General features: G+C 54.2%; 106 protein-coding genes, 3 tRNA genes and 2 rRNA genes (1 of these 111 running past the window's edge). 53 read left to right on the top strand and 58 right to left on the bottom strand.

Translation table 11 applies throughout. The features are described 5' to 3' along the window. The 6 genes from truB to AX755_RS22155 all read right to left on the bottom strand — a co-directional run. Positions 1-71, bottom strand: the beginning of a protein-coding gene (gene truB / locus AX755_RS22180) for a tRNA pseudouridine(55) synthase TruB (RefSeq protein ID WP_045902611.1). 880 nt of this gene lie to the left of the window's left edge; the window shows 71 of its 951 coding nt (coding positions 1-71); the start codon lies at positions 69-71; its stop codon lies off the left edge, out of view. Continuing rightward, on the bottom strand, positions 71-475 hold the full coding sequence (rbfA, locus tag AX755_RS22175) for a 30S ribosome-binding factor RbfA (RefSeq protein ID WP_003024988.1): 405 nt from the start codon (positions 473-475) through the stop codon (positions 71-73). Before rbfA ends, truB begins: the two co-directional genes overlap by 1 nt. Positions 476-577: 102 nt before the next feature. Next, on the bottom strand, positions 578-3268 hold the full coding sequence (gene infB, locus AX755_RS22170; RefSeq protein WP_013098916.1) for a translation initiation factor IF-2: 2691 nt from the start codon (positions 3266-3268) through the stop codon (positions 578-580). 24 nt (positions 3269-3292) lie between these two features. Then, on the bottom strand, positions 3293-4795 hold the full coding sequence (gene nusA, locus AX755_RS22165) for a transcription termination factor NusA (protein ID WP_013098917.1): 1503 nt from the start codon (positions 4793-4795) through the stop codon (positions 3293-3295). A 28-nt stretch (positions 4796-4823) separates the two neighbouring features. Continuing rightward, positions 4824-5276 carry a ribosome maturation factor RimP gene (gene rimP, locus AX755_RS22160; RefSeq protein ID WP_014833432.1) on the bottom strand — a complete coding sequence of 151 codons (453 nt, stop codon included), beginning with the start codon at positions 5274-5276 and terminating at the stop codon, positions 4824-4826. 207 nt (positions 5277-5483) lie between these two features. Continuing rightward, positions 5484-5560: transfer RNA gene (locus tag AX755_RS22155), tRNA-Met, on the bottom strand. Between the two features lie 286 nt (positions 5561-5846). On the opposite strand from AX755_RS22155, the gene argG reads away from it, so the two are divergent. Beyond that, positions 5847-7193 carry an argininosuccinate synthase gene (gene argG / locus AX755_RS22150; RefSeq protein WP_029883387.1) on the top strand — a complete coding sequence of 449 codons (1347 nt, stop codon included), beginning with the start codon at positions 5847-5849 and terminating at the stop codon, positions 7191-7193. Positions 7194-7375: 182 nt separating this feature from the next. Here argG and AX755_RS22145 read toward each other — a convergent pair. The 6 genes from AX755_RS22145 to rlmE form a co-directional block, all read right to left on the bottom strand. After that, positions 7376-7462 (bottom strand) — tRNA-Leu (locus AX755_RS22145). A 9-nt stretch (positions 7463-7471) separates the two neighbouring features. After that, complete coding sequence (gene secG / locus AX755_RS22140; protein WP_003861803.1) at positions 7472-7804, bottom strand: preprotein translocase subunit SecG; 333 nt, start codon at positions 7802-7804, stop codon at positions 7472-7474. Positions 7805-8027: 223 nt separating this feature from the next. Next, positions 8028-9365 carry a phosphoglucosamine mutase gene (gene glmM / locus AX755_RS22135; protein WP_013098919.1) on the bottom strand — a complete coding sequence of 446 codons (1338 nt, stop codon included), beginning with the start codon at positions 9363-9365 and terminating at the stop codon, positions 8028-8030. Continuing rightward, positions 9358-10206: a dihydropteroate synthase gene (gene folP / locus AX755_RS22130; protein WP_020687345.1), complete on the bottom strand. Its 849-nt coding sequence runs from the start codon at positions 10204-10206 to the stop codon at positions 9358-9360. Before folP ends, glmM begins: the two co-directional genes overlap by 8 nt. Before the next feature lie 98 nt (positions 10207-10304). Beyond that, positions 10305-12239 (bottom strand): ATP-dependent zinc metalloprotease FtsH, encoded by a 1935-nt coding sequence (gene ftsH / locus AX755_RS22125; RefSeq protein WP_013098921.1) that lies wholly within the window; start codon positions 12237-12239, stop codon positions 10305-10307. 102 nt (positions 12240-12341) lie between these two features. Continuing rightward, complete coding sequence (rlmE, locus tag AX755_RS22120) at positions 12342-12968, bottom strand: 23S rRNA (uridine(2552)-2'-O)-methyltransferase RlmE (RefSeq protein WP_003861812.1); 627 nt, start codon at positions 12966-12968, stop codon at positions 12342-12344. 127 nt (positions 12969-13095) lie between these two features. Here rlmE and yhbY point away from each other — a divergent pair, with 127 nt between their 5' ends. Beyond that, positions 13096-13389: a ribosome assembly RNA-binding protein YhbY gene (yhbY, locus tag AX755_RS22115; RefSeq protein ID WP_014833438.1), complete on the top strand. Its 294-nt coding sequence runs from the start codon at positions 13096-13098 to the stop codon at positions 13387-13389. 151 nt (positions 13390-13540) lie between these two features. On the opposite strand, the gene greA is transcribed toward yhbY, so the two are convergent. Beyond that, positions 13541-14017, bottom strand: coding sequence for a transcription elongation factor GreA (greA, locus tag AX755_RS22110; protein WP_013098923.1), 477 nt, complete (start codon positions 14015-14017; stop codon positions 13541-13543). A gap of 227 nt (positions 14018-14244) precedes the next feature. Between greA and dacB the strand changes: the two genes are divergently transcribed. From dacB to pmrB, 3 genes are read left to right on the top strand one after another with little or no spacing between them, the layout of a single operon-like run. Continuing rightward, positions 14245-15678: a serine-type D-Ala-D-Ala carboxypeptidase gene (gene dacB, locus AX755_RS22105; RefSeq protein WP_047351805.1), complete on the top strand. Its 1434-nt coding sequence runs from the start codon at positions 14245-14247 to the stop codon at positions 15676-15678. Between the two features lie 2 nt (positions 15679-15680). Further along, complete coding sequence (gene pmrA / locus AX755_RS22100) at positions 15681-16343, top strand: two-component system response regulator PmrA (protein ID WP_058651422.1); 663 nt, start codon at positions 15681-15683, stop codon at positions 16341-16343. Continuing rightward, positions 16340-17383, top strand: coding sequence for a two-component system sensor histidine kinase PmrB (gene pmrB, locus AX755_RS22095; protein WP_023622309.1), 1044 nt, complete (start codon positions 16340-16342; stop codon positions 17381-17383). Before pmrA ends, pmrB begins: the two co-directional genes overlap by 4 nt. Positions 17384-17421: 38 nt before the next feature. On the opposite strand, the gene cgtA is transcribed toward pmrB, so the two are convergent. The 4 genes from cgtA to rplU form a co-directional block, all read right to left on the bottom strand. Beyond that, positions 17422-18594 carry an Obg family GTPase CgtA gene (gene cgtA, locus AX755_RS22090; protein WP_013098927.1) on the bottom strand — a complete coding sequence of 391 codons (1173 nt, stop codon included), beginning with the start codon at positions 18592-18594 and terminating at the stop codon, positions 17422-17424. After that, positions 18591-19565, bottom strand: a complete 975-nt coding sequence (locus AX755_RS22085; protein ID WP_040021935.1) for a DMT family transporter — start codon at positions 19563-19565, stop codon at positions 18591-18593. Before AX755_RS22085 ends, cgtA begins: the two co-directional genes overlap by 4 nt. 96 nt (positions 19566-19661) lie before the next feature. Beyond that, positions 19662-19919: a 50S ribosomal protein L27 gene (gene rpmA, locus AX755_RS22080; RefSeq protein ID WP_004385076.1), complete on the bottom strand. Its 258-nt coding sequence runs from the start codon at positions 19917-19919 to the stop codon at positions 19662-19664. A gap of 19 nt (positions 19920-19938) precedes the next feature. Then, positions 19939-20250 carry a 50S ribosomal protein L21 gene (gene rplU / locus AX755_RS22075; RefSeq protein WP_003025032.1) on the bottom strand — a complete coding sequence of 104 codons (312 nt, stop codon included), beginning with the start codon at positions 20248-20250 and terminating at the stop codon, positions 19939-19941. Positions 20251-20507: 257 nt separating this feature from the next. On the opposite strand from rplU, the gene ispB reads away from it, so the two are divergent. Then, positions 20508-21479 carry an octaprenyl diphosphate synthase gene (gene ispB, locus AX755_RS22070; RefSeq protein WP_013098929.1) on the top strand — a complete coding sequence of 324 codons (972 nt, stop codon included), beginning with the start codon at positions 20508-20510 and terminating at the stop codon, positions 21477-21479. A 228-nt stretch (positions 21480-21707) separates the two neighbouring features. Continuing rightward, positions 21708-21995 (top strand): DNA-binding transcriptional regulator SfsB, encoded by a 288-nt coding sequence (gene sfsB / locus AX755_RS22065; RefSeq protein WP_013098930.1) that lies wholly within the window; start codon positions 21708-21710, stop codon positions 21993-21995. Between the two features lie 63 nt (positions 21996-22058). Here the strand turns inward: sfsB and murA are convergent, their stop codons facing one another. The 7 genes from murA to mlaF all read right to left on the bottom strand — a co-directional run bounded on the left by murA (position 22059) and on the right by mlaF (position 26852). Continuing rightward, positions 22059-23318 carry a UDP-N-acetylglucosamine 1-carboxyvinyltransferase gene (murA, locus tag AX755_RS22060; RefSeq protein ID WP_013098931.1) on the bottom strand — a complete coding sequence of 420 codons (1260 nt, stop codon included), beginning with the start codon at positions 23316-23318 and terminating at the stop codon, positions 22059-22061. Between the two features lie 50 nt (positions 23319-23368). After that, a complete protein-coding gene (ibaG, locus tag AX755_RS22055; RefSeq protein WP_008501458.1) occupies positions 23369-23623 on the bottom strand; it encodes a BolA family iron metabolism protein IbaG in 255 nt (84 codons plus the stop codon). A 126-nt stretch (positions 23624-23749) separates the two neighbouring features. Next, complete coding sequence (gene mlaB, locus AX755_RS22050) at positions 23750-24043, bottom strand: lipid asymmetry maintenance protein MlaB (protein WP_013098932.1); 294 nt, start codon at positions 24041-24043, stop codon at positions 23750-23752. Further along, positions 24043-24678 carry a phospholipid-binding protein MlaC gene (mlaC, locus tag AX755_RS22045; protein ID WP_062857458.1) on the bottom strand — a complete coding sequence of 212 codons (636 nt, stop codon included), beginning with the start codon at positions 24676-24678 and terminating at the stop codon, positions 24043-24045. The genes mlaB and mlaC overlap by 1 nt, the downstream gene beginning before the upstream one ends. A gap of 18 nt (positions 24679-24696) precedes the next feature. Further along, positions 24697-25245, bottom strand: a complete 549-nt coding sequence (gene mlaD / locus AX755_RS22040) for an outer membrane lipid asymmetry maintenance protein MlaD (protein WP_013098934.1) — start codon at positions 25243-25245, stop codon at positions 24697-24699. 4 nt (positions 25246-25249) lie between these two features. Next, the gene (gene mlaE, locus AX755_RS22035; protein ID WP_010436044.1) at positions 25250-26032 is read right to left on the bottom strand and encodes a lipid asymmetry maintenance ABC transporter permease subunit MlaE; all 783 of its coding nucleotides are present in this window, start codon (positions 26030-26032) and stop codon (positions 25250-25252) included. A 7-nt stretch (positions 26033-26039) separates the two neighbouring features. After that, positions 26040-26852, bottom strand: coding sequence for a phospholipid ABC transporter ATP-binding protein MlaF (mlaF, locus tag AX755_RS22030; RefSeq protein WP_020687352.1), 813 nt, complete (start codon positions 26850-26852; stop codon positions 26040-26042). A 228-nt stretch (positions 26853-27080) separates the two neighbouring features. Here mlaF and AX755_RS22025 point away from each other — a divergent pair, with 228 nt between their 5' ends. The 11 genes from AX755_RS22025 (at position 27081) to npr (ending at position 35000) form a co-directional block, all read left to right on the top strand. After that, positions 27081-28058, top strand: coding sequence for a calcium/sodium antiporter (locus AX755_RS22025; protein WP_058679447.1), 978 nt, complete (start codon positions 27081-27083; stop codon positions 28056-28058). Between the two features lie 13 nt (positions 28059-28071). Beyond that, positions 28072-29058, top strand: coding sequence for an arabinose-5-phosphate isomerase KdsD (kdsD, locus tag AX755_RS22020; protein WP_014833452.1), 987 nt, complete (start codon positions 28072-28074; stop codon positions 29056-29058). A gap of 14 nt (positions 29059-29072) precedes the next feature. After that, complete coding sequence (gene kdsC, locus AX755_RS22015) at positions 29073-29639, top strand: 3-deoxy-manno-octulosonate-8-phosphatase KdsC (RefSeq protein WP_029883391.1); 567 nt, start codon at positions 29073-29075, stop codon at positions 29637-29639. Next, positions 29636-30211 carry an LPS export ABC transporter periplasmic protein LptC gene (gene lptC, locus AX755_RS22010; protein ID WP_013098939.1) on the top strand — a complete coding sequence of 192 codons (576 nt, stop codon included), beginning with the start codon at positions 29636-29638 and terminating at the stop codon, positions 30209-30211. Before kdsC ends, lptC begins: the two co-directional genes overlap by 4 nt. Beyond that, the gene (gene lptA, locus AX755_RS22005; protein ID WP_013098940.1) at positions 30180-30734 is read left to right on the top strand and encodes a lipopolysaccharide ABC transporter substrate-binding protein LptA; all 555 of its coding nucleotides are present in this window, start codon (positions 30180-30182) and stop codon (positions 30732-30734) included. The genes lptC and lptA overlap by 32 nt, the downstream gene beginning before the upstream one ends. A 6-nt stretch (positions 30735-30740) precedes the next feature. Next, positions 30741-31466, top strand: coding sequence for an LPS export ABC transporter ATP-binding protein (gene lptB, locus AX755_RS22000; protein WP_013098941.1), 726 nt, complete (start codon positions 30741-30743; stop codon positions 31464-31466). A gap of 47 nt (positions 31467-31513) precedes the next feature. After that, on the top strand, positions 31514-32947 hold the full coding sequence (gene rpoN, locus AX755_RS21995) for an RNA polymerase factor sigma-54 (RefSeq protein ID WP_013098942.1): 1434 nt from the start codon (positions 31514-31516) through the stop codon (positions 32945-32947). Positions 32948-32969: 22 nt separating this feature from the next. Further along, positions 32970-33257, top strand: coding sequence for a ribosome hibernation promoting factor (gene hpf, locus AX755_RS21990; protein WP_013098943.1), 288 nt, complete (start codon positions 32970-32972; stop codon positions 33255-33257). A gap of 82 nt (positions 33258-33339) precedes the next feature. Continuing rightward, positions 33340-33831 (top strand): PTS IIA-like nitrogen regulatory protein PtsN, encoded by a 492-nt coding sequence (ptsN, locus tag AX755_RS21985; RefSeq protein WP_013098944.1) that lies wholly within the window; start codon positions 33340-33342, stop codon positions 33829-33831. A 45-nt stretch (positions 33832-33876) separates the two neighbouring features. Beyond that, positions 33877-34731, top strand: a complete 855-nt coding sequence (gene rapZ / locus AX755_RS21980) for an RNase adapter RapZ (RefSeq protein ID WP_013098945.1) — start codon at positions 33877-33879, stop codon at positions 34729-34731. Beyond that, positions 34728-35000 (top strand): PTS phosphocarrier protein NPr, encoded by a 273-nt coding sequence (npr, locus tag AX755_RS21975; RefSeq protein WP_003861872.1) that lies wholly within the window; start codon positions 34728-34730, stop codon positions 34998-35000. The genes rapZ and npr overlap by 4 nt, the downstream gene beginning before the upstream one ends. A gap of 39 nt (positions 35001-35039) precedes the next feature. On the opposite strand, the gene mtgA is transcribed toward npr, so the two are convergent. The 5 genes from mtgA to lptF form a co-directional block, all read right to left on the bottom strand. Beyond that, positions 35040-35765, bottom strand: coding sequence for a monofunctional biosynthetic peptidoglycan transglycosylase (mtgA, locus tag AX755_RS21970; protein WP_013098946.1), 726 nt, complete (start codon positions 35763-35765; stop codon positions 35040-35042). Continuing rightward, positions 35762-36415 (bottom strand): isoprenoid biosynthesis glyoxalase ElbB, encoded by a 654-nt coding sequence (gene elbB, locus AX755_RS21965; RefSeq protein ID WP_023619937.1) that lies wholly within the window; start codon positions 36413-36415, stop codon positions 35762-35764. The genes mtgA and elbB overlap by 4 nt, the downstream gene beginning before the upstream one ends. Positions 36416-36646: 231 nt before the next feature. Then, positions 36647-38980, bottom strand: a complete 2334-nt coding sequence (gene arcB / locus AX755_RS21960; protein ID WP_062857457.1) for an aerobic respiration two-component sensor histidine kinase ArcB — start codon at positions 38978-38980, stop codon at positions 36647-36649. Positions 38981-39115: 135 nt separating this feature from the next. After that, positions 39116-40198: an LPS export ABC transporter permease LptG gene (lptG, locus tag AX755_RS21955; protein WP_013098949.1), complete on the bottom strand. Its 1083-nt coding sequence runs from the start codon at positions 40196-40198 to the stop codon at positions 39116-39118. Continuing rightward, positions 40198-41298: an LPS export ABC transporter permease LptF gene (gene lptF / locus AX755_RS21950; RefSeq protein WP_029883394.1), complete on the bottom strand. Its 1101-nt coding sequence runs from the start codon at positions 41296-41298 to the stop codon at positions 40198-40200. Before lptF ends, lptG begins: the two co-directional genes overlap by 1 nt. 266 nt (positions 41299-41564) lie before the next feature. Here lptF and pepA point away from each other — a divergent pair, with 266 nt between their 5' ends. The 5 genes from pepA (at position 41565) to ahr (ending at position 48191) form a co-directional block, all read left to right on the top strand. After that, positions 41565-43076 (top strand): leucyl aminopeptidase, encoded by a 1512-nt coding sequence (pepA, locus tag AX755_RS21945; RefSeq protein ID WP_013098951.1) that lies wholly within the window; start codon positions 41565-41567, stop codon positions 43074-43076. Between the two features lie 86 nt (positions 43077-43162). Further along, positions 43163-43606, top strand: coding sequence for a DNA polymerase III subunit chi (holC, locus tag AX755_RS21940; protein WP_008502815.1), 444 nt, complete (start codon positions 43163-43165; stop codon positions 43604-43606). Beyond that, positions 43606-46461 carry a valine--tRNA ligase gene (locus AX755_RS21935; RefSeq protein WP_062857456.1) on the top strand — a complete coding sequence of 952 codons (2856 nt, stop codon included), beginning with the start codon at positions 43606-43608 and terminating at the stop codon, positions 46459-46461. Before holC ends, AX755_RS21935 begins: the two co-directional genes overlap by 1 nt. A gap of 123 nt (positions 46462-46584) precedes the next feature. Then, the gene (locus AX755_RS21930; protein ID WP_040021921.1) at positions 46585-47088 is read left to right on the top strand and encodes a GNAT family N-acetyltransferase; all 504 of its coding nucleotides are present in this window, start codon (positions 46585-46587) and stop codon (positions 47086-47088) included. Positions 47089-47171: 83 nt separating this feature from the next. Continuing rightward, positions 47172-48191, top strand: coding sequence for an NADPH-dependent aldehyde reductase Ahr (gene ahr / locus AX755_RS21925; RefSeq protein WP_062857455.1), 1020 nt, complete (start codon positions 47172-47174; stop codon positions 48189-48191). A 58-nt stretch (positions 48192-48249) separates the two neighbouring features. Here the strand turns inward: ahr and AX755_RS21920 are convergent, their stop codons facing one another. Next, positions 48250-49896: a dihydroxyacetone kinase subunit DhaK gene (locus AX755_RS21920; RefSeq protein WP_038420702.1), complete on the bottom strand. Its 1647-nt coding sequence runs from the start codon at positions 49894-49896 to the stop codon at positions 48250-48252. Positions 49897-50033: 137 nt separating this feature from the next. Between AX755_RS21920 and AX755_RS21915 the strand changes: the two genes are divergently transcribed. Further along, positions 50034-51536: a helicase HerA-like C-terminal domain-containing protein gene (locus AX755_RS21915; RefSeq protein ID WP_062857454.1), complete on the top strand. Its 1503-nt coding sequence runs from the start codon at positions 50034-50036 to the stop codon at positions 51534-51536. Here the strand turns inward: AX755_RS21915 and AX755_RS21910 are convergent. Next, positions 51516-52457, bottom strand: coding sequence for a TIGR01212 family radical SAM protein (locus AX755_RS21910; protein ID WP_095908469.1), 942 nt, complete (start codon positions 52455-52457; stop codon positions 51516-51518). The genes AX755_RS21915 and AX755_RS21910 overlap by 21 nt on opposite strands. A gap of 681 nt (positions 52458-53138) precedes the next feature. Between AX755_RS21910 and gltB the strand changes: the two genes are divergently transcribed. Beyond that, positions 53139-57599 (top strand): glutamate synthase large subunit, encoded by a 4461-nt coding sequence (gene gltB, locus AX755_RS21900; protein ID WP_013098958.1) that lies wholly within the window; start codon positions 53139-53141, stop codon positions 57597-57599. Between the two features lie 9 nt (positions 57600-57608). Next, complete coding sequence (gltD, locus tag AX755_RS21895) at positions 57609-59027, top strand: glutamate synthase subunit GltD (RefSeq protein ID WP_062857453.1); 1419 nt, start codon at positions 57609-57611, stop codon at positions 59025-59027. 30 nt (positions 59028-59057) lie between these two features. On the opposite strand, the gene AX755_RS21890 is transcribed toward gltD, so the two are convergent. From AX755_RS21890 to zapE, 9 genes are all read right to left on the bottom strand, one after another. Continuing rightward, positions 59058-59609, bottom strand: a complete 552-nt coding sequence (locus tag AX755_RS21890) for a hypothetical protein (RefSeq protein ID WP_062857452.1) — start codon at positions 59607-59609, stop codon at positions 59058-59060. Next, entirely contained in the window at positions 59606-62032 is a 2427-nt protein-coding gene (locus AX755_RS21885) for a fimbrial biogenesis outer membrane usher protein (RefSeq protein WP_020687367.1), read from the bottom strand. Before AX755_RS21885 ends, AX755_RS21890 begins: the two co-directional genes overlap by 4 nt. A 6-nt stretch (positions 62033-62038) precedes the next feature. After that, a complete protein-coding gene (locus AX755_RS21880; protein ID WP_038420707.1) occupies positions 62039-62746 on the bottom strand; it encodes a fimbria/pilus chaperone family protein in 708 nt (235 codons plus the stop codon). Between the two features lie 108 nt (positions 62747-62854). Next, entirely contained in the window at positions 62855-63526 is a 672-nt protein-coding gene (locus AX755_RS21875) for a DUF1120 domain-containing protein (RefSeq protein WP_038983653.1), read from the bottom strand. Positions 63527-63947: 421 nt separating this feature from the next. Next, a complete protein-coding gene (gene sspB, locus AX755_RS21870; protein WP_013098964.1) occupies positions 63948-64445 on the bottom strand; it encodes a ClpXP protease specificity-enhancing factor in 498 nt (165 codons plus the stop codon). Between the two features lie 5 nt (positions 64446-64450). Then, entirely contained in the window at positions 64451-65089 is a 639-nt protein-coding gene (sspA, locus tag AX755_RS21865; RefSeq protein ID WP_013098965.1) for a stringent starvation protein SspA, read from the bottom strand. A 308-nt stretch (positions 65090-65397) separates the two neighbouring features. Then, the gene (rpsI, locus tag AX755_RS21855) at positions 65398-65790 is read right to left on the bottom strand and encodes a 30S ribosomal protein S9 (RefSeq protein ID WP_000829818.1); all 393 of its coding nucleotides are present in this window, start codon (positions 65788-65790) and stop codon (positions 65398-65400) included. Positions 65791-65805: 15 nt separating this feature from the next. After that, a complete protein-coding gene (gene rplM / locus AX755_RS21850) occupies positions 65806-66234 on the bottom strand; it encodes a 50S ribosomal protein L13 (RefSeq protein ID WP_013098967.1) in 429 nt (142 codons plus the stop codon). 289 nt (positions 66235-66523) lie between these two features. Next, on the bottom strand, positions 66524-67648 hold the full coding sequence (gene zapE, locus AX755_RS21845) for a cell division protein ZapE (RefSeq protein ID WP_062857451.1): 1125 nt from the start codon (positions 67646-67648) through the stop codon (positions 66524-66526). A gap of 189 nt (positions 67649-67837) precedes the next feature. On the opposite strand from zapE, the gene zapG reads away from it, so the two are divergent. The 3 genes from zapG to degS all read left to right on the top strand — a co-directional run bounded on the left by zapG (position 67838) and on the right by degS (position 70937). Then, positions 67838-68236 carry a Z-ring associated protein ZapG gene (gene zapG / locus AX755_RS21840; RefSeq protein WP_008502832.1) on the top strand — a complete coding sequence of 133 codons (399 nt, stop codon included), beginning with the start codon at positions 67838-67840 and terminating at the stop codon, positions 68234-68236. A gap of 172 nt (positions 68237-68408) precedes the next feature. Beyond that, positions 68409-69776: a serine endoprotease DegQ gene (gene degQ / locus AX755_RS21835; RefSeq protein WP_013098969.1), complete on the top strand. Its 1368-nt coding sequence runs from the start codon at positions 68409-68411 to the stop codon at positions 69774-69776. Positions 69777-69869: 93 nt separating this feature from the next. After that, positions 69870-70937, top strand: coding sequence for an outer membrane-stress sensor serine endopeptidase DegS (gene degS / locus AX755_RS21830; RefSeq protein ID WP_013098970.1), 1068 nt, complete (start codon positions 69870-69872; stop codon positions 70935-70937). Positions 70938-70987: 50 nt separating this feature from the next. Here the strand turns inward: degS and mdh are convergent, their stop codons facing one another. Next, positions 70988-71926 carry a malate dehydrogenase gene (gene mdh, locus AX755_RS21825; RefSeq protein ID WP_020687375.1) on the bottom strand — a complete coding sequence of 313 codons (939 nt, stop codon included), beginning with the start codon at positions 71924-71926 and terminating at the stop codon, positions 70988-70990. Positions 71927-72323: 397 nt separating this feature from the next. On the opposite strand from mdh, the gene argR reads away from it, so the two are divergent. The 3 genes from argR (at position 72324) to yhcN (AX755_RS21810) (ending at position 73809) form a co-directional block, all read left to right on the top strand. After that, positions 72324-72794: a transcriptional regulator ArgR gene (gene argR, locus AX755_RS21820; protein ID WP_013098972.1), complete on the top strand. Its 471-nt coding sequence runs from the start codon at positions 72324-72326 to the stop codon at positions 72792-72794. Between the two features lie 375 nt (positions 72795-73169). Continuing rightward, complete coding sequence (yhcN, locus tag AX755_RS21815; RefSeq protein WP_013098973.1) at positions 73170-73433, top strand: peroxide/acid stress response protein YhcN; 264 nt, start codon at positions 73170-73172, stop codon at positions 73431-73433. 109 nt (positions 73434-73542) lie between these two features. Beyond that, the gene (yhcN, locus tag AX755_RS21810; protein ID WP_013098974.1) at positions 73543-73809 is read left to right on the top strand and encodes a peroxide/acid stress response protein YhcN; all 267 of its coding nucleotides are present in this window, start codon (positions 73543-73545) and stop codon (positions 73807-73809) included. 67 nt (positions 73810-73876) lie between these two features. Here yhcN (AX755_RS21810) and AX755_RS21805 read toward each other — a convergent pair whose 3' ends face one another. The 5 genes from AX755_RS21805 to aaeX all read right to left on the bottom strand — a co-directional run bounded on the left by AX755_RS21805 (position 73877) and on the right by aaeX (position 78854). Continuing rightward, the gene (locus AX755_RS21805) at positions 73877-74149 is read right to left on the bottom strand and encodes a barstar family protein (RefSeq protein WP_013098975.1); all 273 of its coding nucleotides are present in this window, start codon (positions 74147-74149) and stop codon (positions 73877-73879) included. 45 nt (positions 74150-74194) lie between these two features. Beyond that, positions 74195-75649, bottom strand: coding sequence for an NAD-dependent succinate-semialdehyde dehydrogenase (locus tag AX755_RS21800; protein WP_023620890.1), 1455 nt, complete (start codon positions 75647-75649; stop codon positions 74195-74197). An 88-nt stretch (positions 75650-75737) separates the two neighbouring features. Then, positions 75738-77705 (bottom strand): p-hydroxybenzoic acid efflux pump subunit AaeB, encoded by a 1968-nt coding sequence (gene aaeB, locus AX755_RS21795; protein ID WP_062857450.1) that lies wholly within the window; start codon positions 77703-77705, stop codon positions 75738-75740. A gap of 5 nt (positions 77706-77710) precedes the next feature. Beyond that, positions 77711-78643 carry a p-hydroxybenzoic acid efflux pump subunit AaeA gene (aaeA, locus tag AX755_RS21790; protein ID WP_013098978.1) on the bottom strand — a complete coding sequence of 311 codons (933 nt, stop codon included), beginning with the start codon at positions 78641-78643 and terminating at the stop codon, positions 77711-77713. Positions 78644-78650: 7 nt separating this feature from the next. Next, on the bottom strand, positions 78651-78854 hold the full coding sequence (aaeX, locus tag AX755_RS21785) for a p-hydroxybenzoic acid efflux pump operon protein AaeX (protein WP_062857449.1): 204 nt from the start codon (positions 78852-78854) through the stop codon (positions 78651-78653). 178 nt (positions 78855-79032) lie between these two features. Here aaeX and aaeR point away from each other — a divergent pair, with 178 nt between their 5' ends. Next, the gene (gene aaeR, locus AX755_RS21780; protein WP_013098979.1) at positions 79033-79959 is read left to right on the top strand and encodes an HTH-type transcriptional activator AaeR; all 927 of its coding nucleotides are present in this window, start codon (positions 79033-79035) and stop codon (positions 79957-79959) included. A gap of 49 nt (positions 79960-80008) precedes the next feature. On the opposite strand, the gene tldD is transcribed toward aaeR, so the two are convergent. The 8 genes from tldD to csrD all read right to left on the bottom strand — a co-directional run bounded on the left by tldD (position 80009) and on the right by csrD (position 92263). Next, a complete protein-coding gene (tldD, locus tag AX755_RS21775) occupies positions 80009-81454 on the bottom strand; it encodes a metalloprotease TldD (protein ID WP_020687383.1) in 1446 nt (481 codons plus the stop codon). A gap of 84 nt (positions 81455-81538) precedes the next feature. Continuing rightward, the gene (gene yhdP / locus AX755_RS21770) at positions 81539-85339 is read right to left on the bottom strand and encodes an AsmA2 domain-containing protein YhdP (protein ID WP_062857448.1); all 3801 of its coding nucleotides are present in this window, start codon (positions 85337-85339) and stop codon (positions 81539-81541) included. 41 nt (positions 85340-85380) lie between these two features. Further along, entirely contained in the window at positions 85381-86850 is a 1470-nt protein-coding gene (gene rng, locus AX755_RS21765; RefSeq protein WP_014833490.1) for a ribonuclease G, read from the bottom strand. Beyond that, positions 86840-87433, bottom strand: coding sequence for a Maf family protein (locus AX755_RS21760; protein ID WP_062857447.1), 594 nt, complete (start codon positions 87431-87433; stop codon positions 86840-86842). The genes rng and AX755_RS21760 overlap by 11 nt, the downstream gene beginning before the upstream one ends. Before the next feature lie 9 nt (positions 87434-87442). Next, the gene (gene mreD / locus AX755_RS21755) at positions 87443-87931 is read right to left on the bottom strand and encodes a rod shape-determining protein MreD (RefSeq protein ID WP_013098985.1); all 489 of its coding nucleotides are present in this window, start codon (positions 87929-87931) and stop codon (positions 87443-87445) included. Then, positions 87931-88935 carry a rod shape-determining protein MreC gene (gene mreC, locus AX755_RS21750; protein WP_013098986.1) on the bottom strand — a complete coding sequence of 335 codons (1005 nt, stop codon included), beginning with the start codon at positions 88933-88935 and terminating at the stop codon, positions 87931-87933. The genes mreD and mreC overlap by 1 nt, the downstream gene beginning before the upstream one ends. A gap of 61 nt (positions 88936-88996) precedes the next feature. Continuing rightward, positions 88997-90040, bottom strand: coding sequence for a rod shape-determining protein MreB (mreB, locus tag AX755_RS21745; protein ID WP_000913396.1), 1044 nt, complete (start codon positions 90038-90040; stop codon positions 88997-88999). A 282-nt stretch (positions 90041-90322) separates the two neighbouring features. After that, the gene (gene csrD, locus AX755_RS21740; protein WP_013098987.1) at positions 90323-92263 is read right to left on the bottom strand and encodes an RNase E specificity factor CsrD; all 1941 of its coding nucleotides are present in this window, start codon (positions 92261-92263) and stop codon (positions 90323-90325) included. 181 nt (positions 92264-92444) lie between these two features. On the opposite strand from csrD, the gene acuI reads away from it, so the two are divergent. From acuI to AX755_RS21675, 13 genes are all read left to right on the top strand, one after another. Then, positions 92445-93419, top strand: coding sequence for an acrylyl-CoA reductase (NADPH) (gene acuI, locus AX755_RS21735; RefSeq protein WP_062857446.1), 975 nt, complete (start codon positions 92445-92447; stop codon positions 93417-93419). Positions 93420-93496: 77 nt separating this feature from the next. After that, positions 93497-94498 (top strand): protein-methionine-sulfoxide reductase catalytic subunit MsrP, encoded by a 1002-nt coding sequence (gene msrP, locus AX755_RS21730; protein ID WP_040021899.1) that lies wholly within the window; start codon positions 93497-93499, stop codon positions 94496-94498. Beyond that, positions 94499-95098, top strand: a complete 600-nt coding sequence (gene msrQ, locus AX755_RS21725; RefSeq protein ID WP_013098990.1) for a protein-methionine-sulfoxide reductase heme-binding subunit MsrQ — start codon at positions 94499-94501, stop codon at positions 95096-95098. 233 nt (positions 95099-95331) lie between these two features. Beyond that, positions 95332-95784, top strand: a complete 453-nt coding sequence (aroQ, locus tag AX755_RS21720) for a type II 3-dehydroquinate dehydratase (protein ID WP_013098991.1) — start codon at positions 95332-95334, stop codon at positions 95782-95784. Positions 95785-95805: 21 nt separating this feature from the next. Further along, positions 95806-96270, top strand: coding sequence for an acetyl-CoA carboxylase biotin carboxyl carrier protein (gene accB, locus AX755_RS21715; RefSeq protein WP_013098992.1), 465 nt, complete (start codon positions 95806-95808; stop codon positions 96268-96270). Positions 96271-96280: 10 nt separating this feature from the next. Further along, the gene (gene accC, locus AX755_RS21710) at positions 96281-97630 is read left to right on the top strand and encodes an acetyl-CoA carboxylase biotin carboxylase subunit (protein WP_003860388.1); all 1350 of its coding nucleotides are present in this window, start codon (positions 96281-96283) and stop codon (positions 97628-97630) included. Between the two features lie 108 nt (positions 97631-97738). Next, a complete protein-coding gene (locus tag AX755_RS21705) occupies positions 97739-97981 on the top strand; it encodes a YhdT family protein (protein WP_013098993.1) in 243 nt (80 codons plus the stop codon). After that, entirely contained in the window at positions 97971-99422 is a 1452-nt protein-coding gene (gene panF, locus AX755_RS21700; RefSeq protein WP_062857445.1) for a sodium/pantothenate symporter, read from the top strand. The genes AX755_RS21705 and panF overlap by 11 nt, the downstream gene beginning before the upstream one ends. Before the next feature lie 11 nt (positions 99423-99433). Then, positions 99434-100315 (top strand): 50S ribosomal protein L11 methyltransferase, encoded by an 882-nt coding sequence (gene prmA, locus AX755_RS21695; RefSeq protein WP_062857444.1) that lies wholly within the window; start codon positions 99434-99436, stop codon positions 100313-100315. Between the two features lie 329 nt (positions 100316-100644). Further along, positions 100645-101610: a tRNA dihydrouridine synthase DusB gene (dusB, locus tag AX755_RS21690; RefSeq protein WP_013098996.1), complete on the top strand. Its 966-nt coding sequence runs from the start codon at positions 100645-100647 to the stop codon at positions 101608-101610. 23 nt (positions 101611-101633) lie between these two features. Beyond that, positions 101634-101930, top strand: a complete 297-nt coding sequence (gene fis, locus AX755_RS21685; RefSeq protein ID WP_000462905.1) for a DNA-binding transcriptional regulator Fis — start codon at positions 101634-101636, stop codon at positions 101928-101930. Between the two features lie 180 nt (positions 101931-102110). After that, on the top strand, positions 102111-102275 hold the full coding sequence (locus tag AX755_RS21680) for a DUF2556 family protein (RefSeq protein ID WP_013098997.1): 165 nt from the start codon (positions 102111-102113) through the stop codon (positions 102273-102275). A gap of 139 nt (positions 102276-102414) precedes the next feature. Continuing rightward, positions 102415-104496: a putative bifunctional diguanylate cyclase/phosphodiesterase gene (locus AX755_RS21675; RefSeq protein ID WP_062857443.1), complete on the top strand. Its 2082-nt coding sequence runs from the start codon at positions 102415-102417 to the stop codon at positions 104494-104496. On the opposite strand, the gene envR is transcribed toward AX755_RS21675, so the two are convergent. Further along, entirely contained in the window at positions 104412-105131 is a 720-nt protein-coding gene (gene envR / locus AX755_RS21670) for an acrEF/envCD operon transcriptional regulator (protein ID WP_054442329.1), read from the bottom strand. The genes AX755_RS21675 and envR overlap by 85 nt on opposite strands. A gap of 386 nt (positions 105132-105517) precedes the next feature. On the opposite strand from envR, the gene AX755_RS21665 reads away from it, so the two are divergent. From AX755_RS21665 to AX755_RS21635, 7 genes are all read left to right on the top strand, one after another. Next, positions 105518-106657: an efflux RND transporter periplasmic adaptor subunit gene (locus AX755_RS21665; protein ID WP_013098999.1), complete on the top strand. Its 1140-nt coding sequence runs from the start codon at positions 105518-105520 to the stop codon at positions 106655-106657. A gap of 11 nt (positions 106658-106668) precedes the next feature. Continuing rightward, complete coding sequence (locus AX755_RS21660) at positions 106669-109782, top strand: efflux RND transporter permease subunit (RefSeq protein WP_058680238.1); 3114 nt, start codon at positions 106669-106671, stop codon at positions 109780-109782. A gap of 293 nt (positions 109783-110075) precedes the next feature. Further along, the gene (locus AX755_RS21655) at positions 110076-110297 is read left to right on the top strand and encodes a lipoprotein (protein WP_013099001.1); all 222 of its coding nucleotides are present in this window, start codon (positions 110076-110078) and stop codon (positions 110295-110297) included. Between the two features lie 470 nt (positions 110298-110767). Beyond that, the gene (locus tag AX755_RS21650; RefSeq protein WP_013099002.1) at positions 110768-111793 is read left to right on the top strand and encodes an amino acid ABC transporter substrate-binding protein; all 1026 of its coding nucleotides are present in this window, start codon (positions 110768-110770) and stop codon (positions 111791-111793) included. A 67-nt stretch (positions 111794-111860) separates the two neighbouring features. Next, entirely contained in the window at positions 111861-113042 is a 1182-nt protein-coding gene (locus AX755_RS21645) for an amino acid ABC transporter permease (protein WP_038420721.1), read from the top strand. 9 nt (positions 113043-113051) lie between these two features. Then, entirely contained in the window at positions 113052-114155 is a 1104-nt protein-coding gene (locus AX755_RS21640) for an amino acid ABC transporter permease (RefSeq protein WP_062857442.1), read from the top strand. A 7-nt stretch (positions 114156-114162) separates the two neighbouring features. Continuing rightward, the gene (locus AX755_RS21635) at positions 114163-114921 is read left to right on the top strand and encodes an amino acid ABC transporter ATP-binding protein (protein WP_013099005.1); all 759 of its coding nucleotides are present in this window, start codon (positions 114163-114165) and stop codon (positions 114919-114921) included. A gap of 97 nt (positions 114922-115018) precedes the next feature. Here AX755_RS21635 and rrf (AX755_RS21630) read toward each other — a convergent pair. The 3 genes from rrf (AX755_RS21630) to rrf (AX755_RS26140) form a co-directional block, all read right to left on the bottom strand. Then, positions 115019-115134: ribosomal RNA gene (gene rrf, locus AX755_RS21630) — 5S ribosomal RNA — on the bottom strand. A 43-nt stretch (positions 115135-115177) separates the two neighbouring features. Next, a tRNA-Thr gene (locus AX755_RS21625) sits at positions 115178-115253 on the bottom strand. 14 nt (positions 115254-115267) lie between these two features. Next, positions 115268-115343 (bottom strand): 5S ribosomal RNA (rrf, locus tag AX755_RS26140); the annotation flags it as partial.

The raw sequence follows: 115343 nt of genomic DNA, 5'->3' as shown, positions 1-115343 counted from the left end.
GATGCGCCCTGGGGTTTATCCAGCAGCAGCACACCATGCACGTCGCGGCCACGACGACGAGGACGACTCATCAGTCCTCCTTGCTGTCGTCCGCCGGGTTAACACGACGTTCGTCGTCATGTTTCACCACGCTGGTCACCAGGTTGGACATACGCATACCTTCGACCAGGGAGTTGTCGTAGAAGAAGGTCAGCTCAGGCACGATACGCAGACGCATCGCTTTGCCGAGCAGAGAGCGGATGAAACCAGAGGCTTCCTGCAACGCTTTAATACCATTTTTCACTGCTGCTTCGTCCTGATCGTTCAGGAACGTGACGAACACTTTGGCATACGCGAGGTCACGGGACATCTCCACGCCGGACACGGTGGTCATCATGCCCACACGCGGATCTTTAATTTCGCGTTGCAGAATGAGCGCGATCTCTTTCTGCATTTCCTGCGCTACGCGCTGCGGGCGACCAAATTCTTTCGCCATAATAAATTCTCCAGACAAAAAAGGGGCTAAAGCCCCTTTTTAAAATTATTGCCGGGTGGCACGAGGCGATCCCGGCCGACATATGGACCTATCCCAACAGGATTAGTCGATGCTGCGTTGGATCTCGATGATTTCGAACACTTCGATCATATCGCCAACGCGAACGTCGTTGTAGTTCTTCACGCCGATACCACATTCCATGCCGTTACGGACTTCGTTAACATCATCTTTGAAGCGGCGCAGAGATTCCAGCTCGCCTTCGTAGATAACCACGTTGTCACGCAGTACGCGGATTGGGTTGTGACGCTTGATGGTACCTTCGGTAACCATACAGCCCGCGATCGCACCGAATTTCGGCGATTTGAACACATCGCGCACTTCGGCCAAACCGATGATCTGCTGTTTCAGCTCTGGAGACAGCATACCGCTCATCGCTGCTTTCACTTCGTCGATCAGGTTATAGATGACGGAGTAGTAACGCAGATCCAGGCTTTCTGCTTCGATCACGCGGCGAGCAGACGCATCAGCACGCACGTTGAAGCCAACCAGAATGGCGTTAGAGGCAGCCGCCAGGGTTGCGTCGGTTTCGGTGATACCACCTACGCCAGAACCGATGATCTTCACTTTAACTTCGTCAGTAGACAGTTTCAGCAAGGAGTCGGAAATCGCTTCCACAGAACCCTGAACGTCAGCTTTCAGTACGACGTTCACTTCGTGAACTTCGCCTTCAGCCATGTTCGCGAACATGTTCTCGAGTTTAGATTTCTGCTGACGAGCCAGTTTAACTTCACGGAATTTGCCCTGACGGTACAGTGCAACTTCACGCGCTTTCTTCTCGTCACGCACAACGGTCACTTCGTCACCGGCAGCCGGCACACCGGACAGACCGAGGATTTCCACTGGAATGGACGGACCTGCTTCCAGCACTTCCTGACCCAGTTCGTTACGCATCGCACGAACACGACCGTATTCGAAACCACACAGGACGATATCGCCTTTATGCAGTGTACCTTCGCGAACCAGAACGGTAGCCACCGGGCCACGGCCTTTATCCAGGAAGGATTCGATAACCGCGCCGCTCGCCATACCGTTACGGATCGCTTTCAGCTCCAGAACTTCAGCCTGCAGCAGGATCGCGTCCAGCAGCTCGTCGATACCAGTACCTGCTTTCGCAGACACGTGTACGAACTGGCTTTCACCGCCCCACTCTTCTGGCAGGATGCCGTACTGGGACAGTTCGTTTTTAACACGATCTGGATCCGCTTCTGGCTTATCGATCTTGTTCACTGCAACCACAACCGGCACACCCGCCGCTTTCGCGTGCTGGATAGCTTCGATGGTCTGTGGCATCACGCCATCGTCTGCAGCAACAACCAGAACAACGATATCTGTCGCCTGAGCACCACGAGCACGCATTGAGGTAAACGCGGCGTGGCCTGGGGTATCCAGGAAGGTGATCATACCGTTGTCGGTTTCTACGTGATATGCACCGATGTGCTGGGTAATACCACCCGCTTCACCGGAAGCCACTTTCGTAGAACGAATGTAGTCGAGCAGAGAGGTTTTACCGTGGTCAACGTGACCCATGATGGTCACAACTGGCGCACGCGGTTCTGCCGCAGCACCGGTATCACGGTCGCTCATTACTGCTTCTTCCAGCTCGTTTTCACGACGCAGGATAACTTTGTGGCCCATCTCTTCGGCAACCAGCTGTGCGGTTTCCTGGTCGATCACCTGGTTGATGGTCGCCATTGCGCCCAGTTTCATCATCGCTTTGATGACCTGAGAGCCTTTGACCGCCATTTTGTTCGCCAGATCGCCAACGGTGATGGTTTCGCCGATCACAACGTCACGGTTAACGGCCTGAGCTGGCTTCTGGAAGCCCTGCTGCAGGGAAGAACCTTTACGCTGTTTGCCGCCTTTACCGCCACGCACGGCTGCCCGCGCTTCTTCACGGTCAGCTTTAGACTCGGCGTGTTTGTTGCCTTTTTTCGCCGGACGCGCTGCTTTCGCATTGCGACCACGGCCACGGCCGCCTTCTACTTCACGGTCGTTATCATCTTCAGCCTGACGCGCGTGCTGAGAAGTGGTCACGTGATAGTCGCTGGTATCTTCAGACTGCTCAGCGGTATCAATACCGTTCTTCTCGTTTTCTTCTGCCATACGGCGCGCTTCTTCAGCCACACGACGCGCTTCTTCTTCAAGCTTGCGGCGTGCTTCTTCTTCGGCTTTACGCTTCAGTTCGGCAGCTTCATTTTCACGACGGGCTTTTTCAGCCTGGGCGGTTTTGGTCATTTCGTCTGTCTGTTGATTGCTCACTTTGTCTTTTTCCGCAGCTTCACGCTTCACTTTTTCACTTGCGTCGCGTTTCGCTTTTTCTGCGGCCTCACGTTCAGCTTTTAATTCTGCCTCACGTTTGGCAGTTGCTTCTGCCTCACGCTGAGCTTGTTCTTCCGCTTCACGCTGTGCCTGCTCTTCCGCGGCAAGGCGCTCTGCCTCTTGCGGATCACGTTTTACAAAGGTGCGCGTCTTGCGGACTTCAATTTGTACCGATTTACTTTTGCCACCGGTACCTGGAATATTCAACGTGCTGCGCGTTTTGCGCTGCAGCGTCAGCTTGTCAGGCGCAGAGCCGTGTTCACGGTTGAGGTGCGCTAACAAGGTTTGTTTTTCGTTTGCCGTCACTGAGTCATCAGCGGTCTTCGGGATCCCTGCATCAGCAAATTGCTGTACCAGGCGGTCCACGGAGGTCTGAATCTCAGCAGCCAGCGATTTTACAGTTACATCAGTCATGCTGTTCCTTCCTGCTACAGTTTATTACGCTTCGTCGCCGAACCAGCAAATATTACGTGCGGCCATGATGAGTTCGCCGGCTTTCTCGTCGGTTAAACCTTCGATATCAGCCAGGTCATCAACGCCTTGCTCAGCGAGATCTTCCAGCGTACAAACACCACGGGCAGCCAGCTTGAACGCAATCGCACGATCAAGACCTTCCAGATTCAGCAGGTCATCAGCCGGCTTTTTATCGCCAAGGCTTTCTTCCTGAGCCAGTGCCAGGGTGGTCAGTGCGTTTTTAGCGCGTTCACGCAGGGCTTCAACGGTTGGTTCATCCAGACCGTCAATTTCCAGCAGCTCTTTCATTGGCACATAGGCCAGTTCTTCCAGCGTAGAGAAACCTTCTTCTACCAGAACCGTGGCGAACTCTTCGTCAATGTCCAGGTATTTCGTGAAGGTATCGATCGCCGCATGGGCTTCAGCCTGATGCTTGGCCTGCAGGTCATCAACGGTCATCACGTTGAGTTCCCAGCCGCTCAGCTGTGACGCCAGGCGTACGTTCTGACCGTTACGGCCGATTGCCTGCGCCAGGTTACCCGCTTCAACAGCGATATCCATGGTGTGTTTGTCTTCGTCAACAACGATAGACGCAACATCCGCCGGAGCCATTGCGTTGATCACGAACTGCGCCGGGTTGTCATCCCACAGAACGATATCGATACGTTCGCCGCCCAGCTCGGTAGAGACCGCCTGAACACGCGCACCACGCATACCGACGCAAGCACCGACCGGGTCGATACGCTTGTCGTTGGTTTTCACCGCAATTTTCGCACGGGAGCCCGGATCGCGAGCCGCCGCTTTAATTTCGATAACTTCTTCACCGATTTCCGGCACTTCGATACGGAACAGTTCAACCAGCATTTCTGGTTTAGAACGGGTCACGAACAGCTGTGCACCACGCGCTTCAGGGCGAACGGCATACAGCACACCACGGATACGGTCGCCAGGGCGGAAGTTTTCACGCGGCAGCATGTCTTCACGGAGAATCACAGCTTCAGCGTTGCCCGGCATCCCTTCGGATTTGATCTCCAGAGAGATGTTGTCGCGGTTCACTTTCTTCACCACGCCAGTGATGATTTCGCCTTCCTGATCGCGGAACTGATCGACAACCAGCGCACGCTCGGCTTCGCGAACTTTCTGCACGATAACCTGTTTTGCGGTCTGGGTGGTGATACGGTCGAAGGTCACAGATTCAATCTGATCTTCAACATAGTCACCAACGTTCAGGCTTTCGTCTTCAAAACGCGCCGCTTCCAGGGTGATCTCTTTAGTTGGCTGGGTCACTTCTTCAACGATTACCCAACGACGGAATGTATCGAAGTCACCGCTTTTACGATCGATTTCTACGCGAACATCGATCTCTTGTTCGTATTTTTTCTTGGTTGCTGTAGCCAGTGCACTTTCCAGCGCTTCGAAAATCTTTTCACGCGGCAGTGATTTCTCGTTGGAGACGGCTTCAACAACAGCCAAAATTTCTTTGTTCATCGCGGGCTTTTCACCTCAATCCAGACTGTTAAAAGTGGGGAACCAGGTTCGCCTTCTGGATATTACTCAGCGCGAACACTTCATCTTTGCCTTCGACTGTTACCGTGATCATTTCACCATCAACGGCTTTGATAATTCCCTGCCATTTACGGCGGTTCTGTACGGCCATACGCAGAACGAGAGCCACTTCTTCACCGGTAAAGCGCACATAGTGCTCGGCCGTGAACATCGGGCGATCGAGGCCAGGTGAGGAAACTTCCAGGTTGTACGCAACGGTAATTGGGTCTTCAACATCAAGAACCGCACTCACCTGGTGGCTAACATCAGCACAATCATCAACATTGATGCCATCTTCACTATCAATATAGATGCGCAGCGTCGATGTGCGGCCGCGAACGAATTCGATGCCGACCAGTTCGTAGCCCAGTGCTTCGACCGGTGCAGTAATCATCTCTGTTAATTTTTGCTCTAATGTGGACAAGCCCACCCCCAAGACATAAAAAAAGGGCGTAAAGCCCAGTTATTCTGTAGTCAGATAACAAAAAACCCCGATAAATCGGGGCTTTAGATAACTGAACCCTATAGCCACAACTGTGGCCTGGAGCACTCTCCGAAAGAATTTTTTCAAATCCAGCTACGAAGGCTCTAAGTCTTCACAGTATATTTGAAAAATGACTTTATGGGAAAGTGGTTGCGGGGGCCGGATTTGAACCGACGACCTTCGGGTTATGAGCCCGACGAGCTACCAGGCTGCTCCACCCCGCGCCTGAAACGTGGCAAATTCTACGCGTTTTGGACAGAATTTGCAAATAATGCTGGGATTTGGTACCGAAGACGGGACGTAAAACCGGCGTTTAGTATATTGATAGTGAGCCCCATCTGTCAACTCAGTTTCCGCCAGGGCATACGGAGGGAAATTTTTACAAAAAACGCACGAGTCTCTTCCGGTCATCGACAAAAGATGATTAAATGAATACTCACTTATTTTGCATAAACATGCATCGAGAGCGAAAGCGGTCTCTAATCAGTCAATCACGCAGGGTTTTATTTTATGACGACGATTCTCAAGCATCTTCCGGTAGGACAACGTATTGGCATCGCTTTTTCAGGCGGCCTGGATACCAGCGCTGCACTGCTGTGGATGCGCCAAAAGGGAGCGGTTCCGTATGCATATACTGCGAACCTGGGTCAGCCGGATGAGGACGACTATGATGCCATTCCTCGTCGTGCTAAAGAGTATGGCGCAGAGAACGCACGTCTGATTGATTGTCGTAAGCAGCTGGTCGCCGAAGGTATTGCCGCTATCCAGTGTGGCGCGTTCCATAATACCACTGGCGGTCTGACCTATTTCAACACCACCCCACTGGGCCGTGCCGTGACCGGTACCATGCTGGTTGCCGCCATGAAAGAAGATGGCGTGAACATCTGGGGTGACGGCAGTACCTATAAAGGCAACGACATTGAACGTTTCTATCGTTATGGCCTGCTGACCAACGCCGAGCTGCAGATTTACAAACCGTGGCTGGATACCGATTTTATCGATGAGCTGGGCGGCCGTCATGAAATGTCTGAATTTATGATCGCCTGCGGCTTCGACTATAAAATGTCCGTCGAAAAAGCCTACTCCACTGACTCCAACATGCTGGGCGCAACGCACGAAGCAAAAGATCTGGAGTTCCTGAACTCCAGCGTGAAAATCGTTAACCCAATCATGGGCGTGAAATTCTGGGATGAAAGCGTCAAAATCCCGGCAGAAGAAGTGACCGTGCGTTTCGAGCGTGGCCACCCGGTTGCCCTGAACGGCAAGACCTTCTCTGATGATGTGGAACTGATGCTGGAAGCGAACCGCATCGGCGGTCGTCATGGCCTGGGTATGAGCGATCAGATCGAAAACCGTATCATCGAAGCGAAAAGCCGTGGCATCTATGAAGCCCCGGGGATGGCGCTGCTGCACATTGCCTATGAGCGTCTGCTGACCGGCATTCACAACGAAGATACCATCGAGCAGTATCACTCCCATGGCCGTCAGTTGGGTAAACTGCTGTATCAGGGCCGCTGGTTCGATCCACAGGCACTGATGCTGCGTGATGCCCTGCAGCGTTGGGTGGCAAGCGCTATCACTGGCGAAGTCACTCTGGAACTGCGTCGCGGGAATGACTACTCCATCCTGAACACCGTGTCTGACAACCTGACCTACAAAGCAGAACGTCTGACTATGGAAAAAGGTGAATCCGTGTTCTCGCCTGATGATCGTATTGGTCAGCTGACCATGCGTAATCTGGATATCACCGATACCCGTGAGAAGCTGTTCAACTACGTTGAGAATGGCCTGCTGTCAGCCAGTTCCGGTAACGGCCTGCCGCAGGTTGAAAACCTGGAGCACAGCGATAAGAAGTAATCGAGAGAAGACATCCAAAAGGCGCCCAACAGGCGCCTTTTTTGTAGCCTTCGTAGGCCCGGTAAGCGCAGCGCCACCGGGCAATGGCGGGTGGCGCTGCGCTTACCCGCCCTACAAAAGATCAAATCCACAGACGACAGACGAAAAAAAAGACGTCTTTCGACGTCTTTTTTCTGGAATATTGGTACCGAGGATGGGACTCGAACCCACAAGCCCGTTAGGGCACTACCACCTCAAGGTAGCGTGTCTACCAATTCCACCACCTCGGTACGGAATACTTACTGCGGGATATCGCTGGTTGGCTTAGCCGGTGCAGCTGGCTGAGTCTGCTCAGTTTTCGCTGGCGCGCTCAGGTTTTCCCACTCGCTTCCTTTGCTGGTCTTGTTGCTGTTGATATTGCCAAGCACCAGGCTGATGATGAAGAACAGCGTAGCCAGAATCGCTGTGGTACGGGTCATGAAGTTCGCAGAACCACTTGAACCGAACAGCGTACCGGAAGCGCCTGCTCCGAAGGAGGCTCCCATATCAGCGCCTTTACCTTGCTGCAGCATAATCAGCGCTACGAGAGCGATGGCTACAATAAGGAAAATAACTAAAAGAGCTTCGTACATAATCAACCTGTTCCTTGCGGATTTGCCGCATACCAATGCTTCGACCAATTAGCAGGATTTTTGTTTCCCACTGAAGCGGGTGTGAATACTAACCAAAGCGAAAGACCTTCGCAAGGGCAATTTTGACGCATTGTATCAACTGCAGAAAAAAACAGCAAAAAGCCATTAAATGCTTAAAACTAAGGCGGCAAGCGCCGCCTTTTTAAACACTTACTGTGAAAAGTTATGCAGCTTTTACAGCATCTGCAATACGGTGCGCAAATTCAGTCACCTGCGCTTCGTCTTCGCCTTCCACCATCACGCGGATCAGCGGTTCAGTACCTGACTTACGCAGCAGAACACGCCCACGGTTGCCAAGCGCAGCTTCAACGTCTGCCATCACCGCTTTGACGTTATCATTTTCCAGCGGATCGCCTTTGCCTGCGGTGAAGCGCACGTTCACAAGGATCTGCGGGAACATTTTCATGCCGCTGCACAGATCGTGCAGGCTCATATGGTTACGTGCCATCGCGGCAACAACCTGAAGCGCTGCCACAATGCCGTCACCGGTGGTGGTTTTATCGAGCAGGATCACATGGCCGGAGTTTTCAGCGCCAATGCGCCAGCCTTTCTCCTGCAGTTTTTCCAGCACGTAGCGGTCACCCACCTTCGCGCGAACAAACGGGATCCCCAGCTGTTTCAATGCCAGCTCCAGACCCATGTTGCTCATCAGCGTGCCAACCGCACCGCCACGCAGCTGTCCCTGACGCAGACCTTCACGCGCAATAATGTAGAGGATCTGGTCGCCATCGACCTTGTTCCCTTCGTGGTCAACCATGATCACACGGTCGCCGTCGCCGTCCAGGGCAATACCCAGGTCCGCTTTTTCTGCCAGCACGCGTGCCTGCAGGGCACGAACATCCGTCGCACCAACCTGTTCGTTAATGTTCAGACCATCAGGCTCACAGCCAATGGTGATTACCTTCGCCCCCAGCTCGCGGAAAACATTCGGCGCAATGTGATACGTCGCGCCGTTTGCACAGTCCACCACAATTTTGAGGTGAGCCAGGCTTAGCTCGTTCGGGAAGGTCCCTTTGCAGAATTCAATGTAACGGCCAGCCGCATCGACAATACGGTTTGCTTTGCCCAGCTCAGCGGAATCAACACAGGTGATCTCTTTTTCCATTTCGGCTTCGATCGCCTCTTCCACATCATCCGGCAGCTTGGTGCCATCGATGGAGAAGAACTTGATACCGTTATCATAGAACGGGTTATGTGAGGCTGAAATCACGATGCCGGCTTCCGCGCGGAAGGTACGCGTCAGATAGGCGACAGCAGGTGTTGGCATTGGGCCAGTAAATGATGCTGAAAGCCCGGCAGCGGCGAGACCGGCTTCCAGTGCGGACTCCAGCATATAGCCGGAAATGCGGGTGTCTTTGCCAATGATGATCTTACGCGAGCCATGACGTGCCAGAACCTTGCCAGCAGCCCAGCCAAGCTTAAGCACAAAATCAGGGGTGATTGGAGCATCGCCTACGCGCCCACGGATACCATCGGTACCAAAATATTTACGATTACTCATAGCGTTTCTTTTCCTTCGCTGCCAGTGTGGCTTCCACCACACGCATGGCTTCTACTGTTTCTTTAACATCATGGACACGGATAATATGCGCGCCTTGCATTGCGGCTATCACCGCGCAGGCCAGACTGCCGCTCAGGCGTTCACTCGGCCCGACATTCAGCAACTGCCCAATCATCGACTTTCTCGACATGCCAACCAGCAACGGCAGGCCGAAATGATGAAACTCGGATAAACGCGCAAGCAACGCATAATTGTGGGAGAGATTTTTACCGAAACCGAACCCCGGGTCGAGCAGCAATTTCTCTTTTGCGATACCTGCACGCTCACAGCGTGCAATATGCTCAATAAAGAAGCGATTCACATCTGCAAAGACATCCTCATACTTAGGCGCATCCTGCATCGTTTTCGGTTTTCCCTGCATATGCATCAGACAAACCGGCAGCCCGGTTTCCGCAGCCGCTTCAATCGCCCCCGGCTCGGTCAGAGAGCGGATATCATTGATGATGTGAGCACCCACTCGCGCCACTTCACGAATCACCTCTGGCTTAGACGTGTCCACGGATATCCACACCTCAAAACGTTGTGCGATGGCTTCAACCACCGGCACCACGCGCGCCAGTTCTTCCTCCACTGAAACTTCTGCCGCCCCCGGACGCGTCGACTCACCGCCAACGTCAATGATGGTTGCCCCCGCGTTGATCATCAGATTGGCGTGCTTAACCGCCTCAATAAGCGTGTTATGCGTTCCGCCATCTGAGAAGGAGTCAGGGGTAACATTCAGGATACCCATCACATGCGGATGTGAGAGATCGAGATGCGAGTCCTGGGCGAAAAGTTTCATGGCTAAATCCCTGATATTAATGTGGTTAAACGGAAAAGAAAAACCCCGGAGCAAGCTCCAGGGTTTGAGGTACAGACACACTCGCCAACAGCAGTGACTTACTTGTCGCCCAACTGTTCTGACATGGTGTTACCCGGGTTCGGCGTACGCGGTTCATCAACCGGACGCGGCGCACGCGGGGTGCCATTGTTGTCAGAATTGTTGGAAGCGCCTGGGTCTTCCCAGCCTGCTGGCGGACGCACTTCGCGGCGAGCCATCAGGTCGTCAATCTGCGGAGCATCGATGGTCTCATATTTCATGAGCGCATCTTTCATCGAATGCAGGATGTCCATATTGTCGTTCAGGATCTGACGTGCGCGACCGTAGTTACGTTCAATCAGCGCTTTCACTTCCTGGTCGATGATACGAGCCGTTTCATCAGACATATGTTTCGCTTTCGCCACAGAACGGCCCAGGAATACTTCGCCCTCTTCCTCTGCATAGAGCAGTGGACCGAGTTTGTCGGAGAAGCCCCACTGAGTCACCATGTTACGCGCCAGGTTTGTCGCCACTTTAATATCGTTGGACGCACCGGTAGAAACATGTTCCGGACCGTAGATAATCTCTTCCGCCAGACGACCGCCGTACAGGGTTGAAATCTGGCTTTCCAGCTTCTGACGGCTGGCGCTGATCGCGTCGCCTTCAGGCAGGAAGAAGGTCACACCCAGCGCACGACCGCGCGGAATGATCGTCACTTTATGCACCGGATCGTGTTCCGGCACCAGGCGACCGATAATCGCGTGGCCCGCTTCGTGGTATGCTGTGGACTCTTTTTGCGCTTCCGTCATCACCATGGAGCGACGTTCTGCACCCATCATGATTTTGTCTTTCGCTTTTTCGAATTCCACCATCGACACTACACGTTTGTTACCGCGAGCGGCAAACAGTGCAGCTTCGTTGACCAGGTTAGCCAGGTCCGCACCGGAGAAGCCCGGAGTACCGCGCGCAATGATTGCCGCGTCGATATCTGGCGCCAGCGGTACGCGACGCATGTGCACTTTCAGAATCTGTTCACGACCACGAACATCCGGCAGACCGACCACAACCTGACGGTCGAAACGGCCTGGACGCAGCAGCGCAGGGTCAAGAACGTCCGGACGGTTAGTTGCCGCGATAACGATAATACCCTCGTTACCTTCGAAGCCGTCCATCTCAACCAGCATCTGGTTCAGGGTCTGCTCACGTTCATCGTGACCACCGCCCAGACCAGCGCCACGCTGACGGCCCACGGCGTCGATTTCATCGATGAAGATAATGCACGGTGCTGCCTTTTTAGCCTGCTCGAACATGTCACGCACACGAGATGCACCGACACCCACGAACATTTCTACGAAGTCAGAACCTGAAATAGTAAAGAACGGTACCTTCGCTTCACCCGCGATGGCTTTCGCCAGCAGGGTCTTACCGGTACCCGGAGGGCCGACCATCAGGACGCCTTTCGGGATCTTACCGCCCAGCTTCTGGAAACGGCTCGGCTCGCGCAGGTATTCAACCAGTTCACCCACCTCTTCTTTTGCTTCGTCACAACCGGCGACGTCTGCAAACGTGGTTTTGATCTGATCTTCCGTCAACATACGCGCCTTGCTCTTACCGAACGACATGGCACCTTTGCCACCGCCGCCCTGCATCTGGCGCATAAAGAAGATCCAGACGCCGATAAGAAGCAGCATCGGGAACCAGGAGATGAAGATAGAAGCCAGCAGGCTCGGTTCTTCTGGCGGCTCACCTACCACCTTGACGTTTTTAGTCAGAAGGTTATCAAGCAGCTTAGGATCGTTCACCGGGATGTAAGTCGTGTAACGGTTACTATCTTTCTTGGTAACGTTGATCTCACGTCCGTTGATACGCGCTTCGCGAACCTGGTCCTGATTGACCTCCTGCAGGAAGGTAGAATAATCCACCTTGCGGCCATTCGACTCGCTGGGCCCAAAGCTCTGGAATACTGACATCAGCACAACGGCAATGACCAGCCAGAGTATTAGGTTTTTCGCCATGTCACTCAAGGGATTAACCTCATATTACAACTGTGTTAAAAACAGCGTCAGGATACTCTATATCCAGTGTCATTCAAACTTTCGTCTGAAATCTACCGGTTATCATTTTCGCCCGGTCGCTACAATATACACTTCACGGGAACGGGCCCGGGAAGAGTCCGGCTTACGAACTTTAACCTTCGCAAACAGGGAGCGAATTTCCTTAAGATACTCCTCGAAACCTTCGCCCTGAAACACCTTCACAACAAAACTACCACCAGGCGCTAGTACATCACGACACATTTCTAACGCTAGCTCCACCAGATACATGGCGCGGGGGATATCCACCGCCGGTGTTCCACACATATTTGGTGCCATATCCGACATGACAACCTGGACCTTACTGTCACCAACACGATCAAGTAACGCTTTCAGCACTAATTCATCACGAAAGTCGCCCTGAAGGAAGTCGACACCAACGATGGGATCCATTGGTAAAAGATCGCATGCGATGATGCGGCCCGTACCGCCAATCTGCGTTACCGCATACTGCGACCATCCGCCAGGTGCCGCACCGAGGTCAACCACCGTCATCCCCGGCTTAAAAAGTTTGTCACTTTGCTGTATTTCATCAAGTTTAAACCAGGCACGGGAACGCAACCCCTTTTTCTGTGCCTGTTGAACATATTTATCGCTAAAGTGTTCCTGAAGCCAGCGGCTGGAGCTGGCAGAACGCTTTTTACCTGTCATTTAACATTTCCGTCCTGGTTCATCGTTGCTTGCCTGTGACGTAAATTTCTACGCAGCTATTTGGCGATATAAGGGAGATGGCGGTAGAATGAACCGTTTTCAATCCCAACGTAAGCAAAAATATACGATGAATCTGAGTACTAAACAAAAACAGCACCTTAAAGGTCTGGCACATCCGCTCAAGCCTGTAGTCATGCTTGGCAACAATGGTTTGACCGAAGGGGTGCTTGCCGAGATTGAACAAGCGCTGGAACACCACGAGCTGATCAAGGTGAAAATTGCCTCTGAAGACAGAGACACGAAGAACTTGATCGTGGAAGCCATCGTGCGCGAAACCGGTGCCTGTAACGTGCAGGTCATCGGTAAAACGCTGGTGCTCTATCGCCCAACTAAAGAGCGTAAAATCTCGCTGCCACGCTAAGGATATCCTGAATTAAACACATTTTCTGTGTAAAACGAGGGATTTCTGTCAGCAGGTGAGCAAAATGCCATGCTCCTTGAGTTGATAAAAGGCCGCTATGCGGCCTTTTTCCTTTCTTTACAATGTATCAACATCTTCGTGGAGAGGCGAATTACAGGTACTCAACCTTAATAATTTCGTATTCCACTTCGCCACCCGGGGTACGGATGGTCACGACATCGTCCTGCTCTTTGCCAATCAGGCCGCGAGCAATCGGTGAGTTCACTGAAATCAGGTTCTGTTTGAAGTCTGCTTCATCGTCACCCACGATGCGGTAAGTCTGCTCTTCGTCAGTGTCCAGGTTCAGCACGCTAACGGTTGAACCAAAGATCACACGCCCATTGTTTGGCATTTTGGTGATATCGATAACCTGCGCATTGGACAGCTTAGCTTCGATATCTTTAATACGCCCTTCACAGAAACCCTGCTGCTCACGCGCCGCGTGGTATTCAGCGTTCTCTTTCAGGTCGCCATGCTCACGCGCTTCCGCGATAGCGGCGATGATTTCAGGGCGACGAACAGATTTCAGGAAATCCAGCTCTTCGCGCAGTTTTTCGGCACCACGTAAGGTCATCGGAATAGCTTGCATTTGTTATACCTCTTAAACATTCCTGTTGGGAGCAGTGTTCCCTGCCCCGGCCCTCATGAGCGGGCCAGAAGCAAAAAGAAAACCGACCCGGGAGCAACGCCCCAGGTCAGCAGCAATTTTCAATTTGATACGTATTTTACCGCGAAGTTCACTATGGGTCATCGTTTACTTTGCAGTGCCATGCACCGTAGTATGACGGTTTGTTTTCGGGTTGTTAGCGCGAGATTATGCGATTTTCCAGATTTATCATCGGATTGACTACCAGTATAACGTTCAGCGTTCAGGCCGCGAATGTTGATGAATACATTAATCAGCTCCCTGCCGGGGCCAACCTTGCTCTGATGGTGCAGAAGGTCGGCGCGCAGGCACCTGAGATTGACTACCACAGTCAACAAATGGCGCTGCCTGCCAGTACTCAGAAGGTGATCACTGCGCTCGCTGCCCTGCTTCAGCTTGGTCCTGACTTCCGTTTTACCACGACTCTTGAGACTAAAGGAGAGGTTAAAGACGGTGAGCTGAAAGGCGATCTTATTGCCCGTTTTGGCGGTGACCCCACCTTCAAACGTCAGGATATCCGCAACATGGTGGCGGTGCTGAAAAAATCTGGCGTGCAGAAGATCGATGGTAACGTGTTGATCGACACCTCCATCTTTGCCAGCCACGATAAAGCGCCGGGCTGGCCGTGGAACGACATGACGCAGTGCTTTAGCGCACCACCATCGGCAGCGATTGTTGATCGTAACTGCTTCTCGATTTCGCTTTACAGCGCGCCAAAACCGGACGATTTAGCGTTTATTCGCGTGGCGTCTTACTACCCGGTCACCATGTTTAGCCAGGTCCGAACGCTGGCAAAAGGCTCCCCGGATGCGCAATATTGCGAACTCGATGTGGTGCCCGGCGACCTTAACCGCTTCACGCTTACCGGTTGCCTGACGCAACGCGCCGATCCCCTCCCGCTGGCCTTCGCCATCCAGGATGGTGCAAGCTACGCGGGCGCAATTCTCAAGGACGAACTGAAACAGGCTGGGATCACCTATACCGGTACCCTGCTCCGCCAGACGCAGGTTAATCAACCCGGCACGGTTATCGCCAGCAAACAGTCTGCACCGTTGCACGATTTGCTAAGGATCATGCTGAAGAAGTCTGACAATATGATCGCCGACACCGTGTTCCGCATGATTGGTCACGCGCGTTTTGGCGTTCCGGGAACCTGGCGTGCGGGTTCCGACGCTGTGCGTCAGATCCTTCGTCAGCAGGCGGGGATCGATTTGGGCAATACTATCGCTGTCGATGGCTCTGGGTTATCGCGACACAATTTGATCTCCCCGGCGACCATGATGCAAGTGCTTCAGTACATTGCACAACATGACACTGAGCTAAACTTTATTTCGATGCTGCCACTTGCCGGGCATGACGGTTCACTTCAGTACCGGGCCGGTCTTCACGCTGCCGGTGTGGACGGTAAGGTATCAGCCAAAACAGGTTCACTGCAGGGTGTTTACAACCTTGCAGGCTTCATCACCACCGCCAGCGGGCAGCGTCTGGCATTCGTGCAGTATCTTTCCGGCTATGCCGTCGAACCGGCCGACCAGCGCAATCGCCGTATCCCGCTGGTGCGCTTCGAAAGCAGGCTTTATAAGGACATCTACCAGAATAACTAGCGATGAAACTACTTATAGTTGAAGACGATCTGTTATTACAGGAAGGGCTGGCGCTGGCGCTGTCCAATGAAGGCTATGCCCTCGACTGCGCCGCCACGGCGGCAGAGGCGGATGCCCTGATCCAGAGCGGTGAATACAGTCTGGTGATCCTCGATCTGGGCCTCCCGGATAAAGACGGGGCCACGTTGTTAAGCCAGTGGCGGCGTCGCGGTGCCGACAACCCGGTGTTGATCCTGACGGCGCGCGATGCCATCGAAGATCGTATCAACGGCCTGGATTCCGGCGCGGATGATTATCTGGTGAAGCCGTTTGCCCTTGCAGAGCTACAGGCGCGCGTGCGGGCGTTAATTCGCCGCTATCAGGGGCACAGTGATAACTTACTGACCGACGGTGATATTACGCTGAATCTGCAAACTCAGCAGGTGCTGTGCCAGTCTCTGCCTGTTGAGGTCACACCGAAAGAGTTCGCCCTGCTTACGCGTCTGATCATGCGTAGCGGGCAGACGGTACACCGTGAAACCCTCCAGCAGGATATCTACTCCTGGCAGGACGATCCGGGATCAAATACCCTTGAAGTCCACATTCACAATTTGCGACGCAAACTTGGCAAAGACCGGATAAAAACCGTTCGTGGCGTTGGTTATCGTCTGGAGAGACAGAAATGAACAGCATGCGTCGGCGATTAATGGTTTTGCTGGCGGTGATCCTGTTATTTTTCCAGTTGATAAGCGTGATCTGGCTGTGGCATGAAAGCCGCGAACAGATTGGCTTTCTGGTCAATGAAACGCTGTCTGCAAAGGCACGTAACAACCATGTCGAAAAAGAGATCCGCGAAGCGATTGCCTCGCTGCTGGTCCCTTCCCTGGTGATGGTCGGTTTTACCCTGCTCTTCTCCTTCTGGGCAGTCACCTGGATAACTCGTCCGCTGAATCAGCTGCGGGCCAGTCTGGCGAATCGTTCGGCGGACAACCTCACTCCGCTGCCCATGTATTCAGATATGGAAGAGATTGGCGCCGTCACAACCTCTCTTAACCAATTGCTCGCCAGGCTTGATCACACCATACAACAGGAAAGGCTCTTTACCGCCGATGCCGCGCATGAACTGCGAACCCCACTCGCCGGGATCAGGTTGCATCTGGAACTGATGGCACAGTCAGGTTCGCCACAGGCTTCAGCATTAATCAGCCGTATCGATCAACTCATGCATACCATTGAACAGCTGCTGATGCTGGCGCGGGCCGGGCAGGCAATGGCGAGCGGCCACTACGAGACGGTAAACTGGACAGACAATATCATCACCCCGCTTGGCCTTGAGCATGAAGCCAAAGAACATACAGTGATATGGCCGGCCAAAAGTCCGCTAACGGTGCAGGGGGACGCGGTGCTTCTGCGACTCATGCTGCGTAACCTGCTGGAGAATGCCGGGCGCTATAGCCCCGCAGGGACCACTATCACAGTGACATTGACCGCACAGGACGACGGTACGCGGGTCAGCGTAATCGATCAGGGTCCCGGTATTGATGAAGCACACCGGCAGTCGATTACCGAGCCGTTCCGTCGTCTCGATCAGCGCTACGGTGGCAGTGGCCTGGGTCTGAGCATTGTGCAACGCATTGTGCAGCTTCACCACGGAAAGCTGACGCTGGAGAATGCCGCAGAAGGCGGTCTCATTGCCAGTTGCTGGCTGCCTTCAACGTTAGAATAAAAAAAAGCCCCTGTATCAACAGGGGCCTTATCGGGTCATTAGTGCTTGTAGATGAACTCGACGCCTTCTTCGTCGTCTTCATCCCAGTCGTCGTCCCAGTCGTCTTCCTCTTCCGCTTCCAGCTCTTCAAGCTGTTGACGGTGGTAGTCATCCCACATGAATTCGACTTTTTCAGGCTGCTTCGCTTCTTCCGCCTGAACAACCGGGTTCTCGATGATAAAGGTCATCACATCCCAGCAGAGATCTTTCACGCCAACCTGGCTTGCCGCGGAGATCAGGTAGTATTTATCTTCCCACCCCATCGCTTCAGCAATGGCTTTCGCTTTTGCTTCCGCTTCGGCTTTATCCATCAGGTCAATCTTGTTAAAGACCAGCCAGCGCGGTTTGTTTGCCAGTTTCTCGCTGTATTTCTCCAGCTCGCCGACGATGATACGGGCATTTTCTACCGGATCGGACCCGTCGATCGGATCGATATCGATGAGGTGCAGCAGTACACGGCAGCGCTCAAGGTGTTTCAGGAAGCGGATACCCAGACCGGCACCTTCCGCTGCGCCTTCAATCAGACCCGGGATATCGGCAACCACAAAGCTCTTCTCGTTATCCATACGGACAACGCCCAGGCTTGGCACCAGCGTGGTAAACGGATAGTCCGCTACTTTTGGCTTAGCGGCAGAGACGGCGCGAATAAAGGTGGATTTACCAGCGTTTGGCATCCCCAGCATCCCCACATCGGCCAGCAGCATCAGCTCCAGTTGCAGGTCGCGCTTATCGCCCGGCGTACCCATTGTTTTCTGACGCGGCGTACGGTTGACGGAAGATTTGAAACGGCTGTTGCCCAGACCGTGCCACCCCCCTTTTGCAACCATCAGGCGCTGACCATGTTTGGTCATGTCGCCCATGGTCTCACCGGTACCCTGATCGATCACACGCGTACCCACCGGTACCTTAATGGTGACGTCTTTGCCACGTTTACCGGTACAGTCACGGCTCTGGCCGTTCTGGCCACGCTCAGCGCGGAAAGATTTTTCGAAACGGTAGTCGATCAGCGTGTTGAGGTTCTCATCCGCCTCCAGCCATACGTCACCGCCGTCGCCGCCGTCGCCGCCGTCAGGGCCACCACGAGGAATATATTTTTCACGGCGGAAGCTTACGCAACCGTTGCCGCCATCACCTGCCACGACCAGGATCGTCGCTTCATCAACAAACTTCATTTTACTCTCCGTAAATCATTCGCCTGAGCGGGGACCGCTTCATTTTTGCGCCAACGCCCCCAGAGACGATGACCAATGGCGGAATACATCGCGCCCGCAACCACGACAAACGCACCGAGATAGCCCAACAGGTTGAGCATCGGTCTGACGAAGACATCGGGCCAGGCCATTGATAACAAATCTGAAAATAACAGCGTAAACAGCGGAGTGAGCGTAATCAATGCGCTCACCTGTGCTGCCTGCCAGCGCGCCATTGCTTCGGCCAGCGCGCCATAACCGACCAGCGTATTCAGCCCACAAAATATGAGGCACGCCAGCTGCCAGTCACTAAGCTGGGTGATCACCCCCGGCTTCGCTAACGGCAATAATGCCATTGTACACAAAGTGTACAGCAAAAAGAGGATCTGCTGTGAGGCAAGACGACGCAATAACACCTTTTGCGCGACGCCATAGCTCACCCAAACCGTTGCTGCCCCCACACCGAAGATTACACCCCAGGTGTAATCGGTCAGGCGGGTAAAAATCTCTATCAGGCTGGTATTGAAGAACATTACCAGGCCACATAGCAGCATGCTCGCCCCGACGATCTGCGTACCGCGCATCTTCTCCTTGAGGATAACGACGCTGGCAACCATCATGCCGACCGGTGAAAGTTGACCAATCACTTGCGACGCCGTCGGGCTAAGATATTGCAGGGAAGAACTGAACAGAATGAAGTTACCAAACAGTCCCCCCGTCGCGATAGCCAGTAATACCAGCCAGCGCGGTTTACGGAAGAGACGCAGGGGCGGAAGCTTGCCTTTAACAGCAAGGATGGCCCCCAGGCCGATACTTGCCATCAGAAAGCGATAAAACACCACCGTAGGCGGTTCCATCACTTCCAGTACCTGCTTCATTGCAATTGGCAGCGCACCCCAGCACATTGCGGTTGTGAGCGCCAAAAGAATTCCAATGCCGGCCTGCTGCTTCATGCCCGTTTTCCCTACAGAAAAAATTACCGGGTTTCCAATGTAAAAAGCCCCGCAACAGGTTGCGGGGCTTTAATCCGTTACCGGACCGAGAAAACCTTACTCAGCAACGATGCTGATGTATTTACGGTTGTTCGGGCCTTTAACTTCAAATTTCACTTTACCGTCTGCTTTAGCAAACAGAGTGTGGTCACGACCGCAACCTACGTTGTTGCCAGCGTGGAATTTGGTACCACGTTGACGAACGATGATGCTACCCGCCAGAACGGATTCGCCACCGAAACGCTTAACGCCCAGGCGTTTAGCTTCTGAATCGCGACCGTTACGTGTGGAGCCGCCAGCCTTTTTATGTGCCATTTAAATCTCTCCTCAGGTCTTAGGCGCTGATGCCAGTAATTTTCACATCAGTGAACCACTGACGGTGGCCCTGCTGCTTACGGTAGTGTTTACGACGACGAAACTTAACGATTTTAACTTTCTCGCCACGACCGTGAGCAACAACTTCAGCTTTGATAACGCCGCCATCAACGAAAGGAACGCCGATTTTGACTTCTTCACCGTTTGCGATCATCAGAACTTCTGCGAACTCAACAGATTCGCCAGTTGCGATGTCCAGCTTTTCCAGGCGAACGGTCTGACCTTCGCTTACTCGGTGTTGTTTACCACCACTTTGGAAAACCGCGTACATATAAACTCCGCTTCCGCGCACATCCTCGTATGAATCAGAGTGCGCTATAAATATTCACAATAGGGCGCGAATATTACGCAAAACGCGAGCCTTTGACAAGTGCTACCATCAATACATGAAGAAAAAAAACACAACACGTACGGTAGCGTTTATCTGAGCCGTTTTTTCAGTACAATCAGCAATACTATTGATAAACCGAAACCCTTCGTTACCCCATTAAAGATGGGATAAACAGGATAAAAAGCCCGGCTTTTGCGATGAATTTAGAAAAAATCAACGAGTTAACCGCGCAAGATATGGCGGGTGTGAATGCAGCAATCCTGGAACAACTCAACTCTGATGTTCAGCTAATCAATCAGTTGGGCTATTACATCGTCAGCGGCGGCGGTAAACGTATTCGCCCGATGATTGCCATACTGGCCGCCAGAGCCGTGGGTTATCAGGGAAAGGCTCATGTCACTATCGCAGCACTGATCGAATTTATTCACACTGCGACGCTTCTGCATGATGATGTTGTGGATGAATCAGACATGCGTCGTGGCAAAGCCACGGCAAACGCCGCCTTCGGCAACGCAGCCAGCGTTCTGGTCGGTGATTTTATCTATACCCGTGCCTTCCAGATGATGACCAGCCTCGGCTCTCTGAAAGTGCTGGAAGTGATGTCTGAAGCCGTTAACGTGATCGCGGAAGGCGAAGTGCTGCAGCTGATGAACGTCAACGATCCTGACATCACCGAAGAAAATTACATGCGCGTAATCTACAGCAAAACCGCGCGCCTGTTTGAAGCCGCGGCGCAATGTTCCGGCATTCTGGCTGGCTGTACCGCTGCGCAGGAAAAAGGGCTGCAGGACTATGGCCGTTATCTGGGGACCGCATTCCAGCTCATTGACGATTTGCTGGACTACAGTGCTGATGGCGAAACGCTCGGCAAAAACGTCGGCGATGACCTCAACGAAGGTAAACCGACCCTGCCGCTGCTCCATGCCATGCACAACGGATCCGCTGACCAGGCGAAAATGATCCGTGAAGCGATTGAGCAGGGAAATGGTCGCCATCTACTGGAACCGGTACTGGAAACAATGGCCATCTGTGGCTCGCTGGAGTGGACGCGTCAGCGCGCTGAAGAAGAGGCGGATAAAGCCATCGCGGCACTGCAGGTCATTCCAGACAGCCCATGGCGCGATGCGCTAATCGGCCTTGCCCACATCGCCGTACAGCGCGATCGTTAACCTCTCGCTTCTCCCCGCGGCCTTCGCGGGGAGATTTCAATAAGTTCTTATAAATTCCATATTCGCGTAAAATCATCGGCTTACAGACCGCATGAATAAAGCCATGTCTTATTCTGAATATTCCTTCAAGTAACGCGAACTTTTTAGAGCCCGTGTTCAAAATGAGTATAGTAACCCCGTCGTTTCGGTAGAAATGACGTGGGTGATTACGAACACAAGGACAGCTTTATGGATATGAAATTTATCGACTGGCACTCAGCAGATATTATTGCTGCGCTGCGCAAAAAAGGAACATCGCTCGCCGCTGAATCACGTCGCAATGGATTGAGCTCATCAACGCTGGCAAATGCCCTGACTCGCCCCTGGCCAAAGGGTGAATTGATTATTGCATCGGCGCTGGAGACGCACCCGTGGGTCATTTGGCCCTCGCGTTACCACGATCCCATTACCCATGAGTTTATTGACAGAACACGCATGATTCGCCAGAAAAAAACCAGGAAAGAGCAACCGGCCTGACGCGCTTTTTTTGACAGGAACAGCAACCCCCCGGCCATCTCTGGCAGGGGGCTGCCGGAACGATTACTCGCCCTTCACACGCTCGATATTGGCACCCAGCGCGCGCAGTTTGTCTTCAATACGCTCGTAACCACGATCGATGTGGTAGATACGATCCACAACCGTCGTTCCTTCCGCGATACAACCCGCTAATACCAGGCTCGCAGACGCACGCAGATCGGTTGCCATAACCTGCGCACCGGAGAGCTTCTCAACACCGTGGCAAATCACCGTGTTACTTTCGATCTCTGCATGTGCGCCCATACGGATCAGCTCCGGTACGTGCATGAAGCGGTTCTCGAAGATAGTCTCGGTGATCACACCGGTACCTTCTGCCACCAGGTTCAGCAGCGTGAACTGAGCCTGCATATCGGTCGGGAATGCCGGATGCGGAGCCGTGCGAACGGTTACCGCTTTTGGACGTTTACCGTGCATATCAAGGCTGATCCAGTCTTCACCGGTTTCGATATCCGCACCCGCTTCACGCAGCTTCGCCAGCACCGCATCCAGGGTGTCAGGCTGCGCATTACGGCAAACAATCTTGCCGCCAGAAATGGCCGCAGCCACCAGGAAAGTCCCGGTTTCAATACGGTCTGGCAGAACGCGATACACACCGCCACCCAGACGCTCAACGCCTTCAATGGTGATGCGATCGGTACCCTGGCCAGAGATTTTTGCACCCAGCGCCACGAGGAAGTTGGCAGTATCCACAATTTCCGGCTCGCGCGCGGCGTTTTCGATAATGGTGGTACCTTCTGCCAGCGTTGCCGCGGACATAATGGTGACGGTTGCGCCAACGCTCACTTTGTCCATGACAATGTGCGCGCCTTTCAGGCGGCCATTTACGGACGCTTTAACGTAACCTTCTTCCAGTTTGATCTCCGCGCCCAGCTTCTCCAGACCGAAGATATGCAGGTCAACAGGACGCGCGCCAATGGCGCAACCACCAGGCAGTGACACCTGTCCCTGACCAAAACGCGCTACCAGCGGGCCAAGCGCCCAGATGGATGCACGCATGGTTTTCACCAGGTCGTACGGTGCTGAGAAGTTGTTCACGTTGCTGGCATCGATCCAGACGGAGCCATTACGCTCGACTTTCGTCCCCAACTGGGTGAGCAGCTTCATGGTGGTGTCGATATCTTTCAGCTTCGGTACGTTCTGAATTTCTACCGGCTCTTCCGCGAGCAGCGCAGCAAAGAGGATCGGCAGCGCGGCGTTTTTCGCGCCAGAAATTGTGACTTCGCCCTGGAGGCGCGTCGGCCCCTGTACACGAAATTTATCCATGGTGTGCTCTCTTATAAATTCAACCGTGCTGCGGGCGCATCGCCCACAGCTCAAAAACCGTTTAGTTTGCGATCGCGTGCCCACTCTTGCGGGGTGAACGCTTTAATCGACAGGGCGTGGATGCGGTTATCCGCAATATATTCCATCAGCGGCGCGTACACAGCCTGCTGTTTCTTCACACGGCTCATACCGTCGAACATCTCACCCACAGCAATAACCTGGAAGTGACTGCCATCGCCTGTGACGTGGGCTTCCTGAAGGGAGAGTGCATTCATCAGCACTGTCTGGATTTCATGATTTTCCATGGGTTCTTAATCATCTGATAGTGAAAACAAGCCCAACATCTTAGAGCAAAGTGGCGTTGTCTTAAACAAGCAAAAAGCCCCGACGATGAAACTGTCAGGGCTTTCAGAAGTAACGCACTGAAAATATTAATGCGGCAGTACGTCCTGAGGAAGATTGTAGAGCTGCGCCAGGGTGACGACATTATCGCTGGCCCCGTGAAGCGTCACAGTTGCCCCCTGCTTTTTCCCCACGGCAATGAGGTGGGCAAGCAGCGCCACCCCAGCCGTATCTACCCGCGTGACACCGCTCAAATCGATCAGCGTAACGCCCTGCATGGCGTCATGGCGTTTATCCCATAACGGGTTGAGCAGATCCTGATCGAGTTCACCGGACAGCTTTAATGTTTCGCCCTCACGCGACCAGCTCAGTTGCTGCGACATTACTTCTTCTCATCCAGGGTGATTTTCTGGCGAGAGATAGACTGCAGCTGGGCGGTCAGGCCATCAATGCCTTTGGTACGCAGCAGGTCGCTCCACTCATTCTGTTTAGTCGTGATCATGCTCACCCCTTCGGCGATCATGTCATACGCCTGCCAGTTGCCGGTCTGGCTGTTTTTACGCCACTGGAAATCCAGGCGAACCGGTGGACGACCGTTAGGATCGATGATCGTGACGCGAATAGGCACAATGGTGGCATCACCCAGCGGCTGTTCCGGTGCAATCTGGTAGGTCTGGCCGTGGTACATCGCCAGCGCCTGGCCGTAAGCCTGTTTCAGGTATTCACGGAAGGCAGCAAAGTAGGCTTCACGCTGCGCAGGGGTAGCGTCTTTGTAATAACGCCCCAGCACCAGCGCACCGGCATATTTGATCTGCACATACGGCAGCAGCTCCTGATCGACCACGTCACGCAGATAATCAGGATTAGAACGAATTTTAGGCTGTTCGTTTTTAAGACGATCGAAGGTTTTCTTCGCGGCTTCGTCCATCAGTTTGTACGGGTTGCTCTGATCCGCGGCGTGTGCTGCCGCGAGAGGGGCAATAACCAGCATGGCAACCATTAACAGTCGTTTAAACATGAATGACTTCTCCTGATATTAATTCGTCGTGCCAGGTGTCGGTGCGACGTTGGTATGATCTTCAGTCTGCGCAGGGGCAGCATCGGACTTTTTATCATCTCCCTTACTGTTGTAAAGGAACTGACCAATCATGTCCTCCAGCACCATCGCGGACTTGGTATCCTGGATGACGCTACCGTCTTTAAGGATAGTCGTTCCAAGCTCAGGATCTTCAAAGCCCACGTTCAGTGCCAGATATTGTTCGCCCAGCAGGCCGGAGGTGCGGATAGAAAGCGAGCTGGTATCCGGGATATGGTTGTAACGCTCTTCAATATCCATCGCCACGCGCGGCAGATAGGTTTTTTCATCAAGCGTAATGTCAGCCACACGGCCAATAACCACACCGCCAATACGCACAGGAGAGCGCGCCTTCAGCCCTCCGATATTATCGAAAGTGGCATAGATGCGATAAGTCGGTTCGGTACGCACTGAGGTGATATCCGCCGCTCTCAGGCAGATAAACAGTGCGGCAAGCAGTGCCAGCAACAGGAACACGCCGACCCAAATTTCATTTTTTCTCGTTTGCATGAACTCAATTCCCAAACATCAGTGCGGTGAGCACAAAATCCAGACCCAATACGGCCAGCGACGAATGTACGACAGTACGTGTAGTTGCACGGCTAATGCCCGCCGACGTCGGGATGGCATCGTAACCATTAAATAACGCAATCCAGGTGACCGTAATGGCAAATACCACGCTTTTAATCAAACAGTTAACCAGATCCATTCGCAGATCGATGGCGTCCTGCATGGCAGACCAGAAGAAACCGGCATCAATCCCTTTCCAGTGAACGCCCACCAACGAACCGCCCCAGATACCGACGGCCACAAACAGGATAGTCAGCAACGGTAAGGAGATAACCCCTGCCCAGAAACGGGGTGAGATAACACGCCGCAACGGATCGACCGCCATCATTTCCATACTGGAAAGCTGCTCGGTGGCACGCATCAGACCAATCTCTGCGGTGAGTGCCGACCCCGCGCGTCCGGCAAACAGCAGTGCCGCCACCACCGGCCCCAGTTCACGCAGCAGCGAAAGCGCCACCAGCATGCCGAGGCTGGTTTCCGCGCTGTAGGTCGTCAGAACAAGGTAGCCCTGCAGCCCCAGCACCATGCCGATAAACAGACCGGACACAATGATGATGAGCATCGACAGCACGCCGACGTTATAGAGTTGCCGTACCAGTAAAGGCGCGTGCTTGCGGAACTCCGGCTTGCCGACCAGCGCGTTGAACAACATCAATCCGGCGCGCCCGAACGTCCTGATGGTTTTTATGCCACGGTGTCCAAGAGCGGCCAACGCATTTAACAGCATGAGTGGCTTAACTCCCTATTCCCAATAAATCGTCACGATAGTCGCCCGCAGGGTAGCGGAACGGCACAGGCCCATCCGCAATACCGTCGAGGAACTGCCGTACTCGCGGATCGCAGTTTTCCTGCAACGCCTGGGCGCTGCCGTGCGCGACGATCCTTTTGTCTGCCACAATGTAGGCATAGTCGGCAATACTCAACACTTCCGGCACATCGTGAGACACCACAATGCAGGTGACGCCGAGCGCGCTGTTCAATTCAGAGATGAGCTTCACCAGCACGCCCATCGTAATTGGATCCTGTCCGACAAACGGTTCGTCGAACATGATTAAATCGGGTTCCAGCGCAATGGCTCTCGCCAGCGCGGCGCGACGCGCCATACCACCAGACAGCTCTGACGGCATCAGCTTTGCGGCGCCACGCAGCCCTACCGCCTCCAGCTTCATCATTACCGTGCTTTTCAGCAGCTCTGGCGGAAGCTGCGTATGCTCGCGCAGCGGATAGGCGACATTATCAAAGACGTTCATGTCGGTGAACAAGGCCCCCGACTGAAAGAGCATGCTCATCCGCTTGCGCACAGTATACAGGCGCGACCGCGACATCTCCGGTACGTTTTCGCCGTCGAAGAGGATTTCACCGCTATCGGGTGGGATCTGCCCACCGATAAGTCGCAGCAGGGTCGTTTTACCGATCCCGGACGGTCCCATGATGGCTGTGATTTTGCCACGCGGCACGGTCAACGAAATATCATCAAATATCAATCTGTTGCCGCGAGAAAAGCTCACCCCACGGACATCGACTAAATTCGCCATCGTTTGGCTCATTTACGGTTCCTTTCTTACCCTGCTTCATGCGAAGCGTGAAGCTTAAATCAGCCCTAAACCCCACATTTTTACAGAATATTAGCCGTAGAGGTTAGCGAAAGCTGGCATTTGTTTTACTTTTCCGGCGCATAAAGTCAAAATTAGGAATTCGTTACGTCTTAGGCTGTATGCAGCGCTAACAATTCCCGCGCGGTGGACCGGCGAGTATACCTGAAGAAAGGACTTTTGATGCTTTTAGCAACAGCACTGTTAATAATTGGTTTACTTTTGGTGGTCTACAGTGCTGACCGTTTGGTGTTTGCTGCATCGATCCTGTGCCGCCTCACTGGCGTCCCCCCTGTTGTCATCGGGATGACCGTGGTCAGTGTTGGAACCTCCCTGCCTGAAATCATCGTCTCTGTGACGGCATCGCTGCATGGTCAGATAGACCTTGCTGTTGGCACCGCGATTGGCTCTAACATCGTCAATATTCTGCTTATTCTGGGCCTGGCCGCGCTGCTCCATCCATTTCGCGTGCATTCTGATGTTCTGCGCCGGGAATTGCCGCTAATGTTGATCGTAAGCCTGTTGGCAGGATGCGTATTTTACGATGGCGTTCTGAGCTACAGTGACGGCATTTTCTTGCTGGCGCTGGCGGTCATCTGGCTGCTCTATAGTGTTAACATTGCCCGCCTGGCGGAAAAACAGGGTCAGGACAGTCTGACGCGTGAGCAGGTCGCCGAGCTACCGCGTGAAGGTACGCTGCCTGTTGCACTGCTCTGGCTGGGTGTCGCGTTGATCATTATGCCCATGGCAACACGGATGGTCGTGGATAACGCGACGGTACTGGCGAATTATTTCGCCATGAGCGAACTGACCATTGGCCTGACCGTGATCGCCATCGGCACCAGCCTGCCGGAGCTGGCCACGGCCATTGCCGGGGCACGTAAAGGTGAAGATGACATCGCCATCGGCAATATTATCGGCTCGAACATCTTCAATATTGCCATCGTCTTGGGCCTGCCAGCCCTGATAACGCCCGGGCCGTTTAACCCGCTGGCCTTCTCACGTGATTACGGGGTGATGTTGCTGGTGAGCGTTATCTTTGCCCTGCTCTGCTGGCGGCGGCAACGACAGATCGGCAAAGGCGCAGGCGCGCTGCTGACGGGTGGATTTATCGTATGGATGGCGATGCTGTACTGGCTTTCGCCTCTTCTCTCTGGGTAAACGGAAACGCATTATGTCGCAAATAGAATTGCAGCCGGGTTTTGACTTTCAGAAAGCAGGCAAAGACGTTCTGGAGATTGAACGTGAAGGTCTGGCGCAGTTAGATCAGTACATTAATCAGGATTTTAGTCTCGCCTGTGAGAAGATGTTCTACTGTGCCGGTAAAGTCGTGGTAATGGGGATGGGCAAGTCCGGCCACATTGGCCGCAAAATGGCCGCCACTTTCGCCAGCACCGGCACCTCCTCCTTCTTTGTACATCCAGGAGAAGCGGCACACGGCGATCTGGGCATGGTGACGCCGCAGGATGTCGTCATTGCGCTGTCAAACTCCGGGGAGTCCAACGAGATCCTGGCACTGATACCGGTTCTGAAGCGGCTGCAGGTCCCGCTCATTTGCATGACAAGCCGCCCGGAAAGCAGCATGGCACGTGCGGCGGATATTCACCTGTGCGTCAAAGTGCCGAAAGAGGCCTGCCCACTGGGTCTCGCGCCAACATCCAGCACCACCGCGGCGCTGGTGATGGGCGACGCGCTTGCCGTTGCGCTCCTTGAAGCCCGCGGTTTTACCCCTGAAGATTTCGCGCTTTCCCATCCTGGCGGTGCGCTGGGTCGGAAACTGCTGCTGCGGGTTAACGATATTATGCATACTGGCGATGAGATCCCTCACGTCAGTAAAGAGGCCTCTCTGCGTGATGCGCTGCTGGAAATCACCCGTAAAAACCTGGGCATGACGGTGGTGTGTGACGATCTGATGAAGATCGAAGGGATTTTCACCGACGGTGACCTGCGTCGCGTGTTCGACATGGGCGTGGATGTTCGCACGCTGGGTATTGCCGATGTGATGACGCCCGGCGGGATTCGCGTTCGCCCGGGCACGCTGGCGGTGGATGTACTGAACCTGATGCAGTCCCGACATATCACCTCAGTGATGGTTGCCGATGGCGACCAATTGCTGGGTGTGGTACATATGCATGATCTGCTGCGCGCAGGCGTAGTGTAATGAAGGATAAGACAATGAGTAATGCGGGTGCATCCCTTGCAACCTGTTATGGTCCGGTCAGTGCCCACGTGATGGCAAAGGCAGAAAATATTCGCCTGCTGATTCTGGATGTGGACGGCGTACTGTCCGATGGCCTGATTTACATGGGCAATAATGGTGAAGAGCTGAAAGCGTTCAACGTTCGCGATGGCTACGGTATTCGTTGTGCGCTCACATCGGGTATCGAGGTTGCCATCATCACCGGGCGAAAAGCTAAACTGGTAGAAGATCGCTGTGAAACGTTGGGCATTACCCATCTGTATCAGGGACAGTCCGATAAGATGGCTGCTTTCAATGATTTACTGGGTAAACTGTCTATCGCGCCAGAACATGTGGCCTATGTCGGGGACGACCTGATCGACTGGCCGGTAATGGCCGAGATTGGCCTGAGTGTCGCGGTTGCGGATGCGCATCCGCTGCTGATCCCGCGGGCTGATTATGTTACCCACATCAACGGTGGCCGTGGTGCCGTACGTGAAGTCTGCGATCTGCTTCTGCTGGCGCAGGGCAAGCTTGATGAGGCCAAAGGGCAATCGATATGAGTAAAACCAGACGTTGGGTTATCATTCTGCTTTCGCTTGTCGCACTGATACTGATTGGCGTGAACCTTGCCGATCGTGACGATACGCAAACGGAAGTGATCAACAATAACGATCCAACCTATAAAAGCGATCACAGTGATACCGTAGTCTATAGCCCGGAAGGTGCGCTGAACTATCGCCTGATTGCCCAGCACGTTGAATATTTTTCAGATGACGGTATTTCGTGGTTTACCCAGCCGGTCATGACGACGTTTGATAAGGACAAAGTGCCGACGTGGTCGATTAAGTCTGACCGGGCAAAACTGACGAATGACCGTATGCTTTATCTTTATGGCCATGTTGAAGTCAACGCCCTGACCGCTGACTCACAACTGCGCAAAATTACGACAGATAATGCCCAGATCAACCTGGTTACTCAGGATGTGACGTCGCAGGATCTGGTCACTCTGTACGGCACAACATTTAATTCCAGCGGTTTAAGAATGCGCGGGAACTTACGCAGCAAAAACGCCGAGCTGATTGAAAAGGTTAGAACCTCCTATGAAATTCAAAACAAACAAACTCAGCCTTAAAGTAATTATCGCCAGTGCGATGCTGGCGGCCAGTCTTCCCGCGCTTGCTGTTACTGGCGATACCGAACAGCCGATCCATATCGAGTCCGATACGCAGTCTCTTGATATGCAGGGTAATGTCGTTACCTTTACCGGCAACGTGGTCATGACCCAGGGCACCATCAAGATTAACGCCGATAAGGTGGTCGTTACCCGTCCAGGTGGCGAACAGGGCAAAGAGATCATTGATGGCTACGGCAACCCGGCTACGTTCTACCAGATGCAGGACAACGGCAAGCCAGTGAAGGGCCATGCCAGCCACATGCATTATGAACTGGCGAAAGATCTGGTCATCCTTACCGGTAACGCCTATCTGGAACAGCTCGACAGCAATATCACCGGCGATAAGATCACCTATCTGGTGAAAGAGCAAAAAATGCAGGCCTCCAGCGAGAAAGGCAAACGCGTCACCACCGTGTTAGTGCCGTCTCAGCTGCAGGACAAAGGCAAGGGCCAGGCCCCGGCACAGAAGAAGAGTAACTAATTCGTTATGGCAACATTAACTGCAAAAAATCTCGCGAAGGCCTATAAGGGCCGCCGTGTCGTGGAAGATGTCAGTCTGACCGTCAACTCCGGCGAAATTGTAGGCCTGCTTGGTCCAAACGGTGCAGGTAAAACCACGACCTTCTACATGGTCGTGGGTATTGTCCCACGCGATGCCGGTAACATCATCATTGATGATGAAGACATCAGCCTTCTGCCACTGCATGCGCGCGCACGCCGTGGTATTGGCTACCTGCCGCAGGAAGCCTCCATTTTCCGTCGCCTGAGCGTCTTCGATAACCTGATGGCCGTTCTGCAAATTCGTGACGACCTGACCAGCGAACAGCGTCAGGATCGCGCCAACGAGCTGATGGAAGAGTTTCACATTGAGCACCTGCGCGATAGCCTCGGTCAGGCGCTGTCCGGGGGGGAACGCCGCCGTGTTGAAATTGCACGCGCGTTGGCAGCAAACCCGAAGTTCATCCTGCTGGATGAACCGTTTGCAGGCGTTGACCCCATCTCCGTTATCGACATTAAACGTATTATTGAGCATCTGCGCGACAGCGGTCTTGGCGTGTTGATTACTGACCACAACGTCCGTGAAACACTGGCCGTATGTGAACGTGCGTATATCGTGAGCCAGGGCAACCTGATCGCCCACGGCACGCCACAGCAGATCCTCGAAGATGATCATGTTAAGCGCGTCTATCTTGGGGAAGACTTCAGACTCTGATAGGGTAGAGGTAACGTAACGCCGAACCGGAGAAAAATGCTCTGAACATGAAGCAAGGTTTGCAATTAAGGCTCAGCCAACAACTGGCGATGACGCCGCAGTTACAGCAGGCGATTCGCCTGTTGCAACTGTCCACATTAGAACTCCAGCAGGAGCTCCAGCAAGCGCTGGACAGCAATCCGCTGCTGGAGCAAGCCGATCTTCATGACGAGGTAGACACTCAGCAATCACAGGACACGGAAGCCCTCGATACCGCCGATGCACTCGAACAAAAAGAGATGCCGGACGAGCTTCCGCTGGATGCCAGCTGGGATGAAATCTACACCGCCGGAACCCCTTCCGGCACGCGTGCAGACTACCAGGACGATGAGCTACCGGTCTATCAGGGTGAAACCACCCAGTCACTACAGGATTACCTGATGTGGCAGGTGGAGCTGACCCCTTTCTCCGATACCGATCGCGCGATTGCCACCTCCATCGTCGATGCCGTTGACGACACCGGCTATCTGACCGTCACGCTGGACGATATTCTGGAAAGCATGGGCGATGACGAGATTGAACTTGAAGAGATAGAAGCCGTTCTGAAGCGCATTCAGCGTTTCGACCCGGTGGGCGTAGCAGCGAAAGACCTGCGCGACTGTCTGCTGATCCAGCTTTCGCAGTTCAGCAAAGAGACGCCCTGGATCGATGAAGCCCGCTTAATCATCAGCGATCATCTGGATCTGCTGGCTAACCATGATTTCCGTACCCTGATGCGCGTTACGCGTCTGAAAGAAGAGGTGCTGAAAGAGGCGGTTAACCTGATTCAGTCGCTCGATCCTCGCCCCGGCCAGTCGATCCAGACCAGTGAGCCTGAATACGTCATACCTGACGTGCTGGTCAGAAAACACAACGGCCGCTGGGTCGTTGAACTCAATTCAGACAGCATTCCTCGCCTGCAAATCAATCAGCAATATGCCTCCATGTGCACCAGCGCGCGTAACGACGCTGACAACCAGTATATTCGTAGCAATCTGCAGGAAGCGCGTTGGTTAATCAAAAGCCTGGAGAGCCGCAATGATACGCTGTTGCGTGTGAGCCGCTGTATCGTCGAACAACAGCAGGCTTTCTTTGAGCAGGGCGAAGAGTATATGAAACCGATGGTGCTGGCGGATATCGCCCAGGCCGTCGAGATGCATGAATCAACGATTTCCCGCGTGACCACGCAGAAGTATCTGCACAGTCCTCGCGGTATATTTGAGCTTAAGTATTTCTTCTCCAGCCATGTGAATACCGAAGGCGGTGGCGAAGCCTCGTCAACGGCGATTCGTGCACTGGTGAAGAAGTTGATCGCCGCGGAGAACCCCGCGAAGCCACTGAGCGACAGTAAGTTAACCACCATGCTGTCCGACCAGGGTATTATGGTGGCACGTCGTACTGTTGCGAAGTATCGAGAGTCTTTATCCATTCCGCCGTCTAACCAGCGTAAACAGCTGGTCTGACACAACCGATAAGGAAGACACTATGCAGCTCAACATCACTGGACAAAACGTCGAAATTACTGAAGCTTTACGCGACTTTGTGAACACGAAATTCGCAAAACTCGAGCAGTATTTCGAAAGGATCAATCAGGTCTATATTGTGTTGAAAGTGGAGAAAGTGACTCATATCTCGGATGCAACCCTGCATGTCAATGGGGGCGAACTCCACGCCAGTGCGGAAGGGCAAGACATGTACGCTGCTATCGATGGCTTGATTGATAAGCTTGCAAGACAGCTCAATAAACATAAAGATAAACTGAAACAACACTAATTGTCCGGGCAGTTAACGGGTGCAGGAAGGCCTGTTGTGGAGCACAACAGGCCATTTGTACAGTTAGCGCTTAGGTGAAATTATGATGAACAACGATTCCGCTCTTCAATTGAGCAATGTCCTTAACCAGGAATGTACCCGCAGTGGCGTTCACTGCCAGAGCAAAAAACGTGCGCTGGAGATTATCAGTGAACTGGCCGCAAAACAGCTGGGCCTGCCACCGCAGGTCGTATTCGAAGCCATCCTGACCCGTGAAAAAATGGGCAGTACCGGTATCGGCAACGGCATTGCGATCCCGCATGGCAAACTGGAAGAGGACACCCTGCGTGCCGTCGGTGTGTTTGTGCAACTGGAAACGCCTATTGCCTTTGATGCCATCGATAACCAGCCCGTTGATCTCCTCTTCGCGCTGCTGGTTCCTGCCGATCAGACGAAAACCCATCTGCATACGCTTTCACTGGTCGCTAAACGCCTGGCCGATAAAACCATCTGCCGTCGACTGCGCTCAGCGCAAAGTGATGAAGAGCTTTATGAAATTATCACTGAAGCAGAAGGCAGTCAGGATGAGGCATAACCAGGAGATGGCCTTCAGATCTGTTGTCCTGAGGAGAAACGGAACATGGTGCTGATGATTGTCAGTGGCCGTTCAGGGTCGGGGAAATCCGTCGCCCTGCGCGCGCTGGAAGACATGGGTTTTTACTGCGTAGATAACCTGCCGGTGGTACTGCTGCCCGAGCTGGCACGCACCCTTGCAGACAGACAAATCTCTGCCGCCGTCAGCATCGACGTCCGTAACATGCCTGAATCGCCCGAAATCTTTGAACAGGCGATGAGCAACCTGCCGGACACCTTTTCACCTCAGCTGTTGTTCCTTGATGCGGACCGCAACACGCTGATCCGTCGCTACAGCGATACCCGTCGTTTGCACCCGCTTTCCAGCAAGAACCTCTCTCTGGAGAGCGCAATCGACGAAGAGAGCGACCTGCTGGAGCCCCTGCGCTCACGTGCCGATTTGATTGTCGACACCTCCGAAATGTCCGTTCACGAGCTGGCAGAAATGCTGCGTACCCGTTTACTGGGCAAACGCGAGCGTGAACTGACAATGGTGTTTGAGTCATTCGGCTTTAAGCACGGCATTCCTATCGATGCGGATTATGTTTTCGACGTGCGCTTCCTGCCAAACCCGCACTGGGATCCGAAACTGCGTCCAATGACCGGGCTGGATAAACCCGTCGCGGCGTTCCTCGACAGGCACACAGAAGTTCACAATTTTATCTACCAGACGCGAAGCTACCTTGAGCTATGGTTACCTATGCTGGAGACAAACAATCGTAGCTATCTGACGGTGGCGATTGGCTGTACCGGCGGTAAACATCGTTCGGTCTATATCGCCGAACAGCTGGCCGACTATTTCCGTTCACGCGGAAAGAACGTTCAGTCCCGTCATCGCACGCTGGAAAAACGTAAAACATGACCGTAAAGCAAACCGTTGAGATCACCAATAAGCTGGGCATGCACGCACGCCCGGCAATGAAGCTGTTTGAACTGATGCAGGGTTTCGATGCGGAAGTTCTGCTGCGAAATGATGAAGGGACCGAAGCGGAAGCAAACAGCGTCATTGCACTGCTGATGCTGGATTCCGCCAAAGGTCGCCAGATTGAAGTCGAAGCCACCGGCCCACAGGAAGAGGAAGCGCTGGCGGCGGTGATTGCGCTGTTTAACGCCGGGTTTGACGAGGATTAATTTCAGCCCCGCTGGCGGGTGGCGCTGCGCTTACCCGCCCTACATTAGCTTATTACGCTGCATAAACCCTTCCCCGCCTAACTGACGCATCTGGCGCATGATCCACGCCTGACGGCTTCGCACGTACCCTGAAGGGGCATTAGCCTTAAAGCGGATGGGATTAGGCAAGACGGCAGCCAGGAGCGCCGCTTCGGACATACTCAGTCGGCTGGCCGGTTTATTGAAATAGCGCTGCGCGGCGGCCTCAACACCAAACACGCCATCGCCAAACTCAGCAATATTGAGATAGACGGTCAGAATGCGTTTTTTGCTCCAGACCGTTTCCATCCCCAGCGTCAACCCCGCTTCCAGCCCTTTTCGTACCCAGCTTCGACCGTCCCACAGGAACAGATTCTTTGCGGTTTGCTGCGATAATGTCGATGCCCCACGGACGCGGTTTTCGTGGCGTTCATTGTGCGCCAGCGCTTTCTCGATTGCCGCCACGTCAAACCCCCAGTGTTCCGGGAATTTCTGATCCTCTGCCGCAATGACCGCCAGCCCCATAAACGGTGAGATCTCATCCATACTTACCCAGTCCGAGTGGGCCACATAGCTGAAATCACCACTGAGCCATGCCCCAAGCTGACGCTCGACCATCACGGCCGAAAACGGGACCGGCATAATGCTGAATAAGGCGAGTCCGCCGCCCCAGAATACCGCGAGCACGAGAACGATGCGCAACAGGGCGCGTTTCACCCACGCGCCTGCGCCGAATTTACGACTCATTCAGTCAACACCAGCACTCTGGCCACCAGTTTTTCGATGCCTGCAGCGGCCTCGGCAATATTCTGCGCCAGCATCCAGGCAGGCGTGGTAACGACCTTGTTGTCTTCATCCACCACAATGTCATCCACCGGACAAGGTACGTGCTCGCCGCCCATCTCCTCAATGATTTCTGCGGTATCAATATCGGTGCCGATTGTCAGCCGCAGCGGGAAATCAAAAATTTTAGGCAGCATTGCCGGCGCGATACAGATAAAGCCCTGCGGTTTACCTGCCGCGTGCATTGCTTGCGACAGCGCTTTTAAATGGGGATCGATCTGACACGCCGCCCCTTCTGAAGCAAAGGTACTGAGATTTTTGGCCGCCCCAAACCCGCCCGGCACGATTAACGCATCGAGCTCAGCGGCATCCGCCTGAATAAGAGGGTGGACATCGCCACGCGCAATACGTGCCGCTTCAATCAATACGTTACGGGTTTCCGCCATGGCCTCTCCGGTCAGATGATTAATCACATCTGCCTGCTTTTTGTCTGGCGCGAAACAGATCGCTTCCGCCCCCTGCCTTGCCAGGGCCAGCAGCGTGATGACGGCTTCATGAATTTCTGAACCATCGTAAACACCGCATCCGCTCAGTACGACACCAACCTTTTTCATCCTGACGTTCCTTCTTTGCAACTTGCTGAAGCACATAATTAATTTTGATTAAAACGCTATGCTTCACACATTTCACTGATTCATGTAACAAACCATTTAAGATTTGCTATCTTATCTGCGTGCGGCCTAAATTTTCAGGCGGCGCCCATGCGAAAACAACACGAAAAATCAGGCGCAGCCACGATTTCCCTGGTGTTGGCGCAGTATTCGCGCACCCCGGTTAAGCCGGGGTCATTTTTTTCTGGCATCCACCCAAGCTTTTAGCACCGCCACATCGTTCTGCCACTCTTGTTTCATCTCTTCGACCCAATCACCCACGTTATCTTCCCATGCCGGTAAATCAGGTGACTGAATCTGTTGTCCCAACTGCTGTAAGTGGCGTAACCCGACAGAGCCAGCAGCGCCTTTGATCTTATGCCCTTCTTCCACAATGCCTTTCTGATCGCGTGCGGTCAGGTTGGACTCCAGCACGCTCAGGTAGCCAGGCATCATTTTTTCGAACACGGCCAGACCATCGGTAATCAGTTTTGGGCCAACCAGGTCGATGTACTGCTCCAGCATCGCAATATCCAGAATCGTTTGGGCCTTCGCGCTATCAACAGACGTCATGGTGCTCTCCTCTTCATCATGGGTATCCCAGAACTTCTTGATCATGGCGGTCAGAGCAGGCACCGCCAGCGGCTTGCTGAGCACATCATCCATACCGGCATCGAGGTACTCTTTTTTATCTTTCAGGACGTTGGCCGTCAGCGCGACCAGCGGCGGCAGTTCATCGGCGGCATACTGCGTTGTCAGCGCACGGGAGATATCCAGCCCGGTCATGTCCGGCAGTTGAATATCCAGCAGGACGAGGTCATATTCGCCCGGTTTAAACATCTCCAGCGCGGCTTTACCGGTCATCGCCACGTCCACGCTGTTACCCAGTTTTTCCAGCACCGAGCACGCCACAATCACGTTCAGCTCGATGTCTTCGACCAGCAGAACATGTAGCGCCGGGAGCGGCATATCGTCTTGTTCAAAGGTATCCTCAACCTCTTCTGCCACCGCCGGGGCATGCACCGTCAGCGTAAAGGTAGAGCCTTTGCCCGCCTGGCTGGCTACGGTGATATCACCGCCCATGCTCTTCGCGAGCCGTTTCGATACCGCAAGGCCAATGCCCGTGCCGGTAGCAGGCTTACCACCGTTGCTGTCCTTCACCTGATAATACATGGCAAAGATTTTGTCCTGCTCTTCCTGCGGAATGCCAATGCCTGAGTCTTCCACCTCAAAATGGAGCATGTCTCCTTCGTCATAGCGGATACGCACCGCCACCTGCCCCTGCTGGGTAAATTTCACCGCGTTGCTGATCAGGTTCCAGAGAATTTGGCGCAGACGCGTGCCGTCCGTGACCACTTTGTGCGGCAGCGGCAGGGTTGGCTCCATGACAAAGCTCAGCCCCTTTTGCTGCGCCTGCAGGCCGGACAGGTTTTCCAGATCGGCAAGGAAGCTGGTGAAATCAACCGGCTGGTTATCAAGCTGGACTTTACGGCGCTCCATCTTATCCATGTCGATAATATCGTTGAAGATATTCCCCAGCGTGACCGCCGAGACATGGATCGTTTTGAGGTATTTTTCCTGCTCCGCCGTCAGGTCGGTGTCCAGCAGAATACGGCTTAAGCCGACGATGCCGTTCAACGGGGTACGCAGTTCATGGCTAATGGTGGAGATGAAAGTCGTCTTATCGCGGCTGGCGCGCTCAAGGGCATCCTGATAACGCTTACGCTCGGTGATATCGCGGCCAAAGCCCATCAGGCCGTGGCGTTTCCCGACGCGGTCGTAGTACGGCACTTTACGGATCTCAAAGCAGGCTTTACGCCCGTCCGGGTAATCCAGCCACTGTTCATAGGTCAGCGAGACATTGTGGCGGAAGACTTTTTCGTCCGTCTCCATGACCTTGGCGGCCGCCTCTTCGGAGTACACATCCTGGGGTTTCAGGTGGATCAGCTGCTTTTCGCTTTTGCCGGTCAGCAGCTCCATCGCCCGGTTACAGCCGGAGAACTCTTTGTCTTCGTTACGGTAGAAAACCAGATCCGGAGAAGCATCAAGGAATGAACGCAGGAAAGAGGATTGCTGCTCAAGCTGGATCTGCGTCACCTCACGCTCTTTCATTTCGATTTTCAGCTGCTCAAGCGTCGCCTGACGCTCGGCTTCCGCCTTCTCACGATCTGAAATCTCCTGGTTAAGCTGGGCAATGTTGTCTTTCAGCTGGACGTTGAGCTTTAAATCGCGCTCGCGCATCTCTTCCAGCTTATCAACCAGTTTTGACAGGCGCTGACGGGACTCCTCCAGCTGTTCAACGACGACGGAAAGAAAATAGACCGCCCAGGGGGTGATCAGCAAACCGAAGAAGATAGAGCGGATGACGTCGATACTCTCGACCTGACCATGCAACACCATGGTCACGGCCATTTGCACGACAATGGCCAGAACAACCAGCGCCAGCGCCAGCAGCATGGAGAAACGCACCAGCCCGAGCTTCATCATCAGGTCGACGTAGTACTGGGCAAGCATTCGAATTTGCTTCATAGAGGATCCCTTCACGACTTTATCGCTCAATAATACTCAAATTCGCGGCGGGACGTTGAAGGTTGTGAGAAAAAGTGCGGGGTGAAACAGGAGATTAGCCTCGCTTCCGGCTAACCGGAAGCGAGGAGAGGAGAATCAGGAGCGTTTCAGCAGCAGCCAGAGGCTGATCAGCAGGAAGCTGGCGCTCGGCAGCAGCGCACCAATAATTGGCGGAATGCCGTAAACCAGCGTCAGCGGGCCAAAGATCTGATCGAGGACGTAGAATACAAAGCCGAAGCTGATCCCGGTGACCACTCGAACACCCATCGGTACGCTACGCAGCGGGCCAAAGATAAACGACAGGGCCATCAGCATCATCACCGCCACGGACATCGGCTGGAAGATTTTGCTCCACATATTGAGTTGATAGCGCCCGGCATCCTGCCCGCTCGACTTCAGGTATTTGACGTAGTTGTGCAACCCGCTGATGGAGAGCGCGTCCGGATCCAGCGCCACCACCCCGAGTTTGTCCGGCGTGAGGTTGGTTTTCCACGTCCCGGACACCGTCTGAGAGCCGGTGATCTGTTTTGGGTTCGTCAGGTCAGACTCGTCAACCTGGGATAACCGCCACTGCTTGTGTTCGGGGTCAAACTTCGCTGACGATGCGTGACGTACAGACTGTAAACGACGCTCATCATTGAAGGCGTAAATACTCACGCCGCCCAGCTCATCATCCCCTTTCACACGTTCGATATAGACGAAGTTCTGGCCATCTTTCGCCCATAACCCTTGCTGTGTTGAAAGCAGTGAACCGCCGTACATTGCCTGGGCACGATAGTTACGCGCCATCTGTTCACCCTGCGGTGCCACCCACTCGCCAATCGCCATGGTCAACAGCACCAGTGGGATCGCGGTTTTCATGACCGACAGCGCCACCTGCAAACGGGTAAAGCCCGATGCCTGCATCACAACCAGTTCGCTGCGCTGTGCCAGCATCCCCAGCCCCAGCAGCGCGCCCAGCAGGGCTGCCATCGGGAAGAAGATCTGCACATCTTTTGGCACGCTGAGCAGGGTATACATCCCTGCACCCAGCGCGTCGTAGCTCCCTTGCCCGGCTTTTTTCAGCTGATCGACAAATTTAATAATGCCGGAGAGCGACACCAGCATGAACAACGTCATCATGATGGTGGTGAAAATGGTTTTACCGATATAGCGATCAAGAACGCCAAACGCCTGCATTAGATGGCTCCTTTACGCGAAAATCGGGCACGTATGCGGCGCACTGGCACCGTATCCCACAGGTTTAATCCCAGCGCCAGTAAGATGTACAGGCTGTTGACGAACCACGTCCACACCATCGGGTCCAGCTTACCCTTCGCGCCGTTAGAACGAATCGAGGTTTGCAGCAGGAAGTAGATTAGGTACAGCAGCATCGCCGGCAGCATTGAGAGCACGCGCCCCTGACGCGGGTTCACCACGCTCAGCGGCACGACAATCAATGCCATCATAAACACGGTGAAGACGAGCGTAATACGCCAGTGGAACTCCGCACGCGCTCTGTCGGTATCGGTGTTCCACAGCGTACGCATATCCATTTGCTCGGTATCCGTTGGATCGAGCGCCACCGCCTGATGACCAATAATGGCCTGATAGTTCTGGAAATCCGTAATACGGAAGTCACGAAGCATCGCGGTGCCTTCAAAGCGGGTGCCTTTATTCAGCGTCACGACCTGGGAACCATCTTTGCGCTGCGCAAGCTGACCGGAGTCTGCCACCACCACCGATGGACGGGCGTTTCCTTTGGTCCGCAGCTGCGCCAGGAAGACGTCGTTGAATTTACTGCCGTCGACGCTCTCAATAAACAGCACTGAGTTTCCGTCGGTCGCCTGCTGGAACTGCCCCTGCGCTAATGCCGCCATACCGGGGTTCGCTTTTGCTTCAGCCAGCACTTCATCCTGATGACGAGAGGACATTGGGCCCGCCCACATCACATTCACCGCGGCGACGATACCCGTGAACAGCGCCAATATCATGGCGGCTTTCACCAGAACAGCCTTGCTCAAACCACAGGCATGCATCACCGTGATTTCACTCTCGGTATAAAGCTTACCGAGCGTCATGAGCAGACCGAGGAAAAGACTTAGCGGCAGAATAAGCTGCGCCATTTCCGGGATCCCTAAACCAAGCAGGGAAAGCACCAGATTCGTTGGAATTTCGCCGTCAACGGCCGCACCGAGGATCTTGACCAGCTTCTGACAGAAAAAAATCAGCAGCAGGATGAAGAGGATCGCCAGTTGGCTTTTGAGCGTCTCCCGCACCAGATATCTTATGATTATCACTTTAAATACGCCCGTAAAAACCCGTCTCTTTGCTGGAAAATCGCTTGTTTCATGGCTTAAACGTCATTTATTCTCTTGAGTCGTCGAAATCATCGCTAAGATTAAAACACCCGGCGGATTCACGCTTCAGGACTTTTTCTGACGTGTCGAAACCGTAATAACGTAAGATTAACACGAAGTCACCACAACAGCGGACTTGAGTTACGAAAGGTTTCAATTCTATCCGTAGCAGCCGCTGTTGTCTTTAAGATTCAGGAGCGTAGTGCATGGAGTTCAGTGTAAAAAGCGGTAGCCCGGAGAAACAGCGGAGTGCCTGCATCGTTGTGGGCGTCTTTGAACCACGCCGACTCTCCCCGATCGCCGAGCAACTCGATAAAATCAGTGACGGCTACATTAGCGCCCTGCTGCGCCGTGGCGAACTGGAAGGCAAACCTGGGCAGACGCTGTTACTGCACCATGTTCCGAACGTGCTGTCCGAACGTATTCTGCTGATTGGCTGCGGTAAAGAGCGCGAGCTGGATGAACGTCAGTATAAGCAGGTGATTCAGAAAACAATTAATACCCTGAATGACACCGGCTCAATGGAAGCCGTTTGCTTCCTGACCGAACTGCACGTCAAAGGTCGTAACACCTACTGGAAAGTGCGCCAGGCTGTCGAAACCGCAAAAGAGAGCCTGTACAGCTTCGATCAGCTCAAGACCAATAAAAGCGAGCCGCGCCGTCCGCTGCGTAAAATGGTCTTTAACGTGCCAACCCGTCGCGAACTCACCAGCGGCGAGCGCGCCATCCAGCACGGTCTGGCGATTGCCGCCGGGATTAAAGCCGCAAAAGATCTGGGCAACATGCCGCCTAATATCTGTAACGCCGCCTATCTGGCCTCTCAGGCGCGCCAGCTGGCTGACTCCTATAGCAAGAATGTCATCACCCGCGTTATCGGCGAACAGCAGATGAAAGAGCTGGGTATGCACTCTTACCTGGCGGTGGGCAACGGCTCGCAGAACGAATCCCTGATGTCGGTTATCGAATACAAGGGCAATCCGTCAGAAGACGCGCGTCCTGTTGTGCTGGTTGGTAAAGGCCTGACCTTCGATTCCGGTGGTATCTCCATCAAGCCTTCTGAAGGCATGGATGAGATGAAGTACGACATGTGTGGTGCAGCGGCGGTGTATGGCGTGATGCGTATGGTGGCTGAACTTCAGTTACCGATTAACGTTATCGGCGTGCTGGCGGGCTGCGAAAACATGCCGGGTGGACGCGCTTATCGTCCGGGTGATGTCCTGACCACCATGTCCGGCCAGACCGTTGAGGTGCTGAACACCGATGCCGAGGGCCGTCTGGTGCTGTGCGACGTATTAACCTACGTTGAACGCTTCGAACCTGACGTGGTGATCGACGTGGCCACCCTGACCGGTGCCTGCGTGATCGCGCTCGGCCACCACATCACCGGCCTGATGTCGAACCACAATCCGCTGGCGCACGAGCTTATCGGCGCGTCCGAACAAGCCGGTGACCGCGCATGGCGTCTGCCATTGGGTGACGAATACCAGGAACAGCTGGAATCTAACTTTGCGGACATGGCGAACATCGGCGGCCGTCCTGGTGGTGCCATCACCGCGGGCTGCTTCCTGGCACGCTTCACCCGCAAGTACAACTGGGCGCACCTGGATATTGCCGGCACCGCATGGCGCTCCGGAAAAGCCAAAGGCGCGACCGGTCGTCCGGTTGCGTTGCTGTCGCAGTTCCTGCTAAACCGCGCAGGATTTAATGGCGACGAGTAAGTCAAAACGGCAGTAAACCGTAGGCCGGGTAAGGCGAAGCCGCCACCCGGCTTAAGCATTTAAAGTGAGCACAAGAAGCCCCATATATGAAGAATGCAACGTTCTACCTTCTGGACAACGATACCCATCAGGATGGCCTCAGCGCCGTAGAACAGCTGGTGTGTGAAATTGCCGCAGAACGTTGGCGCGCAGGTAAACGGGTTCTGATTGCCTGTGAAGATGAACAGCAGGCGATTCGTCTTGACGAAGCGCTGTGGGCGCGCCCGCCGGAGAGTTTTGTACCGCATAACCTGTCTGGCGAAGGGCCGCGCGGCGGCGCACCGGTCGAGATAGCCTGGCCGCAAAAGCGCAACAGCAGCGCGCGCGATATTCTGATTAGCCTGCGGATAGATTTTGCAGATTTTGCCACCGCTTTCACAGAAGTGGTAGACTTTGTCCCTTACGAAGAATCCTTGAAACAACTGGCGCGCGAACGCTACAAAGCGTACCGCCTGGCTGGTTTTAACCTGAATACGGCAACCTGGAAATAATGGAAAAGACATATAACCCACGCGATATCGAACAGCCGCTTTACGAGCACTGGGAACAGCAGGGCTATTTCAAGCCTAACGGCGATGAAAGCAAAGAGTCCTTCTGCATCATGATCCCGCCGCCGAACGTCACCGGCAGTTTGCATATGGGTCATGCCTTCCAGCAGACCATCATGGATACCATGATCCGCTACCAGCGCATGCAGGGCAAAAACACCCTGTGGCAGGCGGGGACTGACCACGCGGGTATCGCGACCCAGATGGTGGTTGAGCGTAAGATTGCCGCTGAAGAGGGTAAAACCCGTCACGATTACGGTCGCGACGCCTTTATCGATAAAATCTGGCAGTGGAAAGCAGAATCTGGCGGCACCATTACCCGTCAGATGCGCCGTCTCGGTAACTCCGTAGACTGGGAGCGCGAGCGTTTCACCATGGACGAAGGCCTTTCCAACGCCGTAAAAGAAGTGTTCGTCCGTCTGTACAAAGAAGACCTGATTTACCGTGGCAAACGCCTGGTTAACTGGGACCCGAAACTGCGCACCGCAATCTCTGACCTGGAAGTGGAAAACCGCGAGTCTAAAGGCTCCATGTGGCACATCCGCTATCCGCTGGCCGACGGCGCGAAAACCGCAGACGGTAAAGATTACTTAGTGGTGGCAACCACCCGTCCGGAAACCCTGCTGGGCGATACCGGCGTGGCCGTTAACCCGGAAGATCCGCGTTATAAAGATCTGATTGGCAAATTCGTGGTGCTGCCGCTGGTGAACCGCCGCATTCCGATTGTGGGCGACGAACACGCCGACATGGAAAAAGGCACCGGCTGCGTGAAAATCACCCCGGCGCATGACTTCAACGACTACGAAGTGGGTCGTCGTCACGCCCTGCCGATGATCAACATTCTGACCTTCGACGGTGACATCCGTGAAAGTGCAGAAGTGTATGACACCAAAGGCAACGAATCCGACGTTTACTCAAGCGACATTCCGGCGGAGTTCCAGAAGCTGGAACGCTTTGCCGCGCGTAAAGCGATTGTGGCTGCCGTTGACGCACTCGGCCTGCTGGAAGAGATTAAACCTCACGATCTGACCGTGCCGTACGGCGACCGTGGTGGCGTGGTTATCGAGCCAATGCTGACCGACCAGTGGTATGTGCGTGCCGACGTGCTGGCAAAACCGGCTGTTGAAGCGGTTGAAAACGGCAGCATTCAGTTCGTGCCGAAGCAGTACGAAAACATGTACTTCTCCTGGATGCGCGATATTCAGGACTGGTGTATCTCCCGTCAGCTGTGGTGGGGTCACCGTATCCCGGCATGGTACGACAACGAAGGCAACGTATACGTTGGCCGCAGTGAAGATGAAGTGCGTCAGGAAAACAAACTGAGCGCGGATGTCGCCCTGCGTCAGGACGAAGACGTGCTGGATACCTGGTTCTCCTCCGCGCTGTGGACCTTCTCCACCCTCGGCTGGCCAGAGAACACCGACGCGCTGCGTCAGTTCCACCCAACCAGCGTGATGGTGTCCGGCTTCGATATCATCTTCTTCTGGATTGCCCGCATGATCATGATGACCATGCACTTCATTAAAGATGAAAACGGCAAGCCGCAGGTTCCGTTCCATACCGTCTATATGACCGGTCTTATCCGTGACGATGAAGGCCAGAAGATGTCCAAATCCAAGGGCAACGTCATTGACCCGCTGGATATGGTGGACGGGATCTCCCTGGAAGAGCTGCTGGAAAAACGCACCGGTAACATGATGCAGCCACAGCTGGCAGAGAAGATCCGCAAGCGCACCGAGAAGCAGTTCCCGAACGGGATTGAATCTCACGGTACTGACGCCCTGCGTTTCACTCTGGCGGCGCTGGCCTCTACCGGTCGCGACATCAACTGGGACATGAAGCGTCTGGAAGGTTACCGTAACTTCTGTAACAAACTGTGGAACGCCAGCCGTTTCGTGCTGATGAACACCGAAGATCAGGATTGCGGCTTCAACGGCGGCGAGATGATCCTCTCTCTGGCCGACCGCTGGATCCTGGCGGAATTCAACCAGACGGTGAAAGCGTTCCGCGAGGCGCTGGACAGCTACCGCTTCGACATCGCGGCGGGCATTCTGTACGAATTCACCTGGAACCAGTTCTGTGACTGGTACCTGGAGCTGGCGAAGCCGGTCATGAACGGCGGAACGGAGGCAGAACTGCGCGGTACGCGTAATACGCTGATTACCGTGCTGGAAGGCCTGCTGCGTCTGGCGCACCCGATCATTCCATTTATCACCGAAACCATCTGGCAGCGAGTGAAAGCGATCGCGGGCATCAACGCCGACACCATCATGCTGCAGCCGTTCCCGGAATTTGATGCCGCTAAAGTGGATGAAGCTGCCTCAGCGGATACCGAGTGGCTGAAGCAGGCGATCGTCGCTGTACGTAACATCCGTGCAGAAATGAACATCGCCCCGGGCAAACCGCTGGAACTGCTCCTGCGCGGTTGCAGCGACGCGGCTGTTCGTCGTGTCACCGAGAACAATACCTTCCTGAAAACCATGGCGCGTCTGGAAAGCATCACCGTGCTGCCAGCCGATGACAAAGGTCCGGTCTCCGTGACGAAAATCATCGACGGCGCCGAACTGCTGATCCCAATGGCGGGTCTCGTCGACAAAGACGCTGAGCTGGCACGTCTGGCGAAAGAAGTGGCGAAAGTCGACGTGGAAATTGGCAAAATCGAAAGCAAACTGGCGAACGAAGGCTTTGTCGCCCGCGCGCCGGAAGCGGTCATCGCCAAAGAGCGTGAACGCCTGGTTGCTTTCGCCGATGCGAAGACCAAGCTGATTGAGCAGCAGGCGGTGATTGCGGCCCTGTAATGCTTTTACCCCTTACGCTTCAGGGCGTAAGGGGTATTCTTCCTGAAAACTCCTCGCTTGCACTCCCCTTTCTGCGGTGCTATTAACAGCAGTTGTGTGTCAATTTTTGTAATGAGTAATGCTATGAGCGTGATTACCCCCGTCGCGACGACGATGCGTCGGATCGCTGTGCAGGACAACCCGGCTATCGCCGCCGTTATCCGTACGGTTTCTGCCGAATATGGCCTGACGGCTGATAAAGGCTATACGGTTGCTGATCCAAATCTGGACGAGCTGTTCCAGCTTTACAGCCAGCCGGGCCATGCCTACTGGGTTATTGAGCAGAATGGCCAGGTGGTGGGCGGCGGCGGCGTTGCTCCGCTCAGCTGCAGCGAGCCGGATATCTGCGAGCTGCAGAAAATGTATTTCCTGCCATCTGTTCGCGGACTAGGCCTGGCGAAGAAACTGGCGCTGGTCGCACTCGACTATGCCCGCAATCAGGGTTTTACACGCTGTTACCTCGAAACAACCGCCTTCCTCAAAGAGGCCATCGGCCTGTATGAACATCTGGGCTTTGAGCATATTGATGCACCGCTGGGCTGCACCGGCCACGTCGATTGCGAAGTCAGGATGCTGAAAACGCTGTAAATACTTTTGCTGCCCTCTTCTGTTAAGCGGTGGTTAACTGAATGCTCTACACTCTCAGTTCACACCATAACGGGGGAAACACGATGTCGAAGATAAAAAGCTACGCCGCACCGCAGGCGGGTGCAGAACTTGAACTGTACGAGTACGATGCGGGCGAACTAAAAGCGGAAGACGTCGAAGTACAGGTTGATTACTGCGGGATCTGCCACTCGGATCTCTCCATGATCGACAACGAATGGGGCTTTTCAAGCTATCCACTGGTCGCCGGACACGAAGTGATTGGCCGCGTCGTGGCGCTCGGCAGCGCTGCGCAGGACAAAGGCCTGAAAGTGGGCCAGCGCGTGGGTATTGGCTGGACGGCACGCAGCTGCGGTCATTGCGACGCCTGTATCAGCGGCAACCAGATCAACTGCCTTGATGGCGCCGTTCCAACCATCCTCAACAAGGGCGGTTTTGCCGATAAACTGCGCGCCGACTGGCAGTGGGTCATTCCGCTGCCGGACAGCATTGATATCGAATCCGCAGGCCCGCTGCTGTGCGGCGGCATTACCGTCTTTAAACCGCTGCTGATGCACCATATCACCGCCACCAGCCGTGTGGGTGTGATTGGTATCGGGGGGCTCGGTCATATTGCCATCAAACTGCTGCACGCGATGGGCTGCGAAGTGACGGCATTCAGTTCTAACCCGGCGAAAGAACAAGAAGTGCTGGCGATGGGGGCGGATAAAGTGGTGAACAGCCGCGATCCAGACGCGCTGAAAGCACTGGCGGGTCAATTCGATTTGATCATCAACACCGTTAATGTCGATCTCGACTGGCAGCCGTACTTTGAAGCACTGGCCTACGGCGGTAACTTCCATACGGTAGGTGCCGTGCTGAAGCCGCTGCCGGTTCCGGCGTTTACCCTGATCGGCGGGGATCGCAGCGTGTCCGGCTCTGCAACCGGCACGCCATTCGAGTTGCGCAAACTGATGAAGTTCGCCGGGCGCACGAAAGTATCGCCAACCACCGAACTCTATCCGATGTCGAAAATCAACGAAGCGATCCAGCACGTGCGTGACGGCAAAGCCCGTTACCGTGTGGTGTTGAAAGCAGATTTTTAATGTGGCACACCCCTCTCCCACAGGGAGAGGGCGCAAACACTAAAAACGGTAACGGTTGTTACCGTTTTGCTTCTACCATGGCCTTAAACACCTCTGCCACCGCAACCGCTCCCGGATCCATTACCCCATCCAGATTCTCTTTATTCACATACGACGAACGTCCCGCGCCCGCTTTGCCCATTCTGGCCGTTGCCTCTGCGCCCTGCTGTGCCGCCTGCGCCGCCGCCTGAAGATCGTTTTTCTGCAACGTCTCCAGCGCCGGCTGTAGCGCATCGATCAGCGTGCGATCGCCGAGATCGGCCCCGCCATACTGCTTCATCTGTGCCAGCCCACTCAGCAATGCATCGGCAAGCGATTGTCCGTCATGCAGCTTTTGTCCGGCTGCCGTGAAAAAGATCGACATTAATACGCCACTCGATCCGCCCATCACCGTTGCCAGCCGCTCGCCCACCAGCAGAAGTAATGTCGACACGTCGTTAAGAGGAAGGTTGTTCTCCTCCAGACGCTGCGCAATCTCCCGCGCCCCTTGCGCAAAGGTGGATCCGGTATCGCCATCCCCCACTTTCGCATCCAGCGCGTTCAGACGGTTTTCCAGCTGAATCAACGTCTTTGTCACCACAGAGACATATTCGCCCACCTGCGGATTTGCGGACGGGGTAAACTCCACGCGGTCATGGATCGCGCTATGCTCCTGGGTACGCAGCGGGGCAAACGCCACCGGCTTCTGCCAGCCCAGCGTCTCAACCTCTTCATGAAGGGCTTTTTCGAACAGATCGTTTAGCTTCAGCAGCGTCAGCGAAAAGCCCTTCATATCCAGGGCGCTCACCAGCGGTGCCGGGCCAATCAGGTACGCCAGGTTATCTTTCAGTGCCGAGTGGGCCAGCTCTTTGGTGAGCAGAGCCATCTCAAGTGCTGATACGCCCCCCAGGTTATTGATCAACACTGCGAAGCGCCCGTCACCCGCCTTCGCCTTAAGCGGCGTCACCAGCGTGTCGATAATCGCTTTACTGTTCTGCGTATCCACGACGGAAGCCCCTGGCTCACCATGAATGCCCAGACCCAGCTCGACATGACCTTGCTTAATGCGCCCTTCTTCCTCGTCGCTTCCCGGCAGGTTACACGTTTGCATCGCAACGCCCAGGCTCCAGAGATTATCGCAGGCCTGTTGCGCAATATCACGCACTTCACTCAGCGATTTTCCGTGCTCTGCGGCATAACCCGCGATCTTATGAACCAGCGCCGTACCGGCAATGCCGCGCGGCTGCTTGTTGTCCGGCAGCGCAATATCGTCTGCCACAATGACCATCTCCACCTTCAGGCCGTAGCGTTTCGCCTTTTCTGCCGCCAGACCAAAATTCAGGCGGTCACCGGTGTAGTTTTTAACGATCAGCAGGCAGCCACGGTCACCCGTCACCGCCACAATGGCATTCAGCACCGCATCCACGCTCGGCGAGGCGAACAGATCGCCGCACACTGCTGCCGTCAACATACCTTTGCCGACAAACCCGGCGTGTGCAGGCTCGTGGCCGGAACCGCCACCGGAGATCACCGCCACGCGGCTCTTGTCCCAGTCGCTGCGGGCCACAATGCGAATGGCAGGATCAACATCAAGCTTGACGAGGTTACCGTGCGGAGCAGAAATCAGAATGCCTTCAATAGCATCGTTGACCAGTTGTTTGCGATTATTAAAAAAGAATCTGGACATACATTCTCAACTTGTTGTGAACCGTATGCAAAAGCATAGTCCGCGCTGGGTAATACGCCGCAAAGTAAGGAATTTTTAACGCCATTTTGCCGTCAGGTTGCCTATACTCCACCCAGGACTAAGAGAGGATGAGTATCATGAGTACACCATTGTTAATTGCCAGGACGCTGGAGAAAGAGCTGTTTTTACTGCCTGCGATGGCGAACCGTCACGGCCTGATCACCGGCGCCACCGGGACGGGGAAAACCGTTACCCTGCAGAAGCTGGCCGAATCGCTCTCTGAGATTGGCGTGCCGGTCTTTATGGCCGATGTAAAAGGCGATTTAACCGGTGTGGCTCAGGAGGGGGCACCCTCAGAAAAACTCCTTGAGCGTCTGAAAAATATCGGCGTCAATGACTGGACGCCGCACAACAACCCGGTAGTTGTCTGGGATATCTTTGGTGAGAAAGGTCATCCGGTACGTGCCACCGTCTCCGATCTTGGTCCGCTGCTGCTGGCCCGTCTTCTGAATCTCAACGATGTCCAGTCCGGGGTGTTGAACATCATCTTCCGTATTGCCGACGCTCAGGGGCTGCTACTGCTCGATTTCAAAGATCTGCGCGCCATTACCCAATACATCGGCGATAACGCTAAATCCTTCCAGAACCAGTACGGCAACATCAGCAGTGCCTCCGTGGGGGCCATTCAGCGCGGGTTACTGACGCTGGAGCAACAGGGTGCAGAGCATTTCTTCGGCGAGCCGATGCTCGATATCAAAGACTGGATGCGCACTGACAGCAACGGCAAAGGCATCATCAACATTCTGAGCTCAGAGAAGCTCTATCAGATGCCGAAACTCTACGCCGCCAGCCTGCTGTGGATGCTCTCTGAACTTTACGAACAGCTGCCGGAGGCGGGCGACCTTGAGAAGCCGAAGCTGGTGTTCTTCTTCGACGAAGCGCACCTGCTGTTCAACGATGCGCCGCAGGTGCTGCTGGACAAGATCGAGCAGGTTATCCGGCTGATCCGCTCCAAAGGCGTCGGCGTGTGGTTTGTTTCGCAAAACCCGTCGGATATCCCCGATAACGTGCTGGGGCAGCTCGGTAATCGCGTCCAGCACGCCCTGCGCGCCTTTACGCCAAAAGATCAGAAAGCCGTCAAAGCTGCCGCACAAACCATGCGCGCGAACCCGGCCTTTGATACCGAAGCGGCGATTCAGGCGCTGGGTACCGGTGAGGCGCTGATCTCCTTCCTGGATGCCAAAGGCAGCCCGTCCATTGTGGAACGCGCCATGGTGATTGCCCCTTGCTCGCGAATGGGGCCGGTAACGGACGATGAGCGCAACGGCCTGATTAACCACTCCCCGGTTTACGGGAAATACGAAGATGAAGTGGATCGCGAATCTGCCTTCGAGATGCTGCAAAAAGGGGTACAGGCCACCACCGACTCGCAGGACGCCCCACCCGCCAGGGGGCAGTCAGTCGCGGTGGATGATGGCATTCTGGGTGGGCTGAAAGACATTTTGTTTGGCAGTACCGGGCCGCGCGGCGGCAAGCGCGATGGCGTTGTACAGACGATGGCGAAAAGCGCCGCGCGGCAGGTCACGAATCAGATAGTGCGCGGCATGCTGGGGAGTCTGTTAGGCGGTCGCCGCCGGTAGCGGAGCGACCCACGGCCGTCCCAGCGCCGAGCCCTGCACACCGTGCTCATGCAGATAGCGGTCAATCTCCACCATCCCCGTCCAGCGGTTCTCACACCATAGCGGTGCCAGAAGCGTTGGACGGCGGGCGCTGGCGGAGATACGGTGATAGACAATCTCGGGCGGCGTATGACGGATCATCTCCCCTGCCGTTACCGTATACTCGTCGAGTGCGATGCCGTTTAACCGCCCGGCTTGCCAGGCTTTGGCCATAATGCTGCCCTGCACAATATGCAGCGGGTGCAGCTTGATCCCGTCCACGCCTGTCTCAACGACTTTTTCCAGCGTCTCCAGGCCATGCTGCTGCCCTTCTCCCGGCAGGCCGACAATCAGATGCGTGCAGACTTTCAGGCCACGTTCGCGGGCCAGGCGGGTGGTGCGCTGATAGCAGGCAAAATCATGGCCGCGATTAATACGGTGCAGGGTTTTGTCATGCGCGCTTTGCAGGCCTAGTTCCAGCCAGATCTCATAGCCCTGCTCTTTATACTCGCTGAGTAAATCCAGCACCGCGTCGGGCACGCAGTCCGGACGCGTACCGACACACAGCCCGACAATGTTCGCCTGAGCGACCGCCTGTTGATACATCGAACGCAGCACCTGCACTTCCGCCCATGTGCTGGTGTAGGCCTGGAAATAGGCCAGATACTGCTTTGCCCGGTTCACAAGACGGGCCTGATGCGCGAGCTGTTCCGCGATAGATTTATGCTGCTGCGCCTCGTCCGCAAAGGAGGCCACGTTACAGAAGGTGCAGCCGCCGCGCCCGAGCGTACCATCGCGATTCGGGCAGCTAAAACCGCCATGCAGCGTCAGCTTGTGAACCTTTTGCCCGTAGCGCTGCAAAAGATCCCCACCAAACATATTGACTAATTTCTGTAACTGCATAATCTGATAGACCGTCCCGAAGAAAGGGGACAAGCCTGCCATTTTTAGCCACCATCGGCGATGACCTGGATCAATCGCCCTGGCTGGCCTTTATCTATTTGAATAACTACTCAAGATTACTGCAATTTCATTCACGCCAAATGTGATTACTTTTCCTTATGTTCTGATTGTTTTTTTTATTTATAACGCCAGCACTGAAAAACAGTGACTTTATGCGGGTTTAAACCGCACAGCAGTTTATTATCCTGTAAAAAAACCGGCATTCAGCACGCTGCATCAATAATACCGCTTTCATATAGTGAGTCAGATCACACTCCGCTGCGACTTCGCAGGGCGCTTAGTGGTTGTAAAAATAGTTAAATATCTTTTAAATACAATGCATTATCTTCTCTATAGCACATTTTTGTATAAATAAGATTGCCATTTGACCTGTGTACCAATTCCCGATAAGTTGGAAATCCGCTGGAAGCTTTCTGGATGAGCGGCCTGCTCATCATATTTATGCAGTAATTGAGATTCCCTCTGAAGCAAGTCCTCAAACTTGTTTACCTGCGCGAAAGGATGAAAAGAGGGCGAATGCGAGGTCCGCGTATGAAACGCAAACCCCGTCGCCATGCTCTTTCTGTGCCTGTGCGCCACGGTTCAGTGGGAAGCCCGACGAGCCTGGGGAGGTTCACTGATATGTTGTACGATAAATCCCTTGAGAAGGATAACTGTGGTTTCGGCCTGATCGCCCACATAGAAGGCGAACCTAGCCACAAGGTAGTGCGTACTGCTATTCACGCACTGGCCCGTATGCAGCACCGTGGTGCCATCCTTGCCGATGGTAAAACCGGCGACGGTTGCGGCCTGCTGCTGCAAAAACCGGATCGTTTCTTCCGTATCGTGGCGGAAGAGCGCGGCTGGCGTTTAGCCAAAAACTACGCTGTCGGTATGCTGTTCCTGAATCAGGATCCTGAAAAAGCTGCCGCCTCACGCCGCATCGTTGAAGAAGAACTTCAGCGTGAAACCCTTTCTATTGTCGGCTGGCGCGATGTGCCAACCAACGAAGGGGTGCTCGGTGAAATCGCCCTCTCCTCGCTGCCTCGTATTGAACAGATTTTTGTTAATGCGCCTGCGGGCTGGCGTCCACGTGATATGGAACGCCGTCTGTTTATTGCCCGCCGCCGCATTGAAAAACGTCTCCAGGACGACAAAGAGTTCTATGTCTGTAGCCTCTCGAACCTGGTGAACATCTATAAAGGTCTGTGTATGCCGGCTGACCTGCCGCGCTTCTACCTGGACCTGGCGGACCTGCGTCTGGAATCGGCCATTTGCCTGTTCCACCAGCGCTTCTCCACCAACACCGTTCCACGCTGGCCGCTGGCACAGCCGTTCCGCTATCTGGCGCACAACGGCGAGATCAACACCATCACCGGTAACCGCCAGTGGGCGCGCGCCCGTACCTATAAGTTCCAGACCCCACTGATCCCGGACCTGCATGATGCTGCGCCGTTCGTTAACGAAACCGGCTCTGACTCCAGTTCCATGGATAACATGCTGGAGCTGCTGCTGGCAGGCGGCATGGATATCGTGCGTGCCATGCGTCTGCTCGTGCCACCGGCCTGGCAGAACAACCCGGATATGGATCCGGAGCTGCGCGCATTCTTTGACTTTAACTCCATGCACATGGAGCCATGGGATGGCCCGGCGGGCATCGTGATGTCCGACGGTCGTTTTGCCGCCTGTAACCTGGACCGTAACGGTCTGCGTCCGGCGCGCTACGTCATCACCAAAGACAAGCTCATCACCTGCGCCTCAGAAGTCGGTATCTGGGATTACCAGCCTGACGAAGTGGTTGAGAAAGGCCGTGTTGGGCCGGGCGAGCTGATGGTTATCGATACCCGCGGTGGGCGTATTCTGCACTCCGCTGAAACAGACAACGATCTGAAGAGCCGCCATCCCTATAAAGAGTGGATGGAGAAAAACGTGCGCCGTCTGGTGCCGTTCGAAGATCTGCCGGACGAAGAAGTGGGCAGCCGCGAGCTGGACGACGATACGCTGGCAAGCTTCCAGAAGCAGTTTAACTACAGTGCGGAAGAGCTGGATTCCGTCATCCGCGTGCTTGGTGAAAACGGTCAGGAGGCTGTCGGCTCCATGGGTGACGATACCCCGTTTGCCGTGCTCTCCAGCCAGCCGCGTGTAATTTATGACTACTTCCGTCAACAGTTTGCACAGGTGACCAACCCGCCAATCGACCCGCTGCGTGAAGCCCACGTCATGTCATTGGCGACAAGCATTGGTCGCGAGATGAACGTCTTCTGCGAGGCAGAAGGCCAGGCTCACCGCCTGACCTTTAAATCTCCGATCCTGCTTTACTCCGATTTCAAACAGCTCACCACGCTGAAAGAGGATCACTACCGTGCAGACACGCTCGATATTACCTTCGACGTGACCGAAGCGACCCTCGAAGAGACGGTGAACGCGCTGTGTGACAAAGCGGAACAGATGGTGCGTAACGGCACCGTTCTGCTGGTGCTGTCTGACCGTAACATTGCGAAGAACCGCCTGCCGGTGCCTGCGCCAATGGCGGTGGGGGCTATCCAGACGCGTCTGGTCGATAAGAGCCTGCGCTGCGACGCCAACATCATTGTTGAAACCGCAAGCGCACGCGATCCGCACCACTTTGCCGTGCTGTTAGGCTTTGGTGCGACGGCGATCTATCCATACCTGGCCTACGAAACGCTGGCTCGTCTGGTGGACACCCGCGCGATCGACAAAGATTACCGTACCGTGATGCTGAACTACCGTAACGGCATCAACAAAGGTCTCTACAAAATCATGTCCAAAATGGGCATCTCGACCATCGCCTCTTACCGCTGCTCGAAGCTGTTTGAAGCGGTTGGCCTGCATAACGACGTGGCAAACCTCTGCTTCCAGGGCGTGGTCAGCCGCATCGGTGGAGCCGGTTTTGCCGACTTCCAGCAGGATCTGGTGAACCTGTCTAAGCGCGCCTGGCTGGCACGTAAGCCGCTGGAGCAAGGTGGTCTGCTGAAGTACGTTCACGGTGGTGAGTATCACGCCTACAACCCGGACGTGGTGCGCACGCTGCAGCAGGCCGTCCAGAGCGGCGAGTACAGCGATTATCAGCAGTATGCTGAGCTGGTGAACAACCGCCCGGCAGCCACGCTGCGCGATCTGCTGGCGCTGAACCCAGGTGATGAAGCGGTCAGCATCGACGACGTAGAGCCTGCGTCTGAGCTGTTCAAACGCTTTGACACCGCTGCGATGTCCATCGGCGCATTAAGCCCGGAAGCCCACGAGGCGCTGGCCGAAGCGATGAACAGCATCGGCGGTAACTCTAACTCCGGTGAAGGCGGTGAAGATCCTGCCCGCTACGGCACCAATAAAGTGTCCCGTATCAAGCAGGTGGCATCTGGTCGCTTTGGCGTAACGCCAGCGTACCTGGTCAACGCCGACGTCATTCAGATTAAAGTCGCTCAGGGGGCAAAACCGGGCGAAGGCGGTCAGTTACCGGGTGATAAAGTCACCCCGTACATCGCTAAACTGCGTTACTCGGTACCGGGCGTGACGCTGATCTCCCCGCCGCCGCACCACGATATCTACTCTATCGAGGATCTGGCGCAGCTGATTTTCGACCTGAAACAGGTCAACCCGAAAGCGATGATCTCCGTGAAGCTGGTTTCCGAACCGGGCGTCGGCACCATCGCGACCGGTGTGGCGAAAGCCTATGCGGATCTCATCACCATCGCCGGTTATGACGGTGGTACTGGTGCAAGCCCGCTCTCTTCCGTGAAATACGCGGGTTGTCCGTGGGAGCTGGGCCTGGTGGAAACCCAACAGGCGCTGGTGGCAAACGGTCTGCGTCATAAGATCCGTCTGCAGGTGGACGGCGGCCTGAAAACCGGCCTCGACATCATCAAAGCGGCGATTCTGGGTGCGGAAAGCTTCGGCTTTGGTACCGGCCCGATGGTTGCGCTGGGCTGTAAATACCTGCGTATTTGCCACCTGAACAACTGTGCGACCGGCGTTGCAACCCAGGACGAGAAGCTGCGTAAGAACCACTATCACGGCCTGCCGTTCAAAGTGACGAACTACTTTGACTTCATCGCCCGTGAAACCCGCGAGCTGATGGCGCAGCTGGGTGTAAAACGTCTGGTGGATCTGATTGGCCGTACGGACCTGCTGAAAGAGCTGGACGGTTTCACTGCCAAACAGCAGAAACTGGATCTGGGCAAGCTGCTGGAAACGGCCGAGCCGCATCCGGGTAAAGCGGTCTACTGCACCGAGAACAACCCGCCGTTCGACAATGGCGTGCTGAACGCGCAGCTGCTGCAGCAGGCGAAGCCATATGTGGATGAGAAGCAGAGTAAAACGTTCTGGTTTGATATCCGCAACACCGACCGCTCTGTGGGCGCGTCGCTCTCTGGTTACATCGCGCAGACGCACGGCGATCAGGGGCTGGCAGCGGATCCGATCACCGCGCACTTCAGCGGTACGGCGGGTCAGAGCTTCGGCGTGTGGAATGCCGGCGGCGTTGAGTTGTACCTGACTGGCGATGCCAACGACTACGTCGGTAAAGGCATGGCGGGTGGTCTGCTGGCGGTGCGTCCTCCGGTGGGCTCTGCCTTCCGCAGTCACGAAGCCAGCATCATCGGTAACACCTGTCTTTACGGCGCGACCGGTGGCCGTCTGTTTGCCGCGGGCCGTGCGGGTGAGCGTTTTGCGGTGCGTAACTCCGGTGCTATCACCGTGGTGGAAGGCATTGGCGATAACGGCTGTGAATACATGACGGGCGGGATTGTTTGCGTGCTGGGTAAAACCGGCGTGAACTTTGGCGCAGGTATGACGGGCGGTTTTGCATACGTCCTGGATGAAGATGGTGAGTTCCGCAAACGCGTGAACCCGGAGCTGGTGGAAGTGCTGGACGTTGATACGCTGGCGATCCACGAAGAACACCTGCGCGGTTTGATTACCGAACACGTGCAGCATACCGGTTCTTCGCGCGGCGAAGAGATCCTGGCGAACTGGCCAGCGTTCTCTGCGAAATTCGCGCTGGTTAAACCGAAGTCCAGCGATGTTAAAGCCCTGTTGGGTCACCGTAGTCGTAGCGCAGCAGAGCTGCGTGTGCAGGCGCAGTAAGGAATTCAGATGAGCCAGAACGTATACCAGTTTATCGACCTGCAGCGTGTTGATCCGCCAAAGAAACCGCTGAAGATCCGTAAAATTGAATTTGTAGAAATCTATGAGCCGTTTTCAGAAGGCCAGGCCAAAGCACAGGCAGACCGCTGCCTGTCCTGCGGTAACCCTTACTGTGAGTGGAAATGTCCGGTCCATAACTACATCCCTAACTGGCTGAAGCTGGCCAACGAAGGGCGTATTTTTGAAGCCGCCGAGCTTTCTCACCAGACCAACACCCTGCCAGAAGTGTGCGGCCGCGTGTGTCCGCAGGACCGTCTGTGTGAAGGCTCCTGTACGCTGAACGACGAGTTTGGCGCGGTGACCATCGGTAACATTGAGCGCTACATCAACGATAAAGCGTTTGAGATGGGCTGGCGCCCGGATATGACCGGCGTGAAGCAAACCGATAAGCGCGTGGCGATCATCGGCGCGGGTCCGGCGGGCCTGGCCTGTGCGGATGTCCTGACCCGTAACGGCGTGAAGGCGGTGGTCTTTGACCGTCATCCGGAGATCGGCGGCCTGCTGACCTTCGGTATCCCGGCCTTCAAGCTGGAGAAAGAGGTTATGACCCGTCGCCGTGAAATCTTCACCGGCATGGGCATCGAGTTCAAACTGAATGTAGAAGTGGGCCGCGACGTGCAGCTCGACGACCTGCTGAAGGATTACGACGCCGTATTCCTGGGCGTGGGCACCTATCAGTCCATGCGTGGCGGGCTCGAGAACGAAGACGCGCCAGGGGTGTACGACGCGCTGCCGTTCCTGATTGCCAACACCAAGCAGATCATGGGATATGGCGAAACGGCTGACGAGCCTTACGTCAGCATGGAAGGCAAACGCGTGGTGGTGCTGGGCGGTGGTGACACCGCGATGGACTGCGTGCGTACCTCCATTCGTCAGAACGCGGCGCACGTAATCTGTGCTTACCGTCGTGACGAAGAGAACATGCCGGGCTCAAAACGCGAAGTGAAAAACGCGCGTGAAGAGGGCGTGGAGTTCCAGTTCAACATCCAGCCTCTGGGTATTGAAGTGAATGCCAACGGTAAAGTGAGCGGCGTGAAGATGGCGCGCACCGAGATGGGTACCCCGGATGCCAAAGGCCGTCGTCGCGCGGAGATCGTGGCTGGTTCTGAGCACGTGATCCCGGCTGACGCGGTCGTCATGGCGTTCGGTTTCCGTCCTCACAGCATGGAGTGGCTGGCGAAGCACAGCGTTGAGCTGGATTCGCAGGGTCGTATTATCGCGCCAGAAGGCAGCGACAATGCGTTCCAGACCAGCAACCCGAAAATCTTCGCCGGTGGTGATATCGTTCGTGGTTCTGACCTGGTGGTGACGGCAATTGCCGAAGGCCGTAAGGCGGCAGACGGTATACTGAACTATCTGGAAGTGTAAAAAATGGCCCGGCGATTGCCGGGCCAACTTTTATTTTTTAAGCAGTTGCCAGGTTAAATCGGTCTCCAGCGCGGTTTGATCCGCAATATGGTTAAACGCGCTGTCATTGAGCACCGGGAAAATGGTGACGGTAAAGTTCATCTGCTGGCCGCTGGGTACCCTGCCGTTTTCAACCGCCACGACAGCCTCGTTATTGCGGATATAGAGCGATGACCCATTATCAGTATCCGGCGTAAAATTCACCTGATCCGTTGTTTTCCCTACGTTGTAGCTTTTACCATCCAGCGTCAGGTTGCTGACCTTTATCGCCACACCACCGTTCTGACCAAACTGAAAACGCCCTTTCTGACCAGAAGCCCCCTGTAACAGCGTCGCCATCTGTTGTTTTTCCGGGCAATAGACGCTGACATTTATGTCTTTTTCCGGCATTTTGTTCCAGCTCTGCTGGCTGGTGACAATGCTGTCACGCCGCATCTGGTGATAATCCACAACCGGCTGAGAGAGCGTTAGCTGACAATCGTCAGCATAAGAAAGGCACGGTAAAGCAAGCAGCAATAGCGCAGCCAGACGTTGAATGTTCATCGACATACTCCGTTAACTTCTTCGTAAAACGCGTCTTCGTCGTGCTTTTCAGGAAGCGTAAAATCAAGTTTGCACAGACGGTTATTGTCATCATCAACGGCATAAAGCGCGCTAATCTGATCGGCATCGTTCAGGAAGACATGTCCGTCATCAACCACCGTCACCACGTAGTTATTTTTATCATCCACCACCGACAGACCTTTCGTCAGCGGCTTCCCGTCGGCCTGCTTAATACGTAACATCACGCGGCGGCTGTTCAATACTTTGAAGCTCACTTCGCTTACCGAGCCATGTGCAGCAGCAATATATTTGGTCCCGTTCGCCAGGGTCATGCTCTGCGGTAGCTTGTTCGCATCCACTTCGATACGTGAGTTACGCCATTCAGTCAGGCCGGGAATGACAGCCTGGCCCCAGCGGTCGGTCCAGACGGTGCCCTGCGGCGTGGTGATCTCAACGCCCGCTTTCGGTTCGCTAAGTCTGGCGATGGCAAACGTGTCCTTGATGGAATACGGTGAGAAGGTCACACCGTCTTTGTGCATCGCAATGCCGCCAGACAGGGTCGCATTGTAGTTACGCTGATGATCGCCGCTGGTACCGCCCCCGACGCTAAGCTGGGTGTAGTGAAGATTAGTGTTGATGTTGCCGTTGAAGCTGTTTTCCTGTGATTCGTCATCACGATCGGCAGAAATATAGTAGTTGGTGTTCTCCCCCAGCGACCCGCTGTTCGCCAGACCATAGCTGGTGCTGTCGCCCTGCTTACGCATATACGAACTCAGGCTCTGCGAACCGCCTAACGGAATGCTGAGGTTGATATAGAGCAGATCGTCGTCCTGGTCGTCATCCGTGCTGCCCACTGCGCTTTGCCAGTTCACGTTGATTGAAGCGTATTTGAAGGTTTTTCCCCACGACAGAAGCAAGTAGCGGGAATCTTCGCCGTCTCCTGCGGCCTGGTTGTAGCTCAGGCCCGCGCTAAATGCCCCGGCCAATTCTGTGGACCAACGTACGTTGGCCGAATAACTGTTGTCATAGCCCTGATAATCATCATCCATGGCATCTGCGAGTTCACGATAATCACCGCTGTAATGCGCCACGCTGGCAGACAGGCCGACATTCTCAGTCAACGAGTAATCGCTCTGGAGTTCGTTTTTGATACCGTTATCACTGTCGCCAAATTGCGCGTTGCTGGCGGCCATACTGGTAGAGACGTTCCAGCCATCGGTAACCATAAATTCTGTGCGCGCCCCCGCGGCCTGGTAATCTTCAGCTACCACGCCGGAGGCAAGCAGGTTCATCCAGGGGAAAATTCGCCAGCCATCGGATACGTTGAAGACCAGCGGATCGCTGTAGTCACTGTCTATACCACGCACCTGGCCTGCCGAAACGGTCAGGCCGTTTGGTTTTGAAAGATTTCGGGCTTTTACGGATGCGGCGGGAACAATATAGCGGTTGGTCGAACCGTCGGACTCCACAACGGTGACGTCAAGATCGACGTTGTTACGGACCATCGGGACGTCATCCAGCGTGAACGGGCCCGCCGGTACTAACGTGTTGAAAATGAGTCTTCCGTTTTGGCGCACTTCAACGCGCGCCTGCGAGGTTCGGGCAATACCGGATACGCTCACCCCCGAACTGTCTTTCTGCAGACCACTGGTCGGCATTAACTGCACACCGGTAATCGGGACTCCGCTTAACACATCTGACATGGCGTTAATTTCCCCCACCTGCATGGTCAGGCGTTGAGGAACAAACACATGCTCTGCGTAGGTATAAATACTCTCTGCGTTTCGGTTGCCGTCGTCATCCGTCAGGATATAGCGGCTGCGTAGCGACCAGTCCATCGCGTTGAAGCCCGCCTCCAGGCTTGCCTGTGAGTAACGGTTACTGCTGCTGTCACTTCCGCTGTATTCGTTTTTGGTGCTGAAGAGCGAGTAGTTAAGCATGCCCGCCGTGCCGCCATGCTGGAAATTTTTGACATCAGCGCTCAGGCTGTTAAGTGCTTCCGCTGGCAGATAAAGCTCGACCGCTTCCTGGTTTGGCAAGGGATTGATCACCGCCTGAGCGTAATCGCTACGCAGATCATGGCAGGTCTCATTCGCCTTTATGGGCACCGGCATGAGACCTGCAAATTCCAGGAAGTCGTTATCAACGCACATCGTTCCGTCTTCACTGAAGCGTACGGCTGCTGTTCCGCGATCGTTACCGTTCACTTTGACAGAAACGGAATGCGTCCCCGGTAAAAAGCGCGGTGCTTGTGCAAAATAGCGGTTTAGATCGGCCCCAAGACCACGTGATTTCAGGATATCAGTATCAAACGTCACCTCCCTCGCGTGGAGGGAGGGAGCATCAAGCAACATCAGAGGTATTGCGCTATAAATCACAGCGCGCACAAAAAGTGCAAGTTGGCTTTTTTTACGCACCGCCATAATCCTTTATTTTTTATTGAGATCCGAGATAAAGCTGGGCACTTCGACCCCATAGCGGCTGGCCGGGAAAAACTTCACTTTCGTGTTTCCACTGACGGATTTGCCCATAGAAACCGTCATGGTTTCACCGGGTAAAATGTAGGTTTTGGCAAGCGATCCGCTGATGCCTGAAGGCTGCAGCACCACGTTCTGTGCCAGACGCACAACATATTTGCTTGGGTTTTTTACCGTGACGGACGTGCCTGACGCGGTCCATTCGAGGAATTTCCACGCATCGGTTACCACGGCCAGCTTCGCAGGGCGAATCAGCACGGGCAGGTCCTGACGAATATTGATGCCAATTTTCACTTTATTGTCATCGCTCTTCGGCGGGATCCCTTCGAAGGTCACACGCTTGTAGTGCTCAACGTCCAGCGGTTTGCTGGTTTGCAGGATGAAACGCAATTGCTGAGTCTGACCGGGCTCAAGACGCACCACGGGCTGAGTGGTGACGAGTTTCAGGCCTTTATCATCCGGCAGATCCACCACGTCGGTGTACAGCAGCGACGGATGGCTATCGGTATTTTTGACGTTGATGGTGCCACTGTGGGTCGCTTCATCGATCACCAGCAGACTGGTTTCTGGCACCATACCGGCTGCATGTACGCCAAACTGCGCAGAGAATAAAGCTGCGGCAGCGAGTGTTTTAAATAAAACCTTTTTAGAGCATGTCATATATATTCCTTGAAAGCACTACTTAACATTCCGTGTTGATGGCGCTTATTTTTGAGAGAAAGCGTATTCCCTCTGCATTAAATTTAACTCACTTTAAATTTGAAAGAATTACAGATACTTTAGGCTGATCGTCAACTGACCATCCAGCCGGGTATCATCGGTAATGGCAAGCGTTGTGGTATTCTGAATAGCCAGAGACGTTACCAGCGGAAATGTTGCTGTCTGGAAAGCAAGCGGGTCAATACTTCCCGCTAATGCGACGGTAATATTACGATTATTTTCACCCTGACTTGAACCATCAGTACTCTTAGCCCAGGTCGTTGAGCCATTCTGCTGATATATTGGATCGACAGATTTTCCGTCTGCAGTAACGCTATTCACCTTCATAAACATGGCATAAGAGCCAATATTTACGGTGCCTGCTTTGCCAACGCCATAGGTCTGGTTAGTCGCACTCTGTGCCCCACCCGTAAATGTACCGGCAGAAACGGTTAATCCTGCGTTAGAGTCGGCGCGATCGTCTATCATATTCCAGGCCACTTTTGTTGCTGCCGTGCAGGTGATGGTGAGATCGATATTCCGTTGCCCTAACTGGTTCACCGCCGTAGAGGACAATTCACCTAAGCGGATATTTCCATAGTCCACCACGCCGCCATTGCTAAATTCAGGAGTACAGGCCGAGGCTGTCAGCGTCCCTTTAATTTTCAATATCGCGGTTTCAGCGGCAAACGTAGAGTTTACGCAAAGGAATAATGCTGTAGCCAATAGAATTTTTTTCACGAGTTAATCCATAACTTATGATTTAAAGAAAATAAAATTCGACTGAATTCATCCTTGTTAGTCGCTATTACCTCCGTTTGCAAAATGCATGGTGCGATAATATAGAAATGATAAATACATGCAACTTAGGTTTATTAACTTTTCTTTTTAGATTTACTCAAACAATAGCCAGGATTTATAAAACAGAGGTTTCCAGATCTTTTTAGACCATTTATATTCAGAATAATTATTGCTTGCGATGATTTATTTTTTATGGCTTTGTATTCCAAAATTTCTGCCATATAGAATAAAGCATTGCACTGTCTTAATTTTGTACAAATCTATACATAGAAAAAATATCCGTTCAACAGGCGCTTAATCTTTACATCGGCAAAAAAAATCCAGCCGACTGAGGAGGGCTGGATTTTATAATGGATGACGCTTATTTTACCACTCTGAGAGCCGGACGCCCGCCGCGTGGTGGCGGATCGTCATCAGGATCGTTTTCATCCTGGCGGTCAGGTTTGTCGCCGTCGATAACCGACATCACCGTGTCGCTGTCTCGCTCCCCGGTTGCATCGTCTTCATTCAGGCTGGCAACGTCTTCATCGTAAGCCGCTTCCGGCTCGAACATCGTACCCGCGCCGTTTTCCCGCGCGTAGATAGCCAGCACCGCGGCCAGCGGCACGGAAACCTGACGTGGTACGCCGCCGAAACGCGCGTTAAAACGCACTTCGTCGTTCGCCAGTTCAAGATTACCCACCGCACGGGGGGCAATGTTCAAAACGATCTGTCCGTCACGCGCGTATTCCATCGGAACCAGCACGCCCGGCAACGTCACATCCACAACCAGGTGCGGCGTGAGCTGGTTATCCAGCAGCCATTCATAGAAGGCGCGCAGCAGATACGGACGGCGTGGTGAAAGTTGTGACATTTCCACAGTCATTAGCCTCGGCCGAGACGCATTTCACGTTCCGGTTCAGTTAAGGATGCCAGGAAGGAGTCGCGTTCAAAGACGCGGGTCATATAGCCTTTCAGCTCTTTTGCGCCCGGGCCGCTGAATTCAACGCCAAGTGTCGGCAGGCGCCACAGCAGCGGTGCCAGGTAGCAGTCCACCAGGCTGAACTCATCGCTCAGGAAGAATGGTTTCTGGCCGAACACAGGGGCAATCGCCAGCAGCTCTTCACGCAGTTGTTTACGTGCAGCGTCTGCTTCTGAAGCAGAGCCGTTTTCGATCACGTTCATCAGCGTGTACCAGTCTTTCTCGATACGCTGCATGTACAGGCGGCTTTCGCCACGCGCAACAGGGTAAACAGGCATCAGCGGTGGATGCGGGAAACGCTCATCCAGGTATTCCATAATGATACGGGATTCCCACAGGGTCAGCTCGCGATCCACCAGCGTTGGTACACTTTGGCTCGGGTTGAGATCGATCAGATCCTGAGGTGGGTTATCCTTTTCCACATGCTCGATCTCAAAACTGACACCCTTCTCGGCCAGCACGATACGAACCTGATGGCTATAAATGTCAGTAGGACCAGAAAACAGCGTCATTACCGAACGTTTGTTGGCAGCGACAGCCATGAAAACCTCCAGGTATATTCAGAATTTTTACTGCTACCGGCCCGGTGGGGCCAGCCAGATGATGTAGCGCCCATCCCAGAGAAGACACATTGTTCAAGAATCGAACAAAAATCGAGTATTCACCGATATTTGGGCAGAAAATTGGATGATAGTTTACCAGATTTTGATGGCTTTGTGGTGAGGGGATTCTGGAAATGCGGAAAAAGAGGAGATATATGCATTGATAATGTGGATAACCTGAGCATTACCCATAAAAAAACCCGCCGAAGCGGGTTTTTCGCCAATCGTTCTGCGTGAGCAGAAAATGATTAACGTTTGGAGAACTGTGGACGACGACGTGCTTTACGCAGACCCACTTTCTTACGTTCAACCTGACGAGCGTCACGAGTAACGAAGCCAGCTTTACGCAGTTCAGAACGCAGGGATTCGTCGTACTCCATCAGAGCGCGGGTGATACCGTGACGGATTGCACCTGCCTGACCGGAGATACCACCACCTTTAACGGTGATGTACAGATCCAGTTTTTCTACCATATCAACCAGTTCCAGCGGCTGGCGAACTACCATGCGGGCAGTTTCGCGACCGAAGTACTGTTCCAGAGAACGCTGGTTGATTACGATTTTACCGTTGCCCGGTTTGATGAACACGCGAGCTGCGGAACTTTTGCGGCGACCAGTGCCGTAGTATTGATTTTCAGCCATTGCCTATAATCCCGATTAGATGTCAAGAACTTGCGGTTGCTGTGCCGCGTGGTTGTGCTCGTTACCTGCGTAAACTTTCAGTTTACGGAACATAGCACGACCCAGCGGGCCTTTTGGCAGCATGCCTTTAACCGCGATTTCAATCACACGCTCAGGACGGCGAGCAATCATCTCTTCAAAGGTCGCTTCTTTGATACCACCGATGTGGCCAGTGTGGTGGTAGTACATTTTGTCTTCGCGCTTGTTGCCGGTTACAGCAACTTTTTCTGCGTTCAGAACGATGATGTAGTCACCAGTATCAACGTGCGGAGTGTATTCCGCTTTGTGCTTACCGCGCAGGCGACGAGCCAGTTCAGTAGCCAGACGGCCCAGAGTTTTACCGGTCGCGTCAACAACATACCAGTCGCGTTGTACGGTTTCTGGTTTAGCTGTAAAAGTTTTCATTAAAAGCTTACCCAAATAATAAGTTACACGTTGGTGAACACCCAAACGTTTAGTCAGTTGAGGTTCACACGACAAAGTCCGGCAAACCTACCCCTTCGAATAGCTCATGCCGACACATAGAAAGTTTCGGGAAAAAAACCTTCTCGTAACGTGGGGTCGCAAGATTATAGAGAAGTTGAGGTCAAAGATCGACCCTTAAATGTGATTTGGAATGGGTTTTTCGGGGGGCGAGTTTTTGCGGTCCGGTGCCCTCACCCCCAGCCCCTCTTCCACGGGGAGAGGGTAGCATTTAAGGCATATGCTCCAGCTTCAGGTACTCCTCGCTCTGCATCTCCTGCAGGCGCGACAGGCAGCGCTGGAACTCAAACTTCAAACGTTCCCCCTGATACACCTCATATAAAGGCACCTCGGCGCTCACCACCAGCTTGACGTGGCGTTCGTAAAACTCGTCCACCAGCGCAATGAAGCGTCGCGCTTCGCTTTCCATCAGCCGTGTCATGACGGGTACATCCAGCAGCATCACCGTGTGGAACAGGCGCGAAAGGGCGATGTAGTCGTGCTGACTGCGGGCATCCACGCACAGCGTCGCAAAAGAGACCGCCAGCGTTTGGTTTTCAACACCGAGCGTAGGCAACGGACGATGGTTAATCTCCAGCGTCGGGGCGTTTTCGCGCTTTGCCCCCGCCAGCGCCAGCCACAGTTTATCCATCTGGCGGGTGGTCTCGGCATTCAGCGGTGAGAGCCACAGGTGCGCCTGAGTCAGCGTGCGCAAACGGTAATCCACGCCTGCATCAACGTTCATAATGTCACAATGCTGTTTGATGGCATCAATGGCAGGCAGGAAACGCGCCCGTTGGAGGCCGTTACGATACAGCTCATCCGGCGGAATATTCGAGGTGGCGACCAGCGTGATGCCGCGGGCAAACAGCGCTTTCATCAGGCCGCCCAACAGCATGGCATCGGTGATATCCGAAACAAAAAACTCATCGAAACAGAGGACGTCCGTTTCGGCCTTAAACCTGTCAGCCACAACCTCCAGCGGATCGCTTTTGCCCTGCAGCGCCGTTAACTCTTCATGCACCCGCAGCATAAAGCGGTGGAAGTGCAGGCGTTGTTTACGCTCACCCGGCAGGCTCTGATAAAACAGATCCATCAACCAGGTTTTCCCGCGACCGACACCGCCCCACATATATAAACCGCGTGCCGGAGCGTTAGCCTGTGGCTCTTTTTTTCCGAGCAGTCGGCTCAATGCCGCCTTCAGCCCACCGCTCTGCCCTGCTTCCGCAGGTTTTGCCGTAAGCTCATGGAAAAGGGTATCCAGACGGTTAACCGCTTCACGTTGAACGTCATCCGGCTGATGTGAGCCCTCGTCCAGGGCCAGTTGATATCGCGATGCGGGGGACAGGTTTTGCATAATCTTGTTGTTATTCCTTCAATTAAACCTCATCAGCAGGCGTGACTGATGAAAAAAAGGCCGTTCTACACTACGCGATGATACGTCAGGATTCCACTTCTGCAGAAATAGCGGTTATAGTGGCAATATCAGGCACAGGCAGGAGCCGAGCCAACACCCTACGGAACAACAAGACAACGGGAGAAGTTCATGACCTGGGAATATGCGCTAATCGGTTTAGTCGTCGGCATCGTGATCGGTGCTGTGGCCATGCGTTTCGGTAATCGCAAATTGCGTCAGCAGCAGTCACTGCAATACGAACTGGAAAAGAACAAAGCCGAGCTGGAAGAGTACCGCGAAGAGCTGGTCAGCCACTTTGCCCGTAGCGCTGAGCTGCTGGACAATATGGCGACCGACTACCGCCAGCTGTATCAGCACATGGCAAAAAGCTCCAGCAGCCTGCTGCCGGAAATGACCGCGGAAACCAACCCGTTCCGCAACCGTCTGGCAGACTCTGAGGCCGGTAACGATCAGGCCCCTGTTCAGATGCCTCGCGACTATTCTGATGGCGCGTCCGGCCTGCTGCGCGGCGGTGTTAAGCGCGATTAATCACACAACCTGAAATTATTTTACGGGCGCAGCGATTGCGCCCGTCCTTTCTTCCTGACCCCAGCTATTATTTAGTTAAACACCTCATTGTTCAGCGGTTTAAAATTCAATAACATCAACGTGTTTTTGGGCCCGTTTTTTCCTTTACTCCAGGTTACGAGAGTCAGCATCGATGAAGAAAAAGAACCAGCTGTTGAGCGCGTTAGCGTTAAGTGTCGGGTTATCTCTCTCGGCGTCCTTCCCTGCCTTTGCCGCCCTTCCCTCGCAGGTGCCGGGCCAGACGGCGATTCCGAGCCTCGCACCCATGCTGGAAAAAGTGTTGCCTGCGGTAGTCAGCGTGCAGGTAGAAGGCACTGCCGTGCAAAGCCAGCGCGTACCTGAAGAACTGAAAAAATATTTTGGCGATGAGTCGCCCGACCAGCAGGCTCAGCCTTTTGAAGGGCTGGGCTCAGGCGTCATCATTGATGCGGCCAAAGGCTATATTCTGACCAACAACCACGTTATCAGCCAGGCCGATAAAATCAGCGTGCAGCTGAATGATGGTCGGGAATTTGATGCCAAACTGATCGGCGGCGATGACCAGAGCGACATCGCGCTGTTGCAGGTGCAAAACCCAAGTAATCTGACCCAGATTGCCATCGCCGACTCCGACAAACTGCGCGTCGGCGACTTTGCTGTTGCCGTGGGCAACCCCTTTGGTTTAGGACAAACGGCGACCTCCGGGATCATTTCCGCGCTGGGGCGCAGCGGCCTGAATCTTGAAGGCCTGGAAAACTTTATCCAGACCGATGCCTCAATTAACCGCGGGAACTCCGGCGGGGCGCTGCTGAACCTTAACGGCGAGCTGATTGGTATTAACACAGCAATCCTCGCGCCAGGTGGCGGCAGTATCGGGATCGGGTTTGCGATTCCCAGCAATATGGCCAAAACGCTGGCACAGCAGCTTATCCAGTTTGGTGAAGTCAAACGCGGCCTGTTGGGCATCAAAGGGATGGAGATGAGCGCCGATATCGCAAAAGCGTTCAACATCAACGTGCAGCGCGGTGCGTTCGTCAGTGAAGTGCTGCCCAATTCCGGCTCGGCAAAAGCGGGCATTAAATCAGGTGATGTGATCGTCAGCCTGAATGATAAGCCGCTGAGCAGCTTTGCAGAGCTGCGCTCACGTATCGCCACCACCGAACCGGGCGCCAAAGTGAAGCTGGGCCTGATTCGTGACGGCAAACCGCTGAATGTGGAAGTGACGCTGGACAAGAGCACCTCTTCCTCCGCCAGTGCGGAGCTTATCGCCCCGGCGCTGCAGGGCGCGACCCTCAGCGACGGGCAACTGAAAGACGGCACCAAAGGCATCAGCATCGATACCGTAGAGAAGAGCAGCCCTGCCGCGCAGGCGGGATTGCATCAGGATGATGTGATCATCGGCGTGAATCGCACTCGCGTGCAGTCTATCGCTGAGCTGCGCAAGGTGCTGGAAAGTAAACCAACGGTCATTGCCCTGCAAATTATGCGCGGCAACGAATCTATCTATATTCTGTTGCGCTAAGCATTTGCTATCCCGGGTATCACCGCCGCGTGTGATGTCCGGGATAACTCATGTTATGCTGCAAACCGTTCCTTTTTTAACGACACGCGCATCATGCTTTTAAAGCTCTTTCGTTCCATTGCCATCGGTTTGATTGTTGCGGGCCTGCTGTTAGCGGCCATGCCGTCTTTACGCCAGTTCAACAAGCTGTCGGCTCCCCAGTTTGACAGCGCGGATGAAACGCCTGCCACCTATAATCAGGCCGTTCGCCGTGCCGCACCCGCAGTGGTGAACGTCTACAACCGTGGTCTTAACAGTTCAGCCCATAACCAGCTGGAGATCCGTACCCTCGGCTCCGGCGTGATTATGGACGATCGCGGATACATCATTACCAACAAGCACGTGATCAACGATGCTGACCAGATCATCGTCGCACTTCAGGATGGCCGCGTGTTTGAGGCCTTACTTGTCGGCTCTGACAGCCTGACCGATCTGGCCGTGCTGAAAATCAACGCCACCGGCGGGCTGCCCGTGATTCCGATCAACCGTAAACGCACTCCGCACATTGGCGATGTGGTTCTGGCTATCGGTAACCCATACAACTTGGGGCAGACCATCACCCAGGGGATCATCAGCGCCACGGGTCGCATCGGTCTGAACCCATCGGGACGGCAGAACTTCCTGCAAACCGATGCCTCCATCAACCACGGGAACTCCGGCGGTGCGCTGGTCAACTCGCTGGGCGAGCTTATGGGTATCAACACCCTCTCCTTCGATAAAAGCAACGATGGCGAGACGCCGGAAGGGATCGGCTTTGCCATTCCGTTCCAGCTGGCAACCAAAATTATGGACAAGCTGATCCGGGACGGTCGCGTGATCCGCGGTTACATCGGGATTGGTGGTCGCGAAATTGCCCCTATGCATACACAGGGTGGCGGGATCGATCAGATTCAGGGGATTGTGGTTAACGAAGTGGCGCCTGGTGGACCGGCTGCCAATGCGGGCATTCAGGTTAATGATGTCATTCTGTCGGTCAACGGCACACCGGCGGTCTCTGCGCTTGAGACGATGGACCAGGTGGCAGAAATTCGTCCGGGTTCCATCATCCCGGTTGAAGTCATGCGCAACGATAAGAAACTGACGCTGCATGTGACCATTCAGGAATACCCGGCCACCAACTGACGGGCATAAAAAAACGGAGCGTAGCGCTCCGTTTTTTTACCGGGAAAAGATCACTTGTTAACGAACTCTTCGCCCAGCGTGATATCTTTCTTCAGCGTGTCCAGCATGCCTTCCATCGCGTTTTGTTCAAACGCGCTCAGCGTGCCAATTGGCTTACGCTCTTCGATACCATTTTTACCAAGCAGCAGCGGCTGGGAGAAGAAGCGCGCGTGTTCGCCATCGCCTTCAACATAAGCGCATTCAACCACGCCCTTCTCGCCCTGCAGCGCGCGAACCAGTGACAGACCGAAACGTGCAGCCGCCTGGCCCATAGACAGCGTTGCAGAACCGCCACCTGCCTTCGCTTCCACCACTTCGGTGCCTGCGTTCTGGATACGTTTGGTCAGGTCAGCCACTTCCTGCTCGGTGAAGCTCACGCCAGGGATCTGCGAGAGCAGAGGCAGAATCGTCACACCAGAGTGACCACCGATGACCGGCACTTCAACTTCCGTAGGCTGCTTGCCTTTCAGCTCAGCCACGAAGGTGTTAGAACGGATGATATCCAGCGTGGTCACGCCGAACAGTTTGTTCTTGTCGTAAACGCCTGCTTTCTTCAGCACTTCTGCCGCAATAGCGACCGTGGTGTTCACCGGGTTAGTGATGATACCGATGCACGCTTTCGGACACACTTCAGCGATCTGCTGCACCAGGTTTTTCACGATGCCTGCGTTGACGTTGAACAGGTCGGAACGATCCATACCAGGCTTACGCGCCACGCCGGCGGAGATCAGCACAACGTCAGCACCCTGCAGCGCAGGACGTGCGTCTTCGCCGGAGAAACCTTTGATGTTAACAGCGGTCGGGATGTGGCTCAGGTCAACCGCCACACCTGGGGTTACCGGAGCAATGTCGTACAGGGAGAGTTCTGAGCCTGAAGGCAGTTGGGTTTTCAGTAGTAGGGCAAGCGCCTGGCCGATACCACCAGCAGCGCCGAGGACTGCGACTTTCATCCTAAACTCCTTATTATGGTTAACTTAAGTATCTGTAAATCCGTTGCAGCGACCTTAATTCAGCAGGTAATTAATTACAATTTTCGTAGCTAAAGAATTTGAGGTCACGCGACTTTCTCTCTTCCCAGAAGACTCTCTGACAACAGACGGCAACGAATTAAGAGGTGGTTACAATACACCCTGCCACGCCACCAAAACAACATCATTTTGATAACATTTAATTTACTTTTAAGCTTATTTGCGTGGCGTGACCCAGGCATGTTTTCCGATAACGAAATCTGATAATATCACTCCCTTTCATAACATTATTTCAGGCTACTGCCTGGTAGATAATTTGCATAAAAATTCATCCACATGCATAATAATGTTGTTTCTATCGTCATATTCCGGGTGACTTATGCGAAGCTCGTCTAAGCAAGAAGAATTAGTAAAGGCGTTTAAAGCGCTACTCAAAGAAGAGAAATTCAGTTCTCAGGGAGAAATTGTTCAGGCGCTGCAGGAACAAGGCTTCGACAATATCAACCAGTCGAAAGTCTCCCGTATGTTGACCAAATTTGGCGCAGTGCGTACCCGTAACGCCAAAATGGAGATGGTCTATTGCCTGCCAGCTGAACTTGGCGTGCCGACAACCTCCAGCCCGCTGAAGAATCTGGTTCTGGATATCGACCACAACGATGCCGTTGTGGTGATCCACACAAGCCCTGGTGCCGCACAGCTGATTGCCCGCATGCTGGACTCTCTGGGTAAAACGGAAGGGATTCTCGGTACAATCGCCGGTGATGACACCATCTTTACCACGCCAGCCAACGGCTTTTCGGTGAAAGATCTCCACGAGGCGATCCTGGTTCTGTTCGAACAGGAGCTGTAATCCTCTCTCCCCGTAGCGTCGCTACGGGGTTCATTCTGCCCCCGCTGCGTTATCCCCTGTTTTCTCCTGTCCTCAATTTAACAAATAGTGCTTTTTACCACTCATTAACATTCAGCCAGTGAATGATAAATCAAAGAATCGCACAAAATATCAAAATCATTTATCCATATGATTTACTTAGATATAACACGCCAACGCGAACAAAAAATGACCAATATTATGCCATTAGGTTATAAAAATTGCGCTGTTTAACACGTAATTACCCATGAAACAATTAGTCTGGTATTAATTTTTGCCGTTATTAGTGTATACTTGATTTTGTGATGAGGGTCACGAAACAAAGACCCCACTAAAAAATTCGACGAGGTAAAAATCATGAAAATCAAAACAACTGTAGCGGCGCTGAGCGTCCTGTCTGTCCTGTCATTCGGTGCTTTCGCAGCAGACTCCATTAATGCCGATCAGGCGCAATCCCGTGAGGCTATCGGTACGGTTTCTGTCGGCGCAATCGGCACGTCTCCAATGGACATGCATGAGATGCTGAACAAAAAAGCGGAAGAACAAGGTGCATCATCCTATCGCATCATTGAAGCGCGTTCCGGTGACCACTGGCACGCTACCGCTGAGCTGTATAAATAAGTTTTAGTAATAACAGAAGACGACTATCTCCACTCAACGGCACCAGGCATAAAAATAGCAGTTCAACCCTTCTCGCCGATGAGCAAAAACCTCTTCAGGAGCAAAGACTATGAAAACCAAATTAATCATCGCAACCCTCGGTCTGGCATCGGTTCTCTCTTTCGGCGCAAGCGCAGCCGTCCAGCAGGTGAATACCGAGCAGGCGCAAAATCTGCAGTCTATGGGTAGTGTTTCCGTAACGTCCGTCACCGGCTCTCCGATGGATATCCGTCAGGAGCTGGCCGCAAAAGCTGAAAAAGCAGGCGCCAGTAGCTACCGCGTCACCGAACTGAATCAGGGTGACCACTGGCACGCTACGGCAGAACTGTATAAATAAACCCTCGTCGTATCTCATCATACGACTTGCCCCTGGCCTCGCTGGTCAGGGGCTTTTTTTCGCGTAATCAATGGCGCGCGTTGAAACGCAACTGCCCTTCCAGCTCTTCTTCTGCTTCATCAAACAATAAAATCAGCGCCCCAAATCGCCTGCGCAGCTTATCGGGCAGATGAATAAACTCTATTTCCAGCGGTAACGGCAGCTGACTGCCGGTCACCACATCCCACAGCATATCCAGATTCGTGACGCTTTCCCGTTCCAGATCAAACGCCCGGATAAATTCACGATAGAAGTCTTCCTGACTGTCGATCTCGTCAAAATCAAAGGTATAGGTTTTCATTGCCAGCCACCCAGTCCAGGCGAGCGGCAGATGCCGCCCTGTCTATTATAATCCCCCGATATGCAGGGTTTTGACTTCCAGATACTCTTCCAGCCCCAGCACGGACCCTTCTCGACCCAGGCCAGACTCTTTTACCCCACCAAAAGGTCCAAGCTCCGTGGAAACGGCGCACTCATTAATCCCAATCATCCCGCTTTCGATTGCCTGCGAGACGCGGAAAACGCGCGACAGATTCTGAGTATAGAAGTAAGCCGCCAGACCATAAGGCGTGTTGTTGGCGCGCTGGATGACTTCATCTTCAGAAGTGAAACGGAAACAGGCGGCAACGGGACCAAACGTCTCTTCTTCCGCCAGTTTCATGCCTTCATGACAGTCGCCCAGCACGGTGGGCATCCAGAAATTGCCACCAAGCGGATGTGGTTTACCGCCCGCCAGGACCGTCGCCCCCCGGGCAACAGCGTCTTCCACATGCTCGCGCACTTTGTTCACCGCGGAGGGTTCAATCAGCGGGCCTACGACCACACCGTCTTCCAGACCATTTCCCACCTTCAGCGCGTTCACCGCATCGGCCAGTTTGTTCACAAACTTGTCGTAGACGGTTTCCTGAATATAGAAGCGGTTAACGCTGACGCAGACCTGTCCGGCATTACGGAATTTGTTGGCGATAGCCCCTTTGACGGCAGCATCGATGTCCGCATCTTCAAACACGATATACGGGGCATTCCCCCCCAGCTCCATCGAAACTTTTTTCATGGTGTCCGCGGCGTTACGCACCAGCGTTTTGCCGACGGAAGTGGAGCCGGTAAACGAGATTTTCCGCACCTCGTGGCTCGCCATAATCGCGTCGCTGATCTCATGCGTATTACCGGCCACGGCGTTGAGGACGCCATCCGGCACACCGGCCTGTTTCGCCAGCGTGAGCAGCGCAAACGCGCTGAGCGGGGTGTTGTTTGCCGGTTTGATGACCCCGGTACACCCCGCGGCCAGCGCCGGACCAAGCTTACGGGTGAGCATCGCCATCGGGAAGTTCCACGGCGTAATTGCCGCCACCACTCCCACAGGCTCACGGGTAGCCAGAATGCGGGAGCCCGGTTTGATCGGCGGAATAATTTCACCGTTAGCGCGCTTGGCCTCTTCGGCAAACCACTGAATAAAACTGGCGGCGTACTCCACCTCGCCTTCAGCTTCTTTCAGGGGTTTGCCCTGTTCGGTGGTCATTAACCGACCAAGCCAGCTTTTATTCTCGATAATCAGTTCATACCAGCGATAGAGAATGGTCGAGCGCTCTTTCGCGGTTTTGGCCCGCCAGGCCGGGAAGGCTTTCGCGGCGGCGGCAATCGCCTCTTCGGTTTCTGCTTTACCGGCTTTCGCCACTTTGGCGATAACATCACCGGTGGCCGGGTTCAACACATCAAACGTCGTGTCCAGCGTTTTCCATATGCCGTTAACCAGATAACCGGTCTGAAAAAGAATGTGGTCCTGAAGCGCCTGGGTAGTCATGTGTCCTCCCTTTCTGAATGTAAGAGCCTGCAGAAATAAGTATAGCCACAAAAAAACCGACGCTTTTGGCGTCGGTTTTTTACTTCAGTCAGTTATCCGTCAGGACATTCTGGTAGCGGTGCAGCATAAACACCAGCCGCGCTACCGGCTCTGTCACCTGAGGAGGTGCTTCCCAGACCCTGAGCTTCTCCTGGTAGACATCCAGCTCTTCCAGCAACTGCTTAAAGTAACGGCGTCGTTTGTCATCACTGGAGGCGGAAAGCACATGGTCCGCGGTGCGGCGCAACTGGCGGTGGAATGCCGACAGATCGTCGTTGATGGGCACCGGTGCGTTACGCAGGCGCTGATGCGCAATGATCATGGTTAACGCCAGACGAAAGCGGGCAATGTCGCCAGGGAATTTATTCAACAGTAAAAACAGCTGCTGATAGAGCGCAGGCAGATGGTTCTCTTTACGGCGCGCAGTGTTGGTGGTCATGGAGGAGACCGCCGCCGAAACGAACTGGTTCAACAGCACGCGACCTGTTCGCGCCTGGGAATTGTCGCGCACCAGCAGAATCACCATCATCGCCAGGAAACAGCCCACCAGCTGACCCAGGGCGCTGTCGAGGAACTGGCTGAAATGGAACGTCATGGGGTTATCCAGCACCAGAATATTAATAGTACTGGCGAGGGCACCGAGCGATCCCAGACGGCGCTTCTGCACTTCTATCCCGATAAAGAATGCCATCACCGCAAGACTGATACAGAGCAGCAACATGCTCTGCTGCGTGGACGGGAGGATCACCAGGAAATAGAGCGCGCCAAGCGGTAACGCGGCAATCGTGCCGTACAGGAAATCGATAGCGACCATACGCGGGTTGGGCAGACGCATTGCCAGCGCCGTGACGACGGCAATCATGACCATCGCGCCGCTGCCGGAGGTCCAGCCAGTCCACAGCCAGAACAGCGTGCCGAGCATACAGGCAAGCGTGGTACGCCAGAAGTTGACCATCGCGTGGTGGCGCTCAGCCGATTCCGCCTTGATCACCACTTCACCCTGCAGGACTTCCTCTTCCGCCGCGCTGATTTTCGTATTGCCGATCACGCCCCGTTTCAGCAGCAGGTAGCGCGTCGCGGCGCCAACCCACGTATAAATGGTCACCGGTGTGTCGCGCTCTCCGGTCCGGGCGATGACCCGCCGCATGCGTTTGAGCTGCTTATGTACGTCCTGCACCGTTTCCACCGGCTCGGCAAACAGTTCGCGGAAGGTATCGGTAACCGATTCCGGGCGGGTGTTCTGAATAAGGTAGGTTTCGCACGCCTGGGTAATCAGCGTTAAGGAGACGGTATTGATCGCTTTAAGACGACGGTTGGCGCGCGCCCAGCGCGAGGACTCCATGTTAAGGTTACTGCGCATCCCTTCCAGCGCCTGCGTGCGGCGAACCAGTCCACTCCAGGCTTTGTCCACCTCTTCGCTGTCACCGTGCTTGATGCAGAGCTGCATCAGCTGATACTGGGAGACGATCAGCGCATCCAGTTCGCGATCCACCTCCTGTTTGATGGAGCGAGGGGAGAAAAGCAGGTCAGCAACAATTGCGCAGACGATACCAATCACGATCTCACTGCAGCGTTCCACGGCAAACTGCGGCGCGAGCAGCGGTTCGGTTTGAATGGTGATGACAATAATCAGTGCGGTATAACCCGCCAGCCCCCAGGCGTAAGAGTTTTCGACCTTCACCAGAGAGGAGAGCCAGGTGCAGAAGCCCGCCCAGATACAGCACACCAATACCATCAACAGTGGCGTGCGGATCATCAGAATGATAATGGTGAGCGCGGCGATACAGCCGATAAACGTCCCAATGATACGCAGCATCCCGCGATAGCGGATCGCCCCGGAATAAGGTTCCCCACCTGCCGCGAATGCCGGGCCAGCCGCGACAATCGCCGCCGTTAACACCGCCCAGCGGGGGGTTTCCAGCTGGAAGTGAAACCCGACAAACAGTGCCAGCACAATGGCACTCGCCAGCTTCACGGCGAAGCGAATGTGCTGGCTGGCGATAGTAAAGATCCCCATAGCGATTAACCAAACTCGCGCAGACGATGGGCGATTTTACGGAAAATAGAGTCCTGGCTGGCGTCCCGGTCTTTCTCACCGGTGATGACCACCGTCGCGGTTGTGCCCGCAGGCCACAGGTTGCCCTGCTGTTCGTCCAGATGAATACGTACCGGCACACGCTGGGCCAGGCGCACCCATTCCAGGTTGGAATCAACCGTCGCCATCCCTTTCGCATCATTGGAGCTGCTGGAGTTGGTGACGCCAGCGGCAACGCTGTCTACGGTACCTTTAAAGACGCGGTTGCTGCCAAGCGGCGTGATCTCTGCGCGGTAGCCCGGACGAACGCCTTCCAGTTTGGTCTCTTCCATATAGGCAAGCACATAGAATGAGTTTTGTTTCACCAGCGCCACGGCGGTTGAACCGCGGGTGATAAACTCCCCGGCATAGACATTCAGGTTGGTGACCCAGCCATCGGCGGGTGCGCGGATCACGGTACGCTCCAGATCGAGCTTCGCCAGGTCGCGCGTCGCCTGCGCCTTTGCCAGCTGATGCAGCACGGTTTGCAGCACGTTGTTAGACTGATCGATCTCTTCCCGGGACATCGCCTGAACCCCCAGCTGGTTACGGCGGCCCGCCTCGCGGCGTTTCTCCGCAGCCAGCGCCTGGTAATAGGCGACATCCGCTTCCGCTTCTTCCAGTGCTTTCTGGTAACGCGGCTGGTCAATGGTGAACAGCACCTGGTCTTTCTTCACCAGCTGGTTATCGTGGACGTTAACCGCCGTGATAAGACCGGCCACGTCGGGGGCGATCGCCACGACATCGGCGCTAAAACGCGCGTCACGCGTCCACGGTGATTCGGTGTAATAGACCCAGGCGCGAAAAATAGCGATGAACGCGAGGATAACCAGCGCCATGGTGATGGCGGTGCGGGAGATTTTTCTTGTTAGCGTTTTCACATCAACCTCAGACAAACATGCGCGATATCAGGTAGAACAGGCAGCAATACAGCGCGGTATTGAACAATGCAGGGTGCCAGACGAAATCGTAGATCCCGGTAGTAACCAGCACCTTGCGCACCAGCCAGAAGATCGCCAGTGATAAAAGAAGCTCGAAAAATATCGGTGGGAACGACAGACCGAACACCACGATAACGGGAAACAGACTCATGTTGACCTTGATAAGAGAGAGTGCAGGCTTCAGAATTTTTAGCGCACGCCACCGCGGGAGAGCAAGAAACGCCGGGCGAGAATGGCGCAGCCGTTATGTAATTAATAATATATTAACGTAACTGTTATGCTGTTATCTATAATATGTGATCTAAATCACTTTTAAGCCAGAGTGAACAATGGAACGTTTAAAACGCATGTCGGTCTTCGCCAAAGTGGTTGAACTTGGCTCATTTACTGCTGCTGCCCGGCAGTTACAGATGAGCGTCTCCTCCATCAGTCAGACGGTGTCAAAACTGGAAGATGAACTGCAGGTGAAGCTGCTCAACCGCAGCACCCGCAGTATTGGTCTGACGGAAGCGGGTAAAATTTACTATCAGGGCTGTCGCCGCATGATGCATGAAGTGCAGGATGTTCACGAGCAGCTCTATGCCTTTAACAACACGCCCATCGGGACACTGCGGATTGGCTGTTCTTCAACTATGGCACAAAATGTTCTCGCCGCCATGACCGCAGAGATGCTGAAAGAATATCCGGGATTAACCGTGAATCTGGTTACCGGTATTCCCGCCCCGGACCTGATCGCAGACGGGCTGGATGTGGTGATCCGCGTTGGCGCGCTGCAGGACTCCAGCCTCTTCTCTCGTCGACTCGGGAGTATGCCGATGGTGGTCTGTGCCTCGAAGAGCTATCTGGCGCAGTACGGCGTGCCGGAGAAACCAGCCGATCTCGCCAACCACTCCTGGCTGGAGTACAGCGTCCGCCCCGATAATGAATTTGAACTGATTGCCCCGGAAGGCATTTCTACCCGACTGCTGCCGGAAGGACGGTTTGTTACCAACGATCCGATGACCATCTCGCGCTGGCTGGTGGCGGGCGCCGGGATCGCTTACGTCCCGTTAATGTGGGTGATCAATGAGATCAACAGCGGAGTGCTGGAGATCCTGTTCCCTCGCTACCAGTCCGATCCGCGTCCGGTGTATGCCCTGTATACCGAAAAAGACAAACTGCCGCTTAAGGTGCAGGTGTGCATTAACTATCTGACCGAGTATTTTGTGGAGGTTGCGGAACTGTTTCAGGGCATGCGGGGAAGAAGGAAAGAGTAAGTATTTCCCCTCTCCCCGTTGGGGAGAGGGTTAGGGTGAGGGGAGAAAATTACGCCGTGCCGCCCACCGTGAGGTTATCGACCTTCAGTGTCGGCTGGCCCACGCCCACTGGCAGGCTCTGGCCCTCTTTACCGCAGACGCCCACGCCGTTGTCCAGCTTGAGATCGTTACCGACCATGGAGATCTGCTGCATGGCTTCGATACCGGAACCAATCAGCGTCGCGCCTTTCACCGCTTTGGTCACTTTGCCTTTTTCGATCAGATACGCTTCTGACGTAGAGAAGACGAATTTACCGGAGGTGATGTCCACCTGACCACCGCCAAAGTTTGGGGCGAAGATCCCGTAATCAACAGACTCGATGATCTCCTGCGGCGTGGACTGGCCTGGCAGCATGTAGGTGTTAGTCATACGCGGCATCGGCAGATGCGCATAAGATTCACGACGGCCGTTACCCGTTGGCGCCACGCCCATCAGGCGCGCGTTCAGTTTGTCCTGCATATAGCCTTTCAGCACACCGTTTTCGATCAGCACGTTGTACTGACCCGGCGTACCTTCATCATCGATGGAGATAGAGCCACGGCGATCAACCATGGTACCGTCATCCACCACCGTGCACAGTTCAGAGGAGACAAGCTGCCCTATCTGACCGCTAAATACGGAGGTGCCGCGGCGGTTAAAGTCCCCTTCCAGACCATGCCCCACGGCTTCATGCAGCAGCACGCCCGGCCAGCCAGCGCCCAGTACCACCGGGAATGTCCCCGCAGGTGCCGCCACGGCAGAAAGATTGACCATCGCCATACGCACGGCTTCTTTTGCCCACGCGTCCGCACGGGCTTCACCGTCGACGTCACCCAGGAACCAGTCATAACCAAAACGACCACCGCCGCCGCTTGAGCCACGCTCGCGCTTGCCGTCCTCTTCCACCTGCACGCTGATGGAGAGACGCACCAGCGGACGGACATCCGCCGCCAGGGTGCCGTCCGTCGCCGCGACCAGAATCAGTTCATAGACACCGCTCAGGCTGGCAGACACTTCCTGTACGCGTTTATCAGCAGCACGCGCCACTTTGTCCACGCGGCGCAGGATATCCAGCTTCTCTTCACGGCTCATGCTCTGCAGCGGGTCGATGCTGGTGTAGAGCGCAGAATGCTGCACCTCACCCAGCGTTTTAACACGGCCATCGCCAGCGTCACGCACGATGGTACGTGCCGCCTGCGCGCTCTGCTCCAGCGCAGCCAGGCTTATCTGGTCCGCATAGGCAAAACCGGTTTTCTCGCCGCTGATGGCGCGCACGCCAACGCCCTGGTCAATGTTGTAAGAACCATCTTTGATGATGCTGTCTTCTAAAACCCAGGATTCGTGATAGCTCGACTGGAAATAGAGATCGCCGTAGTCGAGACGGCGTTCGGTCAGTTGACCAAGAATGGAGAACAGGTCCTGATGGCTCAGGCCGTTCGCTGCGAGCAAATGTTCACTTACCAGGTTCAGACTCATCGTATTGCTACTCGTTCGTTGCCGCCTGTGGCGGTATAAAGATCGTATTAATTGAGAGTGAGGCAATTACCTGCCCACGTCAAATCATTGCTGTGCATCTTTGCGCGGCTGGCGCAGCACTTCATTAATCTGCGGTTTATCCACCGGACCGGTGATGCGGTAACGCAGAATAGAGACTTTGCTCCACAGCGGCCCCAGCACTTTACTGGCGGCAAACACCGCAGCACCAACAATCGGGTTCACCACAAAGGCGGCTGCCACCCCCACGCTCGCGGAGATTTCTGGCGCCACCACGGCTTCCATATCAAGCTCGCGACGTACAAGGTTAACCGAGCCCTTCATGGCGATATCCGCTTCCAGACCGTCCACCAGCGTGTCGTCCGTATGCATAACGCCGTCCTTGATCCACGCCGTACTGCGGATGGAATCGTAGTAGAACCCTTCACTGAAGGTATCGCTGAAATCAAAACGCAGCTTACGCAGCAGTGCATCAAAGCTCAGGAGACGCAGGATCTGCCCGGCGCGTCCCGTGCTCACATCGGCAATTTCACCTTTTCCGAAGCGGGTTTTCAGTATGCCGTTAAGCGAGGCCTCATCCGGCTTCCACGGCGCGTCACGCCAGTGAAGATCGTAATCGACGTCAAATGACGAGCCGCGCAGCGGCGTGCTGATACCAAAGAAATTGGCTGCTGCATCCAGTTTGTTACCCTTAATGTCGCCTTTCAGCGAGGTGCGCTGTTCGCCTGGGTTATTCACCCACTCGCCCGCGGCCGTCAGACGACCAAAGCCGGTATCGACCAGTCCACCCGTGAGGCTCAGCGTGTTGCCCTGAATCGCGAAGTCACCGTCAATGCGGCCATATTTTTGTCCCCACAGCCAGCACTCAGCACAGCGCAGTTGCAGATCCGGCCAGCCGCTGAAGTCCACGCGGGAAGTGTTACTCAACGGCGATGCCGGAGTCGATTGATCTTTCCCGCCCGCCGTTGCCGGGTTGTAGTAGAGATAGCGGATTGCCGCCTGCCACGGGGCGTTATCGCGCATGGTCAGGGTGGCGTTGATCTCCCTGCCCTGAGCCTCTACTTTCGAGCCGTTAGCCGTGGGCTGAGAGACGATACTCAGGTTGTTCCACTGTTGCCCACCCAGCGTGAGCGACGGTGTGCGCACGGTGACGGTTTGCGGGAACTGCGCCGCCTCATCCACGTTTTGCCCGACACCTTTCTGGAACAGCGCCAGCCACTGCGCGCCATCCATCGGCGGGAGATTCAGCTCAATGCCCTGGTGATCCGGGAGCGGAGGCGTGGTTCGGCTGTCCGTCGTCCAGATGGCTTTGTCCAGGGTCAGCTTACGGTTGAGCAGCCAGCGGCTGTTGAAATGATTCATGCCACCCGCGCTGCCGGTTAACTCGAAGCTGTTCAGGTTGCCCACGACGTTAAGCGTCACGGGCAGCGCCTGTCCGGCCTGTTTATCCAGCGGTGCAGGCAACTGGCTGCTGAGATTTTTCAGATCGCCAGTAAGGTCGACCTTATACTTCGTACCGGCGTGGTAGGGCAGTTCAATATCCACCTTCCCCTTCCAGGCGGCTGCACCATCAACCGACTCCTGAATGGGTTTCGGCAGTACATCCATCCGCGAGGGTTGCCAGTTACCGTCCAGATTGACAGCCACCTGGTAGGCCTTCTCCCCCTCGGTGGTCGAGAAGTCGATGTTGACGGGCTGATTGAACCAGTTGGCTGTGAGCGGCTCACTCTTCAGGTTGCCGTTCACAAAGCTGAACTGCCCGCTGAGGTTCTTCAGCGTACTTTCCAGCGGTTTGATATACAGGCTGTTGTTGTTCAGGCGGACATCACCTTTGGCGGTGGTCATTTCGCCGTCCAGCGGGATATCCAGATGTAAGCGAGCATTCACATCGCCATCAAGCTGGAGTTGCTCAAGTGTGGCAGCCAGCGAGGCTTTCAGCGGCGTCTCTTCAAAATAGGGACCGACCGCCTTGCCCGGCCCGTTGATATCGGCATCAATCAGCAGTTTCTCTTTTGAGTAATCGGGGATATTTGCCGTCAGGTTGGTGGCCGTCACGCCGCCCAGCGCGACGCTGTCTGACTTCATCCACAACCCGTCATTGAGAAAATTAAGCTCAATATCGAGGTTTTTCAGTGCAGGCCAGCCCGGCTGGAACGCAAAGGTAGCGTTGTGCAACGGCACCAGCACCTGGAACTGACCTTCGTTATGTTTGTATGGGAAAAGATGCGGATTACCGCCATAGGCCAGGGTGGCGTTATCCGCCTGACCGCCCTGGATCGCCCCGCTCAGGTAGTCCACGAGCGCTTTACCCATCAGGTTTTCCGGGAAGTAACGCCAGGCCTGAGAACCGTCGCTGGTGCTGATCCCCGCCAGAATACCCAACCACGGCTCTTCACCTTCAGGCTTTAAATAGCGGAAATCCCCGCGGGCATGAACCGCTTTGGCTTTCACATCGATATGGCGGCCATCAAGCTGGAAGCCTTTATCATTGCGCAGCCAGTTAAGCACCGCGTTGCCTTTTTCAATTTCCAGAGGTGCCCTGAAGACCGTTTCATAAGGCATTTTGGCGTCATGCATCTCAACGGTCAGCCTGCCGTTCTCAACGCTGCCCTCCAGCTTGCCGCTGAAGTTCTCAGCCCCCGGCAGCAGTTTCCACTGTTTCCAGGCCAGATCTTTCCACGTCGCCTGGAAGCGGGTTTTCTCGGTTGCCTGCAGCGGGATATCCAGCGCGAGGGCGTCAATTTCCCCACTTGGCTGCGTTGCCAGCCAAACGTCACCCAAATCCGGAGAGAGCTTCGCTGCCATGGAGCGCAGCCCTTCAATGGCCGCCAAATCGAGATGCGTGGCGCGGATACGCAGCTCATCGCTACGCTTATTATTCGTGCCGCCGACATCCTGCTCAGGCATCCATGCCAGCGTCAGCGCGCCGCGCGGCCAGGGTTTGCCGTCCATGGTGATGCGCGTATCCGGGATGGCAAACTGCCAGCCCCCTTTCTCTTTCGTCACATGTGCGATGAGGTTATCTACAGAGAGTTGATGCTGCTTGCTTTCGCCTTGCCAGCTTGCACCGCCCTGCTTCAGCCAGATATCGCCGCTGGCGAACACGCCTTTCGTCAGGGTCATCCAGCCTTCCAGGCTAAAACGGGCCGTTTCCAGCTGCATATTTTGCTGCAGCCAGTCGCCGAGCCACGGCTTCACATCCACGTCGTCAGCCTGCAGCCACACCTTGCCGTTGTTGAGCAAGCCGTCGTCGTCACGCAGATCCATACGGACCTGCATGACCCCATGCTGGCCGTTCAGGCTGGAGAGGTTCACCTGCCCCTCGGCACGGTGACGCTCTTTGCCGTTAAGCCAGGTCAGTTGCGGGATCTTCAGTTCGGCGCGTTGGCCGGAAAGGGTAATAAAGCTCACTTCGCTGTCGCGCAGATCGAAATGATCGAACTGACGCAGGAAGAGATCGCTCAGGCGGTTGGCTTCAAGGCTCTGCGTGTTATCCCCGCCGGAGAGCGGCGTGTTGGTCAAAAACTGAAGCTGATAAAAGGTGAGATCGCGGAACTGCCAGCGCATGTGCAGCAGGCTTTGCCAGACATCCAGTGCCAGGGTCACGCGTTTGATTTTCAGATAGCCGCCATCTTTCAGGCTGGCACTGATGTCCCGGGCATCCAGCGTCGGGCCAAAGTTTTGCCAGCTTGCGCTGACCTGGCTTACGTCAACCGGCACACCGGTGGCGGATTCGATCTTCGCCAGCACCTGCGGACGCCAGCTGTCCAGATGCGGTAAAACGAGGCGCAGCCCGCTCACGAGCAGCGCGACAATCACGACAAGCGTTGCCCCTGTAAGCAGTAAAATCCCCGGCAATCGCCTCACGCATCTCTCCTTGTCAGCTTTTTCACGCAGCGAACTGCGTCTTACATCATGACGACGTCAAATTGCTCCTGGTTATAGAGCGGCTCAATTTGTACTTTTACCTGTTTGCCGACAAAGATTTCCACTTCCGCCAGCGCGTGCGACTCTTCACCTTTCAGCGCTTCAGCCACCGCAGGGGAAGCATAGACCAGAAAACGATCGGAGTCGTAGGCATGATGAACGCGGACAATTTCACGCATGATCTCATAGCAGACGGTCTCCACCGTCTTTACGGTGCCGCGTCCGTGGCAGGTTGGACACTCGTTACACAGCACATGTTCCACACTTTCACGGGTCCGTTTACGCGTCATTTCCACCAGCCCCAGCTGTGAGAAGCCGTTAATGCTGGTTTTCACGCGATCTTTACTCAGCGCCTGCTCAAGCGAGTGCAGCACACGACGGCGATGGTCTTCATTATTCATATCGATAAAGTCGATGATGATAATGCCACCCAGGTTGCGCAGACGAAGCTGGCGCGCAATGGCCTGTGTCGCTTCAATGTTGGTATTGAAGATGGTGTCATCCAGGTTGCGATGGCCGACAAACGCACCGGTGTTGATGTCCACGGTGGTCATTGCTTCGGTCTGATCGATGATCAGATAACCGCCGGACTTCAGTTCAACCTTGCGCTCCAGCGCACGCTGGATCTCATTTTCGACATCATAGAGATCGAAGATTGGCTGACGCCCGGTGTAATGTTCCAGCAGGCCAGGCATTTCCGGAATGTACTCAGCGGTAAATTCGAGCAGCGCTTCGTAGGTGAGGCGCGAGTCCACGCGGATTCGGTCGAGCTGAGCATCAGCAAAATCACGCAGGACGCGCTGGGCAAGCGCCAGCTCACCGTACAGCTGATAGCGGGTCTGGTTGCGTTTTTTACGCTCCATCACCTTGGTCCAGACGCGCTTCAGGTAAGCCGCATCGGATGCCAGATCCTCTTCGCTAACCCCTTCGGCGGCGGTACGGATGATAAACCCGCCCTGTTCGTCGCAGTAGGCGCTGACCACTTTCTTAAGGCGCTCGCGCTCGCTTTCACTTTCAATACGCTGGGAAACCCCCACGTGCGATGCGCCGGGCATAAAGACCAGGTAACGGGAAGGTAATGTGATGTCGGTTGTCAGACGGGCGCCTTTGGTGCCAAGGGGGTCTTTCACCACCTGCACCATCAGATCCTGCCCCTGACGCACCAGCTCTGAAATGTCGCGTACGGCAAACTGCTTTTGCTCTTCGCCTGCGACACACTCGGTATGCGGCATGATATCGGAGGCATGTAAAAATGCCGCCTTATCCAGTCCAATATCTACAAAAGCCGCCTGCATACCCGGCAGTACGCGGCTGACACGACCTTTGTAGATATTGCCTACTATTCCGCGTCGCGCTTCACGCTCAATATGAATTTCCTGAAGAATGCCACCATCAATGTAGGCCACACGGGTTTCCGATGGCGTTACGTTTACCAACAATTCAGCCGTCATAGTTATCCCTTCCCTCACGCAGTGAGTTAAAATTGCTCAGCAACTCATACGTTTCCACCAGCGGTAAGCCGACTACGGCGTGATAGCTGCCATTTATCTTCCTGACAAAACAGCCACCCAGCCCTTGAATACCGTATGCACCTGCTTTATCCATCGGTTCACCGCTGGCAATATACGCGGCGATCTCGTCGTTGGTCAGTACTCTGAAGGTCACGTCCGTCACCACCAGACAATCCAGCACGTGCTTGCTGTCCGCCAGCGCCACCGCGGTCATCACCTGATGCGTTTGCCCGGACATTTTGTGCAGCATATGTGCTGAATGCTCAGCGTCTCGCGGTTTCTCAAGCACTTCACCGTTAAGGATAACGATGGTGTCCGCCCCCAGTACCGGCAGGTCGCGTGGCACGCACGCAACGCCAGCCTGCGCTTTCTCACGCGCCAGGCGAGAAACATACTGCTGAGCACTTTCGCCCTCAGCACGTTTTTCTTCGATGCCGGTAACGATACGTTCAAAAGCGATGCCCAACTGCGTGAGCAACTCCTGACGACGTGGAGAACCGGAGGCAAGATAGATAGACGTCATAGAAACCTTTTACTGCACAGCAAACTGCTGGCGAACCTTACGCATCAGCAGGAACAGCCACGGCCAGAGCACACCGTTGACTACACTACTCCAGAATACTTCGGGTCGGAAAGAGACGTTGATCACTAAAAACTCTGCCCAGAAAACAACGATATCCGCGGCAAGCGACAACAACATCACGACCAGCGCCTGTTGCCAGAGCGCGAGGTTACGAAAGAGCTGGAATTTGAGTGCAACGAGATATGCAATGATGCTCATGGATAACGCGCGAACACCCAGCGTTGAGCCACTAATGAGATCCAGTATGGCACCCATTACAAAGCCTGTGCCAACATTTACGCGGTGCGGCAGGGCAAGGATCCAGTAGAGCAAAATGAGCAATACCCAGTTTGGCCGGTAAACAAGAATGTCGTCCGGCCAGGGCATTATCTGCAGCAACAGCGCGATGAGAAACGAGAGCCAGATAACCCAGCGTCCCTGGCTACGATAACTGGCCACTACTGCCCTCCGGATGAGAGTTTAGGCGGTGGCGGCGCATCCGTTATCCCGGTGGCCGGCGCGGGTACTGGCGCAGGCGGCCCCATCGCATCCGGAGCAGGAAGAACCTGCGGCATCATCTGCATCAGGCGCTCATTGGCAACGCGATGCACCTCTTCAGGCGTCATTGGGTTGGCACCGTTACGATCGGCTCCCCACAGCAGCAGCAGGTAGCGAAGACGCTGTAAACCCGCCGTTGGACGCGCCTGAATCACGGTGTAGGCACGCTGCGTATCAAGCTTCACAGAAGAGACAACCGCAACCGGATACCCTTCAGGGAAACGTCCACCCAGACCGGAGGTGACCAGCACGTCGCCCACACGGATATCCGTGTTGGCTGGCAGGTGCTCCAGCTGCAGATCGTCCGTGCAGCCGTTACCCGCCGCAATGACGCGAATATCGTTACGCAGAACCTGAATAGGCAGCGCATGGGTGGCATCGCAGATCAGCAGTACACGGCTGGTCAGTTTGGCGACGGCGACCACCTGGCCCACCACACCTTTATCACTGATAACAGGCTGACCTTCATACACACCATTCACGCTACCTTTGTCGATCACCACCTGATCGCTGTAAGGATCGTTTACGGTGGAGATCACCTGCGTCACCATCTTCTGCTCATCCTGACGCAGCGGCGATCCAAGCAGCTCACGCAGACGCGCATTTTCCTGCTTGTATTGCCCTAACATCAGCAGTTCGCTGTTTTTCAGCAGCAGTTCCTGGCGCAATGCCCGGTTTTCAAGTTCGAGTTGGTCACGTGAGGACAGCGTTTGAGAAACGGAGTCGAGCAGTTCACGAGGACCATTGGATATAAAGTAGAAAGGACTGACGGCGGTATCCATGTACGTTCTGATCTGGCTGAACGTACCGAGGCGGCTATCGGCAATAATGACACCAAGCGCAACCAGAACCGCCAGGATCAGGCGAAACTGTAGCGAGGGGCCACGGCTAAAAATTGGCTTCATAGGCTATGCGTATTCTCGTGTCAGAGAGAAAGGGTAGCGATTCGCTACCCTTTCACCATGACTACTCTTCGCTGAACAAGTCGCCGCCGTGCATGTCGATCATTTCCAGCGCCTTGCCACCACCACGGGCGACGCAAGTCAGTGGATCTTCTGCAACTACGACAGGAATACCTGTCTCTTCCATTAACAGGCGGTCGAGGTTACGCAACAGCGCACCACCACCGGTCAGAACCATACCGCGCTCAGAGATATCGGACGCCAGTTCAGGTGGGCACTGTTCCAGCGCAACCATCACCGCGCTCACGATACCGGTCAGCGGCTCTTGCAGCGCTTCCAGAATTTCGTTGGAGTTCAGGGTAAAGCCGCGTGGCACACCTTCCGCCAGGTTACGGCCGCGCACTTCGATTTCGCGAACTTCATCACCCGGATAAGCAGAACCGATCTCGTGCTTGATGCGCTCAGCGGTCGCTTCACCGATCAGGGAGCCATAGTTACGGCGCACGTAGTTAATGATCGCTTCGTCGAAACGGTCACCACCGATACGCACAGAAGAGGAGTAAACCACGCCGTTCAGGGAGATAACGGCCACTTCAGTGGTACCACCACCGATATCAACCACCATCGAACCGGTAGCTTCAGAAACAGGCAGGCCTGCACCGATAGCCGCAGCCATTGGCTCTTCAATCAGGAACACTTCACGCGCGCCTGCACCCTGAGCAGATTCGCGAATTGCGCGACGTTCTACCTGGGTCGCACCGACCGGCACACAAACCAGCACACGTGGGCTTGGACGCATGAAGCTGTTGCTGTGAACCTGCTTGATGAAGTGCTGAAGCATTTTTTCAGTCACGAAGAAGTCAGCGATAACGCCGTCTTTCATTGGGCGGATCGCGGCGATGTTACCTGGGGTACGACCCAGCATCTGCTTCGCGTCATGACCCACTGCGGCTACGCTTTTCGGCGAGCCGGCACGATCCTGACGAATGGCCACAACAGAAGGCTCATTCAATACGATGCCTTGTCCTTTTACATAAATAAGGGTATTCGCGGTACCCAGGTCAATGGACAGGTCATTGGAAAACATGCCACGAAATTTTTTCAACATACTAAGGGATAATCCTGAAAGCTGGGGCGGAAAACAAAATCCGCTTACTTTACCAACCACACGCAGCAGCGACAAGGCGCAAAAATCACCTGCTGCGGTGAAAATTTGTGCAGTACGTTTCCTTCTGTTACAAATTCATCCCCTGACTCCCTCAGGGCTGAGTACACAGTAGCGTTCCTCACTTTCATTTGTAACCCGCTAAAGGTCGTTCACTGGCTTTTTGCTCGTCATACTCAAAGCTACAGGCGCGATATTCTACGTGAAAACAGCGTAAACGGCAGGTCAAACAGAGTATCTTTGCAAATATTTTTTCACATTGGTGTCAAGCGGCTGAGAGGCGGCAAAAAAATCCCCCTGACCACCCATCACACCACGCTCTGTCAACATCTGCCATTCGCCTCTGGAGCGCACGCCCGTGGCAAATACTTGTGTTCGCGTTCCCTTACACGCTTCCACCAGACTCTGCACCAGCAGCTGGTTTTCCGTGCGCTTTTCAATATTCCTGACCAGCCCCGGATGTAGCTTTAATAATTCCACATCCAGCTCCTTGATCCAGCTGGTACTGACCAGCGTCAGGCCCGCCTGTGTCACCGCCACACGCGCACCCAGCGCATTGATCAAACGTACCACCGGACGTAACCGGCTGATGTGTTGACCAACATCCGCCTCTGCAAGTTCAAAAATAATGTGTTTGCGTTGCGATTTTTCGCATTGCATTAATGTATCGCGCAGCCAGCGTTGAAAACGCGGGCGAATTAACGACTCGACGGTCACCTGTAATGCCAGACTTTCTTCAGGCCAAAAAGATAAAAACGGAATCAGTCGGCTAATTTGCTGACGGTCATACTCTTCGGAGAGTCCAAATTGCAGGACCATCGGCAGATATTCTGCCGAAATAACCTCTTCCGTGCCGTCGAAAATGCGACACATTAATTCACGGTGGTGAACATGGCCGTTTTTCATCACCGCTGGTTTTTGATAAAGGCGGGGGCCACCGCGGCTCAACATTTGTTCAATCAGGGTACGCCAGCGCACATTGCCACGCCCTTTCTCAGGCAGGGAATCGTCATATACCGCCCAACCGTTCGCCCCTTGCAGCACCGCGTTTCGGGTTGCCGCTTCCGCATGCTCCATCACCTGTTCAGTTGACTGCCCGCCGCGCCAGGCGCAGATCCCCATATGCACCATATCATCCCGGTCGAGCATTTTGCTCTGCGGCAGCGCATCCACCGCCTTCAGCAACTGGCTGGCGATGCTCTCCGACTCCTTAAGTGTGCGATGGGGTAACAACACCGCAAAGTCGCTGCGGTGATAGCGCGCCAGCAGCGCGCCGGGATAGCGCATAATAAAAGTCGACAGCAAGTTGATGAGCGTAAAGAGGTTCTCTTCCGCCACGCGGCGCCCCCAGGTATCGCGCAGGAGATCGAAATCCGGCAGACGAACCATCATGACGACCCCGTGCGTTCCCACTTTTTCCGGGTCGTCCAGCAGCGTGGCCAGTTGATTATCAAAGAACAGGCGGTTATTCAGACCGGTTTTGTTATCCTGCGCGGCATAGGAACGGATCAGCGTATCCATGCGGCTGCGCTGATCGCTGGCGAACTGAATTTCTGAAAGCAGCGTGTCCAGCGCGCTGCTGGTGCTGGACGGCCACTCATAGACCGACCCCCGCACCTGCGGGCCGCGTTCCCCGTTAAGTATTCGCACGGAGCGGTTTTCCAGCAGCTCCTGACCGGAGAGCTGACGGCGTAGCCAGCGAACCGCAAGAAAAATCAGCAGGACAATAAAGGCGACGGCAACGGTGAGTGGCGCGGTGGTCATCATCGAGCGGAAATAGCTGGCCATGGGATCGAGGTAGACCAGGCGTATCGTCATCCCCGGATTTTTAAGGGAATGGACATTCACTTCCCGATACTGGCTCACGACGCCCGCAGGCCGATAGCTGCCCTGACGCTGATGGCTTAACACCGGATGCTTTCCCTGCGTGATGTCGACCTGCACAATATCAACCGGTACCATCAATTCATCCAGCTCGCGGGAGAGTTCCGGTAGCGGAGTGGTAATCAGACGCGTATCAATAACTGACGCAACAGACTCAACCCGGTTGACCAGCTTGTCCTGAATGGCGTTATAAAAGCTCAGGGAGCAGCCAAGGAGCGTGACAAAAATGGTTAACCCCGTCAGCAACGTGATAAAAGCTGAGAACTTCGTCGTTAATCGCATCCTTGAGATTACTCCGTGGGTTGATGGGTAGCGAGTAAGCGCTAACTTGCATTTCAAATGCGCCATACTACCAAACCTGGTGTATCTGGCAATTTATTGCGTTAAATCGGCATAGCGTTTCATTGAGCGAGTATAGTCTTCAGAACGCATTTTCCAATCATCAGAATAGTGAGGATCCTGTATGCAGGCTTTGATCTTAGAACAGCAGGACGGCAATACCGTTGCCTCGGTGCAAGCCCTTGATGAGAGCCGTCTGCCCGAAGGCGACGTCACCGTCGACATCGACTGGTCCAGTCTGAATTACAAGGATGCCCTGGCCATCACCGGCAAAGGTAAAATCATCCGAAATTTCCCGATGGTGCCGGGGATTGATTTTGCAGGCCACGTTCATTCCAGCGAAGATCCGCGGTTTCATGCCGGCCAGCAGGTGCTGCTCACCGGTTGGGGCGTCGGCGAAAATCACTGGGGCGGGCTGGCAACGCAGGCGCGGGTGAAAGGCGAGTGGCTGGTGCCCATGCCTGCTGGGCTGGATGGCCGCAAAGCGATGATTATCGGTACCGCAGGCTTTACCGCCATGCTGTGCGTCATGGCCCTTGAAGATGCCGGTATCCGCCCTGAGTCAGGCGAGATAGTCGTGACCGGGGCCAGCGGTGGCGTTGGCAGCACGGCGGTGGCTTTACTGCACAAACTGGGGTATCAGGTCGCCGCGGTCTCAGGCCGTGAAAGCACCCATGACTACCTGCGTCAGCTTGGTGCCAGCCGCATTCTTGGCCGCGACGAATTTGCCGAAACCCGTCCGCTGGAAAAACAGCTCTGGGCCGGAGCGGTGGATACCGTCGGAAATAACGTGCTGGCAAAAGTGCTGGCGCAGATGAACTACGGTGGCTGCGTGGCGGCCTGCGGTCTGGCGGGCGGTTTTGCCCTGCCAACCACCGTTATGCCCTTTATCCTGCGTAACGTGCGCCTGCAGGGTGTGGATTCCGTCATGACTCCGGCGGCCCGTCGTGCAGAAGCCTGGGAGCGTCTGGTACGCGACCTGCCTGAGTCCTTCTTCACGCAGAGTGCAACCGAAATCGCCCTCAGCCAGGCGCCGGAATATGCCGGTAAGATCATGGATAATCAGTTCCATGGCCGCGCGCTGGTGAAAATTGCCTAATCTTCAAATTTTCGTGACATATTCGCGCTAATCCTTCTCCTCCGTCATGCTTAGAAAAACGCATGACGGAGGATGCCATGAAAACCCGTAAACTGACGGAAGCCGACGTAACGTCCGAATCTGTCTTTATGTTACAGCGCCGCCAGATCCTGAAAATGCTTGGCATCAGTGCCACCGCGTTGACGCTCACACCTGCGGCTCACGCTGATTTGCTCGACTGGTTTAAAGGCAACGATCGGCCAAAAGCCCCTTCCGGTGCCCCGCTCACCTTTACGAAACCTGCCGAGTGGCAAAACAAACTGACGCTCACGCCAGAAGATAAGGTCACCGGTTATAACAACTTCTACGAATTTGGGCTTGATAAAGCCGATCCTGCGGCCAATGCAGGCAGCATGAAAACCGATCCGTGGACGTTGAAAATTGACGGCGAAGTGGCAAAACCCTTAACGCTGGATCACCACGATCTCACCACCCGTTTCCCGTTAGAGGAACGCATCTATCGTATGCGCTGCGTGGAAGCCTGGTCGATGGTGGTACCGTGGGTAGGTTTTCCGCTGCATAAGCTGCTGGCAATGGTTGAACCCACCAGCAATGCGAAATATGTCGCATTCCAGACGCGTTACGCCCCGGACGAGATGCCAGGCCAGAAGGACCGGTTCATCGGCGGTGGGCTTGCATATCCTTATGTAGAAGGATTACGCCTTGACGAAGCCATGCATCCTCTTACCCTTCTGACCGTCGGCGTTTACGGTAAAGCGCTCCCGCCGCAGAACGGCGCCCCCATCCGGCTGACAGTACCGTGGAAATATGGCTTCAAGGGCATTAAATCGATCGTCAGTATTAAGCTCACCCGCGAGCGTCCGCCCACAACATGGAATCTCGCCGCGCCGGACGAATACGGTTTCTTCGCCAACGTGAACCCGCATGTCGATCACCCACGCTGGTCGCAGGCGACGGAACGGTTTATCGGTTCCGGCGGGGCGCTGGATGTGAAGCGTCAGCCCACGCTGCTCTTTAACGGCTATGCGGATGAAGTGGCGTCGCTCTACCGTGGCCTCAATTTACGGGAGAACTTCTGAGTGCGTTTAACGGCAAAACAGGTAACCTGGCTGAAAGTGCTGCTGCATTTAGCCGGGTTGCTCCCTTTTATCTGGTTGTTCTGGGCCGCCAGCCAGGGGCTCTTTAGTGCCGATCCGGCTAAAGATATCCAGCACTTTACTGGTCGGATGGCTCTGAAATTTTTACTGGCGACCTTGCTGGTTTCGCCGCTGGCGCGCTACGCTAAACAGCCATTATTGATACGCACACGTCGGCTATTAGGGCTATGGTGTTTTGCCTGGGCCACGTTGCACCTGACCAGTTACGCGCTGCTGGAACTGGGGATTAACAACCTGGCACTGCTGGGCCGCGAACTGGTCACGCGTCCTTATCTGACGCTGGGCATTGTCAGTTGGCTGGTGTTACTGGCATTAGCGCTGACATCCACGCAATATGCGCAGCGAAAACTGGGTAAGCGCTGGCAGTTGCTGCACAACTTCGTCTATCTTGTCGCGATCCTCGCACCCATCCATTATCTGTGGTCCGTGAAGATCCTCTCGCCTCAGCCCATCCTCTACGCGCTGCTGGCTTTGGCGCTTTTAGCATGGCGTTACAAGAAGTTCCGCCAGTGGTTGCGATAGTTCGCGAAACTGTGCGTTTTCCCGCAGATTACTTATCAACCGCCATTCTTTTTCGGATAGCGGTTGATAATCTTCCCTGATAAGACCAGTATTTAGCTGCCAAATGCTACGAAATCGTTATAATGTGCGACTTTGGTTTTCCTGAATGCATTTTAGGAAAGTCATCAGGTGACTTTCGCGTTTCAAAGGTATATTTTGGTTTTTACCCGAGATTCGCAGGAGATAGCGACACAATGGCAGAAAAATTCCGAATCTTAGTTTTAAACGGACCGAACCTGAACATGCTCGGCACCCGTGAGCCAGAGAAGTACGGCACGCTGACATTGAGTGAAATTGTTAACCGTTTGGGCACGGAAGCAGCGTCACTGAATGTGGATTTGGATCATTTTCAGTCAAACGCGGAGTACGCACTCATCGACCGTATTCATCAGGCTAAAGACACTGTGGACTATATCCTGATCAATCCGGCCGCGTTTACGCACACCAGTGTTGCTATCCGCGACGCACTGCTGGCGGTGAGTATCCCGTTTATCGAGATCCACCTCAGCAACGTGCACGCCCGAGAGCCGTTCCGCCACCATTCGTATCTGTCGGATATCGCCGCTGGCGTTATCTGCGGACTGGGCGCAGACGGTTATTCATACGCTTTACAGACAGCGGTAAAACGCCTGTCACAATCACACTAAACAAGAGTACGGAACCCACTCATGGATATTCGTAAGATTAAAAAACTGATCGAGCTGGTTGAAGAATCAGGCATCTCCGAACTGGAAATTTCTGAAGGCGAAGAGTCTGTACGCATCAGCCGTGCAGCCCCAGCCGCTAGCTTCCCGGTAATGCAGCAAGCTTATGCTGCGCCAGTGCAGCAGCCTGCGCTCTCTGCAGCCGTTGCACCAGCCGCAACTGAAGCCGCACCTGCCGCTGCAGCAGAAATCAGTGGTCACATCGTACGTTCCCCAATGGTTGGTACTTTCTACCGCACCCCGAGCCCGGACGCGAAGGCGTTCATCGAAGTGGGTCAGAAAGTCAACGTAGGCGATACCCTGTGTATCGTTGAAGCCATGAAAATGATGAACCAGATCGAAGCAGACAAATCAGGTACTGTGAAGGCGATTCTGGTCGAAAGTGGTCAGCCGGTAGAATTTGACGAGCCGCTGGTCGTCATCGAGTAACGAGGCGAACATGCTGGATAAAATTGTTATCGCCAACCGCGGCGAGATCGCACTGCGTATTCTTCGTGCCTGTAAAGAACTGGGCATCAAGACTGTCGCTGTGCACTCAAGCGCGGACCGCGATTTAAAACACGTATTGCTGGCGGATGAGACGGTCTGTATCGGCCCGGCTCCGTCCGTAAAAAGCTATCTGAACATCCCGGCAATCATCAGCGCCGCTGAAATCACTGGCGCGGTGGCAATTCACCCGGGTTATGGCTTCCTCTCCGAGAACGCCAACTTTGCTGAGCAGGTTGAACGCTCTGGCTTTATCTTCATCGGCCCGAAAGCTGACACCATCCGCCTGATGGGTGACAAAGTGTCTGCAATCACCGCGATGAAAAAAGCCGGTGTTCCAACCGTTCCAGGTTCTGACGGCCCGCTGACTGACGACATGGATGCAAACCGTGCACATGCTAAACGCATTGGCTACCCGGTGATCATCAAGGCGTCCGGCGGCGGCGGCGGTCGCGGTATGCGCGTAGTGCGCAGCGACGCTGAACTGGCACAATCCATCTCCATGACCAAAGCGGAAGCGAAAGCAGCTTTCAGCAATGACATGGTGTATATGGAAAAATACCTTGAAAACCCACGCCACATCGAAATTCAGGTGCTGGCTGACGGTCAGGGTAACGCTATCTATCTGGCAGAACGTGACTGCTCCATGCAGCGTCGTCACCAGAAAGTGGTCGAAGAAGCACCAGCACCGGGCATCACCCCGGAACTGCGTCGCTACATCGGCGAGCGTTGTGCCAAAGCGTGTGTCGACATCGGCTATCGCGGGGCGGGTACCTTCGAATTCCTGTTCGAAAACGGTGAGTTCTACTTCATTGAGATGAACACCCGTATTCAGGTTGAACACCCGGTTACCGAAATGATCACCGGCGTTGACCTGATCAAAGAGCAGCTGCGTATCGCTGCCGGCCAGCCTCTGTCCATCAAACAGGAAGAAGTAGTGGTCAAAGGCCATGCGGTCGAGTGCCGTATCAACGCCGAAGACCCGAATACCTTCCTGCCAAGCCCGGGTAAAATCACGCGTTTCCACGCGCCGGGTGGCTTTGGCGTGCGTTGGGAGTCTCATATCTACGCCGGTTACACCGTACCGCCGTACTATGACTCAATGATCGGTAAGCTTATCTGCTACGGCGAAAACCGTGACGTGGCGATTGCCCGCATGAAGAACGCCCTGCAGGAGCTAATCATCGACGGTATCAAAACCAACGTTGATCTGCAGATGCGCATCATGAGCGACGAGCACTTCCAGAATGGTGGGACGAACATCCACTATCTGGAGAAAAAACTCGGTCTCAACGAGAAGTAAGAAAGCATCTATGCTAAAAGGCCGGTTTAACCGGCCTTTTTTATTTCTGGGGATCGTCAAGGCCCATCATGTACAATCCCCGCTTTCTTCATCCACAAGGGACAAAAAATGGACAAACGTTTTGTTCAGGCCCATAAAGAAGCGCGCTGGGCGCTGTGGCTGACCCTTCTCTATCTTGCCGCATGGTTGGTAACCGCTTACTTACCTGATTCTGCAATTGGCATCACCGGCCTGCCTCACTGGTTTGAAATGGCCTGTCTGCTGGTACCGCTGATTTTTATCCTGCTGTGCTGGGCAATGGTGAAATTCATTTATCGCGATATCCCGCTGGAGGACGACGATGCAGCTTGAAGTCATTCTGCCGCTTATCGCGTATTTGTTGGTCGTGTTTGGCGTGTCCGTGTATGCCATGCGCAAAAGGGCAACCGGCACCTTCCTGAACGAATATTTCCTCGGCAGCCGTTCAATGGGCGGCATTGTGTTAGCGATGACGCTCACCGCCACCTATATCAGCGCCAGCTCATTTATTGGCGGTCCCGGGGCTGCCTATAAATATGGGTTAGGCTGGGTGCTGCTGGCGATGATCCAGCTCCCGGCTATCTGGCTTTCGCTGGGTATACTCGGCAAGAAGTTCGCTATTCTGGCGCGTCGCTATAATGCCGTGACGCTGAACGACATGCTGTTTGCCCGCTACCGCAGCCGTTTACTGGTATGGCTGGCAAGCCTAAGCCTGCTGGTCGCCTTTGTGGGTGCGATGACGGTGCAGTTTATTGGCGGTGCACGTCTGCTTGAAACCGCAGCAGGGATCCCTTACGAGACTGGCCTGCTTATCTTTGGGATCAGTATCGCGCTTTATACGGCGTTTGGTGGATTCCGCGCCAGCGTACTGAACGACACCCTGCAGGGCATGGTGATGCTCATTGGAACCATTGTGCTGCTGGTGGGGATTGTCCATGCGGCAGGCGGCCTGAGCCATGCTGTTGAAACCCTTGAAGCGATTGACCCGAAACTGGTCACTCCAGAGGGCGCAGATGACATTCTTTCACCCACCTTTATGACCTCCTTCTGGGTGCTGGTCTGCTTCGGCGTCATTGGACTGCCGCATACCGCTGTACGGTGTATCTCCTATAAGGACAGTAAAGCGGTCCATCGCGGCATTATTATCGGGACCATTGTGGTGGCGATACTGATGCTGGGAATGCATCTGGCGGGTGCATTAGGTCGTGCGGTGATCCCAGATCTTACCGTGCCCGACCTGGTGATCCCTACCCTGATGGTTAAAGTCCTGCCACCCTTTGCTGCCGGGATTTTCCTTGCCGCACCGATGGCCGCCATTATGTCGACGATCAACGCTCAGTTGCTGCAAAGTTCCGCTACGATTATCAAAGATCTCTATCTGAATTTGCGTCCCGAGCAGTTGAAAAACGAACGACGCTTAAAGCGGATGTCTGCGGTGATTACGCTGTTATTAGGGGCACTGCTGCTGCTGGCCGCCTGGCGTCCACCGGAGATGATCATCTGGCTGAACCTGCTTGCGTTTGGCGGCCTTGAAGCTGTTTTCCTGTGGCCGCTGGTGCTTGGCCTGTACTGGGAACGCGCGAATGCTGCGGGCGCGCTAAGCGGCATGATTGTTGGCGGTGTCGTGTACACCGTGCTCGCTACCTTTAAGATCCAGTACCTGGGCTTCCATCCAATTGTGCCTTCGTTACTGTTAAGTTTACTGGCGTTTGTGGTGGGGAACCGTTTCGGTCAACCCGTCCCACAACCCGCTATGATGTCTACTGATAAATAAAGAGTTTTGCCATGCCGTGGATCCAACTAAAACTGAACACAACCGGTGCTCACGCCGAAGAGCTGAGCGATGCGCTGATGGAGGCCGGCTCGGTCTCTATCACCTTCCAGGACACGCATGACACGCCGGTCTTTGAGCCGCTGCCGGGCGAAACGCGCCTGTGGGGCGATACCGACGTGATTGGCCTGTTTGATGCCGAAACCGACATGAAAGAAGTGGTCGCGATTCTGGAACATCATCCTCTGCTGGGCGTGGGTTTTGCGCACAAAATCGAACAACTGGAAGACAAAGACTGGGAACGCGAGTGGATGGATAACTTCCACCCCATGCAGTTTGGCAAGCGTCTGTGGATCTGCCCAAGCTGGCGCGAAGTTCCCGATGAAAACGCGGTCAACGTGATGCTCGACCCGGGTCTGGCATTCGGTACCGGCACCCATCCGACCACCTCACTGTGTCTGCAGTGGCTGGATGGTCTGGATCTGGAAGGGAAAACCGTGATCGACTTCGGCTGTGGATCCGGGATCCTCGCCATTGCCGCACTGAAGCTGGGTGCCGCAAAAGCCATCGGGATCGATATCGATCCGCAGGCTATTCAGGCCAGTCGTGATAACGCCGAGCGTAACGGCGTTTCCGATCGCCTTGAGCTGTATCTGCCGGACGCGCAGCCAGAGGCCATGAAAGCCGATGTGGTGGTCGCTAACATCCTGGCAGGCCCATTACGCGAGCTTGCACCGTTAATCAGCGTGCTGCCCGTTGAGGGCGGTCTGCTGGGGCTTTCCGGGATCCTGGCAAGCCAGGCTGACAGCGTTTGCGAAGCCTACGCCGATCTCTTCACCCTCGATCCGGTGGTGGAAAAAGAAGAGTGGTGCCGCATTACGGGCCGTAAAAAATAAGAACATTTTTCGTACTGAGATGATGTTCTAAAATGCGACGCAGATCGCATAGAAGCGGGAGAATCTGCTGCTAAAAACAGCAGAATATCCCGCTCAACGGATTCATTTTTTGAGAAATGATGAGAAGTTACGGGAAATTGTAAGCGGTCATAAAATCGCCGTTAATACATAACATAATGATTTAAATAAAAAATAATTTTCATCATTGTGACTGGGTGGCGATTCCTTGATCTACAACAGTGGATTGTTCAAAGTTTGGCCTTTCATCTCGTGCAAAAAATGCGTAATATACGCCGCCTTGCAGTCACAGTATGGTCATTTCTTAACTCATGCGCATCGGACACCACCAGCTCAGAAATCGCCTGATCGCAGCCCCAATGGCAGGTATTACCGACCGGCCGTTCAGGACGCTGTGTTATGAGATGGGAGCCGGTTTAACCGTTTCCGAGATGATGTCGTCTAACCCGCAGGTCTGGGAAAGCGATAAATCCCGCCTTCGGATGGTGCACATTGATGAACCAGGTATTCGCACCGTGCAAATCGCCGGAAGTGTGCCTGAAGAGATGGCAGATGCCGCGCGGATTAACGTGGAAAGTGGCGCCCAGATTATTGATATCAACATGGGTTGCCCGGCCAAAAAAGTGAATCGCAAGCTTGCAGGTTCAGCCCTTCTGCAATACCCCGACCAGGTGAAGTCAATCCTGACGGCGGTTGTCAGCGCAGTGGACGTTCCTGTTACGTTGAAGATTCGCACGGGTTGGTCGCCGGAACACCGTAACTGTGTAGAGATTGCCCAACTGGCCGAAGACTGTGGCATTCAGGCCCTGACCATTCATGGACGCACTCGCGCCTGTTTGTTCAACGGTGAAGCTGAATACGACAGCATTCGGGCAGTTAAGCAGAAAGTTTCCATTCCGATTATCGCGAATGGCGACATTACTGACCCGCTTAAAGCCAGAGCTGTGCTCGACTATACGGGAGCTGATGCTCTGATGATAGGACGTGCAGCTCAGGGAAGACCCTGGATCTTTCGGGAAATCCAGCATTATCTGGACACTGGGGAGCTGCTTGCCCCGCTGCCACTGGCAGAGGTTAAGCGCTTGCTTTGTTCGCATGTTCGGGAACTGCATGACCACTACGGCCAGGCAAAAGGGTACCGAATTGCGCGTAAACACGTCTCCTGGTATCTCCAGGAGCACGCTCCAAATGACCAGTTTCGGCGCACATTCAACGCCATAGAGGATGCCAGCGAACAGCTGGAGGCGTTGGAGGCATACTTCGAAAATCTTGCGTAATGAAATAAAGAGCTGACAGAACTATGTTCGAACAACGCGTAAATTCTGACGTACTGACCGTTTCTACCGTTAACTCTCAGGATCAGGTAACTCAAAAACCCCTGCGTGACTCGGTTAAACAGGCACTGAAGAACTATTTTGCTCAACTGAATGGTCAGGATGTTAATGACCTGTATGAGCTGGTACTGGCTGAAGTTGAACAGCCACTGTTGGACATGGTGATGCAATACACCCGCGGTAACCAAACCCGCGCTGCGCTGATGATGGGTATCAACCGTGGTACTCTGCGTAAGAAACTGAAAAAATACGGCATGAACTAATTTCGGTTAGCGAAATGCTTGTTTAAAAAGGCGCTACCTGGCATGGGGATGCGCCTTTTTTATTGCTCCACATTTGCCACCGTCAACGCTTTGTAAACCTTCGCTTTCCCCACTTTTCAACCGCCGCTTTTCGTGTATATTTCCACCACCTTACTGGCTCTCTTCTTCCGGAATGTCATAATGATTCGTAAATACTGGTGGCTGGTTGTCTTTGCTGTCTCAGTTTTTCTCTTTGATGCGCTGCTGATGCAGTGGATTGAACTGATGAGCACCGAAACCGATAAGTGTCGCAATATGGATTCCGTGAACCCGCTTAAACTCGTCAATTGTTCAGAGTTGGACTGAGCCGCCAACGTCGTCAAAAACCCCGAAATCACTTAATAAAAACGGGGATTTAAATCCCTTTGAGTCATTACCTTACGATGATAATGTCTCGCCCTTCACCACCGCCCTTGCGTAACCTCACACTCGAGTTGAACCGATCATGCTGGTTAGCCAATACAACCATATCCTTGTCGTCCTCTCCTTTGTTGTCGCTATCCTTGCTGCCTATACCGCGCTGAATATGGCCGCGCGTGTGGCGGGAAGTCAGGGCGTGGCAGCGCGCATCTGGCTGGCCGGTGGCGGTGTTGCAATGGGTATTGGCGTATGGGCGATGCATTTTATCGGCATGCTGGCGATGGATCTCTCCATGAGCATGAGCTACAACGCCACCCTGACGGGGTTATCGATGGTTATCGCCGTGGGTTCATCCTTGTTTGCGCTGTGGCTTGTCAGCTGCGAGCAGCTGCGTTTGCGCCGTCTGCTGCCCGGTGCACTAGTCATGGGAACCGGTATTGTGGCCATGCATTACACCGGCATGGCGGCCCTGGAGGTTACGCCCGGTCTTATCTGGGATAAAACATGGGTGGCGATATCAGTCGCTATTGCGCTTGCTGCGTCGCTCGCCGCACTGTGGCTGACGTTCCGCCTGCGTCATGAGGCCGCTCAGGTCGCGCTGATGCGCATGGGTGCCGCAATCACGATGGGGATTGCGATTGCCGGAATGCATTATGCGGGGATGAAAGCCGCACAGTTTCCAGTGTCGACCATGGCTCACCATGAGGGGATTAACGGCAGCTGGCTGGCCGTGCTGGTGAGCGTTGTCGCACTCGCCATCCTTGGTATCACCCTGCTGGTGTCGATGCTGGATGCGCGCCTGCAGGCACGCACCTCTCTCCTCGCCTCGTCTCTGGCGGAAGCAAACCGGGAGCTGGCCCAGCTGGCGCTACAGGATACGCTGACGCGCCTGCCCAATCGTATCCTGCTGGAAGATCGGCTCGATCAGGCCATCAACAAAGCAGATCGTGAAGGCACGCATTTCGCATTGATGTTTATGGATCTCGACGGCTTTAAAACCGTCAATGACGCCTACGGGCATGATGTCGGCGATAAACTGCTGGTTGCCGTTACGCAACGCCTGCTGCTCCCCCTGAAAGGCCAGTTCACCCTTGCACGTATTGGCGGTGATGAATTTGTTCTGCTGGCAGAAGTTGGGGGGCCGGACGATGCAGCCTCCCTTGCCAATGCCCTGGTGCGCACTATCGATAGTCCATTCAATGTGGATCCGTATGAACTGGTGGTGACCCTCAGTATTGGCATTGCGCTTTATCCTCACGATGGCAAAACCGATCGCGAGCTGATGTTTAACGCCGATGCGGCGATGTACCACACCAAGCATATGGGCCGTAACGGTTATCACTTTTTCCAGCCCTCCATGAACACGCTGGCGCAAACCCATTTGCAGCTGATGAACGATCTGTGGCTGGCCATCGATCGTAATGAGCTACAGCTGCATTATCAGCCCAAATTCCACGCGCCGGCAGGCCCCGTACTCGGGTTTGAGGCACTCCTGCGCTGGCAACACCCGAAGCTGGGATTGCTGACGCCAGACCTGTTCCTGCCGCTGGCGGAAAAAACGGGACAGATCATTCCCATTGGCAACTGGGTTATCAACGAAGCCTGCCGCCAGTTGCGGGAATGGCACCTTAAAGGGCATCAAAACTGGTCAATGGCGGTGAACCTGTCGACACTTCAGTTTGAACAACCTTCGCTGGTGAGTACGGTGCTTGATTGTCTGACACGTCACCAGGTGCCGCCGGAAATGCTGATCCTTGAAGTGACGGAAACCACTGCGATGAGTAACCCGGATGAGAGCGTGCGGGTGCTGACAGAGCTGACGAATGCGGGTGTGAAAGCCTCTATTGATGACTTTGGTACCTGCTACTCGAGCCTGCTGTATCTTAAACGCTTACCCGCCTGTGAATTGAAAATCGACAGGGCGTTTGTAAAAGAGCTCAGTGGAGAAAGCGAAGATGCGACCATTGTCTCCGCGATTGTCGCCCTGGCGAAAACGCTGAATCTGAAAGTAGTGGCTGAAGGGGTGGAAACCGAAGCACAGCAAGCCTTTTTGACGGAACTGGGCTGTAATACCCTTCAGGGCTATTTGTTAGGAAAGCCTGTCAGTGCGCAGACCATTGAAACGCTTTGCGAGCAGGGAGAGATCTTGCCCGACACCGAGTCGTAAGCTTCTTCACGTGGCGACACTCGCACCACCGGGAGTGTCGCCAGAATGTTATCGACCAGAGCAGGTGCCTGTTGATAGAGGTTGAAGCTGTCGTTATTCATTAACCAGTTTTTAATTATTCCGCTAAAAAATCCGTGGAACACTATCAGCGTTAAATCCACATTGACCTGCGAAGAAATGATGTTTCGTGAAATACAGCGCTCCAGTGTCGCACGTAGAAAATCATTGTTGAAACCAATACGTTTCCTGATTTCATACTCGGAAACCATATCACTGGTAAATTCACACTTATGATACAAAATCTGTAACAGCGCCCACTGGCGAGGCTCATGCGCAATATATTGCAACGCAGTGATAAATTGCTCACGAAGCATTAACAAGGGATCATCTTTTTCGGAAAGAGAAAGTCTGTCGCGAATGAGATCGCGAAGCGGCAATTGCTGTTCCCAGATAGCATTAAATATCTCTGTTTTACTGGTGAAATGCCAATAGACGGCCCCACGCGTCACCTTTGCCGCATCGGCGATATCCGTCAGCGTTGTGTTGGTTACGCCACGTGTCGCAAACTGCCCGATAGCCGCTTCAATCAGCTGTTGACGGGTTTGTTGAGCCTCTGCTTTCTTTTTACGCGCCATGGACGACTACTCGTTACTCACAAGAATTAAGCTGTTTAGTAGGGTTTTGTAATCGGAAGTATTCATGAAAGACAAGGTGAATTCTGCACAAAAAAAGTCAATTCGCTTTATTTATAACTGAGGTAAATACATACCAATAATTAAATTCACAAAACAGATGAATGCCCTCTATGAAACATCACTCTCCTGATTACTTTTGTTAAAGTATATTGCTGTAAACGCAAAGCCTTCTTCTGATTTTCTTTCCTGCCGCATTTATCCGCACTTATAAATTAAAAAACATTAAATACCCTCATTATTATACGCAGCTACATTTTTTGTTTTTGTCCCCTGCCCTGTCACCGATCCACGGAAATATCGGTTAATGGGTATTTAAAGGAACAGTAATGACGAATCATTTCAGACGCTTGCCCTTAACCGGTTTTATTGTCTGCGCCGCACTGCTTGCCGGATGCGATGGGCAGGAAAATCAGCAACATCAACCGCAGCCGCCTCAGGTGAGTGTACACATTGTCAAAAGTGCCCCCCTCACTGTGACAACAGAGCTGCCGGGCAGAACAGATGCGTTTCGCGTTGCGGAAGTGCGTCCTCAGGTTAGCGGCATTATCCTGCGTCGCAATTTCACCGAAGGCAGCGATGTCAAAGCTGGCCAGTCACTTTATCAGATCGATCCCGCCAGCTATCAGGCGGCGTATGACAGCGCAAAAGGAGAGCTGGCGAAAGCCCAGGCGGCAGCCAATATTGCGCACCTGACGGTGAAACGTTATCTCCCGCTGGTGGGCACACAGTATGTCAGTAAGCAGGAGTACGACCAGGCCGTTGCGACGGCTCAGCAGGCGGATGCCAGTGTCGTTGCTGCAAAAGCAGGAGTTGAAAGCGCACGCATCAACCTTGCCTATACCAAAGTCACCTCTCCCGTCGATGGTCGCATTGGTAAATCCAGCGTGACCGAGGGAGCTCTCGTCACCAACGGCCAGGCAAACGCCCTCGCAACGGTACAGCAACTGGATCCGATGTATGTCGATGTCACCCAGTCCAGCAATGATTTTATGCGTCTGAAGCAGACAAGCCTGCAAAAAGGGGAGACCACCAGCACCGTCGAGCTGTTGATGGAGAATGGTCAGCCCTATCCGCTAAAAGGCACGCTGCAGTTTTCTGATGTGACGGTTGATGAAAGCACTGGCTCCATCACTCTGCGGGCGATTTTCCCGAATCCGCAACACCTGCTGTTACCGGGAATGTTTGTACGCGCCCGCATTAATGAGGGTACGCAGCCGAATGCGATTCTGATCCCACAGCAAGGCGTCACCCGCACGCCGCGTGGGGATGCAACCGTCCTGATTGTTAACGACAAAAACCAGGTTGAGTCACGCACCGTCGTTGCCTCTCAGGCCATTGGCGATCGCTGGCTGGTCACAGAGGGGCTGAAAAACGGTGACCGCGTGATTGTCAGTGGGTTACAAAAAGCCAAACCTGGGGCTACCGTCGTCGCCACACCCGATACCTCTACGACTCCAGCCGGTTAAGGAACGACGTCATGGCTAATTTCTTTATCCAGAGGCCGGTTTTCGCCTGGGTACTCGCCATCATTTTGATGATTGCAGGTGGGCTGGCGATCCTCAAACTGCCCGTCGCGCAGTATCCGACTATCGCCCCACCCGCGGTTGCCATAACTGCAACCTACCCTGGCGCAGATGCGCAGACGGTGCAGGATACCGTGACGCAGGTTATCGAACAGAACATGAACGGCATCGATAACCTGATGTATATGTCATCCACCAGCGATTCTGCAGGTAATGTCACCATTACCCTGACCTTTGAGTCTGGTACAGACCCGGATATCGCCCAGGTTCAGGTTCAGAATAAACTTCAGCTCGCCATGCCGCTGCTGCCGCAGGAAGTGCAGCAACAAGGGATCGGCGTTGAGAAGTCCAGCAGCAGCTTCCTGCTGGTGGCTGGCTTTGTTTCAGACAATAAAAGCCTCTCGCAGGATGACATTTCCGACTACGTCGCCTCGAATGTGAAAGATGCCATTAGTCGAACCACAGGGGTGGGTGATGTTCAGCTGTTTGGTGCCCAGTATGCAATGCGCATCTGGCTCGACAGTAACGCGATGAATAAATACCAGCTGACGCCGCTGGACATTATTAATCAACTGAAAACCCAGAATGACCAGATAGCGGCAGGCCAGCTAGGCGGAACGCCGTCCGTGCCGGGCCAGCAATTGAACGCCTCGATCATTGCGCAAACCCGCCTGAAATCACCGGAAGAGTTTGGCCGCGTGACGCTGAAGGTGAACCAGGACGGCTCGATGGTGCACCTGAAGGATGTCGCACGCATTGAACTGGGCGGTGAAAACTACAATATGGTGACCAAAATCAACGGGCAGGCCGCAACCGGCCTGGGGATTAAGCTGGCGACCGGTGCAAATGCGCTGGATACGGCGGCGGCCATCAAGAGCAAGCTGGCGCAACTGCAGCAATTCTTCCCACAGGGTCTGAAGGTGGTTTATCCGTACGACACCACGCCGTTTGTGAAGATCTCTATTCACGAAGTGGTAAAAACCCTGTTTGAAGCGATCATTCTCGTCTTCCTGGTGATGTATCTGTTCCTGCAAAACCTGCGCGCGACGCTTATCCCCACTATCGCGGTGCCGGTTGTTTTGCTGGGTACCTTCGCGGTGCTGGCGGCGTTCGGATTCTCCATCAATACCCTGACGATGTTCGGGATGGTGCTGGCAATAGGCTTGCTGGTTGATGATGCCATCGTGGTCGTTGAGAACGTCGAACGCGTGATGGTAGAAGACAAACTGCCGCCGAAAGAGGCGACGCAGAAGTCGATGGAACAGATTCAGGGCGCACTGGTGGGTATAGCCATGGTGCTGTCGGCGGTCTTTATCCCGATGGCATTTTTCGGTGGCTCGACCGGGGCCATCTATCGCCAGTTTTCACTGACCATCGTTTCGGCAATGGCGCTCTCCGTGTTGGTCGCCCTGATCCTGACCCCCGCGTTGTGCGCAACCCTGCTTAAACCGGTATCCGGCGATCACCATGAAAAGAAAGGCGGTTTCTTTGGCTGGTTTAATGCGCTTTTTGACCGCAGCGTGGAGCACTACAGCAACAGCGTGAGCGGCATTTTACGCAAGACCGGACGCTACCTGGTGGTGTACATCATCATTGTGGGTGGTATGGCGGTGCTATTCCTGCGCTTGCCCACCTCCTTCCTGCCCGAAGAGGACCAGGGGGTATTTATGACGATGGTGCAACTTCCGGCCGGTGCGACCCAGACGCGTACACAGCAGGTCCTCGATCAGGTCCAGAACTATTATCTGAAAAACGAGAAGGCCAATGTTGAATCTGTCTTTACCGTTAATGGCTTTAGTTTTAGCGGCCAGGGCCAGAACGCCGGTATTGCCTTCATTAGCCTGAAGCCCTGGGAAGCACGACCGGGGGCGGAAAATAGCGTTGAGGCGATTGTTGGCCGCGCGACAAAAGCCTTCAGTCAGATAAAAGATGGGCTCGTATTTCCGTTTAACCTGCCTGCGATTATCGAACTGGGAACCGCAACGGGCTTCGACTTCGAACTGATTGATCAGGCAAACCTGGGGCATACCTCGCTGACGCAGGCGCGGAATGAGCTGCTCGGAATGGTGAAAGCGCACCCTGACATGCTGGTGCGCGTGCGGCCAAATGGTCTGGAAGATACCCCGCAGTTTAAACTGGATGTCGACCAGGAGAAGGCTCAGGCGCTGGGCATCAGTCTTTCTGATGTCAACCAGACCATCTCAACGGCCCTGGGTGGAACTTATGTAAATGACTTTATCGATCATGGACGCGTGAAAAAGGTCTATGTCCAGGCTGATGCGCACTTCCGTATGCTGCCTGGTGACATCAGCAACCTGTATGTACGCAGCGCAAATGGTGAGATGGTACCTTTCTCCGCCTTTAGCACCTCGCACTGGGTGTACGGTTCACCTCGCCTGGAGCGCTATAACGGGATGCCATCCATGGAGATCATCGGTGAGTCCGCCCCCGGTAAAAGTACCGGTGAGGCCATGGCGCTGATGGAAAGTCTTGCTGCAAAACTGCCTTCCGGCATCGGGTATGACTGGACAGGAATGTCTTATCAGGAGCGACTTTCCGGAAATCAGGCGCCTGCGTTGTACGCTATTTCACTGATTGTGGTGTTCCTGTGTCTGGCTGCTCTTTACGAAAGTTGGTCCATTCCCTTCTCAGTGATGCTGGTGGTTCCGCTGGGAGTCATAGGGGCGCTGGTTGCAGCAGCGTTACGTGGCTTGAACAATGACGTCTATTTCCAGGTGGGGTTGCTGACAACGATTGGTTTGTCGGCTAAAAACGCCATTCTGATCGTTGAGTTTGCCAAAGATCTGATGGAAAAAGAGGGTAAAGGCATCATTGAAGCCACGCTGGAAGCATCAAGAATGCGCCTTCGACCGATCCTGATGACCTCGCTCGCCTTTATTCTTGGCGTCATGCCGCTGGTGATCAGCCATGGCGCCGGGAGCGGTGCGCAAAACGCGGTCGGGACAGGGGTCATGGGGGGCATGCTTTCCGCAACGCTTCTGGCTATCTTCTTCGTGCCCGTTTTCTTTGTGGTCGTCCGGCGACGCTTTACGCGCCATAAAGAGTAATGAATACCTGAAAGGCACCTCTGGTGCCTTTTTTATTTTAAGATAAACAGTGTATTAAGATCGCAGTGTTAAAAAGAGTCAGTTTGCATTAAGTAAGAACGCCACGTTGTTACTCCATAATTTCTCCATTAATTCGTTCTGACGAAACACTTTTCTCCACGATGTTTACAAACAACATAATTTGAGATTATTCCTCGTGTAACGTGGGCTTATCCCGGTGGTAAAATAACCTCCAGTTCGTTAATAGCCCTCCTGGCTTTATAGCGGACGCGAAATAATACTGAGGTAACATCATGAAAAGATTCATTTCCGTTGCACTACTCGCTGCGCTGCTGGCTGGATGCGCGCACGACTCTCCATGTGTACCGGTATACGACGATCAGGGCCGACTGGTTCATACCAATACCTGTATGAAAGGTACCACTCAGGATAACTGGGAAACAGCAGGTGCTATCGCTGGTGGTGCTGCCGCGGTGGCGGGGTTGACGCTGGGTATTGTTGCCCTGACCCGATAACATCTGTTCAGAAAGCGCGGCTCTGGCCGCGCTTTTGCTTTGAATGAGTGCAGTAATATCAAATCAGTAAAAATCCCGTATTTATTCACGCCATTAATTTTAGCCAGAAGCCTGTCACCTCTTTTTCACTTCCCCTTTTAAATTTTGTATTCAGTTTTAATGATTTTCACCCATTCATATTATTGAATACCCGGCCAATATTCACTCTGGAAACTATCTCTTCTTTTTTTCTGACCCTCCTTAAAAGTTTTGCTCCGATTTGTGGCACAGGTTGTAATTTCGCACCGTTTAGGGGCGCTCCTTTTATTTAAGCCTGTCTACACTCAGCATTAAGCGTTCACTTATCGCTTATTTCATCGAGCGCGAAACCTGGCATTACGTTTGCTATATAAACGTCGGCCAACGCCACAGATGGGTAAAAGTGTTTAAAACACCTAAATAACGATAAATTTAGCCACACAGGATGCATTATGAAAAAGACGATGATAGCCAGCCTGGCCGCTGCGGGTATGTTGTTTGCTGTTGCGGGTCAGGCCCATGCGGGCACAACGCTGGATGCCGTGAAAAAGAAAGGTTTTGTTCAGTGCGGTATCAGCGACGGTTTGCCTGGCTTCTCTTATGCCGATGCTAACGGCAAATTTACCGGTATCGATGTTGACGTCTGCCGGGGCGTCGCCGCTGCCGTTTTCGGTGATGACAGCAAAGTAAAATATACCCCACTGACGGCCAAAGAACGTTTCACCGCGCTGCAGTCCGGCGAAGTGGACATGCTCTCCCGTAATACCACCTGGACCTCCTCCCGCGATGCAGGCATGGGGATGTCATTCACCGGTGTCACCTATTATGACGGCATCGGTTTCCTGACCCACAATAAAGCGGGTCTGAAAAGCGCCAAAGAGCTGGACGGTGCAACCGTATGTATTCAGGCCGGTACCGATACCGAGCTTAACGTCGCCGATTATTTCAAAGCGAATAATATGAAGTACACCCCGGTGACATTCGATCGCTCTGATGAATCAGCCAAAGCGCTGGAATCTGGCCGTTGCGATACGCTGGCGTCTGACCAGTCACAGCTCTACGCGCTGCGTATTAAGCTGAGTAACCCGGCAGAGTGGATCGTCCTGCCTGAAGTCATCTCTAAAGAGCCCCTTGGTCCCGTCGTTCGCCGTGGCGACGAAGACTGGTTCTCTATCGTTCGCTGGACCCTGTTCGCCATGTTAAATGCAGAAGAGATGGGTATCAGCTCGAAAAACGTCGATGAGAAAGCTGCCAAACCGTCTACCCCGGATATGGCACACCTGCTGGGCACAGAAGGCGATTTTGGCAAGGATCTGAAGCTGGATAACAAGTGGGCGTACCACATCATTAAACAGGTGGGCAACTACGCTGAGATCTTTGAGCGCAACGTGGGATCGGAAAGCCCGCTGAAGATCAAACGCGGCCAGAACAATCTCTGGAATAACGGCGGTATTCAGTACGCACCGCCAGTACGTTAAGTCTTTGCTGTAACGGGCACTGTGAACGCAGTGCCCACTCCAGAGTCATGGTTACCGAGGTTTCTTTATGTTCCATCGCCGCTCCCCCGTAAAAGGATCGTTATCCTTTTCTCATCCCGCGGTCCGCGCCTGGCTATTCCAGATTATTGCCATTCTTGCGGTTGTTCTTATCGCCATTTATTTAATTCATAACACGGTTACCAACCTGAATAATCGCGGTATTACCTCCGGCTTTGCTTTTCTGGATCGCAGTGCGGGTTTTGGCATTGTTCAGCATCTTATTGATTATCAGGAAGGCGATACCTACGGCCGCGTGTTCCTCGTCGGTTTACTCAATACACTGCTGGTCTCCGCGCTGTGTATTGTTTTCGCCTCCATACTGGGCTTTTTTATTGGCCTCGCTCGCCTGTCAGATAACTGGCTGCTGCGAAAGCTGTCCACCATTTACATTGAGACGTTCCGTAATATCCCGCCGCTGCTGCAGATTTTTTTCTGGTATTTCGCCGTACTGCGTAACCTTCCGGGCCCACGTCAGGCTGTCGATGCCTTCGATCTGTTTTTCCTGAGCAACCGTGGGCTCTATATTCCTTCTCCTGAACTCGCAGAAGGGATATATGCTTTTATCACCGCGATTATCATCGCGCTCGCCCTCTCTGCCGGGCTATTTCGCTATAACCGCAAACATCAGATAAAAACCGGGCAACTTCGCAAAACATGGCCAATTGCGGCGCTTTTGATTATCGGCCTGCCGCTCCTGACACACTGGCTTTTTGGTGCCGCGTTACACTGGGATGTCCCACATCTGCGGGGCTTTAACTTCCAGGGCGGGATGGTATTAATTCCTGAACTGGCGGCCCTGACCCTGGCCCTTTCCATTTATACGTCTGCGTTTATTGCCGAAATCATTCGGGCGGGGATCCAGGCAGTCCCGCATGGACAGCACGAGGCAGCACGCTCTCTGGGGTTACCTCATACGGTAACGCTTCGACAGGTCATTATTCCACAGGCGTTACGGGTCATCATTCCGCCCCTGACCAGCCAGTACCTCAATATTGTCAAAAACTCGTCGCTGGCAGCCGCTATTGGCTACCCGGATATGGTGTCACTGTTCGCCGGCACCGTGCTTAACCAGACAGGACAGGCCATTGAAACCATTGCCATCACTATGTCCGTCTATCTGATTATCAGCCTGGCGATCTCGTTGCTGATGAACCTGTATAACCGCCGTATCGCACTGGTCGAGCGCTAAGGAACTATGATGACAAAAGCGATACTGTCGCACTCTTCGCGTCCTGCCAACCCGACAGGTGGGCGTTTTATTCTCTGGGCGCGTAAGAATCTGTTCTCCAGTTGGGGTAACAGTCTGCTGACAATAATTTGTCTGTGGCTGATGTGGGAGTTGATCCCGCCACTCATTAACTGGGCTTTCTTGCAGGCTAACTGGGTCGGTTCAACCCGGGCAGATTGTACAAAAACTGGCGCTTGCTGGGTGTTTATCCACGAGCGTTTTGGTCAGTTCATGTATGGATTGTATCCGCACGAACAACGCTGGCGAATCAATCTGGCGCTGGTTATTGGGCTGCTCTCCATCGCCGTGATGTTCTGGAAAAGGCTGCCGCAACGCGGACGGTACATTGCCTGCTGGGCGGTGGTGTATCCGGTTATTGTGTGGGTGCTGTTGTACGGTGGTTTCCTGGGGCTGGAACGCGTGGAAACCCGACAGTGGGGCGGCTTAACGCTGACGCTGATTATTGCTTCTGTTGGGATCGCTGGCGCACTGCCGTGGGGCATTTTACTGGCGCTTGGCCGTCGCTCAAAAATGCCCGTTGTCCGTGTGCTCTCGGTTATTTTCATTGAGTTCTGGCGCGGTGTACCGCTTATTACCGTCCTTTTTATGTCTTCAGTCATGCTGCCATTGTTTATGGCAGAAGGCACGACGATAGACAAACTGATCCGTGCCCTGGTAGGAGTCATTCTGTTCCAGTCAGCCTACGTTGCGGAAGTGGTGCGTGGCGGTCTGCAGGCATTGCCTAAAGGGCAGTATGAGGCTGCGGAATCACTGGCGCTCGGTTACTGGAAAACACAGGGGCTGGTGATACTTCCGCAGGCACTCAAGCTGGTTATCCCCGGGCTGGTGAACACGATCATCGCCCTCTTCAAAGATACCAGCCTCGTGATCATTATCGGATTGTTCGATCTCTTTAGCAGCGTGCAACAGGCAACGGTTGACCCTGTCTGGCTTGGCATGTCCACCGAAGGATATGTCTTTGCTGCTCTGATCTACTGGATCTTTTGTTTTAGCATGTCGCGCTATAGCCAGCATCTGGAAAAGCGCTTTAACACCGGGCGTACACCGCACTGAGGAAATTATGAGCCAAATAACTATGACACCCGCCGACGCGATGATTACGCTTGAAAACGTAAATAAATGGTACGGGCAATTTCACGTCCTGAAAGATATCAATCTTAAGGTCAAGCAGGGCGAACGCATTGTCCTTTGCGGCCCTTCCGGGTCCGGGAAATCGACAACCATTCGCTGCATCAATCACCTTGAGGAGCATCAGCAGGGGCGTATTGTTGTTGATGGTATCGAACTGAATGAAGACATTCGCAACATCGAACGCGTGCGTCAGGAAGTCGGGATGGTGTTTCAGCACTTTAACCTGTTCCCCCATCTGACGGTGCTGCAGAACTGTACGCTTGCGCCGATTTGGGTGCGCAAAATGCCAAAAAAGGAAGCTGAAGCGTTAGCGATGCACTATCTGGAACGTGTACGTATTGCTGAGCACGCCAATAAATTTCCAGGCCAGATATCGGGTGGCCAGCAGCAGCGTGTGGCTATCGCCCGTTCACTGTGCATGAAGCCCAAAATTATGCTGTTTGATGAGCCAACTTCAGCGCTGGATCCTGAAATGGTGAAAGAAGTTCTGGATACCATGATTGGGCTGGCACAATCCGGAATGACTATGCTGTGCGTGACTCATGAAATGGGGTTCGCCAGGACCGTGGCTGACCGGGTGATCTTTATGGATCGCGGAGAGATTGTTGAACAGGCGCCACCGGATGAGTTCTTTGCGCATCCGAAGTCAGAACGCACGCAAGCATTCCTGTCACAGGTGATTCACTAGTCGTTTGTTATGCCGGGTGGCGGCTTCGCCGTACCCGGCCTACGCTGTGTAAATGCAAAAAGGCCATCCTTTCGGATGGCCTTTTCACTTGTTTGATGTCTGGCAGTTCCCTACTCTCACATGGGGAGACCCCACACTACCATCGGCGCTACGGCGTTTCACTTCTGAGTTCGGCATGGGGTCAGGTGGGACCACCGCGCTAAAGCCGCCAGACAAATTCTTTTACTTCTTGCCGAACTTTAACCTAAGTATAAAGTGGTGCTGATACCCAGAGTCGAACTGGGGACCTCACCCTTACCAAGGGTGCGCTCTACCAACTGAGCCATATCAGCACACTAAATTTGATGCCTGGCAGTTCCCTACTCTCACATGGGGAGACCCCACACTACCATCGGCGCTACGGCGTTTCACTTCTGAGTTCG

This window comes from Enterobacter sp. SENG-6 (assembly GCF_001605945.1).
Lineage (GTDB): Bacteria > Pseudomonadota > Gammaproteobacteria > Enterobacterales > Enterobacteriaceae > Enterobacter > Enterobacter cloacae.
The sequence above is the reverse complement of the archived record's forward strand: the minus strand, read 5'-3'. Positions and strand labels throughout refer to the sequence as shown.

What these genes read in the sequence shown, in the direction of transcription:
- rbfA (WP_003024988.1), bottom strand. Translation starts at nt 475, where the DNA reads ATGGCGAAAGAATTTGGTCGCCCGCAGCGCGTAGCGCAGGAAATGCAG.
- infB (WP_013098916.1), bottom strand. Translation starts at nt 3,268, where the DNA reads ATGACTGATGTAACTGTAAAATCGCTGGCTGCTGAGATTCAGACCTCC.
- nusA (WP_013098917.1), bottom strand. Translation starts at nt 4,795, where the DNA reads ATGAACAAAGAAATTTTGGCTGTTGTTGAAGCCGTCTCCAACGAGAAA.
- argG (WP_029883387.1), top strand. Translation starts at nt 5,847, where the DNA reads ATGACGACGATTCTCAAGCATCTTCCGGTAGGACAACGTATTGGCATC.
- secG (WP_003861803.1), bottom strand. Translation starts at nt 7,804, where the DNA reads ATGTACGAAGCTCTTTTAGTTATTTTCCTTATTGTAGCCATCGCTCTC.
- glmM (WP_013098919.1), bottom strand. Translation starts at nt 9,365, where the DNA reads ATGAGTAATCGTAAATATTTTGGTACCGATGGTATCCGTGGGCGCGTA.
- folP (WP_020687345.1), bottom strand. Translation starts at nt 10,206, where the DNA reads ATGAAACTTTTCGCCCAGGACTCGCATCTCGATCTCTCACATCCGCAT.
- ftsH (WP_013098921.1), bottom strand. Translation starts at nt 12,239, where the DNA reads ATGGCGAAAAACCTAATACTCTGGCTGGTCATTGCCGTTGTGCTGATG.
- rlmE (WP_003861812.1), bottom strand. Translation starts at nt 12,968, where the DNA reads ATGACAGGTAAAAAGCGTTCTGCCAGCTCCAGCCGCTGGCTTCAGGAA.
- yhbY (WP_014833438.1), top strand. Translation starts at nt 13,096, where the DNA reads ATGAATCTGAGTACTAAACAAAAACAGCACCTTAAAGGTCTGGCACAT.
- greA (WP_013098923.1), bottom strand. Translation starts at nt 14,017, where the DNA reads ATGCAAGCTATTCCGATGACCTTACGTGGTGCCGAAAAACTGCGCGAA.
- dacB (WP_047351805.1), top strand. Translation starts at nt 14,245, where the DNA reads ATGCGATTTTCCAGATTTATCATCGGATTGACTACCAGTATAACGTTC.
- pmrA (WP_058651422.1), top strand. Translation starts at nt 15,681, where the DNA reads ATGAAACTACTTATAGTTGAAGACGATCTGTTATTACAGGAAGGGCTG.
- pmrB (WP_023622309.1), top strand. Translation starts at nt 16,340, where the DNA reads ATGAACAGCATGCGTCGGCGATTAATGGTTTTGCTGGCGGTGATCCTG.
- cgtA (WP_013098927.1), bottom strand. Translation starts at nt 18,594, where the DNA reads ATGAAGTTTGTTGATGAAGCGACGATCCTGGTCGTGGCAGGTGATGGC.
- AX755_RS22085 (WP_040021935.1), bottom strand. Translation starts at nt 19,565, where the DNA reads ATGAAGCAGCAGGCCGGCATTGGAATTCTTTTGGCGCTCACAACCGCA.
- rpmA (WP_004385076.1), bottom strand. Translation starts at nt 19,919, where the DNA reads ATGGCACATAAAAAGGCTGGCGGCTCCACACGTAACGGTCGCGATTCA.
- rplU (WP_003025032.1), bottom strand. Translation starts at nt 20,250, where the DNA reads ATGTACGCGGTTTTCCAAAGTGGTGGTAAACAACACCGAGTAAGCGAA.
- ispB (WP_013098929.1), top strand. Translation starts at nt 20,508, where the DNA reads ATGAATTTAGAAAAAATCAACGAGTTAACCGCGCAAGATATGGCGGGT.
- sfsB (WP_013098930.1), top strand. Translation starts at nt 21,708, where the DNA reads ATGGATATGAAATTTATCGACTGGCACTCAGCAGATATTATTGCTGCG.
- murA (WP_013098931.1), bottom strand. Translation starts at nt 23,318, where the DNA reads ATGGATAAATTTCGTGTACAGGGGCCGACGCGCCTCCAGGGCGAAGTC.
- ibaG (WP_008501458.1), bottom strand. Translation starts at nt 23,623, where the DNA reads ATGGAAAATCATGAAATCCAGACAGTGCTGATGAATGCACTCTCCCTT.
- mlaB (WP_013098932.1), bottom strand. Translation starts at nt 24,043, where the DNA reads ATGTCGCAGCAACTGAGCTGGTCGCGTGAGGGCGAAACATTAAAGCTG.
- mlaC (WP_062857458.1), bottom strand. Translation starts at nt 24,678, where the DNA reads ATGTTTAAACGACTGTTAATGGTTGCCATGCTGGTTATTGCCCCTCTC.
- mlaD (WP_013098934.1), bottom strand. Translation starts at nt 25,245, where the DNA reads ATGCAAACGAGAAAAAATGAAATTTGGGTCGGCGTGTTCCTGTTGCTG.
- mlaE (WP_010436044.1), bottom strand. Translation starts at nt 26,032, where the DNA reads ATGCTGTTAAATGCGTTGGCCGCTCTTGGACACCGTGGCATAAAAACC.
- mlaF (WP_020687352.1), bottom strand. Translation starts at nt 26,852, where the DNA reads ATGAGCCAAACGATGGCGAATTTAGTCGATGTCCGTGGGGTGAGCTTT.
- AX755_RS22025 (WP_058679447.1), top strand. Translation starts at nt 27,081, where the DNA reads ATGCTTTTAGCAACAGCACTGTTAATAATTGGTTTACTTTTGGTGGTC.
- kdsD (WP_014833452.1), top strand. Translation starts at nt 28,072, where the DNA reads ATGTCGCAAATAGAATTGCAGCCGGGTTTTGACTTTCAGAAAGCAGGC.
- kdsC (WP_029883391.1), top strand. Translation starts at nt 29,073, where the DNA reads ATGAGTAATGCGGGTGCATCCCTTGCAACCTGTTATGGTCCGGTCAGT.
- lptC (WP_013098939.1), top strand. Translation starts at nt 29,636, where the DNA reads ATGAGTAAAACCAGACGTTGGGTTATCATTCTGCTTTCGCTTGTCGCA.
- lptA (WP_013098940.1), top strand. Translation starts at nt 30,180, where the DNA reads ATGAAATTCAAAACAAACAAACTCAGCCTTAAAGTAATTATCGCCAGT.
- lptB (WP_013098941.1), top strand. Translation starts at nt 30,741, where the DNA reads ATGGCAACATTAACTGCAAAAAATCTCGCGAAGGCCTATAAGGGCCGC.
- rpoN (WP_013098942.1), top strand. Translation starts at nt 31,514, where the DNA reads ATGAAGCAAGGTTTGCAATTAAGGCTCAGCCAACAACTGGCGATGACG.
- hpf (WP_013098943.1), top strand. Translation starts at nt 32,970, where the DNA reads ATGCAGCTCAACATCACTGGACAAAACGTCGAAATTACTGAAGCTTTA.
- ptsN (WP_013098944.1), top strand. Translation starts at nt 33,340, where the DNA reads ATGATGAACAACGATTCCGCTCTTCAATTGAGCAATGTCCTTAACCAG.
- rapZ (WP_013098945.1), top strand. Translation starts at nt 33,877, where the DNA reads ATGGTGCTGATGATTGTCAGTGGCCGTTCAGGGTCGGGGAAATCCGTC.
- npr (WP_003861872.1), top strand. Translation starts at nt 34,728, where the DNA reads ATGACCGTAAAGCAAACCGTTGAGATCACCAATAAGCTGGGCATGCAC.
- mtgA (WP_013098946.1), bottom strand. Translation starts at nt 35,765, where the DNA reads ATGAGTCGTAAATTCGGCGCAGGCGCGTGGGTGAAACGCGCCCTGTTG.
- elbB (WP_023619937.1), bottom strand. Translation starts at nt 36,415, where the DNA reads ATGAAAAAGGTTGGTGTCGTACTGAGCGGATGCGGTGTTTACGATGGT.
- arcB (WP_062857457.1), bottom strand. Translation starts at nt 38,980, where the DNA reads ATGAAGCAAATTCGAATGCTTGCCCAGTACTACGTCGACCTGATGATG.
- lptG (WP_013098949.1), bottom strand. Translation starts at nt 40,198, where the DNA reads ATGCAGGCGTTTGGCGTTCTTGATCGCTATATCGGTAAAACCATTTTC.
- pepA (WP_013098951.1), top strand. Translation starts at nt 41,565, where the DNA reads ATGGAGTTCAGTGTAAAAAGCGGTAGCCCGGAGAAACAGCGGAGTGCC.
- holC (WP_008502815.1), top strand. Translation starts at nt 43,163, where the DNA reads ATGAAGAATGCAACGTTCTACCTTCTGGACAACGATACCCATCAGGAT.
- AX755_RS21935 (WP_062857456.1), top strand. Translation starts at nt 43,606, where the DNA reads ATGGAAAAGACATATAACCCACGCGATATCGAACAGCCGCTTTACGAG.
- AX755_RS21930 (WP_040021921.1), top strand. Translation starts at nt 46,585, where the DNA reads ATGAGCGTGATTACCCCCGTCGCGACGACGATGCGTCGGATCGCTGTG.
- ahr (WP_062857455.1), top strand. Translation starts at nt 47,172, where the DNA reads ATGTCGAAGATAAAAAGCTACGCCGCACCGCAGGCGGGTGCAGAACTT.
- AX755_RS21920 (WP_038420702.1), bottom strand. Translation starts at nt 49,896, where the DNA reads ATGTCCAGATTCTTTTTTAATAATCGCAAACAACTGGTCAACGATGCT.
- AX755_RS21915 (WP_062857454.1), top strand. Translation starts at nt 50,034, where the DNA reads ATGAGTACACCATTGTTAATTGCCAGGACGCTGGAGAAAGAGCTGTTT.
- AX755_RS21910 (WP_095908469.1), bottom strand. Translation starts at nt 52,457, where the DNA reads ATGCAGTTACAGAAATTAGTCAATATGTTTGGTGGGGATCTTTTGCAG.
- gltB (WP_013098958.1), top strand. Translation starts at nt 53,139, where the DNA reads ATGTTGTACGATAAATCCCTTGAGAAGGATAACTGTGGTTTCGGCCTG.
- gltD (WP_062857453.1), top strand. Translation starts at nt 57,609, where the DNA reads ATGAGCCAGAACGTATACCAGTTTATCGACCTGCAGCGTGTTGATCCG.
- AX755_RS21890 (WP_062857452.1), bottom strand. Translation starts at nt 59,609, where the DNA reads ATGAACATTCAACGTCTGGCTGCGCTATTGCTGCTTGCTTTACCGTGC.
- AX755_RS21885 (WP_020687367.1), bottom strand. Translation starts at nt 62,032, where the DNA reads ATGGCGGTGCGTAAAAAAAGCCAACTTGCACTTTTTGTGCGCGCTGTG.
- AX755_RS21880 (WP_038420707.1), bottom strand. Translation starts at nt 62,746, where the DNA reads ATGACATGCTCTAAAAAGGTTTTATTTAAAACACTCGCTGCCGCAGCT.
- sspA (WP_013098965.1), bottom strand. Translation starts at nt 65,089, where the DNA reads ATGGCTGTCGCTGCCAACAAACGTTCGGTAATGACGCTGTTTTCTGGT.
- rpsI (WP_000829818.1), bottom strand. Translation starts at nt 65,790, where the DNA reads ATGGCTGAAAATCAATACTACGGCACTGGTCGCCGCAAAAGTTCCGCA.
- rplM (WP_013098967.1), bottom strand. Translation starts at nt 66,234, where the DNA reads ATGAAAACTTTTACAGCTAAACCAGAAACCGTACAACGCGACTGGTAT.
- zapE (WP_062857451.1), bottom strand. Translation starts at nt 67,648, where the DNA reads ATGCAAAACCTGTCCCCCGCATCGCGATATCAACTGGCCCTGGACGAG.
- zapG (WP_008502832.1), top strand. Translation starts at nt 67,838, where the DNA reads ATGACCTGGGAATATGCGCTAATCGGTTTAGTCGTCGGCATCGTGATC.
- degQ (WP_013098969.1), top strand. Translation starts at nt 68,409, where the DNA reads ATGAAGAAAAAGAACCAGCTGTTGAGCGCGTTAGCGTTAAGTGTCGGG.
- degS (WP_013098970.1), top strand. Translation starts at nt 69,870, where the DNA reads ATGCTTTTAAAGCTCTTTCGTTCCATTGCCATCGGTTTGATTGTTGCG.
- mdh (WP_020687375.1), bottom strand. Translation starts at nt 71,926, where the DNA reads ATGAAAGTCGCAGTCCTCGGCGCTGCTGGTGGTATCGGCCAGGCGCTT.
- argR (WP_013098972.1), top strand. Translation starts at nt 72,324, where the DNA reads ATGCGAAGCTCGTCTAAGCAAGAAGAATTAGTAAAGGCGTTTAAAGCG.
- yhcN (WP_013098973.1), top strand. Translation starts at nt 73,170, where the DNA reads ATGAAAATCAAAACAACTGTAGCGGCGCTGAGCGTCCTGTCTGTCCTG.
- yhcN (WP_013098974.1), top strand. Translation starts at nt 73,543, where the DNA reads ATGAAAACCAAATTAATCATCGCAACCCTCGGTCTGGCATCGGTTCTC.
- AX755_RS21805 (WP_013098975.1), bottom strand. Translation starts at nt 74,149, where the DNA reads ATGAAAACCTATACCTTTGATTTTGACGAGATCGACAGTCAGGAAGAC.
- AX755_RS21800 (WP_023620890.1), bottom strand. Translation starts at nt 75,649, where the DNA reads ATGACTACCCAGGCGCTTCAGGACCACATTCTTTTTCAGACCGGTTAT.
- aaeB (WP_062857450.1), bottom strand. Translation starts at nt 77,705, where the DNA reads ATGGGGATCTTTACTATCGCCAGCCAGCACATTCGCTTCGCCGTGAAG.
- aaeX (WP_062857449.1), bottom strand. Translation starts at nt 78,854, where the DNA reads ATGAGTCTGTTTCCCGTTATCGTGGTGTTCGGTCTGTCGTTCCCACCG.
- aaeR (WP_013098979.1), top strand. Translation starts at nt 79,033, where the DNA reads ATGGAACGTTTAAAACGCATGTCGGTCTTCGCCAAAGTGGTTGAACTT.
- tldD (WP_020687383.1), bottom strand. Translation starts at nt 81,454, where the DNA reads ATGAGTCTGAACCTGGTAAGTGAACATTTGCTCGCAGCGAACGGCCTG.
- rng (WP_014833490.1), bottom strand. Translation starts at nt 86,850, where the DNA reads ATGACGGCTGAATTGTTGGTAAACGTAACGCCATCGGAAACCCGTGTG.
- AX755_RS21760 (WP_062857447.1), bottom strand. Translation starts at nt 87,433, where the DNA reads ATGACGTCTATCTATCTTGCCTCCGGTTCTCCACGTCGTCAGGAGTTG.
- mreC (WP_013098986.1), bottom strand. Translation starts at nt 88,935, where the DNA reads ATGAAGCCAATTTTTAGCCGTGGCCCCTCGCTACAGTTTCGCCTGATC.
- mreB (WP_000913396.1), bottom strand. Translation starts at nt 90,040, where the DNA reads ATGTTGAAAAAATTTCGTGGCATGTTTTCCAATGACCTGTCCATTGAC.
- csrD (WP_013098987.1), bottom strand. Translation starts at nt 92,263, where the DNA reads ATGCGATTAACGACGAAGTTCTCAGCTTTTATCACGTTGCTGACGGGG.
- acuI (WP_062857446.1), top strand. Translation starts at nt 92,445, where the DNA reads ATGCAGGCTTTGATCTTAGAACAGCAGGACGGCAATACCGTTGCCTCG.
- msrP (WP_040021899.1), top strand. Translation starts at nt 93,497, where the DNA reads ATGAAAACCCGTAAACTGACGGAAGCCGACGTAACGTCCGAATCTGTC.
- aroQ (WP_013098991.1), top strand. Translation starts at nt 95,332, where the DNA reads ATGGCAGAAAAATTCCGAATCTTAGTTTTAAACGGACCGAACCTGAAC.
- accB (WP_013098992.1), top strand. Translation starts at nt 95,806, where the DNA reads ATGGATATTCGTAAGATTAAAAAACTGATCGAGCTGGTTGAAGAATCA.
- accC (WP_003860388.1), top strand. Translation starts at nt 96,281, where the DNA reads ATGCTGGATAAAATTGTTATCGCCAACCGCGGCGAGATCGCACTGCGT.
- AX755_RS21705 (WP_013098993.1), top strand. Translation starts at nt 97,739, where the DNA reads ATGGACAAACGTTTTGTTCAGGCCCATAAAGAAGCGCGCTGGGCGCTG.
- panF (WP_062857445.1), top strand. Translation starts at nt 97,971, where the DNA reads ATGCAGCTTGAAGTCATTCTGCCGCTTATCGCGTATTTGTTGGTCGTG.
- prmA (WP_062857444.1), top strand. Translation starts at nt 99,434, where the DNA reads ATGCCGTGGATCCAACTAAAACTGAACACAACCGGTGCTCACGCCGAA.
- dusB (WP_013098996.1), top strand. Translation starts at nt 100,645, where the DNA reads ATGCGCATCGGACACCACCAGCTCAGAAATCGCCTGATCGCAGCCCCA.
- fis (WP_000462905.1), top strand. Translation starts at nt 101,634, where the DNA reads ATGTTCGAACAACGCGTAAATTCTGACGTACTGACCGTTTCTACCGTT.
- AX755_RS21680 (WP_013098997.1), top strand. Translation starts at nt 102,111, where the DNA reads ATGATTCGTAAATACTGGTGGCTGGTTGTCTTTGCTGTCTCAGTTTTT.
- AX755_RS21675 (WP_062857443.1), top strand. Translation starts at nt 102,415, where the DNA reads ATGCTGGTTAGCCAATACAACCATATCCTTGTCGTCCTCTCCTTTGTT.
- envR (WP_054442329.1), bottom strand. Translation starts at nt 105,131, where the DNA reads ATGGCGCGTAAAAAGAAAGCAGAGGCTCAACAAACCCGTCAACAGCTG.
- AX755_RS21665 (WP_013098999.1), top strand. Translation starts at nt 105,518, where the DNA reads ATGACGAATCATTTCAGACGCTTGCCCTTAACCGGTTTTATTGTCTGC.
- AX755_RS21660 (WP_058680238.1), top strand. Translation starts at nt 106,669, where the DNA reads ATGGCTAATTTCTTTATCCAGAGGCCGGTTTTCGCCTGGGTACTCGCC.
- AX755_RS21655 (WP_013099001.1), top strand. Translation starts at nt 110,076, where the DNA reads ATGAAAAGATTCATTTCCGTTGCACTACTCGCTGCGCTGCTGGCTGGA.
- AX755_RS21650 (WP_013099002.1), top strand. Translation starts at nt 110,768, where the DNA reads ATGAAAAAGACGATGATAGCCAGCCTGGCCGCTGCGGGTATGTTGTTT.
- AX755_RS21645 (WP_038420721.1), top strand. Translation starts at nt 111,861, where the DNA reads ATGTTCCATCGCCGCTCCCCCGTAAAAGGATCGTTATCCTTTTCTCAT.
- AX755_RS21640 (WP_062857442.1), top strand. Translation starts at nt 113,052, where the DNA reads ATGACAAAAGCGATACTGTCGCACTCTTCGCGTCCTGCCAACCCGACA.
- AX755_RS21635 (WP_013099005.1), top strand. Translation starts at nt 114,163, where the DNA reads ATGAGCCAAATAACTATGACACCCGCCGACGCGATGATTACGCTTGAA.